At 39.2% G+C, this 114,829-nt stretch carries 117 protein-coding genes, 1 other RNA gene, 1 pseudogene and 1 riboswitch (1 of these 120 cut by a window edge); of the genes and pseudogenes, 67 read left to right on the forward strand and 52 right to left on the reverse strand.

Going from position 1 to position 114,829, the window contains the following annotated elements; translation table 11 throughout:
- Positions 1-375: 375 nt before the first annotated feature.
- Entirely contained in the window at positions 376-981 is a 606-nt protein-coding gene (locus ACFFIP_RS03415) for an alpha-ketoglutarate-dependent dioxygenase AlkB family protein (RefSeq protein ID WP_382386163.1), read from the reverse strand.
- 137 nt (positions 982-1,118) lie between these two features.
- On the opposite strand from ACFFIP_RS03415, the gene ACFFIP_RS03420 reads away from it, so the two are divergent.
- Positions 1,119-1,529, forward strand: coding sequence for a hypothetical protein (locus tag ACFFIP_RS03420; RefSeq protein WP_382386164.1), 411 nt, complete (start codon positions 1,119-1,121; stop codon positions 1,527-1,529).
- A 58-nt stretch (positions 1,530-1,587) separates the two neighbouring features.
- Here the strand turns inward: ACFFIP_RS03420 and ACFFIP_RS03425 are convergent, their stop codons facing one another.
- Positions 1,588-2,013, reverse strand: a complete 426-nt coding sequence (locus tag ACFFIP_RS03425) for a Dabb family protein (protein ID WP_382386165.1) — start codon at positions 2,011-2,013, stop codon at positions 1,588-1,590.
- A 251-nt stretch (positions 2,014-2,264) separates the two neighbouring features.
- On the opposite strand from ACFFIP_RS03425, the pseudogene ACFFIP_RS03430 reads away from it, so the two are divergent.
- Positions 2,265-4,571: pseudogene (locus tag ACFFIP_RS03430) on the forward strand (penicillin acylase family protein).
- 170 nt (positions 4,572-4,741) lie between these two features.
- On the opposite strand, the gene ACFFIP_RS03435 reads toward ACFFIP_RS03430, so the two are convergent.
- The 7 genes from ACFFIP_RS03435 to ACFFIP_RS03465 form a co-directional block, all read right to left on the reverse strand.
- Complete coding sequence (locus ACFFIP_RS03435) at positions 4,742-5,077, reverse strand: rhodanese-like domain-containing protein (RefSeq protein WP_382386166.1); 336 nt, start codon at positions 5,075-5,077, stop codon at positions 4,742-4,744.
- A gap of 89 nt (positions 5,078-5,166) precedes the next feature.
- Positions 5,167-5,406, reverse strand: coding sequence for a hypothetical protein (locus ACFFIP_RS03440; protein ID WP_382386167.1), 240 nt, complete (start codon positions 5,404-5,406; stop codon positions 5,167-5,169).
- A gap of 88 nt (positions 5,407-5,494) precedes the next feature.
- Positions 5,495-6,433 (reverse strand): sterol desaturase family protein, encoded by a 939-nt coding sequence (locus ACFFIP_RS03445; RefSeq protein WP_382386168.1) that lies wholly within the window; start codon positions 6,431-6,433, stop codon positions 5,495-5,497.
- 79 nt (positions 6,434-6,512) lie between these two features.
- Positions 6,513-7,952 carry a rhodanese-like domain-containing protein gene (locus ACFFIP_RS03450; protein WP_382386169.1) on the reverse strand — a complete coding sequence of 480 codons (1,440 nt, stop codon included), beginning with the start codon at positions 7,950-7,952 and terminating at the stop codon, positions 6,513-6,515.
- 91 nt (positions 7,953-8,043) lie between these two features.
- Entirely contained in the window at positions 8,044-9,135 is a 1,092-nt protein-coding gene (dinB, locus tag ACFFIP_RS03455; protein WP_382386170.1) for a DNA polymerase IV, read from the reverse strand.
- Positions 9,135-10,385: an anthranilate synthase component I family protein gene (locus ACFFIP_RS03460; protein ID WP_382386171.1), complete on the reverse strand. Its 1,251-nt coding sequence runs from the start codon at positions 10,383-10,385 to the stop codon at positions 9,135-9,137. The genes dinB and ACFFIP_RS03460 overlap by 1 nt, the downstream gene beginning before the upstream one ends.
- A 78-nt stretch (positions 10,386-10,463) precedes the next feature.
- Positions 10,464-11,180: a YceI family protein gene (locus ACFFIP_RS03465; RefSeq protein ID WP_382386172.1), complete on the reverse strand. Its 717-nt coding sequence runs from the start codon at positions 11,178-11,180 to the stop codon at positions 10,464-10,466.
- Between the two features lie 138 nt (positions 11,181-11,318).
- Between ACFFIP_RS03465 and ACFFIP_RS03470 the strand changes: the two genes are divergently transcribed.
- The 6 genes from ACFFIP_RS03470 to ACFFIP_RS03495 all read left to right on the forward strand — a co-directional run bounded on the left by ACFFIP_RS03470 (position 11,319) and on the right by ACFFIP_RS03495 (position 17,084).
- Positions 11,319-11,828, forward strand: a complete 510-nt coding sequence (locus ACFFIP_RS03470) for a gamma carbonic anhydrase family protein (protein ID WP_382386173.1) — start codon at positions 11,319-11,321, stop codon at positions 11,826-11,828.
- A 310-nt stretch (positions 11,829-12,138) separates the two neighbouring features.
- Positions 12,139-12,852 carry an esterase family protein gene (locus ACFFIP_RS03475; protein ID WP_382386174.1) on the forward strand — a complete coding sequence of 238 codons (714 nt, stop codon included), beginning with the start codon at positions 12,139-12,141 and terminating at the stop codon, positions 12,850-12,852.
- A 16-nt stretch (positions 12,853-12,868) separates the two neighbouring features.
- Positions 12,869-13,825, forward strand: a complete 957-nt coding sequence (locus ACFFIP_RS03480; protein WP_382386175.1) for an ATP-grasp domain-containing protein — start codon at positions 12,869-12,871, stop codon at positions 13,823-13,825.
- A gap of 2 nt (positions 13,826-13,827) precedes the next feature.
- Positions 13,828-14,934 (forward strand): carboxylate-amine ligase, encoded by a 1,107-nt coding sequence (locus tag ACFFIP_RS03485; RefSeq protein ID WP_382386176.1) that lies wholly within the window; start codon positions 13,828-13,830, stop codon positions 14,932-14,934.
- Between the two features lie 119 nt (positions 14,935-15,053).
- Positions 15,054-15,878 carry a type 1 glutamine amidotransferase gene (locus tag ACFFIP_RS03490; protein ID WP_382386177.1) on the forward strand — a complete coding sequence of 275 codons (825 nt, stop codon included), beginning with the start codon at positions 15,054-15,056 and terminating at the stop codon, positions 15,876-15,878.
- Positions 15,879-15,887: 9 nt separating this feature from the next.
- Positions 15,888-17,084 carry a hypothetical protein gene (locus ACFFIP_RS03495; protein ID WP_382386178.1) on the forward strand — a complete coding sequence of 399 codons (1,197 nt, stop codon included), beginning with the start codon at positions 15,888-15,890 and terminating at the stop codon, positions 17,082-17,084.
- 255 nt (positions 17,085-17,339) lie between these two features.
- Here ACFFIP_RS03495 and ACFFIP_RS03500 read toward each other — a convergent pair whose 3' ends face one another.
- Positions 17,340-17,639 carry a putative periplasmic lipoprotein gene (locus ACFFIP_RS03500; protein ID WP_382386179.1) on the reverse strand — a complete coding sequence of 100 codons (300 nt, stop codon included), beginning with the start codon at positions 17,637-17,639 and terminating at the stop codon, positions 17,340-17,342.
- Positions 17,640-17,779: 140 nt separating this feature from the next.
- Here ACFFIP_RS03500 and ffs point away from each other — a divergent pair.
- The 16 genes from ffs to ACFFIP_RS03580 all read left to right on the forward strand — a co-directional run bounded on the left by ffs (position 17,780) and on the right by ACFFIP_RS03580 (position 32,627).
- Positions 17,780-17,866, forward strand: an RNA gene (gene ffs, locus ACFFIP_RS03505) — signal recognition particle sRNA small type.
- Positions 17,867-18,064: 198 nt separating this feature from the next.
- Positions 18,065-18,724 carry a fructose-6-phosphate aldolase gene (gene fsa, locus ACFFIP_RS03510; RefSeq protein WP_382386180.1) on the forward strand — a complete coding sequence of 220 codons (660 nt, stop codon included), beginning with the start codon at positions 18,065-18,067 and terminating at the stop codon, positions 18,722-18,724.
- A gap of 126 nt (positions 18,725-18,850) precedes the next feature.
- Positions 18,851-19,054, forward strand: coding sequence for a fructose-6-phosphate aldolase (locus ACFFIP_RS03515; RefSeq protein WP_382386181.1), 204 nt, complete (start codon positions 18,851-18,853; stop codon positions 19,052-19,054).
- 2 nt (positions 19,055-19,056) lie between these two features.
- The gene (locus ACFFIP_RS03520; RefSeq protein ID WP_382386182.1) at positions 19,057-19,767 is read left to right on the forward strand and encodes a cell division ATP-binding protein FtsE; all 711 of its coding nucleotides are present in this window, start codon (positions 19,057-19,059) and stop codon (positions 19,765-19,767) included.
- 155 nt (positions 19,768-19,922) lie between these two features.
- Entirely contained in the window at positions 19,923-21,290 is a 1,368-nt protein-coding gene (locus ACFFIP_RS03525) for a S41 family peptidase (protein ID WP_382386183.1), read from the forward strand.
- A gap of 270 nt (positions 21,291-21,560) precedes the next feature.
- Positions 21,561-23,024, forward strand: coding sequence for a tRNA (N6-isopentenyl adenosine(37)-C2)-methylthiotransferase MiaB (gene miaB / locus ACFFIP_RS03530; RefSeq protein WP_382386184.1), 1,464 nt, complete (start codon positions 21,561-21,563; stop codon positions 23,022-23,024).
- Between the two features lie 14 nt (positions 23,025-23,038).
- Complete coding sequence (locus tag ACFFIP_RS03535) at positions 23,039-24,325, forward strand: sigma-54 interaction domain-containing protein (protein WP_382386185.1); 1,287 nt, start codon at positions 23,039-23,041, stop codon at positions 24,323-24,325.
- A complete protein-coding gene (lptE, locus tag ACFFIP_RS03540) occupies positions 24,312-24,854 on the forward strand; it encodes an LPS assembly lipoprotein LptE (protein ID WP_382386186.1) in 543 nt (180 codons plus the stop codon). The genes ACFFIP_RS03535 and lptE overlap by 14 nt, the downstream gene beginning before the upstream one ends.
- 37 nt (positions 24,855-24,891) lie before the next feature.
- The gene (locus tag ACFFIP_RS03545; RefSeq protein WP_382386187.1) at positions 24,892-25,845 is read left to right on the forward strand and encodes a DUF8458 domain-containing protein; all 954 of its coding nucleotides are present in this window, start codon (positions 24,892-24,894) and stop codon (positions 25,843-25,845) included.
- A 1-nt stretch (position 25,846) separates the two neighbouring features.
- Positions 25,847-26,209: a preprotein translocase subunit SecG gene (secG, locus tag ACFFIP_RS03550; RefSeq protein ID WP_382386188.1), complete on the forward strand. Its 363-nt coding sequence runs from the start codon at positions 25,847-25,849 to the stop codon at positions 26,207-26,209.
- Positions 26,210-26,702: 493 nt separating this feature from the next.
- Entirely contained in the window at positions 26,703-26,981 is a 279-nt protein-coding gene (locus tag ACFFIP_RS03555) for a co-chaperone GroES (RefSeq protein WP_010610188.1), read from the forward strand.
- Between the two features lie 42 nt (positions 26,982-27,023).
- Positions 27,024-28,652, forward strand: coding sequence for a chaperonin GroEL (gene groL, locus ACFFIP_RS03560; RefSeq protein ID WP_382386189.1), 1,629 nt, complete (start codon positions 27,024-27,026; stop codon positions 28,650-28,652).
- 183 nt (positions 28,653-28,835) lie between these two features.
- Positions 28,836-29,210, forward strand: a complete 375-nt coding sequence (locus tag ACFFIP_RS03565; protein ID WP_382386190.1) for a response regulator — start codon at positions 28,836-28,838, stop codon at positions 29,208-29,210.
- Complete coding sequence (corA, locus tag ACFFIP_RS03570) at positions 29,207-30,217, forward strand: magnesium/cobalt transporter CorA (RefSeq protein WP_382386191.1); 1,011 nt, start codon at positions 29,207-29,209, stop codon at positions 30,215-30,217. Before ACFFIP_RS03565 ends, corA begins: the two co-directional genes overlap by 4 nt.
- Positions 30,218-30,322: 105 nt before the next feature.
- On the forward strand, positions 30,323-31,396 hold the full coding sequence (gene proB, locus ACFFIP_RS03575) for a glutamate 5-kinase (RefSeq protein WP_382386192.1): 1,074 nt from the start codon (positions 30,323-30,325) through the stop codon (positions 31,394-31,396).
- Complete coding sequence (locus tag ACFFIP_RS03580; RefSeq protein ID WP_382386193.1) at positions 31,389-32,627, forward strand: glutamate-5-semialdehyde dehydrogenase; 1,239 nt, start codon at positions 31,389-31,391, stop codon at positions 32,625-32,627. Before proB ends, ACFFIP_RS03580 begins: the two co-directional genes overlap by 8 nt.
- A 243-nt stretch (positions 32,628-32,870) precedes the next feature.
- Here ACFFIP_RS03580 and ACFFIP_RS03585 read toward each other — a convergent pair whose 3' ends face one another.
- On the reverse strand, positions 32,871-33,230 hold the full coding sequence (locus ACFFIP_RS03585; protein WP_382386295.1) for a DUF2237 family protein: 360 nt from the start codon (positions 33,228-33,230) through the stop codon (positions 32,871-32,873).
- A gap of 315 nt (positions 33,231-33,545) precedes the next feature.
- On the reverse strand, positions 33,546-33,938 hold the full coding sequence (locus ACFFIP_RS03590; RefSeq protein ID WP_382386194.1) for a DUF983 domain-containing protein: 393 nt from the start codon (positions 33,936-33,938) through the stop codon (positions 33,546-33,548).
- A 135-nt stretch (positions 33,939-34,073) separates the two neighbouring features.
- Between ACFFIP_RS03590 and ACFFIP_RS03595 the strand changes: the two genes are divergently transcribed.
- Complete coding sequence (locus ACFFIP_RS03595) at positions 34,074-34,454, forward strand: hypothetical protein (RefSeq protein WP_382386195.1); 381 nt, start codon at positions 34,074-34,076, stop codon at positions 34,452-34,454.
- Between the two features lie 126 nt (positions 34,455-34,580).
- A complete protein-coding gene (locus ACFFIP_RS03600) occupies positions 34,581-35,474 on the forward strand; it encodes an HAEPLYID family protein (protein ID WP_382386296.1) in 894 nt (297 codons plus the stop codon).
- 59 nt (positions 35,475-35,533) lie between these two features.
- On the opposite strand, the gene ACFFIP_RS03605 is transcribed toward ACFFIP_RS03600, so the two are convergent.
- The 11 genes from ACFFIP_RS03605 to ACFFIP_RS03655 form a co-directional block, all read right to left on the reverse strand.
- The gene (locus ACFFIP_RS03605) at positions 35,534-35,773 is read right to left on the reverse strand and encodes a hypothetical protein (protein WP_382386196.1); all 240 of its coding nucleotides are present in this window, start codon (positions 35,771-35,773) and stop codon (positions 35,534-35,536) included.
- 7 nt (positions 35,774-35,780) lie between these two features.
- On the reverse strand, positions 35,781-36,215 hold the full coding sequence (locus ACFFIP_RS03610; protein WP_382386197.1) for a hypothetical protein: 435 nt from the start codon (positions 36,213-36,215) through the stop codon (positions 35,781-35,783).
- The gene (locus ACFFIP_RS03615; protein ID WP_382386198.1) at positions 36,208-36,720 is read right to left on the reverse strand and encodes a DUF4920 domain-containing protein; all 513 of its coding nucleotides are present in this window, start codon (positions 36,718-36,720) and stop codon (positions 36,208-36,210) included. Before ACFFIP_RS03615 ends, ACFFIP_RS03610 begins: the two co-directional genes overlap by 8 nt.
- A gap of 62 nt (positions 36,721-36,782) precedes the next feature.
- The gene (gene msrA / locus ACFFIP_RS03620) at positions 36,783-37,451 is read right to left on the reverse strand and encodes a peptide-methionine (S)-S-oxide reductase MsrA (RefSeq protein WP_382386199.1); all 669 of its coding nucleotides are present in this window, start codon (positions 37,449-37,451) and stop codon (positions 36,783-36,785) included.
- A 32-nt stretch (positions 37,452-37,483) separates the two neighbouring features.
- Positions 37,484-37,741, reverse strand: a complete 258-nt coding sequence (locus ACFFIP_RS03625) for a DUF3253 domain-containing protein (protein WP_382386200.1) — start codon at positions 37,739-37,741, stop codon at positions 37,484-37,486.
- A gap of 13 nt (positions 37,742-37,754) precedes the next feature.
- The gene (locus ACFFIP_RS03630) at positions 37,755-38,300 is read right to left on the reverse strand and encodes a class I SAM-dependent methyltransferase (protein ID WP_382386201.1); all 546 of its coding nucleotides are present in this window, start codon (positions 38,298-38,300) and stop codon (positions 37,755-37,757) included.
- A gap of 59 nt (positions 38,301-38,359) precedes the next feature.
- Positions 38,360-38,716, reverse strand: a complete 357-nt coding sequence (locus ACFFIP_RS03635; RefSeq protein ID WP_382386202.1) for a response regulator transcription factor — start codon at positions 38,714-38,716, stop codon at positions 38,360-38,362.
- A 156-nt stretch (positions 38,717-38,872) separates the two neighbouring features.
- Positions 38,873-40,147, reverse strand: a complete 1,275-nt coding sequence (locus ACFFIP_RS03640; protein WP_382386203.1) for a YaiO family outer membrane beta-barrel protein — start codon at positions 40,145-40,147, stop codon at positions 38,873-38,875.
- Positions 40,144-41,580, reverse strand: a complete 1,437-nt coding sequence (locus ACFFIP_RS03645; protein ID WP_382386204.1) for a glycosyltransferase family 2 protein — start codon at positions 41,578-41,580, stop codon at positions 40,144-40,146. The genes ACFFIP_RS03640 and ACFFIP_RS03645 overlap by 4 nt, the downstream gene beginning before the upstream one ends.
- The gene (locus ACFFIP_RS03650) at positions 41,580-42,746 is read right to left on the reverse strand and encodes a HEAT repeat domain-containing protein (protein WP_382386205.1); all 1,167 of its coding nucleotides are present in this window, start codon (positions 42,744-42,746) and stop codon (positions 41,580-41,582) included. Before ACFFIP_RS03650 ends, ACFFIP_RS03645 begins: the two co-directional genes overlap by 1 nt.
- A 68-nt stretch (positions 42,747-42,814) precedes the next feature.
- Positions 42,815-43,171 (reverse strand): response regulator transcription factor, encoded by a 357-nt coding sequence (locus ACFFIP_RS03655; RefSeq protein ID WP_382386206.1) that lies wholly within the window; start codon positions 43,169-43,171, stop codon positions 42,815-42,817.
- A 247-nt stretch (positions 43,172-43,418) separates the two neighbouring features.
- On the opposite strand from ACFFIP_RS03655, the gene ACFFIP_RS03660 reads away from it, so the two are divergent.
- The 4 genes from ACFFIP_RS03660 to ACFFIP_RS03675 all read left to right on the forward strand — a co-directional run bounded on the left by ACFFIP_RS03660 (position 43,419) and on the right by ACFFIP_RS03675 (position 48,236).
- On the forward strand, positions 43,419-45,122 hold the full coding sequence (locus ACFFIP_RS03660) for an amidohydrolase family protein (RefSeq protein ID WP_382386207.1): 1,704 nt from the start codon (positions 43,419-43,421) through the stop codon (positions 45,120-45,122).
- Between the two features lie 11 nt (positions 45,123-45,133).
- The gene (locus tag ACFFIP_RS03665) at positions 45,134-46,516 is read left to right on the forward strand and encodes an amidohydrolase family protein (RefSeq protein ID WP_382386208.1); all 1,383 of its coding nucleotides are present in this window, start codon (positions 45,134-45,136) and stop codon (positions 46,514-46,516) included.
- A 30-nt stretch (positions 46,517-46,546) separates the two neighbouring features.
- On the forward strand, positions 46,547-47,848 hold the full coding sequence (locus tag ACFFIP_RS03670) for an amidohydrolase family protein (protein WP_382386209.1): 1,302 nt from the start codon (positions 46,547-46,549) through the stop codon (positions 47,846-47,848).
- A gap of 61 nt (positions 47,849-47,909) precedes the next feature.
- Positions 47,910-48,236 carry a YbjQ family protein gene (locus ACFFIP_RS03675; protein WP_382386210.1) on the forward strand — a complete coding sequence of 109 codons (327 nt, stop codon included), beginning with the start codon at positions 47,910-47,912 and terminating at the stop codon, positions 48,234-48,236.
- Here the strand turns inward: ACFFIP_RS03675 and ACFFIP_RS03680 are convergent.
- Positions 48,229-49,209, reverse strand: a complete 981-nt coding sequence (locus ACFFIP_RS03680; protein WP_382386211.1) for a DUF4097 family beta strand repeat-containing protein — start codon at positions 49,207-49,209, stop codon at positions 48,229-48,231. The two genes, ACFFIP_RS03675 and ACFFIP_RS03680, sit on opposite strands and share 8 nt — an antisense overlap.
- 169 nt (positions 49,210-49,378) lie before the next feature.
- Positions 49,379-49,488: riboswitch (SAM riboswitch) on the forward strand.
- 172 nt (positions 49,489-49,660) lie between these two features.
- On the opposite strand from ACFFIP_RS03680, the gene ACFFIP_RS03685 reads away from it, so the two are divergent.
- From ACFFIP_RS03685 to ACFFIP_RS03695, 3 genes are all read left to right on the forward strand, one after another.
- Positions 49,661-50,962, forward strand: coding sequence for an O-acetylhomoserine aminocarboxypropyltransferase/cysteine synthase family protein (locus tag ACFFIP_RS03685; RefSeq protein ID WP_382386212.1), 1,302 nt, complete (start codon positions 49,661-49,663; stop codon positions 50,960-50,962).
- A 94-nt stretch (positions 50,963-51,056) separates the two neighbouring features.
- Entirely contained in the window at positions 51,057-52,118 is a 1,062-nt protein-coding gene (locus ACFFIP_RS03690; protein ID WP_382386213.1) for a homoserine O-acetyltransferase family protein, read from the forward strand.
- Between the two features lie 317 nt (positions 52,119-52,435).
- The gene (locus ACFFIP_RS03695; protein WP_382386214.1) at positions 52,436-52,825 is read left to right on the forward strand and encodes a VOC family protein; all 390 of its coding nucleotides are present in this window, start codon (positions 52,436-52,438) and stop codon (positions 52,823-52,825) included.
- 50 nt (positions 52,826-52,875) lie between these two features.
- On the opposite strand, the gene ACFFIP_RS03700 is transcribed toward ACFFIP_RS03695, so the two are convergent.
- Complete coding sequence (locus ACFFIP_RS03700; protein WP_382386215.1) at positions 52,876-53,313, reverse strand: DUF2147 domain-containing protein; 438 nt, start codon at positions 53,311-53,313, stop codon at positions 52,876-52,878.
- Between the two features lie 96 nt (positions 53,314-53,409).
- Between ACFFIP_RS03700 and pdeM the strand changes: the two genes are divergently transcribed.
- The 9 genes from pdeM to ACFFIP_RS03745 all read left to right on the forward strand — a co-directional run bounded on the left by pdeM (position 53,410) and on the right by ACFFIP_RS03745 (position 60,299).
- Positions 53,410-54,087, forward strand: a complete 678-nt coding sequence (pdeM, locus tag ACFFIP_RS03705; RefSeq protein WP_382386216.1) for a ligase-associated DNA damage response endonuclease PdeM — start codon at positions 53,410-53,412, stop codon at positions 54,085-54,087.
- A 51-nt stretch (positions 54,088-54,138) separates the two neighbouring features.
- A complete protein-coding gene (locus tag ACFFIP_RS03710) occupies positions 54,139-55,029 on the forward strand; it encodes a cell division protein FtsX (protein ID WP_382386297.1) in 891 nt (296 codons plus the stop codon).
- Position 55,030: 1 nt separating this feature from the next.
- A complete protein-coding gene (locus ACFFIP_RS03715) occupies positions 55,031-55,240 on the forward strand; it encodes a DUF3098 domain-containing protein (RefSeq protein ID WP_382386217.1) in 210 nt (69 codons plus the stop codon).
- 4 nt (positions 55,241-55,244) lie between these two features.
- Entirely contained in the window at positions 55,245-56,039 is a 795-nt protein-coding gene (locus ACFFIP_RS03720) for an undecaprenyl-diphosphate phosphatase (protein ID WP_382386218.1), read from the forward strand.
- 1 nt (position 56,040) lies between these two features.
- Positions 56,041-56,724, forward strand: a complete 684-nt coding sequence (gene truB, locus ACFFIP_RS03725) for a tRNA pseudouridine(55) synthase TruB (RefSeq protein ID WP_382386219.1) — start codon at positions 56,041-56,043, stop codon at positions 56,722-56,724.
- On the forward strand, positions 56,711-57,643 hold the full coding sequence (locus tag ACFFIP_RS03730) for a bifunctional riboflavin kinase/FAD synthetase (RefSeq protein ID WP_382386220.1): 933 nt from the start codon (positions 56,711-56,713) through the stop codon (positions 57,641-57,643). Before truB ends, ACFFIP_RS03730 begins: the two co-directional genes overlap by 14 nt.
- 18 nt (positions 57,644-57,661) lie before the next feature.
- Positions 57,662-58,366 (forward strand): CoA transferase subunit A, encoded by a 705-nt coding sequence (locus ACFFIP_RS03735; RefSeq protein ID WP_382386221.1) that lies wholly within the window; start codon positions 57,662-57,664, stop codon positions 58,364-58,366.
- 141 nt (positions 58,367-58,507) lie between these two features.
- Positions 58,508-59,167: a CoA transferase subunit B gene (locus tag ACFFIP_RS03740; protein ID WP_382386222.1), complete on the forward strand. Its 660-nt coding sequence runs from the start codon at positions 58,508-58,510 to the stop codon at positions 59,165-59,167.
- A 52-nt stretch (positions 59,168-59,219) separates the two neighbouring features.
- Positions 59,220-60,299: a CaiB/BaiF CoA transferase family protein gene (locus tag ACFFIP_RS03745; RefSeq protein ID WP_382386223.1), complete on the forward strand. Its 1,080-nt coding sequence runs from the start codon at positions 59,220-59,222 to the stop codon at positions 60,297-60,299.
- Positions 60,300-60,314: 15 nt separating this feature from the next.
- Here ACFFIP_RS03745 and ACFFIP_RS03750 read toward each other — a convergent pair whose 3' ends face one another.
- The 3 genes from ACFFIP_RS03750 to purL form a co-directional block, all read right to left on the reverse strand.
- Positions 60,315-61,265 (reverse strand): beta-1,6-N-acetylglucosaminyltransferase, encoded by a 951-nt coding sequence (locus tag ACFFIP_RS03750; RefSeq protein ID WP_382386224.1) that lies wholly within the window; start codon positions 61,263-61,265, stop codon positions 60,315-60,317.
- A gap of 162 nt (positions 61,266-61,427) precedes the next feature.
- Positions 61,428-62,021: a DJ-1/PfpI family protein gene (locus ACFFIP_RS03755; RefSeq protein ID WP_382386225.1), complete on the reverse strand. Its 594-nt coding sequence runs from the start codon at positions 62,019-62,021 to the stop codon at positions 61,428-61,430.
- Positions 62,022-62,092: 71 nt separating this feature from the next.
- Positions 62,093-65,776 carry a phosphoribosylformylglycinamidine synthase gene (gene purL, locus ACFFIP_RS03760; protein ID WP_382386226.1) on the reverse strand — a complete coding sequence of 1,228 codons (3,684 nt, stop codon included), beginning with the start codon at positions 65,774-65,776 and terminating at the stop codon, positions 62,093-62,095.
- Positions 65,777-66,067: 291 nt separating this feature from the next.
- Between purL and ACFFIP_RS03765 the strand changes: the two genes are divergently transcribed.
- Positions 66,068-67,273 (forward strand): DEAD/DEAH box helicase, encoded by a 1,206-nt coding sequence (locus tag ACFFIP_RS03765; protein WP_382386227.1) that lies wholly within the window; start codon positions 66,068-66,070, stop codon positions 67,271-67,273.
- A gap of 263 nt (positions 67,274-67,536) precedes the next feature.
- Here the strand turns inward: ACFFIP_RS03765 and ACFFIP_RS03770 are convergent, their stop codons facing one another.
- The 3 genes from ACFFIP_RS03770 to ACFFIP_RS03780 all read right to left on the reverse strand — a co-directional run bounded on the left by ACFFIP_RS03770 (position 67,537) and on the right by ACFFIP_RS03780 (position 70,428).
- Complete coding sequence (locus ACFFIP_RS03770) at positions 67,537-68,373, reverse strand: alpha/beta hydrolase (protein WP_382386228.1); 837 nt, start codon at positions 68,371-68,373, stop codon at positions 67,537-67,539.
- 4 nt (positions 68,374-68,377) lie between these two features.
- Positions 68,378-69,274, reverse strand: coding sequence for a hypothetical protein (locus tag ACFFIP_RS03775; protein WP_382386229.1), 897 nt, complete (start codon positions 69,272-69,274; stop codon positions 68,378-68,380).
- 314 nt (positions 69,275-69,588) lie between these two features.
- Positions 69,589-70,428, reverse strand: coding sequence for a 1,4-dihydroxy-2-naphthoyl-CoA synthase (locus ACFFIP_RS03780; protein WP_382386230.1), 840 nt, complete (start codon positions 70,426-70,428; stop codon positions 69,589-69,591).
- An 81-nt stretch (positions 70,429-70,509) separates the two neighbouring features.
- Here ACFFIP_RS03780 and ACFFIP_RS03785 point away from each other — a divergent pair, with 81 nt between their 5' ends.
- Both ACFFIP_RS03785 and ACFFIP_RS03790 read left to right on the forward strand, forming a co-directional pair.
- A complete protein-coding gene (locus ACFFIP_RS03785; protein ID WP_382386231.1) occupies positions 70,510-71,586 on the forward strand; it encodes an AMP-binding protein in 1,077 nt (358 codons plus the stop codon).
- Entirely contained in the window at positions 71,583-72,005 is a 423-nt protein-coding gene (locus tag ACFFIP_RS03790; protein ID WP_382386232.1) for a DUF2141 domain-containing protein, read from the forward strand. Before ACFFIP_RS03785 ends, ACFFIP_RS03790 begins: the two co-directional genes overlap by 4 nt.
- 22 nt (positions 72,006-72,027) lie before the next feature.
- Here the strand turns inward: ACFFIP_RS03790 and ACFFIP_RS03795 are convergent, their stop codons facing one another.
- Positions 72,028-73,167, reverse strand: coding sequence for a DEAD/DEAH box helicase (locus tag ACFFIP_RS03795; RefSeq protein ID WP_382386233.1), 1,140 nt, complete (start codon positions 73,165-73,167; stop codon positions 72,028-72,030).
- Positions 73,168-73,347: 180 nt separating this feature from the next.
- On the opposite strand from ACFFIP_RS03795, the gene ACFFIP_RS03800 reads away from it, so the two are divergent.
- Together ACFFIP_RS03800 and ACFFIP_RS03805 are read left to right on the forward strand one after the other, a co-directional pair.
- The gene (locus ACFFIP_RS03800; RefSeq protein WP_382386234.1) at positions 73,348-74,520 is read left to right on the forward strand and encodes an ATP-grasp domain-containing protein; all 1,173 of its coding nucleotides are present in this window, start codon (positions 73,348-73,350) and stop codon (positions 74,518-74,520) included.
- A gap of 46 nt (positions 74,521-74,566) precedes the next feature.
- Entirely contained in the window at positions 74,567-75,325 is a 759-nt protein-coding gene (locus tag ACFFIP_RS03805) for a hypothetical protein (RefSeq protein WP_382386235.1), read from the forward strand.
- Positions 75,326-75,327: 2 nt separating this feature from the next.
- Here the strand turns inward: ACFFIP_RS03805 and ACFFIP_RS03810 are convergent, their stop codons facing one another.
- From ACFFIP_RS03810 to ppsA, 7 genes are read right to left on the reverse strand one after another with little or no spacing between them, the layout of a single operon-like run.
- A complete protein-coding gene (locus ACFFIP_RS03810) occupies positions 75,328-75,768 on the reverse strand; it encodes a hypothetical protein (protein WP_382386236.1) in 441 nt (146 codons plus the stop codon).
- Between the two features lie 21 nt (positions 75,769-75,789).
- The gene (locus ACFFIP_RS03815; protein WP_382386237.1) at positions 75,790-76,038 is read right to left on the reverse strand and encodes an acyl carrier protein; all 249 of its coding nucleotides are present in this window, start codon (positions 76,036-76,038) and stop codon (positions 75,790-75,792) included.
- Positions 76,035-77,285, reverse strand: coding sequence for a dihydrolipoamide acetyltransferase family protein (locus ACFFIP_RS03820; protein WP_382386238.1), 1,251 nt, complete (start codon positions 77,283-77,285; stop codon positions 76,035-76,037). Before ACFFIP_RS03820 ends, ACFFIP_RS03815 begins: the two co-directional genes overlap by 4 nt.
- A complete protein-coding gene (locus ACFFIP_RS03825) occupies positions 77,282-78,268 on the reverse strand; it encodes an alpha-ketoacid dehydrogenase subunit beta (RefSeq protein WP_382386239.1) in 987 nt (328 codons plus the stop codon). Before ACFFIP_RS03825 ends, ACFFIP_RS03820 begins: the two co-directional genes overlap by 4 nt.
- The gene (gene pdhA / locus ACFFIP_RS03830) at positions 78,265-79,263 is read right to left on the reverse strand and encodes a pyruvate dehydrogenase (acetyl-transferring) E1 component subunit alpha (RefSeq protein WP_382386240.1); all 999 of its coding nucleotides are present in this window, start codon (positions 79,261-79,263) and stop codon (positions 78,265-78,267) included. The genes ACFFIP_RS03825 and pdhA overlap by 4 nt, the downstream gene beginning before the upstream one ends.
- A gap of 3 nt (positions 79,264-79,266) precedes the next feature.
- Positions 79,267-80,985: an acetate--CoA ligase gene (gene acsA, locus ACFFIP_RS03835; protein WP_382386241.1), complete on the reverse strand. Its 1,719-nt coding sequence runs from the start codon at positions 80,983-80,985 to the stop codon at positions 79,267-79,269.
- 25 nt (positions 80,986-81,010) lie between these two features.
- Entirely contained in the window at positions 81,011-83,383 is a 2,373-nt protein-coding gene (gene ppsA / locus ACFFIP_RS03840) for a phosphoenolpyruvate synthase (protein ID WP_382386242.1), read from the reverse strand.
- Positions 83,384-83,532: 149 nt separating this feature from the next.
- Between ppsA and rluF the strand changes: the two genes are divergently transcribed.
- Together rluF and ACFFIP_RS03850 are read left to right on the forward strand one after the other, a co-directional pair.
- Entirely contained in the window at positions 83,533-84,267 is a 735-nt protein-coding gene (gene rluF, locus ACFFIP_RS03845) for a 23S rRNA pseudouridine(2604) synthase RluF (RefSeq protein ID WP_382386243.1), read from the forward strand.
- 148 nt (positions 84,268-84,415) lie between these two features.
- Positions 84,416-85,096 (forward strand): YiaD family glycine zipper/OmpA-like lipoprotein, encoded by a 681-nt coding sequence (locus ACFFIP_RS03850; protein WP_382386244.1) that lies wholly within the window; start codon positions 84,416-84,418, stop codon positions 85,094-85,096.
- Positions 85,097-85,171: 75 nt separating this feature from the next.
- Here the strand turns inward: ACFFIP_RS03850 and ACFFIP_RS03855 are convergent, their stop codons facing one another.
- The 5 genes from ACFFIP_RS03855 to ACFFIP_RS03875 all read right to left on the reverse strand — a co-directional run bounded on the left by ACFFIP_RS03855 (position 85,172) and on the right by ACFFIP_RS03875 (position 89,412).
- Positions 85,172-85,942, reverse strand: a complete 771-nt coding sequence (locus tag ACFFIP_RS03855) for a helix-turn-helix domain-containing protein (protein WP_382386245.1) — start codon at positions 85,940-85,942, stop codon at positions 85,172-85,174.
- A gap of 11 nt (positions 85,943-85,953) precedes the next feature.
- Complete coding sequence (locus tag ACFFIP_RS03860) at positions 85,954-86,211, reverse strand: hypothetical protein (RefSeq protein WP_382386246.1); 258 nt, start codon at positions 86,209-86,211, stop codon at positions 85,954-85,956.
- Between the two features lie 148 nt (positions 86,212-86,359).
- Positions 86,360-86,932: a flavodoxin family protein gene (locus ACFFIP_RS03865; protein WP_382386247.1), complete on the reverse strand. Its 573-nt coding sequence runs from the start codon at positions 86,930-86,932 to the stop codon at positions 86,360-86,362.
- A 59-nt stretch (positions 86,933-86,991) separates the two neighbouring features.
- Positions 86,992-87,780, reverse strand: a complete 789-nt coding sequence (locus tag ACFFIP_RS03870; protein ID WP_382386248.1) for an SDR family NAD(P)-dependent oxidoreductase — start codon at positions 87,778-87,780, stop codon at positions 86,992-86,994.
- 129 nt (positions 87,781-87,909) lie between these two features.
- The gene (locus ACFFIP_RS03875) at positions 87,910-89,412 is read right to left on the reverse strand and encodes a S10 family peptidase (RefSeq protein WP_382386249.1); all 1,503 of its coding nucleotides are present in this window, start codon (positions 89,410-89,412) and stop codon (positions 87,910-87,912) included.
- 237 nt (positions 89,413-89,649) lie between these two features.
- Between ACFFIP_RS03875 and ACFFIP_RS03880 the strand changes: the two genes are divergently transcribed.
- The 3 genes from ACFFIP_RS03880 (at position 89,650) to ACFFIP_RS03890 (ending at position 91,539) form a co-directional block, all read left to right on the forward strand.
- Entirely contained in the window at positions 89,650-89,997 is a 348-nt protein-coding gene (locus tag ACFFIP_RS03880; RefSeq protein WP_382386250.1) for a single-stranded DNA-binding protein, read from the forward strand.
- Between the two features lie 194 nt (positions 89,998-90,191).
- Positions 90,192-91,166, forward strand: coding sequence for a 6-phosphofructokinase (gene pfkA / locus ACFFIP_RS03885; RefSeq protein WP_382386251.1), 975 nt, complete (start codon positions 90,192-90,194; stop codon positions 91,164-91,166).
- Between the two features lie 55 nt (positions 91,167-91,221).
- Complete coding sequence (locus ACFFIP_RS03890; protein ID WP_382386252.1) at positions 91,222-91,539, forward strand: hypothetical protein; 318 nt, start codon at positions 91,222-91,224, stop codon at positions 91,537-91,539.
- A gap of 1 nt (position 91,540) precedes the next feature.
- On the opposite strand, the gene miaA is transcribed toward ACFFIP_RS03890, so the two are convergent.
- Positions 91,541-92,473, reverse strand: a complete 933-nt coding sequence (gene miaA, locus ACFFIP_RS03895) for a tRNA (adenosine(37)-N6)-dimethylallyltransferase MiaA (RefSeq protein WP_382386253.1) — start codon at positions 92,471-92,473, stop codon at positions 91,541-91,543.
- A 40-nt stretch (positions 92,474-92,513) separates the two neighbouring features.
- Between miaA and ACFFIP_RS03900 the strand changes: the two genes are divergently transcribed.
- From ACFFIP_RS03900 to ACFFIP_RS03920, 5 genes are read left to right on the forward strand one after another with little or no spacing between them, the layout of a single operon-like run.
- Entirely contained in the window at positions 92,514-93,281 is a 768-nt protein-coding gene (locus ACFFIP_RS03900) for an Hpt domain-containing response regulator (RefSeq protein WP_382386254.1), read from the forward strand.
- Positions 93,278-93,658, forward strand: coding sequence for a response regulator (locus ACFFIP_RS03905; protein ID WP_382386255.1), 381 nt, complete (start codon positions 93,278-93,280; stop codon positions 93,656-93,658). The genes ACFFIP_RS03900 and ACFFIP_RS03905 overlap by 4 nt, the downstream gene beginning before the upstream one ends.
- Before the next feature lie 10 nt (positions 93,659-93,668).
- Positions 93,669-93,947, forward strand: coding sequence for a hypothetical protein (locus tag ACFFIP_RS03910; RefSeq protein ID WP_382386256.1), 279 nt, complete (start codon positions 93,669-93,671; stop codon positions 93,945-93,947).
- The gene (locus ACFFIP_RS03915; protein WP_382386257.1) at positions 93,944-94,708 is read left to right on the forward strand and encodes an MBL fold metallo-hydrolase; all 765 of its coding nucleotides are present in this window, start codon (positions 93,944-93,946) and stop codon (positions 94,706-94,708) included. Before ACFFIP_RS03910 ends, ACFFIP_RS03915 begins: the two co-directional genes overlap by 4 nt.
- The gene (locus tag ACFFIP_RS03920) at positions 94,708-96,273 is read left to right on the forward strand and encodes an NFACT RNA binding domain-containing protein (RefSeq protein ID WP_382386258.1); all 1,566 of its coding nucleotides are present in this window, start codon (positions 94,708-94,710) and stop codon (positions 96,271-96,273) included. The genes ACFFIP_RS03915 and ACFFIP_RS03920 overlap by 1 nt, the downstream gene beginning before the upstream one ends.
- A gap of 58 nt (positions 96,274-96,331) precedes the next feature.
- Here the strand turns inward: ACFFIP_RS03920 and pyk are convergent, their stop codons facing one another.
- Together pyk and ACFFIP_RS03930 are read right to left on the reverse strand one after the other, a co-directional pair.
- Positions 96,332-97,762, reverse strand: coding sequence for a pyruvate kinase (gene pyk, locus ACFFIP_RS03925; RefSeq protein ID WP_382386259.1), 1,431 nt, complete (start codon positions 97,760-97,762; stop codon positions 96,332-96,334).
- 13 nt (positions 97,763-97,775) lie between these two features.
- On the reverse strand, positions 97,776-98,204 hold the full coding sequence (locus ACFFIP_RS03930; protein WP_382386260.1) for an IPExxxVDY family protein: 429 nt from the start codon (positions 98,202-98,204) through the stop codon (positions 97,776-97,778).
- A gap of 153 nt (positions 98,205-98,357) precedes the next feature.
- Between ACFFIP_RS03930 and ACFFIP_RS03935 the strand changes: the two genes are divergently transcribed.
- The 5 genes from ACFFIP_RS03935 to ACFFIP_RS03955 are packed head-to-tail and all read left to right on the forward strand — an operon-like array spanning position 98,358 to position 103,669.
- Complete coding sequence (locus tag ACFFIP_RS03935; RefSeq protein ID WP_008629501.1) at positions 98,358-98,594, forward strand: acyl carrier protein; 237 nt, start codon at positions 98,358-98,360, stop codon at positions 98,592-98,594.
- Between the two features lie 21 nt (positions 98,595-98,615).
- Positions 98,616-99,869: a beta-ketoacyl-ACP synthase II gene (gene fabF, locus ACFFIP_RS03940; RefSeq protein WP_382386261.1), complete on the forward strand. Its 1,254-nt coding sequence runs from the start codon at positions 98,616-98,618 to the stop codon at positions 99,867-99,869.
- Positions 99,870-99,871: 2 nt separating this feature from the next.
- Positions 99,872-100,612, forward strand: a complete 741-nt coding sequence (gene rnc, locus ACFFIP_RS03945) for a ribonuclease III (RefSeq protein ID WP_382386262.1) — start codon at positions 99,872-99,874, stop codon at positions 100,610-100,612.
- A 45-nt stretch (positions 100,613-100,657) separates the two neighbouring features.
- Positions 100,658-102,505, forward strand: a complete 1,848-nt coding sequence (nadE, locus tag ACFFIP_RS03950) for an NAD(+) synthase (protein ID WP_382386263.1) — start codon at positions 100,658-100,660, stop codon at positions 102,503-102,505.
- A gap of 42 nt (positions 102,506-102,547) precedes the next feature.
- Positions 102,548-103,669, forward strand: coding sequence for a prolipoprotein diacylglyceryl transferase (locus tag ACFFIP_RS03955; protein WP_382386264.1), 1,122 nt, complete (start codon positions 102,548-102,550; stop codon positions 103,667-103,669).
- On the opposite strand, the gene yidD is transcribed toward ACFFIP_RS03955, so the two are convergent.
- A complete protein-coding gene (gene yidD / locus ACFFIP_RS03960; RefSeq protein ID WP_382386265.1) occupies positions 103,651-103,890 on the reverse strand; it encodes a membrane protein insertion efficiency factor YidD in 240 nt (79 codons plus the stop codon). The genes ACFFIP_RS03955 and yidD overlap by 19 nt on opposite strands.
- A 56-nt stretch (positions 103,891-103,946) precedes the next feature.
- On the opposite strand from yidD, the gene ACFFIP_RS03965 reads away from it, so the two are divergent.
- From ACFFIP_RS03965 to ACFFIP_RS03980, 4 genes are all read left to right on the forward strand, one after another.
- On the forward strand, positions 103,947-105,398 hold the full coding sequence (locus tag ACFFIP_RS03965; RefSeq protein ID WP_382386266.1) for a BamA/TamA family outer membrane protein: 1,452 nt from the start codon (positions 103,947-103,949) through the stop codon (positions 105,396-105,398).
- A 150-nt stretch (positions 105,399-105,548) separates the two neighbouring features.
- Positions 105,549-106,310 carry a PorV/PorQ family protein gene (locus ACFFIP_RS03970; RefSeq protein WP_382386267.1) on the forward strand — a complete coding sequence of 254 codons (762 nt, stop codon included), beginning with the start codon at positions 105,549-105,551 and terminating at the stop codon, positions 106,308-106,310.
- On the forward strand, positions 106,307-108,406 hold the full coding sequence (locus tag ACFFIP_RS03975; protein WP_382386268.1) for a helix-hairpin-helix domain-containing protein: 2,100 nt from the start codon (positions 106,307-106,309) through the stop codon (positions 108,404-108,406). The genes ACFFIP_RS03970 and ACFFIP_RS03975 overlap by 4 nt, the downstream gene beginning before the upstream one ends.
- A gap of 66 nt (positions 108,407-108,472) precedes the next feature.
- A complete protein-coding gene (locus ACFFIP_RS03980; protein WP_382386269.1) occupies positions 108,473-110,944 on the forward strand; it encodes a zinc-dependent metalloprotease in 2,472 nt (823 codons plus the stop codon).
- Between the two features lie 34 nt (positions 110,945-110,978).
- On the opposite strand, the gene ACFFIP_RS03985 is transcribed toward ACFFIP_RS03980, so the two are convergent.
- From ACFFIP_RS03985 to ACFFIP_RS04000, 4 genes are read right to left on the reverse strand one after another with little or no spacing between them, the layout of a single operon-like run.
- Positions 110,979-111,131: a DUF2256 domain-containing protein gene (locus ACFFIP_RS03985; RefSeq protein WP_382386270.1), complete on the reverse strand. Its 153-nt coding sequence runs from the start codon at positions 111,129-111,131 to the stop codon at positions 110,979-110,981.
- A gap of 30 nt (positions 111,132-111,161) precedes the next feature.
- Positions 111,162-111,503, reverse strand: coding sequence for a nucleotide pyrophosphohydrolase (locus ACFFIP_RS03990; protein WP_382386271.1), 342 nt, complete (start codon positions 111,501-111,503; stop codon positions 111,162-111,164).
- Positions 111,500-112,573, reverse strand: coding sequence for a mannose-1-phosphate guanylyltransferase (locus ACFFIP_RS03995; RefSeq protein ID WP_382386272.1), 1,074 nt, complete (start codon positions 112,571-112,573; stop codon positions 111,500-111,502). The genes ACFFIP_RS03990 and ACFFIP_RS03995 overlap by 4 nt, the downstream gene beginning before the upstream one ends.
- A gap of 9 nt (positions 112,574-112,582) precedes the next feature.
- Positions 112,583-113,551: a KpsF/GutQ family sugar-phosphate isomerase gene (locus tag ACFFIP_RS04000; RefSeq protein WP_382386273.1), complete on the reverse strand. Its 969-nt coding sequence runs from the start codon at positions 113,549-113,551 to the stop codon at positions 112,583-112,585.
- Between the two features lie 103 nt (positions 113,552-113,654).
- On the opposite strand from ACFFIP_RS04000, the gene recQ reads away from it, so the two are divergent.
- On the forward strand, positions 113,655-114,829 hold the 5' portion of the coding sequence (gene recQ / locus ACFFIP_RS04005; RefSeq protein ID WP_382386274.1) for a DNA helicase RecQ. Its footprint extends 1,006 nt past the window's final position; only the first 1,175 of its 2,181 coding nucleotides appear in the window; it begins with the start codon at positions 113,655-113,657; its stop codon lies off the right edge, out of view.

The raw sequence follows: 114,829 nt of genomic DNA on the forward strand, positions 1-114,829 counted from the left end.
TTAGTCGACCAGTATTATACGTGTCAAGGAAAAAATCTAATCAAAAATCCCCAATCATGACTTTAGATTTTCAAAATCAAAAAATTGCAGCATAAAAAAGGCTGCCCTTTTCGGACAGCCCCCTTCAAATTCCTGATTTCAAGTCTGATTTTATCACCTCTCGAAACATTAAACCTCAAGATACCAGACCTTTATCTTTAAACCACATAGAAACAGAGTACACATAGGGTAGTAAGATTCGTTTAAATCAAAATACCAAGCTTCTAAAACTATGTGCTCTCTGTAGCTATGTGGTATTATTCAAACCCAAATTCTAATATTGCCAGTTTGGACTTCCAAACCTAAACTTTTAATCCCAGCAACTGAATTCTGCTTTTATCTGGATATTTTTCTAAAAGTCAAGTTGATTCTTGCACCATGAACCCTTGTACTTTTGGGAAGTTGATGTTCCCATTGGATCTGGGTCTCGCCTGTCATAAGCAGGAAAGAACCATGTTCCAAAATCAATTCTTTTTTGACCGCTTTATTCTGATAAAGTCGAAACTGAAACTTTCTCGGAACTCCAAAACTTAAGGAAGCAATGACAGGGTTGTGTCCCAAAACTTGCTCATTATCCCTATGCCAACCCATACTGTCCTGTCCATCACGGTAATGGTTCAACAAAACATGGGTGAATTCGGTCTGTGATTTTTCTTCAATTCTTTCTTTGATTTCCCTCAAAAAGTCGAGCCATTCAAATGATTGCATTTCAATTCCTGAATAACCATAAGGAATGCTGGGGTCTCCATACAAGGCTGTCAATCTGGGTTGCAACACTTTTTTTCCAAATAACCAGATAGGTTCCTGTTTCCATTGGATTTCTTCCTGAAGTAATTTGAAATACCGATCACTTTCTTTTCTGTCAAAAAAGGCGGGATAATAATAAGCCTCCCCTTTGAAGGGCAGTAAATTTTCATGATGATTATTTCCAAACAAATCCATATATGAATAACAACCGAAATTAGATGAAGTTTCTAAAACTTTAATGGCTTTTCATTGCCTGTGTTGTTTTATTAAATCATTTATTGGAAATTATGTCCATAAATATTAGTAGCAAAGGCAACAACCATCAATTTTATATGCACAAATACGTCAAAATCAGCATTTTCGTCCTTATCCTTATCCTGGCCGGATTCACCTATTGGAGGTATTTCTTTGTATTCAGTGAAGGCGTAAAGGGCGGTACTCTAAATTATTTTGAGAAAAAGGGCTATGTATTCAAGACCTGGGAAGGACGCGTAGTACAGGAAGGTTTTCAAAGTCCCACTGCCGGTGCTCTTCAGAGCAATGAATTCCGCTTTTCTGTTAAGGGTGATGATGTCGCCCAACAATTGGAAAGAGCAGGGGGTAAATTTGTAGAGTTGAGGTACAAAGAATACCTACACACACTCCCCTGGAGAGGTGCCTCCACTTACGTGGTATATGAAATCCTAGAAATAGGAGATCGTGAAGATGACAATAAACGGGAATTACCTGTCAACACAAACTAAGTAGAATTATAGTCAAAAAAGCCTGAAAACTGATCAAAAGATCAGTTTTCAGGCTTTTTTATCTTATAGCCCAATAATCAACCACCAAAACCTTGTCTAAATGTGGACCAAGTATGTCCACAAAGGCTTTATGGTCCGGATGAGGCAAATAAGTATCACGATCTTCTTCGGAAGCAAATGTCACGAAAAAGCAATGGGTAAAACCCTGAGCCAATCCTTCAGGACTGTTGTTGGTCCCCCACTCAATGTCCTGAATAACATCGATTTTGTCAGGTAATTCCATGAAGGCATCCACTACCTTTTGGACATCTTCCGGTGAGGATTCATCTTTAAACTTAAAAAGCACAACATGTCTTAGGGCTTTGTCCATTTGAATGATTTTTTTCTCAATTACTTTTTCCACAATTTTCTCTTCCTTTTGAGGTGATTGGCAGGCCATTCCTAAGCCTACAATCAAAAGCATAGTACCGATTAACTGTTTCATAGGTTTTTAGATTTTAAGAAACGAAATTGCAAAATTAACCGCATTGAAATTTACCGTCTGTACAATTTTTGATGTGTTTTTGATAATTTTTGCAAAATTTAATCATTCAGAAATTTGTCCATTCCTACCCACTTATGAAACAGGCCCGCTTAAACATTCTCATGACCCTATGTTTTATTTCTCTTTCATTTATCGGTGAGGCATTTGCCCAAACACTGACTATCAAGGGATTAAAAGACCAAGTCGAGGTGATGCGAGATGAGAATGGCATTAACCATATCTTCGCACAAAACGAACATGACTTATTTTTCAGTCAGGGGTATTTGGCTGCCAAAGACCGCTTATTCCAGTTTGAAATCTGGAGAAGAAGAGCAACAGGAACTTTGGCGGAAATCATGGGATCAAAGGAACTGGAAAGAGACAAAGGGGTGCGCCTGTTTAAGTTCAGGGGAGATAAATCCACTGAACTCAATCATTATCATCCCCGTGGAGAGACGATTGTAGATGCCTTTGTAGCTGGGGTCAATACCTACATTCAGGAAGCCCTGGAAAATCCTGAAGCCTTGCCCATAGAATTTAAACTTCTGGATATTTTACCTGGATTTTGGACCTGGGAAGTGGTCATATCTCGACATCAGGGTTTATTGCAAAATGTTCAGGACGAACTGAAATTCAGCAGAATGGTAAGTCTGGTAGGTCCTGAGAAAACCAAAGAACTCCATTATTTTCATCCTGGGGATCCGAATATGCACCTCCACCCTTCCATTCCTGAGGATTTGCTTTTCAAAGACATTTTAGCGCCTTATGATGCCTTCAGGGCAGGACTGAATTTCAGTCCTGAAGATATCCGTTTCGGTACAAAAAATTCCATGATGGCTTTCAGTGCTGAAATTGAAAAATCGGAAAGGGAACTTCAAGAAACCCTGGAATTTGAAAAATTCTCCATTGGCAGCAACAACTGGATCATTTCCGGTAAATATACCGAAAGTGGTTTTCCCCTTATGGCCAATGACCCGCACCGTCTTCATGCCATCCCTTCTTTGAGATATTGGGTTCATTTACATGCCCCAGGATGGAATGTGGTCGGTGGTGGCGAACCGGTTATTCCGGGTGTTTCGATCGGCCATAATGAACATGGCGCTTGGGGTTTGACGATTTTTGAAACTGACAACGAGGATTTGAGAATATATGACATCAACCCAAAGAATCCTTACCAATACCGGTACCAAAAGAAGTGGGTAAACATGACCGCTATTCAGGATACAATCAAAGTCAAAGGACAAGCGGATGAGATCGTCACCCACTACTATACGGTACATGGACCTGTTACCTTCATTGACAGGGAATTGAACAAGGCTGTGGCTGTGGAATGTGCCTGGTTGGAACCGGGTGGCGCTCCTTATTTGGCAAGTTTGAGGATGGACCAATCTACCACATGGGAAGAGTTTAGGGATGCCTGCACCTATAACCATATTCCGGCTGAAAATATGATCTGGGCGGACAAAAAAGGAAATATAGGCTGGCAGGCCACAGGGATCAATCCGATCAGAAACGGTTTTTCAGGTATGGTTGCATCTTTGGGGGATGGCAGTATGGACTGGAAGGGGTACCAACCCATCGCTGAAAGACCTCATGTCTTCAACCCTGAAATTGGATATCTGGCAACTGCCAATGAAAATGTCACACCTGAAGATTACCCTTACCCAAATACCATTGGTTTTGAATGGGCGGATTCATTTAGGGGAGACAGGGTACGTGAAGTCCTTGCGGAAAAAAGGAAATTCACACTTGAAGAAATGGGAGACCTACAAAATGACTATTTGGCAATTCCGGCCAGAAAACTCGTTCCTTACCTGACCAATCTTTAATTTGACAATCAATCACTCGAACAAGCTAAAAACCTGCTCAAAGGATGGGATTTCAAGCTGGATAAAAACTCCATACCTGCAGGAATCTATGTGATGTGGGAAAGAAAAATGAGGCAAAACATCTCCAGAGAAGTCACGCCAGAGGAGATCAAAAGTCTTGTAGGAAGCATTCAGTTGAGCAGGATCATAGAGTGGGTAGAAAACCCATCCAAAATATTCGGACAAAATGGAAAAGAGAAGCTGGATGACATCCTGAAAACTTCCTTTGTAGAAACGATCGCTGAACTGGAATCAAAGTTAGGGTCAGACCGAAGCCGCTGGCAATATGGACAAACAGCCTACAAACATTCCCTGATCAGGCACCCTCTAAGTCTGGCATTGGCCGAAGAATGGAGACCCATGTTAGATGCGGGGCCATTACCAAGAGGTGGATATAGCTATACGCCTGCCGCAAATGCTTATGGGGACAACAATACTTCCGGTGCCTCCTTCAGGATTATAGTGGACACTGGAGATTGGGAAAAAACAATAGGAATCAATACCCCTGGGCAGTCTGGAGATCCGGCCAGTCCTTTTTATAAAAATCTCTTCCCCATTTGGGCTAATGACAAGTATTTCACTGTTCCTTTCTCCTATGAAAATATCCGCAAAACTGCTGTAGAAAATACCAAACTTCTGCCTCAGAAGTGAAAAGTCAATCCCTATGCAACTTCAAAATTACCTAATGCGTGCCTGAGATTTACTGATGAGTTAAATGGCGAAAATTGATTTCTTTGCCAATCAGTTTACGGAATAAAAAAAGTCCATCCGTCGGTCTTACCCGCAGATGGACATTTTAACCATTCAACCCAATCACTATTTTAAACTACTTCATATGGCCAGTTCATGATGCCACTTGCCAAGTTGTATGTATTTTCGAATCCTATTTCTGACATGATATCACAAGCTTGTCCGCTTCTGTTACCACTTCGGCAATAGATATAATATTTTTTGTCTTTTGGGAGATTTTGAATTTGAGCCATAAAGCTTGGACTCATGATGTCAATATTCCTAGCTCCTTTTATTTTCCCGGAATTGAATTCACCGGCTGTTCTCACGTCAATGATAACTGCATCACCGGCAGTCATTCCTTTTTGAAAATCTTCACAAGAAAGATCTATATAGTTTTTTGGTTTTGTTTTAAAGAAGTTAAACATGGTCTTTTATTGGTTTACATTACAAAGTTACCATAGCATTGCATGTCAAACAGTAACCAAAATCACATTGGCGAAGATTAGGTTTTTACCTACTCTTTCACTTCTTTAGGAAGCTTGCCAGTAAACTGTAAATAGGAAAGTCTGATCAACAGTACCCAAGGTATCCCATGGTACACAAAATCAAACCAATCCAAAGCACCCATGCCTTTAGCTCCCCCGGCAATCCATTTGATTTTACCCCAGATATGGGGTTCGGGAACAAAGGGCGCCAAACCCAAGGTAAGACTCAGTAATATGACAAATCTCCAATTATTGATCGTTGCTTTCATGTGTTAATAATTTGTTTTCAAACGTTCACATGGAATCTCGCAAGCAGGATAATCCTCCCTCTAGGTGTCGATTTCGACATGCTTGATTTCATGATTTCGTTTTCATTTCAGGTTTTGTAAAGGGCACTCGATCAGCAGAAATACTTGCATCCTCTCCTCTTTTCACAAAAGGATAGGTAACCTGCTGCCAGAATGTTTTGGGGAATTTTTCCATGCCATCAAAACCCAAAGGCTCATCTCTTCCCTCATGGGGAATATAATCCGTACCAAAAAGATAGTCCCACAGACTTAAGGTAATTCCATAATTCACACCGTATTGCCTGTCTTTAGGCAATACCTTGACATGGTGCCAAAGGTGCATGATGGGATTATTGAGAATATACTTCAAAGGTCCATAGGTAATTCTCAGATTCGCATGGTTCAAGTGACCAATGGCAGTGGTGAAGATGTGCACAATAAAGAAATCTTCAAGCCCAAAACCGATCATCGCCAAAGGAATATACTGCGCTGATTTATACAATATCGTCTCCATCCAGTGAAACCTCAAATGGGCGGCAAAACCCATTTCTTCCACGGAGTGGTGAACCTTATGGAATTCCCATAAAATCGGCACCCTGTGCAGCAATCTATGAACATTCCATTGAATAAAGTCAGCCAAGAGGAAAAGTAACAGGAACTGCCCCCATCTCGGCCATGTTTCGATGTGCAGGGCTACCATATTTTCTATGCCAAAAAGGCCTAGAAAATCATTAAAGGCTTCCACTGCCACATTGGAGATGGCATTATACGCTATAAGGGAAAACAGGAAATAATTGAAAAACATATAAAAACCATCCAGCCAGAAGTCTTTTCTGAAGATGGCCTGTTTCTTTCTCCAGGGAAAGAAAATTTCCAATAACCATACCCCTACTGATAAGCCAAGGAGCCACCAGAAGTAGTTTTTCCAGGAAGGATAGAACATCTCATTTACCAGATAATTGAAGTATCCGTAATAAGAGTCCAATATGATTTTAAGATATTTTTCCATAGTTCAATTTGTCAAAGTTAAAGAAAAAGGACAATCCACGCGATTGCCCTCTTTCGGTACTCCCATAAACCACAACTAATTATCTTTTTGGATAGTCCTTGATAGCGCCGCTCATATCAAGCACCTTAGCATCCTTGATCGCATTATAAATGATACTGCTACCGGCTGCAGATCTATATCCAGTGCCACAATGCACCACTATTGGCTTATCGGTAGGGATTTCCCCTACCCTTTCCATCAATTCCGGCAAAGGAATATTGATGGCATTTTCAAATATTTTCCCATCTGCATATTCACCAGCATTTCTGATGTCCACAATGGTAAAGGCGTCACGGTTTTGATCAAATTCTTTTTGATCAAAGAAACTCATTCTATCCCCATTCGTTTCGTTATACACAAATGCGCCTTTGATAAATGGTTCATAACCGATTTTGGTGATTTTGGAAATGAGTTCATCAAGAGATTCTTCACTTTCAGCTACAAGATAATATGCAGTATTCGGGGCAATTATACTTCCCAACCAAGTTTCAAACTTGGCTCCTTTCATGATATTAATAGCACCAGGGATATGTGATTTTTTGAAAAGCTCCTGATTTCTACCATCAATGACAATTGCATCAGAAGCAGTCCTGAAGTTCTCCTGTAATTTTATTACAGAGGATTTGGCTGCTTGATAGGAAATCGCACCGCCTTTATTCACTCCCACACTGTATGGGAAATATTTGGGAATAAATGGCTGATCCTGGAGTAAGAGGTCAACAAATTCCTCCTCGGTCATTTCCTGAAGTGCATAATTACTGAGTTTTTCGGTACCGATCGTACTGCTATTGGCATCACTCATCGCTTTGCCACAGAGCGAACCAGCTCCATGAGCAGGATAGACAGCCACATCCTCATCCAACAGCATAAGCTTTTCACGTGTGGTTCGGTACATCATTTTGGCAAGCTCACGACGCTGCATCATGATGCTGCCTGCAGATTCCCTCAGGTCTGGCCTTCCCACATCTCCTATAAACAAGGTATCTCCAGTGAAGACAGCTACATCTTTACCATCTTCTTCTACAATGATACTGATCCCATCTGGGGAATGTCCAGGAGTGTGGATTGCTTTCAATTTCACACCTTGACCCAAATCTATCACATCACCCTCATCGAAAGTTTGATGTGGATAGCCTGCATCTACCAGCTTACTCACATAAATCACCGCTCCTTGGTTCACATGCATCTCCAGGTGTGAACTCACAAAATCTGCATGCGGATGGGTTTCAATCACGCCAACGATCTTTGCATTTTGAGAAGCCGCATAATCATAGTAAGGCTGCGGATCCCTGGCAGGATCAATCAGGTACAATTTATCTCCAACATGGACAGCATAACTGAAATGTGCCAGTCCATTATCTTCGAATTGCTTGATTGTTACTTTTTTGGTTTCCGCTGGTTTGATGATTTGTTCAAATTGCGCTTGGGCAATTGAGAAGGAAACCATCAATGCAAGAAAACTGAACAGTAATTTTTTCATAGTTGGGTTTATTTCTTTTGTCATCATGACATATTCTTAACCAAAATTAAAAAATAAGACAAAGTAAAAATGTGATGTAAGTTACACTAGACTATGATTCTGCTCCTGTTCCAAAATCTATATGCAATTGCTTGCCAAAATGAAGCCGCTCTTCTTCTACATTAAGGTTAGAAAGCCCTATACCAAAAAGTCTTACAGGGGCATTCAGGGTATCTTGGTCCAAAAGCTCTATCACAGTTTCCCACATTTTATCTTGTTCCGGATATTGGTCAAAAGTTTTACTTCGCGTCTGTATGGTAAAATCATGATACTTGATTTTCAGGGTCAGTGTTCTGCCCTTGATCCCGCTTCTTTTGATCCTTTTTAAAAGTTCATCAAAAACCTGCTCCAATGCCCTTACCCAATCATCATGAGTCGCTAGGTCTTTTTCAAATGTGTTCTCCGCACTCAGCGACTTCCTGATCCTATTGGGCTGTACTTCTGATAGATGGATCCCTCTGACAATATTGTAAAAATGCAAGCCTGATTTCCCGAATTTCTTGGTCAGGTATTGAAGTGAAAATTGTTTGAGATCTGAACCATTATGAATTCCTATTTCCTTCATCTTGTCTGCTGTAACTTTCCCAATTCCAAAGAATTTTTCTATTGGCAATCTTTCCAAAAAAGCCTCAGCATCTTTGGGTAAAATAACCGCTTGCCCATTGGGTTTGTTGATATCTGAGGCAGTCTTGGCCAAAAATTTATTGTAAGAAATTCCTGCAGAGGCATTCAGCCCAACTTCTTCCTTGATTCTTTTCCTAATAGCCGTAGCGATGAGCGTGGCAGATGGATTATTGACTTTGTTCTCTGTAACATCCAAAAAGGCTTCATCCAAAGAAAGTGGTTCTACGAGGTCCGTGAAATCATAAAATATTTCGCGGATCTTCATCGAGATCTCCTTGTACCTGTCAAACCTGGGTTTTACAAAAATCAGCTGCGGACATTTTAAAGCCGCAATTTTACCGGACATAGCAGACCTTACTCCATATTTTCTGGCTTCATAGGAAGCTGCTGCCACAACTCCCCTTTCTTTATTACCTCCTACTGCCACGGGTTTACCTATCAGTTCAGGATTATCCATCTGCTCCACGGATGCATAAAATGCATCCATATCCACATGAATGATTTTCCTGACTTTTTCCATTATTCTCTATGAGTCAATATGCTCAAAATGGCAGAGGCTTTCAATAGACACTCTTCATATTCATAGGCTGCATCTGCATCATAGGTAATCGCACTACCCACAGCAAAATATCCTTTACCTGTATCTTTATCAAAAATTATGCTTCTGATCACCACATTGAAGTCAAAATTGCCATTTGCCTCCACAATTCCAAGTGCTCCTGAAAACCAACCTCTTTTGAAATTCTCATAACGTTCAATCAACTCCATGCATTTAATCTTGGGGGCACCGGTCATGCTTCCCATTGGAAAAGTGGAATGGATGATTTCTGAAAACGACACATCAGGCAGTAAAGTAGAAGTTACAGTTGAGATCATCTGATGTACTTTGGCAAATGGGTATACACCAAAAAGCTCCTCCACACGCACTGATCCTACTTCCGAAACTTTGGAAAGGTCATTCCGCATCAAGTCTACGATCATCAGGTTCTCTGCCCTTTCTTTTTCAGAATGCAGCAATTGCTCTTTGAGAGCTTTATCTTCTAAAACCGTCTTACCCCTTTTAATCGTCCCTTTGATAGGTTGGGCTACTAATTTTTGTTCCTCCCTTTTGAGGAAGCGCTCTGGAGATGCCGCTATGAGGAAGCCGGAACCGCTTTTAAAAAGAGCCGAAAATGGCATTGGAGAAACCCGCATCAGGTCCAAAAATCCTATAATGGGGTTCCATTTTGCTTCCTCAAAAGTAAAACCCATACAATAATTGAGCTCGTACATATCCCCTTCCCGGATATGGTTTTGAATTGATTTGACATCTGCAAAATACTTTTCTTTGGAAGTTAGTGGATTGACTTTCACCACAGGATTTGTATTCAAAGAATTATTAAAGCCAAAGATTTTTTCAAAAGGGAATTCATCCACACTTTTTACATGAAAAACACCATCTTTTATTTCTATCGTCAGCTCAGGCACAAAAAAATCCGAATCCCTGCAATCCACTAGTGAAGGATGATGACTGCTTAAATTCTCGATTTGATTTTTCAGATCGTATGACAAAATACCAACGATATCCGACTTGCCTTGATAATCATCAACTTGATACAAAGTAAATCCTACACTACCGGCGTAAATTTTATTTGGAAAGCCATCATAAGGATAGCTGATGCTATTGGATTGAAAAAATGCGAAGTATTCAAATTGTTCATCCAGCCATTGGAGAAGCTGATATTGCCAATGCTGATGTGTGGGTATCTGGAAAACAGATTGGTGGGACATGCTGCAAAATTAATGGAAAGGCACAAAAAAAGAGGAAACCATTACGATTTCCTCTTAAACACACGAAAAAGGGTAATATTAGTTTGCTTTGATGTCGAAGCCAACACTTACTGTGTTGTAGATAAACTGATCTTTTGCTTTATCAACAGCACCACTTTCGTCACCATAAGCCAATCCCCATACAGTTCTGTCGATGTTGAAACCAGCTTTTGCTGTAACCACACCATCAACAATTGATACTGTTGCAGGGAATTTGATGTTTTTGGTAGTTCCTCTCATGGTCAAGTTACCAGATACCCAATGAGTTGGGTTAGCACCAGCTAATTCAGAATCTTTCTGAGGCGTGAATTCAGTTTCGAATTCTTCTTTGTCTACGATAGAACCAGCAGAGAAAGGCTCAACTGAAGTCAGTTCGAATACTGCTTGTGGATGGTTTTCAGCATCAAAGAAATCAGCAGACTGAAGGTGTCCCCAAAGTTTTGGATAGTTTTCGTCTGATTCCTGCATGTCTTCGATTTTCAAACCTGTGATATCGAACACAAATCTTGCTCCTGTCAAAGCATCTCCTTCGATCATCACTTCACCTTCCGTAACCGGAATGTAACCGAAATGCTTACCTGCTGGTTTGTAACCAGTCCAGTTGATTTTGCTAGTAGAAGCATCTACAGCCAAGGTCAAACCTGAACCAGCAGCGACTTCCTGCGCATCACCGGTTTCTACAGTATTACTTGGACCACATGCTACCGCCAAGAAGGCAGCTGCTAAAAACAAACCTGTTTTTTGCAATAGTTTCATAAATTGAATTGTTTAGTTTCTGATTTTAAATGTATATACACGAAAACTATAATGGCTGAAAAAAGTTCATAATTGAATGAAAAAAAATAAATTTGATCCATCAATTATTTTAAACCCTCAGGAAATCAACATCATAAAATGGCATTAATCAAATCAGTTCGCGGTTTCACACCTGTTTTTGGAGAAAATTGTTGGTTAGCAGAAAATTCAACTGTGGTAGGCGATGTGGTGATGGGAAAAAACTGTACTATCTGGTTCAATGCAGTGGTCCGGGGTGATGTTCATGAAATCAGAATCGGGGACGACACCAATATCCAGGATGGTGCGGTTATCCACTGTACCTACCAAAAAGCTGGAACTTATATTGGCAATAAAGTATCCATTGCCCATAATGCTGTTGTACATGGTTGTACCATTCATGACAATGTCCTGATCGGAATGGGGGCCATCGTCATGGACAATGCTGTAATCCATTCCGGTGCAGTTATCGCAGCTGGGGCAGTGGTACTTGCAGGAACAATCGTGGAAGCTAACAGCATCTATGCTGGAATGCCTGCTAAAAAAGTAAAAGAAACTGGCCCGGAAATGCTGGAGGTTATCCAAAGAACAGCTAAAAATTATCCCATGTATGCAGAATGGTTCAAATAATTTTTGATTTGATATTTGTTTGGGTAAAATTGATTGAAGAAAAGCATTGATATTATTGGGAAAATTTAACCAATTAAGGCTTCATTTAGAATTCGCTGTCAAATACAGACATTGATTTCATAGCAACAACAAAAGGTATATGATTCAATACAGAAAAAACAACTGAATCATAAAGCTTAAATTCGCAGTATTTTACTTTGATTTTTCAGGCTATTCAAATTATTGTTTTTAAATAAAAATCTTTGGCAGTATTTTTTTGGATTACCCCAAAAGCCCACTATTTTTAATAAGACATGAACAAAGACACTTTATGAAAGAGGAATATTTTAAATGGCACTCGCCACATCTCAACAGAGAAGTGGAATTATTGGCGTTTGGCCATGCCGGTTATCCTATCATCGCTTTTCCTACGTCCATGGGCTCGTTTTACGAAAACAGGGATATGGGCCTCATTGGATCCGCAAAATGGTTTATTGATCAGGGACTAATCCAAATTTTCTGCCCAGAAAGCAATGACAGAAATAGCTTTTACAACAAACAGGTCCATCCACACCAACGGATTCAAAACCATATAGCCTATGACAAAATGGTCCTCCATGAAATCGTTGAAAAAGTAAGGCACAATACCCCTGTGGGCAAAGTAGTGGTGGCCGGGTGTAGCTTTGGAGGTTACCATGCTGCCAATTTTGCTTTTAGGCATCCTGGGTATGTCAGCCACATGTTTTCCATGTCCGGAGCTTTTGAAATCCGCAACTTTATGGATGGTTACCATCATGATGATATTTTCTACAATTCTCCATTGGAGTTTTTACCGGGATTAAATGACCCCGAACTCTGGAAAATGGACATCGTCCTCGGCACATCCAACTGGGATATCTGTTTTGATGCCAATATCAAGCTTAGTGATGTGCTCGAAGGCAAAGGTTTACGTCACTGGCTGGATGTCAGGAAAGACCGTCACCATGACTGGCCTGTCTGGAAAGAAATGTTCCCACATTATATATCAAGAATCAAATTCAACTAACTTACCATTAATATTTATGAAAAAAATAGGAATACTTTTTGGGATGGAAGACACTTTCCCTCAAGCTTTTGTCGATAGAATTAATGAAAAGAAAATTAACGGAATTGTGGCTGAACCGGTCCTCATTGACAAGGTGGTTCAAAATCAACTCACCGAGTATGCGGTGATTATTGACAGAATTTCCCAAGATGTGCCATTTTACCGTGCTTACCTTAAAAATGCAGCGCTGACCGGTACCGCTGTCATCAACAATCCCTTTTGGTGGAGTGCTGATGATAAGTTTTTCAACAACTGTCTTGCCGATCAGCTTGGTGTCCCTCTACCCAACACGGTCATTTTGCCATCTGCAGAACACCCTACTGATACTACTTCCAAATCTTTCCGAAACCTGAAAATGCCACTGGACTGGGAAGCTATGTTTGAGTACATCAAATTCCCTGCCTACATGAAACCTTATGCTGGAGGGGGCTGGAAGCACGTCTACCGACTGGAAAACAAAGAAGAGTTTTTCCAAAAACACCGTGAAACCGGCCAACTCGTCATGTTGCTTCAGGAAGAAATCCAATTTGAAGAGTATTTCAGGGTTTATTGCCTCGGTGGTAAAGCCGTAAGAATCATGGAATATGAACCACGAAACCCACATCATCTACGCTATGTAGTCGACAGGGCACCTGCGTCTAAGAAATTACTCGCCACCGTTAAGGATTATACCCTCAAGTTATGTCAAGGTTTGGGTTATGATTTCAATACAGTGGAATTTGCGGTAAGAGATGGGATTCCTTATGCCATTGATTTTGGCAACCCTGCACCTGATGCGGATGTCAATTCTGTAGGGCAGGAAAATTTTGATTGGGTAGTCGAAGAAGCAGCAAAAATGGCCATTGCCTATGCCAAATCCCAAAAACCAGGAAAAATTAACCTAACCTGGGGTACTTTTATGAAAGATGCTGTGAGTATGGCCAAAAGATTTTAAGTATGAGAAAATTACCCATCTTCACCTTAGGAGTGGAAGAAGAATACCAGATTATAGATCCTGAGTCCAGAGACTTGCGCTCCCACATGTCCAAAATCGTGGAAGGTGCCAAAATATTTCTCAAGGAACAGGTCAAAGCTGAAATGCACCAATCGGTGGTGGAAGTAGGCACGAATATCTGCCAAAATGTGGCAGATGCCAGAAAGGAAGTGGCTTTCTTAAGAAGAAAAATTGTGGACCTCGCTGCCGAACAAAACCTGATAGTAGGTGCTGCAGGGACACATCCCTTTTCCAAGTGGCAGGATCAGCCCATCACGGATGATCCTCGATACCATCATATCATCAATGAGCTTCAGGACACGGCAAGGTCCAACCTGATTTTTGGCTTACATGTGCACGTAGGGATTGAAAACAGGGAAATTGCCCTGCACATCATGAATCAGGCATGTTATTTCCTTCCGCATATTTATGCCCTTTCGACGAATTCCCCCTTTTGGGAAGGTAGAGATACAGGATTCAAGGCTTACAGGGCACACGTGTTTGCCAAATTTCCTAGAACAGGTCTGCCGGAATACTTCGATTCTGTTCAATCTTACGATAATTTTCTGGACACCTTGGTCAAGACAAACTGCATAGATAATCCCAAAAAAATCTGGTGGGACTTGAGGATGCATCCTTTCTTCAGCACCATTGAATTCAGGATTTGTGACATGTGCCTTACTGTGGATGAAACCATCTGTATTGTCGCCCTCATTCAGGCAGTGGTGGCTAAATTATACAAGATGTATCTCATGAACACCAGTTTTAATATCTATCGGATAGCCTTGATCAGGGAAAACAAATTCAGGGCAGCCAGGTATGGAACTGAGGGACTGATGATTGACTTTGGCCAAAAGAAGGAAGTGTTATACAAAGAACTGATGTTGGAGTTATTGGAATTTATAGATGATGTGGTGGATGAATTGGGCAGCAGAGATGAAATCAATTATATCCACAAAATTCTGGCAGAAGGAACCGGTGCTGACAAGCAATTGAAAGTATTTCAGGAAACACATGACCTGAGTAAGGTGGTGGATTTCATCACAGGTGAATTCACAAAGGGAATATAAGGGTGTGACTTCCTTTGTGAATTTGAAAATCAGTTAAAAACTCTTGGATATTTCTTATCTCAAAAAAGTACTTCCTCGGTTTGGAAGACTTAACTTGCGCCTTCAAAATTAAGTGTAACATGCAGGAAAAAATCAAGGTTGCTTTGTTGGACATGTATGACGGTAAACCCAATCAGGGAATGCGGTGTATCCATGATATTGTGGGTAGATTTAAGGACGAACTTAGTCTTGATGTGTTTGATGTCAGAGGGAAGCATGAATTACCCAATGTAGAGGACTATAATTTGTATATTTCCTCCGGTGGTCCAGGAAATCCCTTGGAGGGAAACGGAATATGGGATGTGAAATTCGGACAGTTACTGGATGAAATTTACAATTGGAATCAGCTGCATTCCAAGAAGAAATACATGCTTTTCATCTGTCATTCTTTTCAAATGGCTGTGAAACACTTTGGCTTAGCTGAGGTAAACAGGAGAAAATCCACCTCTTTTGGCGTGATGACTGTTCATAAAACTGATAAAGGCATGGATGATCCCTTATTTGAAGGTTTGGACAACCCATTTTGGGCTATTGACTCCAGGGATTATCAGGTAGTGCAGCCACACCACAAAAAATTCAGGGAAATGGGTGCTGAAATCATTGCTTTGGAAAAATTAAGGAACCATGTAGAGTATGAAAGGGCCATCATGGCTATCAGATTTTCAGATGAATTGGTAGGTACACAATTCCACCCTGAAGCTGACCCGGTTGGTTTCCTGAGCCATCTCAAAAAACATGAGGTCAGAGATGAAATCATCGAACTGAAAGGAAAAGCCAAATACTTATTCATGCTCGAGCATGTAGTCGAAGAGGATACTATCTATAAAACCAATGAGACACTGATCCCTAATTTTCTGAGAAGGTCAATCAATAATATCCGGCAACAGCAGGAAATACTCGTTTAAGCCAAATGTATGATCAAACAGTACAGAGAACTTTTCAATAAAAGCTTCAAAGACTCTATTTATCGGTCTTTTTTGGAAGATATCAAGGCAGATTTCAACTACCTCCCCACTTTCAGGGTAGCGGAAACACCCTTTTTTATCAATAAAAGGTTGCAACAACAACTGGTAGAAGGCTGCCATCAGCTGATTGATTTTATCAAAAGGAAGGATTTCAAGGAAATCACTGACAAGTCTCTTCTGGTCAACTACAATGTCCCAAATGAGGATCATCATGCTAATTTTCTCGCAATCGATTTTGGTATTTGCGAGGAGAATGGGGAGATAGTTCCCAAACTGATAGAGGCTCAGGGATTCCCTTCCATATTTAACTTCCAGCCTCAGTTATACCGGAAAATCAAAAAAGCCTATCCTTTTACAGCTGAGCTAAGCCCATATTTGAATGAATTGGATGAGGAACAATATTATAAAAAGCTCAGAAAAACCATTTTAAATGGAAAAGACCCCAAACATGTGGTTTTATTGGAAATAGAACCTGAAAAGCAGAATACCAAAATAGACTTCTACTATTGTCATCGGGATTTTGGAATACCTATTGTCTGTGTGACAGAAGTGATCAAAAAAGACAAAAAGCTGTTTTACAAAAATCAACAAAATGAAGAAATCCAAATTGAACGGATCTACAACAGGGTGATTTTTGATGAACTGGAAACAAGAAAAGACCTGGCGCTACAGTTTTCATTTATGGATGACCTGGAAGTGGAATGGGCAGGACATCCCAATTGGTTTTACAGGATCAGCAAGTTTATCCTTCCGATGATATCAGGTCCTTACTTCATAGATACCAAGCTATTGAGTGAACTGACAGAAATCCCCCAAGATCTTGAAAATTATGTCTTGAAGCCACTATTCTCTTTTTCCGGCACTGGGGTAATTTACCATGTAAAAAAGGAGGACATAGAAGCGGTAAAAGAAAAAGATCTGTATGTCCTGCAAAAGAAGGTGACTTACTCGCCTATCGTGAAGGCTTTGGATGGAAGAGTGAAGGCTGAGGTCAGAATCCTGGCTGTTTGGCCGGAAGATGAGGAATCCCCTACCCTGATGAGCAATGTGGTAAGGTTGAGCAGAGGTGAAATGATAGGCGTAAAGTTCAACAAAGACAAAGATTGGGTTGGTGGAACCATCGGTCTTTTTGAAAAACCTGTATAACCGGAATTACATCATCAATATATTTAGATATGGATTATTAGTAAGCCTATACTTATAGATATTGGATCCACCACTACGGACAAATTATTCAAGGATATTAGTTCGAAATCTAAGGTTAATCCCATAAAATATGGTTTGCTGTTATCAATGCGGATAATCAAATTGAAAAATATAATTTTGAGATAACTGCATTGAAAGCGTAATTATGAACAATGAAAAAACCCAGAGCGGTTCCCTGCTCTGGGTTTGATGTTTTTAATATTCGTTCATCTCATTGCCATCAGGCTGATTGCTGGGTTGGTTCGGCATCCAGGCCGGCACTGTCTCCCTTTCTTCCAGTTTAATCAGTTTCCCCTCCTCAAAGGTAGCCAGAACATAAAACCGCTCTCCCCTATTGACACGGTAAACAGTCTGATTGCCATCAATTCCTGCCAAAACAGCTTCTTTGTTCTGTCTCAAAAATTTTCTTTCAGTCATTCCCTGCTCAAACTCAGGTCTTGTGGCACATGCGCCCAACAACATAATTGCAGTAATAAAAACAAGTAATTTTTTCATAATACAAATCTTTTAATAACTAAAAATAGGCAAAAACTTTGCCATAAAATTTATCCTTGATGCTTAAGGATTTAGCATAAATAGTACGTGAAATTGAATTTGTCTTTTGCAGGAAGATAAATTTGACTTACCTTTGTACCATAGCGGCACGACCAGCTCCTGCTGAATCCCCCAGGTCCGGAAGGAAGCAAGGGTAGGCGGTTGTAGCGGTGCGATGCCGCTTACTTTTTTATTGTTACAACTAATAGTTTAGACATTGTTATTAAATCTCCCCTTAATATTGAAATTTGGTTCGCTAATAATAGAATCTTCCTACTGACGAACTATTTAAATGTGAGAATTTTACAATCTTTCAATTTACTGACCTTCCAATTCCCCATTATTCCTTTAACTTTGCGTCGGTTAAAAACAATAATCCTTTCAACATGAAATTCTTTATAGATACAGCCAACCTCAGCGAGATTAAGGAAGCTTACGACCTAGGTGTTTTGGACGGTGTGACCACCAATCCATCCTTGATGGCAAAAGAAGGCATCAGCGGTGAAGCCAATATCCGTGCACATTACAAAGCAATCTGCGATATCGTAGATGACAATGTAAGCGCCGAAGTGATCGCTACAGACTTCGAAGGTATGATCAATGAAGGTAAAGAACTTGCCAAAATTGATGATAAGATCGTCGTAAAAGTACCTATGATCAAAGACGGTGTTAAAGCCATCAAATATTTCAGCAGCGAAGGCATCCGTACCAACTGTACTTTGATATTCAGTGCTGGACAGGCAATTTTAGCTGCAAAAGCTGGCGCAACTTATGTATCTCCCTTCATCGGTAGACTGGATGACATCTCTTATGATGGTCTTGAATTGATCGAACAGATTGTCAATATCTATGAAAACTATGGCTATGCCACCCAGGTGTTGGCAGCCTCTGTTAGACACTCCATGCACTTAATCAAATGTGCTGAAATCGGTGCTGATGTAGCAACATGCCCATTGAAAGTTATCACTGGCTTGTTGAAACACCCACTGACTGATTCAGGATTGGCGCAATTCCTGGCAGACCACGCAAAGGCAGCAGGCAAATAAAAACAAAACTGCAGAGACCTGATTTGCATAAAGCTTCAGGTCTCTGCTTTTTATATTTGAAACATTTCCATCATTTTTGAGTAATACCTTTCAAATTTAACGTTGATACCATAACCTTCTTTTTCCATGTATATCATCAAAGTAAAAGGAAAAGCAAAAATCCCTGATTATATTCAAATCAGAGACGAAAACTTTGTTTTAGTAGCTTATTTCAGAGCAGATAGGCCTATGAAAAATCTGGAAAAATTCGGATTGGAAGGAAAAGAACAAGAATTGGAATCATTGATCAATGAACTTCCTTTTGGAAAACTTCAAAAACTTGAACTTTAACTATGGTTTTTACGAGTGAACCCATCATAAAAGTAGAAAAAGCCCATATATTTCAGGGATTGGATGCTGTACTTCAGGATGTGGAATTTTCTATCGAAAAAGACGAGTTTGTATTCCTCATCGGAAGAACTGGAAGTGGCAAAAGTTCACTATTGAAAACCCTCTATGCTGACTTGCCTTTAAAAATGGGCAAGGCAGAAATTGTAGGCTTTCAACTGGATAAAATCAAAAAGAAAGATGTCCCCTATTTAAGAAGAAAACTCGGTATCGTTTTTCAAGATTTCCAGCTTTTTCATGACCGGACAGTAGCTGATAACCTCTTTTTTGTCATGAAGGCCACAGGCTGGAAAGACAAATCCAAGATGAAAAACAGAATGATTGAAGTGTTATTAAAAGTTGGTCTGGCAGATGCCTCCACCAAAATGCCCCATCAACTTTCAGGTGGTGAACAACAGCGGGTGGTTATCGCAAGGGCACTGATTAACCAACCCTCCATCTTATTGGCTGACGAACCTACCGGAAACCTGGACCCGGATGTAGCTGATGGGATTTTCAAACTTTTTCAGGAAATCAACAAAGAAGGAACAGCCGTCTTGATGGCCACCCATAACCACGACCTGTTACGAAAATACCCTTATCGAGTCCTTAAATGTGAAAAAGGCAAATTATTGGACAGCAAAACTTCAGACATTAGCATCAACACCTCTTTTTGAGGTGTTTTTTTTTGCTTTAGATTGTGATAAACCCAACATTTTCAAGAAAGAATTTGTTATTTTTAGAACCAATTGAAATAAAATAATGGTTTTAAAACCAAATGCGTAAGCTTATGATTAACAAATTCAAAAATCCTCTTACATCCTTTTTGCTGATGGGCCTAATAATAGGAATGGTTTCCTGTCAGGATAAAGATGACCAAAAACCAGATACTGAGGTATCGCCTAATGTTGCTATCAACAAATGGATAAAAGAACAGATGGATACCTACTATTATTGGTTGGAGGATATGAAAACCCCTATTGCCCAGGATTTGGATCCAGAGGACTATTTTGAAGCCTTACTCAACAGGCCAACAGACAGGTTTTCTGAAATTTACCCTAATTACCAGGAATTGGTCAATAGCCTCTCCGGTGTCAGCAGGGAAGCTGGATATGAAATTTCATTAGCCAGGGAAAGTAGTCAAAATGAAAATGTTCTGGCATTTGTAGTCTACACCAAAAAAGGCAGCCCCGCAGAATCTCAAGGCCTCAGACGGGGTGATATCATCACACAGATCAACGGTCAAACCCTCACTTTGAATAACTACCAGAATTTGTTGAGGCAGAGATCTGACAATCATACGGTCAATTTCTTCAGGTTCAACCCCGAAACAGAAAACTACTCACCACAGCCTCAAATTTCATTGGAAACCATCACTTTGGCTGAAAATCCAAATTTCCTTGATACCATCTACACGATCAATAACCAAAAGATCGGCTATGTGGTCTATCACTTTTTTGCGCCTGGTATAGAAGGTCAGCCCAAGCGATATGATGATCAAATGGATGCGATTTTCGGCAGGTTCAAAGCAGAAAACATCAACCATCTGATTCTGGATTTCCGCTACAATGGGGGTGGCTTCGTCAGCAGTGCTGTAAATCTCGCAAGTCTTATTGCCCCTTCCGTCACTTCAGAAGATATTTTCTCAAGAACCAAATACAACAGTTTCCTTTCCCAATTTCAGGAAATCAGAGACCTGGAAATCAGAAAATTTGACAACAAATCCCAGAATCTTGGAAATATCTTGAATGGAAACAGGATACACATCATTACTTCTGGTAGGACCGCCTCTGCGAGTGAGCTGATCATCAATGGACTCAAACCTTATATGAATGTATATTTGGTAGGTGGTGTCACTGTTGGTAAAAATGTTGGATCAATTGCCATAGAAGATGAAGACAATGCTGACAATGATTATGGCATCTTACCGATTGTTTCTATGTCTTTCAACAAGGATAATCAATCCGAGTATACCAATGGCTTTACACCAAACATTTCTGCGAATGAGTTGTCGCAACAAGTATTATTACCTTTGGGAGATACCAATGAGTACCTTTTAGGACTTACTTTACAGCAGATTACCGGTGTAGGTGCCCGTTACAACTTGGTTGACAGAATTGAAATAGGAAGTTCTTTTGAAGGAAAAATCCGATTTGGACAACAGATTGAAAATAAGTTAACGCTGAAAAATAACCACTAAAAACATTAAAACTCCTGCCCACGAAGCAGGAGTTTTTTATTTGATTCCATCTCTATCATCTGGAAATGACACGAGATAATTTGAATATTTTTTTATTGATTTGACATCAATTGAAAAATATATTAAACCGGAAAATCCCTTCATCACCCTTTCGCTTTTCCCATTACTCCTTTCCTATACGCTTTCGAGAATATTCATAAGATATGAAGGAACTTTTCCTGTCATTTTGTCGGTATTTTCTTAATTTCGCATTTCGAATAGCTTACAGATATGGAAAACTTTATCAAAGACATAGATTTCATCGCACCGGAAGAGGCTCAGGCATGTGATTACAAGACCACAGAGGACGAAAATACCGGTAAATCGAAAAAATTATATATTGAGTCGTATGGATGTCAAATGAACTTCTCGGATTCCGAGATTGTAGCTTCCATTATGAAAGAGAATGGTTTTGACACCACCTCCAACTTTGAACAAGCGGATGTTATATTTTTGAACACCTGTTCCATCAGGGAAAAGGCAGAACAGACAGTCAGAAAACGCCTTTCCCAATTCAACACTATCAAAAAGAATAAGCCTGAACTGACCATAGGTGTACTTGGCTGCATGGCAGAGAGGCTGAAAGAAAAACTTCTAGAGGAAGAGCGAATTGTAGATGTTGTAGTAGGGCCAGACGCATACAGGGACCTCCCTAACTTGGTAGCTTCTGCAGAAGAAGGCAACAAAGGAGTGAATACTTTCCTTTCAAGAGAAGAAACCTACGCGGATATCTCCCCTGTCCGTCTTAACTCCAATGGTGTATCAGCCTTTATTTCCATTATGAGGGGTTGTGACAATATGTGTTCTTTCTGCGTGGTCCCATTCACAAGAGGTAGGGAAAGAAGCCGCGATCCACATTCCATTGTGAATGAAGCAAGAGAATTATTCGAGAAAGGTTATAAAGAAGTTACCCTTTTGGGCCAAAATGTAGACTCTTACAAATGGTCACCTGAGGAAAACAACAAAGCCCGTCTGAATAAAAAAGAAGGGGAAGTCACTGAAGTGGTCAATTTTGCCCATCTGCTTGAAATGGTAGCCCAGGTCAATCCAAAATTAAGAGTAAGATTTTCTACTTCCCATCCCAAAGATATTACCGATGAGGTGTTGTACACCATGAAAAAGTATGACAACATCTGCAAATACATCCATTTACCTGTTCAAAGTGGCAACTCCAGAGTTTTGGAAATGATGAACAGAACCTATGACAGGGAATGGTATTTAGACAGGGTTCGTGCCATCAGAGAAATTCTAGGTGATGAATGTGGTATTTCTTCTGATATGATTGCCGGATTCTGTTCCGAAACTGAGGAGGAGCATCAGGACACCTTAACCTTGATGGACATCGTGAAATATGATTTTTCATACATGTTCTTCTATTCAGAACGTCCAGGCACTTTGGCAGCCAAAAAGTACGAAGATGATATTCCTTTGGAAGTCAAAAAACGAAGATTGGCAGAAATCATAGAAAAACAGAACAGTTTATCTTTGGAACGTAACAAACTCGATATAGGTGCCGTTCAGGAAATTCTGATCGAAGGTACCTCAAAGAGGTCCGAAGACCAATTGAGGGGAAGAAATTCAGCCAACAAAGTAGTCATCATTCCTAATGATGGAAACATTACTAAAGGGGATTATGTCCATGTAAAAATCACAGATTGTTCTCCTGCCACACTTTTTGGTGAAGTTGTATCATAAATCCTATCCATTCTATGTTTTCAGCTGCTGAAATTCAAAGTGTAAAACAAAGGTTTGGTATCATCGGGAACAGTCCTTTGCTGAATCACGCCATCTCTGTAGCCATGCAGGCCTCCCCTACAGATATGACTGTACTGATCACAGGAGAGAGCGGTAGTGGTAAGGAATCATTTTCCAAGATTATCCATTCTCTCAGTGCAAGGAAACACGGGAAATTTATTGCCATCAACTGTGGGGCAATTCCAGAGGGAACGATAGATTCTGAGCTTTTTGGTCACGAAAAAGGATCTTTTACAGGAGCTCATGAGGCCAGAAAAGGCTATTTTGAGGTAACTGACGGGGGATCAATATTCTTGGATGAGATTGGTGAAATGCCTTTGGGTACACAAGCAAGATTGTTGAGAGTGCTGGAAAATGGGGAGTTTATCAAAGTCGGTTCTTCCAAAGTACAAAAGACAAATGTCCGGGTAATTGCCGCCACAAATGTCAACCTGATCCGTGCCGTAGAAAAAGGTAAATTCAGGGAAGACCTTTACTACAGGTTGAATACTGTTCCTATCTATGTTCCACCGTTGAGAGAGCGTGGTGAAGATGTGGTCCTGCTTTTCAGAAAATTCACTTCTGACTTTTCTGAAAAATATAATGTGAAGCCCATCTCTCTCAATGAGGATGCTAAAAAATTGCTGATGAGGTTTCCTTTCCCCGGCAATATCCGCCAATTGAAGAATATTGCAGAGCAAATCTCTCTATTAGAGCAAGAAAGAGATGTGGATGGCCCTACCCTTTCTAAATACTTGCCCACTGCTCAAGCAAGGTTGCCAGCAGTTTTCACCGGAGCTACTTCAGGAGAGTCATCAGACTTTTCCGAAAGGGAAATCCTCTACAAAGTTCTCTTCGATATGAAGAAAGACATGAACGAGCTTAAAAAGCTTGTTCTGGAAAGTTATCAATCTGGAGGGTTAAATTCCAGTATCATCAACAAGCATCAAAATCTCTTTGAAGATTTAGAGTCTCCGATTTCTTTTGAAGAAAAACCTGCTTCTTCTACTTCTTCGGTTAATATGCCAATAGTTTTGGATCCTCAAAGCAGTAAGGATGAAATAGAAGATTATGATGATGAGAACATTGAAGACATCATTCATGAAGAGGACGATAATTCCCTTTCATTGGAAAAAAAGGAAAAAGAAATGATTCTGAAGGCCTTGAGAAAGCATAACAATAAAAGAAAATATGCCGCAAATGATCTTGGTATCTCAGAAAGAACGTTATACAGGAAAATCAAACAATATGATATTGAATAAAGTCTTACGTTCTCTGATTATTGCTTTGGTATCCTTCTTTGGATTTCAGGCTTGTTCCGTGAGTTATAGTTTCACTGGAACCAATATCAACTATGACATCATCAAATCTTTTTCTGTAGAGAACTTCTTTAATGACTCCGGTGGTGGACCTGCCAATATGGAACAATTGTTCACGGAATCTTTGAAGGATTTTTACCAAAGAAACACACAACTTGAGTTGGTCAGAAACAATGGGGATTTACAGTTTTCAGGAGCTATTAGCCGCTATGCCATTACGCCCCAGGCGACAGTAACCACTACTGACCCCAACTTACCTGATAGGGCCGGACAAATGCGATTGACCATTACCGTCGAAGTGGACTATGTCAATACTGTTAATGAAGAAGAAAGCTTAAAAAGAAGTTTTTCCTTTTTTAAAGACTATGACCCTAGAAACACTTCCATTCTACAGGTAGAAAGCGTATTAATTGAAGAGATTTTCGAAAGTATCATTCAGGATATTTTCACGGCCACAGTGGCCAATTGGTAAAATTGTGTAAATTTAGACTCCACCAAACGATTATTTAGTGAATCCATTACAACTTTTAGGTCTTATCAAAAAAGCAAATCATCTCGAAAGGGAAGATTTCTCTGAACTCATGAAAATCCATGAGGCATTTCCTTTTTTTCAGATTCCAAAAGTATTATTGGCTAAGTATGAATTTGGTAAAACAGAAGGCAATACTCACGAACTTCTACATTGGGCAGCAGTAACAAGTCCCGACAGGTTATGGCTTAAGAAAATGGTCGAGTCTGAAATTCCATTCGAGCAAATTTCTAATGCTATGGAGAAAAAATACCAAGCTGCCCTCGAAGCTAAAAACAAACCTGCTCCGGAGAATTTTATTGATGATCTAGAAGAAGAGCAACTTTTACCTAAAGAGCATAAACCAAGCAGCGCCAAAGACCTTACCGCTACGTTGAAAAAGCTTGGTGAAGACCTGGCCCAAAGCAAACTTAAAGCGCTGGAAAAACTGGAAAATGCTGGAAAAGGACCGGAAAAACCAAATACGCCGGTACCAGTTGAGCCTTCCGAAGATATTAAATTGAAAGATATTAAATCAGAGCCTCTTGCTGAAGCTACTAAACCTGAACCAAAGCCAGAGGAACCGATAACTCCAAAGCCAAAACGAAAGCATCGGGGTGATGAACTGATTGAATCCATCAAGAGAAAAGAAAAGAAAGAAATTCTTGATGAGAAAAAGAAAGAACAGATCGACATAATCCGTGCTTTCAGCAAAAAAGAAATCAAGCTCGCCACACTGAAAGAAATAGAAGGACAACAGAAGCAGGACGATCTTTCAGAAAAAAGCACCAAGTTAAATTCAGGCCTGATTACAGAATCTTATGCAAAGATTTTGGTGAAGCAAGGGAAAATTCAAAAGGCGAAAGAAATTTATAGGAAATTAATGGTGAAGTTTCCAGAGAAAAACACTTATTTTGCGGACTTAATAAAAGAACTAGAAGAAAACAATCCATAATATGTTTACCCTATTAATCAGTATCATTATAGTTTTGGCAGTTTTATTGGTTTTGGTAATCCTTGCTCAGGATTCTAAAGGTGGTGTTGGCGCAGCATTTGGGGGCAGTGCGTCCCAGATCATGGGAGTCACCAAAACCGGTAATATTTTAGAAAAATCCACTTGGGTACTTTCTATCGCTATTTTGGTTTTATCCTTAACTTCTTCTGCTTTCTACAGCAGTTCAAGTGCAGACCAATTTACTTCCCCAAACATTGAAAGTGCCAAGAAGCAGATCATAAACCCATCTTTCGGTGATGTAGAAAGTATCCTTCCTGCTGAAAGCACTGAAGAGGTTACTGAAGAAGATACTATTAACGAGTAATACCTTCACAATATTCAAGAAAAGCCCGGCACAGTCGGGCTTTTTTTATGAATTCCATTTTCAATTTATGATTCAGGTAAGATCCCTTAAATCAATTTGAATAAGACCTCTCCTTTTGACTTCATTACGTCACATTCTTTAATATGAAGCGCTTGCTGATCCTTTTAAAGCTTTCTCAGATGAAGGTTATGGGTTCATCAGGTTGCCAGATTAGGTAATTCCTGATACGTATTGAAAATCCATTTGATCTTCTCTAAACGGGTGTCAGTGACCTTCTGACTTAATAAATCAATACCATTTTTAAAAACTGACAAAACATAAAAGAGAAAACGAAAAATTGACAGTATTAATGAAGAGATTGATACTTAAATGGCATGATCAAAGCCTATTTTTGCGCCTTTCTGTCAGATTGTCCAGTCTACTGTAGATTGGCACAAGAAATGATAATTAGGCATTGTAACGTTTTAGAACTAACCTTTAAAAGTTTATAATTATGTCAAAAGTTAACATCCAACCTCTTGCAGACAGGGTTCTGGTAGAACCAGCTGCGGCCGAAGAGAAAACTGCCTCCGGTCTTTATATCCCGGACACTGCTAAAGAAAAACCACAAAAAGGAACTGTAGTAGCAGTAGGTAATGGCAAAAAAGATGAACCATTGACTGTAAAAGTAGGTGACACAGTACTTTATGGCAAATATGCCGGTACAGAACTTTCTGTGGACGGTCATGATTACCTCATCATGAGAGAATCAGACATTTTCGCTATCCTCTAATCATCTATTAAGACAATCAAAAACCAAAAAAAGACAAACAAAATGGCTAAAGAATTATTTTTCGATACCAATGCAAGAGACAGACTTAAAAAAGGTGTTGACGCTCTTGCTGATGCAGTAAAAGTTACCTTGGGACCAAAAGGTAGAAATGTCATCATCGACAAGAAATTTGGTGCTCCTACCATCACTAAAGACGGTGTGTCCGTTGCAAAAGAAATCGAATTGGCTGAGCCAATCGAAAACATGGGTGCTCAGTTGGTAAAAGAAGTAGCTTCCAAAACTGCTGACAATGCAGGTGACGGTACCACTACTGCTACTGTATTGACTCAAGCTATCTTCAATGCAGGTATCAAAAACGTAGCTGCAGGTGCTAACCCAATGGACCTGAAGAGAGGTATTGACAAAGCGGTTACCGCTGTTGTCGCTGAACTGAAGAAAAACTCTAAAGCTATTTCTACAGGAAAAGAAATCCAGCAGGTAGCAACTGTATCTGCCAACAACGATGAAGAAATCGGAAAAATGATCGCTGATGCGATGGATAAAGTTGGCAAAGACGGTGTAATCACTGTTGAGGAAGCGAAAGGTACCGAAACTGAAGTAAGAACTGTAGAAGGAATGCAGTTTGACAGAGGGTACCTTTCTCCATATTTTGTAACCAACACTGAAAAAATGGAAGCTGAATTGGACAGGCCTTACATCCTGATCTATGACAAGAAAATTTCTTCTATGAAGGAATTGCTTCCAATCCTTGAACCTGTAGCTCAGTCTGGCAAACCATTGTTGATCATCGCTGAAGACGTAGATGGTGAGGCATTGGCTACTTTGGTTGTGAACAAAATCAGAGGTGCTTTGAAAGTGGCTGCTGTTAAAGCTCCTGGCTTCGGTGACAGAAGAAAAGCGATGTTGGAAGATATTGCCATCCTGACAGGCGGTACTGTGATTTCTGAAGAAAGAGGTTACAAACTTGAAAATGCCACTGTGGATTACCTAGGTACTGCTGAAAAAGTAAATATAGATAAAGACAATACCACCATCGTGAATGGTGCAGGTGAGTCCAGCCATATCCAAGCTAGAATCGCTGAAATCAAATCTCAAATTGAGAAAACAACTTCTGACTATGACAGAGAGAAACTTCAGGAAAGATTGGCCAAATTGTCAGGTGGTGTTGCCATCCTTTACATCGGTGCAGCTACTGAAGTAGAAATGAAAGAGAAAAAAGACAGAGTTGATGATGCATTGCACGCAACCAGAGCTGCTGTACAGGAAGGTGTAGTTGTAGGTGGCGGTGTTGCTTTGGTTAGAGCTTCTTCTGTATTGGATACTGTCAAAGGTGACAATGAAGATCAAGATACTGGTGTAAATATCATTAGATTGGCCATCGAAGCACCTTTGAGAACCATTGTTGAAAACGCAGGCGGTGAAGGCTCTGTTGTGATCAACAAAATCAAAGAAAACAGTGGAAACTTTGGTTACAATGCCAGAACAGATGTTTACGAAGACTTATTCGAGGCAGGTGTTATAGACCCGACCAAGGTGACCAGATTAGCATTGGAAAATGCTGCATCTATCGCAGCCTTGCTTTTGACCACAGAATGTGTCGTGGCAGATGTGAAAGAAGAAGGTCCTGCTATGCCTCCAATGGGCGGCGGCGGAATGGGCGGTATGATGTAATCAAACTGCTGAAAAAATCAAAAAGGGAAGCCTCTAGTGGCTTCCCTTTTTTGTTAAATTTTTGAGTGAAACATTTTAAAATTCAATTTTGAAAAAGAAAGGAAATCTTAATTTGCTTCTCTATATTTACTCTAATTTACCGGAAATACGTAATTTTTGAAAAAAGCCATTGCTTGGAATTAAATGCATCCTTATTATTCCATACTGCTCATAGATGATGACCCCATCAATAACCTGATCAACAGAAGGCTGATCTCTAAAATTGATGTATCTGATAAGATAGAAGAATATCTTGAAGCAGAAAAGGCCATCGAAAGGATTCATGAGCTCAAAGGAAAAGAAAAGTTGCTCATACTTCTTGATATTAACATGCCTGTGATGAATGGATGGGATTTTTTGAACCGATATATGAATGAATTCACGGATAGAAATGACAAAATTGTCATGCTTTCAAGTTCAATTGATTTTCAGGATCGACAAAAAGCATTAAATTATGAAGTGGTCCACAATTTTCTTGAAAAGCCTCTGACGCCTGAAAAAATGAAAAGTATTCTATGATGGATTCCTCACAAGAAGTAAAGCATCCCATAAGCCTTGACCTTTACAGTTTTGGAGAAGGACATTTTGAAAAACACCATATTACTAACTCAGAGCAAATCATACCATTTTTAGAATCCGAACATAAATTCTGGCTCAACATGCCAAACCTGAACAACATTGATCTTCTCAATGAAATAAAAAATATTTTTGACCTCCATACCATGGCTATGGAAGACATCATCAATACTCAGGAAAGGCCGAAGGTCGAAATCTACGATCATTTTATCCTCATTGTGGTAAAAATGCTTTATTCACGTAATAACCTCGCCGATTTAGAGGCCGAACAAGTCAGTATTGTAATAGGGAAAAATTATGTGATTTCATTTCAGGAACATGCCTTTGATATTTTTGACGGTATAAGAGTCCGGATAGAAAATCCCTCAGGTAAAATACGGAAACATGGAACTGACTACTTTGCCTATACTCTTTTAGACGCCATAGTCGATGAATATTATTCTTTACTGGAAAAAGTAACTGACAAAATTGAGGTTCTAGAAGACGAAATCATCAGTGAGGAAAAAAGGGTCAAGCTCAGTGAAATCTACAACCAAAGGAAATCTATCCAACTTCTGAAAAAAGTCATCTGGCCCACTCGCGAATTGCTTTCTACACTCAAAAAATCAGAATCTTTCCTCATCAAAAGAAGAACGCTTCCTTTTATCAATGATATTTATGAGCAGACAGTTGAGATCATGGAAAATCTCGAGATGCAAAGAGAATCTATTACCACCTTGGTGGAAATATACATGACCAATATCAGCCTTAAGCAAAATGAGGTGATGAAAACACTGACCATCATTGCGACCATTTTCATTCCCTTGACTTTTGTGGCCGGAGTGTATGGGATGAATTTTGAGTATATGCCGGAATTGAAATGGGAATATGGCTATTGGTTTACATGGTCTATATTTCTTGGAATTTCCATTTTGATGGTGATTTACTTTAAAAGAAAACGGTGGTTCTAAAACCACTGTTTCTTTTTTGAATTGGTAAAATAAAATAAGTAAAATAGTATTTTTCTTAACAAGAAGCTTAATTTTGTATGAATTCAATAATAAAAACAGCTTCTTTTGCAAACTTGTGTAATTAAAATCGGATCTAATGTAGTCACCCAGGAAAATGGAATGCCTGATTTTTCCAGGATCAGGTCACTCTGTACACAGGTCTCCTTATTGAAAAACAAAGGCAAAAAAGTTGTTCTGGTTACTTCGGGAGCAGTGGCTTTTGGTAGGCAACACATACATTTACCTGAAAAGATCAATCCCGTCCTCAAAAAGCAAATATGGGCCGCTAATGGTCAAATAGCCTTGATCCATACCTATCAAAACATGTTTGCCGAATTAGGTCATTCCATTGCTCAGATCTTGGTTACTAAAGAAGATTTCAGGGACAGAAAGCATTACCTTAATATGAAAAATTGTATTGAAGGACTGCTTTCGCAAGGAATCATCCCAGTGATCAACGAAAATGATACTGTGGCTATTACTGAGTTGATGTTTACTGACAATGACGAATTGGCAAGCCTGACTGCTGCCATGGTCAATGCCGATACGCTCATATTATTAACCAACGTGAATGGGGTCTATACAGGCCCTCCTGAGCTACCTGATTCCACACTTATTCAAATGGTAGACCAACTTACCCAGAATTTATCCAACTTCATACAGGCCAGTAAATCTTCCTTTGGAAGAGGGGGAATGTTGACCAAATTGAACATGGCAAAAAAATCTGCCAACCTTGGGATTCAGGTATTCATCGCCAATGGTAAAAAAGAAGGTATCTTAAATGAAATTCTAGACGGAAGCGCCATTTGTACCCGCTTTGATCCTTCTCCTATCAAACATAGTCCAAAAAAATGGCTGGCACATGGGGAGCAATATTACAAAGGAGAAATCATGATAAATGAAGGGGCAAAAAAAGCTTTGTTTTCCAATAAGATCAGCAGTCTCCTGCCAGTTGGCATAACTTCATGCTCCGGAGATTTTGAAAAGGGTGATATTATAAGAATTGTTGATGATTCCGGTAATCGAATAGGCCTTGGAAAAGCAGCCTATAGCATGAAAGCGCTAGGAGAAAAAATCGGACAAAAAAAACAAAAACCTATTATCCATTACGACTACCTTTATCTTTTTACATATGAGTGAATTTGACAAAGTTTTTAAGGAATTAAAATCAGCCTCAAGGAAATTAAGCCATGTGACCGAAAAGCAAATCCAGACCACCTTGGATGATTTGGTTATCCTTAGCAAAAAAGTCATTCCTGAAATACTGGAAGCCAATAGGCTAGACCTTTCCAAGATCAACCCTAAAGATCCAAAATATGACCGTTTATTATTGACGGAGGAAAGAATCCTTGCCATATTGGAAGAAGTAAATCAAGTAAAAAACCTTCCAAGTCTTTTGGGGCATGAATTGGAAAAAAGAGTACTTGATAATGGACTTGAACTCCGCAAAATCTCCGTCCCACTTGGGGTGTTAGGAGTTATCTATGAGTCTCGTCCAAATGTGACCTTTGATGTATTTTGCCTGGCTTTGAAATCAGGAAATGCCCTGATACTTAAAGGTGGATCAGATGCAGATCATTCCAATAAAGCCATTATGAAAGTTATCCATCAGGCCTTGGAGAAAAATGGAATTCCCATCCATGCCTATTTGCTACTCCCTCCTGACAGGAAAGCTACCCAGGCTTTACTGGAAGCTGTTGGATACATAGATGTGATCATCCCGAGAGGAAGTCAGGGCCTGATTGATTTTGTACGATCAAACTCAAAAGTACCGGTCATTGAAACAGGCGCTGGCATTGTGCATACTTATTTTGATGAATCGGCAGATTTGGAAAAAGGAAAAGCAATCATCCTCAATGCCAAAACCAGAAGACCGAGTGTGTGCAACAGCTTGGATTGCCTGATCATTCATAAATCTAGATTGAATGAGCTTTCACAACTTGTAACACCTATTTTGGAAAAAGATGTGCATATTTTTGCTGATGAAAAGGCTTTCCAATATCTCCCCTCTCACCCTTTGATTAAGCCTGCAGAGGCAGGTCATTTTGGCACAGAATTCCTATCGCTTAAAATGGCCATCAAAACAGCGGGAAACATGGACCAAGCTTTGGAACATATTGCCCAATATAGCTCCCGACATAGTGAAGCCATCATTTCGGAAAGCCCTGAAAATATCGAACGGTTTTTAAAAGAAGTGGATGCAGCTGCTGTTTATGCCAATGCCTCTACAGCATTTACAGATGGCAATCAATTTGGATTAGGTGCAGAAATCGGCATCAGTACGCAAAAATTACATGCCAGAGGACCGATGGCCATGAAGGAACTTACTTCTTATAAGTGGGTGGTCAGAGGAAATGGGCAAATTAGGTAAATTAAAAACTATAGCCAAAGGACAGATAGGGCCAAAAGGGAATAACGTTGTCGAAATTAATTGAAACTAAAAAGGAACTTCCACCCAGTTCTCCAAACACCGTATTTCTTTTGAATTCTGACTGGGCTTTTGATTCATTAAAACCGATAACTAAAAAAATCAGAAAATAAATTAAAATAGATTTCCCCATTATGAACTAAGTTAAACCTCAAGTTCTGGAAATATAAAAAAGAACCTAATAATTTAGATAAAAGCGAATTTCACCAATTCTTCAAGCGAAATATAATCCAGCGTTTTCTCATGACTGGCTTCTAATATGATTAATGGGGCTATTCCTGCTTTATATGCTTCCGCCCATCTGCTTACACACAAACACCATTTATCGCCTGGCTGAAGACCTGGAAATGTATACTCTGGCCTCGGGGTAATCAGATCATTTCCCATACTGAAACTGAATTCCAAAAATTCTTTTGTCATCACTGCACATACCGTATGTGTTCCCAAATCATCCGGACCTGTTTCACAGCAGCCATTTCTGTAAAATCCAGTAAGTGGATAAGAACTACAAACCATAATAGGTTCTCCAAAAACATTTTTTGCTATCAATTCATTATTTCGTAAATAATTAGGCATAAAATATGAGTTTTGGATGAATAATCAATAACCTGACTCAAGCAATCCATTCAGGCGCAGAATCCCCTATCCAAGTAAATCCCAATTTTTATTAAATTAACATTTGGAGGAATATAAAAAATTCGACTGTCCAATTTTATACATGAAGTTAGTTGGACGAACAGGAGTATTTTTGCCAAACCACTCTCCTCTACTCTTTTAACTAAGTTAGTGTTAAAAAAATAGCCCAATATATCTCAATACAATAATAATCAAGGCAGTTTAATTGAAACTACCTTGACTATTTTATTTGACAGCTTTAGCCTTTTCAGGATCGTATTTCAATTTACCAAGCCAATAGAGGTATAAAACTTTGGAATATTTCAACATTAGCGGCAAAAGAAGCACATTACTGACCACAATTGTGATCAGATAGGCTGATAAGGGCGCATTATCTGTCAAAATATTGATCGCCGTAAAAACCGTTACCATCAATGCCACTGAAAATGCATAAGAAATAAACATTGCCCCATAATAGAAATCAGGCTCTGGGGTAAATACGGCCTGACATTTGGGACATCTATGGTGTACTTCTGTTAATTTTCTAAAACTAAAGATAGGTGTAGGAAAAATATTACCTTCCCGACAACTAGGACATTTACCCTGTAGCATAGCTGCTCCAAGACTTTTCTTATTCATATCTAAATGAGATTTTTGTGCGATTTAACGAATTTTCAATCAAAATACCGTGATACAAATCACTTATAATAGATGCTGATACTGAAGTGCAAAATAGCCATTTCGCTTTAAATTAACTAACTTTACGACATGCTGATGCGCTTGAAAAGACAGAAGTTTTCACAAGGTGTAATTTATCTTTTATTGGTAAACTTTATCAATTTAACGGCAAATTTTTATACAGCCTCCTCTATAGATTCCTCTCTTTTGAATCAACATGATCCCATTGACTCATTAGCGGAATTAGTTTTGGAATTTGTACTTGAAATGGATGAGGAAACCATACCGGATACGGAAGTCCCTCACGAAAAAAAGAAATTCTCAGACATCAAACTTTATGTTTGGCATCAAGTAAATACTTCTCTTGAATTTCACTTTTCAGAAACCAAACCTAATGGATATTATCTCAACATTTTTGAATCCACATCTCTGGAAATCAACTCTCCTCCACCCAAAAAGGTGTTTTTATTTTCTTAATACGCATTCAAATCTTACACCTTGGATCTTGCCATTTTGGCTTAAACCTACGACCTGGTTTGCCGTATTACACTGAGATTTGAAAACGTTTTTCTTTAAAATCTTAAGCATAATTATTTAATAATGATGAAAAAATCACTGATTTCAATGTGCTTTGTCTTCATCACTTCCTGGACATTTGGCCAGGTTGAAACAGAATTGGATAGTGTGAAACTTGAAAGAATTATTCTGGACAGTCTCTTCCTATCGGAAATTGAAGACAGTAAGCCAACTCAAAAACCCAAAGTTCTGCATGCGGAACCTTTATATATTGACCTAATCCGTGACCTGGGCGCTAGAAAAGGAGAAAAAGAATGGAATGTAGGACTTGGAATGACTGATAAAAGAGGTTTTGATAAATATGAGGCTTTGGTCGAATATGAATGGGCCCCCATTGACCGTTTAGGTTTTGAAGTAGAGTTGCCTGTAACCCTCTATACCATGCGGGGAGATCTTCCTTCTGACTTAGATCGGCCTGCAAATCGAATAGAATCTCTGAAATTAGCCACCCAATGGTCCTTTCTGGTTTCAGAAAAAGCAAAAACTACTCTTGCCCTTGGTTATATCCATGAATTTGAGTTTGTGGATTTGAATAAACTTGGGCAAAATGAATTGTTCAAAGGCAATATCTATAACCCTTTCTTCATTGCAGCCAAAAGATGGGGAAGAAACTACCATACATTGATCTATACCGGTCCAAGGATAGAAAAGGAATTTGATTTGCGAAGGAACATCACCTATGAATTCCATACCAATTTTCATTATATGATTACAGGTACCCGAAACTTTGTCGGGCTAGAAGTCAATAAGGAAGTCCAAAATGGCAAATTAGAAACAGTTCTTAGGCCACAAATGCGTGTCGGTCTAGCTGAAAATTTAATGATCGGTATCGTGACAGGTATCCCCATCAATAGGGACAGAGAAAGTCTGAGTTCTTTTCTCAGAATTATCTATGAACCGGGTTTTAGGACATTTCACTAAAAACAAAGCCCTTTGGAATCTTCCAAAGGGCTTTGTTATGGCAATTTTATTCAATCTTATCAGAATTGTTTCGGCACCAAGCCTCTACTGGATTCCACTATGATTTCGTCCAGTTCATAATCTTTTCCTTTCCCCCATCTCAATAACTCCTCCAAAGTATACACCTCTGTGGTATCCATATCTTTGACCTGAAAATTTGAACCAGAAAGTCTGGCCAATATTTCGATTTTACGCTTCTCTCCCATATTGGTAAGCTCGTAGAACCTTCCTACCCTTAAGTTATCCAGTGCAATCGCCATATCACGCTTAATCTCCTAAATTTAACAACTGTATTCTTTTAATGGGTCCGGGACAATATTGTTGATGACATCCCAAACAAGAACTGATCAAAACTTTGTAATTCTCACTTAATTGTGATTTGGGGCTCTCTTCAAGTCTTTTTAGACTTTCCAGGTAAGCATTGCCCATCATTTCAAAAGTTGCGGTTTTAACCGCAGGATTGGTGGGATGTGCCACCAGAATTTCTTTATGTCTCTTTAAATAAGATTTAATGTTTTCACCTTGTTCCACAGAAAACTTGATCTCTTCCAAATCCAGAAAAACCTCTCTCATCAACAGAGCCAGCGGGGCATCTTCATTTGGATATTGAACCGCCAATGTAGTCTGACTGCTATCCTTTTGGGCGCAGGAATTGAATAATAACCATCCTAAAATAAATAGATATGAATGACATTTATGCATTATCCCTGATGATTACGCCAACAGCTTCAAAGGCATATTCTTGCTTTGGTTCAGTGATGGCATCAATTTCTTCCTGGGATTTTCCGGCATCTTCAGCATAATGCTTTAAAGTAGCCACATCAGTCACTTTTTTAGAAGCTATTCCTTCAATTATAACTGGATAACCATGAGAATTTTTAGGCACGAAAAAGCCATAATCTTTGAAAGTAACACGCATCGTTTGCCCGTTTGGAAGATCAATAGTCATCCAACAACCTTTCATAGAGCACACTTCTTTGATCTCCCCTACTACTTTACCCTCAAATTCATCCTGAGATTCCAAAGTTGCCACCAATTGATCCAAAGAAACCAGTCCATTGTCATCAATCTCAGCACCAAAGATACCGGTAGGTTTGCTCTCTTCCTTTACCACTTCCTCTTGAGAACCTACTTTAGAAGAGTTTGGTGAAGTGCAGGCAAATGAAGCAGCAATCAAAATCAGTGCAGGCAATATTACTTTTTTCATGGCTGTTTATTTTTACCCAAATCTAAACAGTTCATTAGTTTATTCCAATAATTTTTATCTCGCTAATTCTTCAGCTTTTCAGCAAACACCTTTCTGAATTTTTCCACTTTCGGCCTAATGACAAACTGACAATAAGGCTGCATTCCGTTATCATTAAAATAATTCTGATGATAATCTTCAGCTACATAAAAGTTGGAGAAGGGGGTTACCTCTGTTATAATAGGCCTGTCAAATGCTTTTGATTCATCTAACTTCTTTTTGTAAAATTCAGCTGTTTCTTTTTGCTCCTCAGAATGAAAAAACACAGCCGACCGGTATTGTGGACCAACATCTGCACCTTGCCTGTTGAGTGTAGTAGGGTCATGGGTTGACCAAAATATTTCCAATATCTCAGCAAATGAAATCTGCTTGGGATCAAAGAAAAACTGAATCACTTCTGCATGACCTGTAGTTCCTGTGGTTACCTGACGGTAGCTAGGTTTGGCTATGTGGCCTCCACTGTAGCCGGACCTGACTTTTTCAACTCCAATTAAATCCTGATAAATAGCTTCTGTACACCAAAAGCATCCACCACCCAAAGTGGCGACTTCATATCCTTCAGGTACCTGAACATCTGTTTTGGGTAAATCTTGCATTTTTGTTGTCTTTTTGCTGTTCGTCTGCCCGCAGGCAATATTACTGATGAAAATAAGCCCCATGATCAGGGACTTTAAGTTGATAAATCTTTTCATGAAGAGTATAACATGTTTCTTGATATGGAAGTTTAAAATGCTGGTCCAATCTTTACCTTTTCTTCAGGTAATTCATGCATTGAAATCAGCTTTCCATTTAGGCTGACCGATATCTTCCCTTCTCTATATAGCAACATCATTTGAGCCAATACTTCATCCATAAAATAACGCCAAGAAGAAGGATAAATCCATTTCACCACTTCCTCAGGTCCAAAGCTATCTCCTTTTCTCATCCTGAGCATTTCCATAATAGCCATTGAAAGGATGTTGGGCATGATATTTTCCGGCATACTTTTCACCACATCAATTGCAAATCATGATAAAAATAGGAGGAAAATTTTTAAGGGTGAAAATAGTCCTGACTTGTTTGAAATATCTTCTGAAATGAAACTTCAAAAAATAGGAGTAACAAATTTGAATAAATTTCCCTTTTTCGTCTAAACTTCTGCTACTTCTTTGGTAAATTTTTTCGCGGGAAGTCCTATGAATCAAGGTAAGGGGCAATGAGGAGAAAATGTAAGATGCCTTTTTGTCCTGTAAATAATGATCCAGATTTTCAGCTGAATCACAAATGATTTTCACATTGGAATATGGAAAATCTTTTGAAAGGTTCTCACAAAAACTCTTGTTGATTTCAAAAACAAACAGTTCGGCATCAGGATCCATATTGGCATAAATCCCTGAGGTGATGCTTCCATCCCCTCCACCAAACTCAACTATGGTTTTGGCCCCCTTTAGGTCCGCATATGAAACCATTTTTTTGACCAAAGCCGGAGAACTAAAGGTTACAGCTCCGGTCTTATGAATATTAGTAAAAAGCTCTTTGAGCAAAACGCCTTTGTTTGCCATAAACGAATTGATGAAAGGAAGAAATCATTTTCTGTTTCATCAATATAAGCATTCTCTTATTAAATGAATCTCTTTATTCTTAAAACAAGTTCATTTGGATTAAAAGGCTTTGTAATAAAATCACTTGCTCCAAGCTTAAATGCCTGTTGCACAGATGATTCTTCTTCTCCCAAAGCAGAAAGTACCAAAATAGGAATTTCCGGAAAATCCTTCTTCACCAAATAGGTGATTTCTAGCCCGGACTTGTAAGGAATCATCAAATCTGTAATGACCATATCAGGCTTTAGTTCATGAACAGCTTTCAGACCTGCATCACCATCCATGGCTATATAAACCTGAAAACCCTCTTTTTTCAATTTAAACTCCACCATCTTCAGAATAAGCTGGTCATCTTCAATCAGAAGTATTTTCTTCATTGGGTAATCTTTACTTTAACTCTTTATTTGCCTTTGCAATGATAAATTACAGAGACTTTAACATAATCATTGTGCTTTTCATCACAAAATCGATATTTTTTAAGGTCCCAAATATTTTCAATTTCTTGTTTTTTGAAGAAAAATCGGGTCATTTTTCTAGAATTTATAATGCAACATCAGCATCAATTCAAATTCGTTTTGGTTTCTACCTGGAAAAAATTCCTGTTTATTGTACATAACCTGAATTCCTGAGACAAACTTTTTGGCTAATAGTCGATAATATCCAGAACCTATTCTCCATGAATCCAAAGCCACCCTGTTTTCAAATTGTCCAAGTGTCTGTCTCTCATCCGGTGAGGTACCGTATCCTCCGATAAAGGTAAGATAATCAAATCGTGTGTCGAAGTAATACCTTGTAGTCAATGTAAAGGCAGGGTAATATTGAGTTTTTTCATTCTGAAGGAATGTACGCAAGTTAATCCACCAAGAACCTATATATTTTCCACCACCTAAGATAAGCGATCTGAAATTTCTCCTACCTTCTGGAGGTGTAACAGAGGTAAATCTTCCTCCAAATTCCCACTCCCAACCACCTTTGAGATTTTGATGGAAAGAATAACCATACCTTTGCTCAGGAAACACCAGACTTGGACTAAAGGCCAACCCTAAATAAGAATAAGATTTCTTACCTGTGAAAAAATAAGATTCAAATTCATATTGAATTCCCGAATCAATGGTACTGCCGGAACTCAATCTATTGGCATAATTGACCCTACCAACGAGAGCCCCCCATCTTCTTTCCCGTACATATTGAAGCCCTGTTAGATGCCATGGGCCTACTCCATCTCTATCAAAATTCGTCAAACTGTAATTCACACCAATTCGATCATTATCCAATCGGAGCTCTAACAGGTTCAATCTCTGCCTGAATCCGGATTGCTCAGGGAATTTTGAGATGACATTTTTAAGAAAATCAAATTCCTCTCTTTCACCTCCCTGCAATTGAAGAAAACCATGCTTATACCTATACAAACTAACTTTTTCAGGGTAAATACCAATAGCTTTGTCTGCAATCTGCATTCCTTCCTTGAAATTCCCCTGATCGTATTCCAGCCCAAGCAAATAATCATAAGCATCTTCATATGCCTGATTGTTCTCAATCACATAATGAAGAAAATACCTTGCACTGTCGACCTTACCGGTAAGCTTATAAAGCCTTCCCAACAAGAGATGGAAATCCAGGTAATCTGGAGCTTCCTGTATACCCAATCGGGCCATTGAAATGGCTTTAGAATAGTTTTTTTCCTGATTGGTGACTTTTATTGTCTCTATTAATAGACTGTCTGTATCAATTTTCTGGGCATTGGACTCAAAGGAAAAAACCGATAATCCCAACAAAATGACCGAAGTGAACAGTTTTACCCTTCTCATGCTGCTGATTTTTTGTTGGTTAGAAATCCCTGTCTTTGCATATTGCCCCATTTTGCTTCCTTATTCGTAAAGAAATGAACGTATCCCTTGATGGATGCATATAGACTGAACGGATGGTATACAATGGGTTCGATGACCGCTTTAATAATTAAATTCATTAATTCTTTCCAACTCGCATAATGACCATAAAACCATTCATCCCACAAAACTGATAAAAATGTAACAAGGAGATAAAATAAATAAACAATCCCTGTGACTTTAAAAAAATACCCAATATTAAAATCAAGAAAGAAATACGCGACTACCAAGCTGATAATCCCCAATAATTCCAAAATAGGGACCAGAAACTCAAAAAGGAAAAAATAAGGCAAAATCAAAAATCCAGTTTTACCATATTTTGGTCTAAAAAGCATATTCTTATGCAGGTTGAGGGTCTGTATTAGTCCTCTTGACCAACGCACACGTTGCCTAATCAGCACCTCTTTGGTAGCAGGTACTTCAGTCCAGCAAAGAGATTCAGGAATGTAAAGGATCTTGAATTTCTGATTGGTTTCGTGCATATATTTCCTCATTCTGGTGATGAGCTCCATATCTTCTCCTAAGGATTTGTGCCAATATCCTCCTGCTTTGATTGCTATTTCTTTATCAAACATGCCCAATCCACCGGACACTAAAAGCAGGCCGTTTATTTGACTCCAAGCCATTCTACCCATCAAAAAAGCCCGGATATACTCCAATTCTTGAAAGGATGCCCACCAGTTTTTTGGGAAATGTATTTTAACCATAAATCCGTCTTTGACTTCGCAGGAGTTGGAAGCCCTGATCGGTGCACCTGTAGCGATGACTTTGGTTTTGGAAGTCATAAAAGGCTTGGCCAGCTTCATGATAGTATCCTTTCTGAGAATACAGTCAACATCTGTACAGATAAAAAGTGGATGTTTAGCTGAATTGATACCCGCATTGGAGGCATCAGCTTTACTTTTCCCATTTTCCTTATCCACTACCAAAAGTTTGTCATATACAGGATTGGTAGATTTATAATGTCCTCTTACCGGTTTAGTGATGATTTTTTCATCGTAATAAAAATCCACTTTGACCAATTCAAATTCATCAATGAGTTTTGTTAAAGTATTGTCAGTACTGCCATCATTAACGATAACCACTTCAAAATTGGGATAATTGAGTGATAGCAGGGACTTGACATTGTGAATGATGCTCAATTCCTCATTAAAGGCCGGTGCAACTATGGACACTCCTATCAGGTGATTGGAACGTACCAAAACATCATCTTTAAGGGTGTATTTTGCATTGTTATATTTTTTAATGGCCCAAAAAGAGGCAATGGCCATGATCAAATAAATCAAAATGTAAAGTGAGGCATAGCCTGCAATAAACATCTCAAAGAATTTCAAATAGTTATCTAGGAACGTCATTATTGGGTCAGGTATGGGTCTTCAACGTGTTTTTTTGCTTTCAATAAATTAAGATTGCTCCCAAAATCAAGTGTAGAAAATTCTTGATCAAGCGTTTTTAGGGTGTAAAGTGCGGCAATTTGTAGTTCAGCACTTCTGGGTGATTCAAGCAACTGATGGATAAATTCAGAGGATTGATCTCCTCCAATCCCCTTTAAAGTATGGATAATTTCAATTTGATTTTCTTCCTCCTCGTTTTCAAATGAGTCAATAAGAGTCTGTTCTGCATCAAAGTAAAAAAGCTTGCCTATGGTTTTTATGGCTTCAAGTCGGACTTTTGGATTAAGAGAAGTTAGCAATTTAACCACCTTAGGGCCAGAATCTAAATCATTATAATACGCCACCAACTTAAGCGCGAAAATAAGATGTGAATATTCTTCAAATTCCAACCATTTGCCAAGATTTTCAGGTTTCTTAATCTTTTTTCGTTGAATGACATCGAGGATATTCAAACCTTCCACGTGGCTGATGTTATCTGTATATTCTTCTAATACGTGTAATGGATCCAACTCTGCCAATGAGATATACGCCAAAAGTGCAGATGATCTCAACTCATGATTACTATGTGAAATCAACGGATAGATTTTTTCAGCAGCTTTACTGTAGTTCAGCTCCCTCCAATAATAAACAGCTTTGGACTTCAAATACCATTGGCTTGATCTCAATAATCTTTCAGTATAACCCTGAAGCCCTAATTTAAAATATACTGACAACAAACCTGATTTACTTTCTCCCTTGATATTTTTTCCCAATTCAATTATATTTTGAATCAAGAGGTCTTTACACCAGCTTTTCTGAAGTGGTATTTTACTTTTAAAAGCATTGATCTGACTGTCATAATAGTCTTCAGCCAGATTATCACCAAACAACAGGTCGGAAAGGAATCCATTGACCCTATATTGGACCATTTTTTTATTTTCAGCCAGGTATTTTTTCCTTGACCGAAGATAAAAAAGCTGAAAAATTACAAAAACCACAGAAAACACTAATATTCCCACAACCATATTGGATATGGAAATAATATTTTCACCAAAATGCAGGTCAGCACTAACCTGCAATCTGTCCATTAGACCCTGTGCAGCTTTGTCAGGAATCTGTGAGGACTTCACATTTATAGTTTGTAGCAAAACTTATAAAAGTTAAAAGTTCCTATAGAATAAATAGGAAGATAAATGTATGATTAAATTACTTGACTCTACATCAATCTTTTAACCCGAAAAGCCAGTTCATTCGGATTAAAAGGCTTAGGAACAAAATCTGAAGCCCCCTGCTGAAATGCCCTGACCACAGTATCTTCCTCTTCGCCCATAGAGCTTAAGACGATCACCGGACAATTGGGCCTTTTGTTTTTGGAATATTGTATAATTTCAATTCCATCATGGAAAGGTATCATCACATCCGTGATGACCATATCAGGATTCAAAGAGTCGATTTTTTTCATCGCCTCTTTACCATCAACGGCTACTGTGATATTGAAACCTTCCTTTTTCAATCTGAAAGAAACCAAGCTGGATATCAACTTGTCATCTTCAATTACCAATATATTCTTCATAAACAGATAAGTTAGAGTGATTAAGCGGGATAAATATAAATATTAAAAAAGATAAAAAACAAGGGGTATTCACCTTAAAATTGTATAAATTTTTTATCAAAAAATACAAACAAAAAGAAATGCATTATGTAGAAAATTAATTGCCGTTCTTAACCAAATAAGGCATTTAAAAAAAATAACTTTTTTCAAAAAAAATTCTTTTGTTAGCTTACTAGTCATAAAAAATTCTAAAATCATCTGTACAGACATGAATATCAACTTCAATCCAAAGGTATTCAGTAGCTTACTTATTTTGGCGTTATTCTTTTCTTTAACTGGATTTGCCCAAAGCGATCCAACAGCCGAGAGAAGGGTAACCGGGACCTATGCCATTAAAAATGCTACTGTTATTACATCCCCTGGAAAGTCCATTTCCAGAGCAACTGTATTAATCAAAAACGGTTTAATTGAAGGAATCGGAAGTAACCTGATAATCCCTGTGGAGGCTCAAGTTATTGATGCCGATTCTTTATTTATTTATCCAGGGTTTATCGATGGTGCAAGCACTGCCGGAGTCGGCCGTCCTGCTGATCCTGAAAGACCATCAAACTTTGACCCGTCCAACCCACCTGATGAGATTGCAGGAATTACACCTTGGAGAAATGTTTTGGATAATTTCGATTCAAAAAACAATCAAATTACTGATTGGAGAAAAGTCGGATTTACCATTGCGCAGATTATTCCTGAAGGTGGGATGCTTCCCGGTAAATCAGCAATTGTCGTGTACGGCGGAAAAGAGTCAACCAATATCATTGCCCAAAACACTGCCATGAGCGCTCGGTTCAGAGCACAAGGTGGTGGAAGAGGCATGTATCCCGGTACTCAACTGGGCATTATGGCCAAATTCCGTGACTTATACAAAAATGCGGAACTATCAGCAAGACACAATAGACTATTTGCCTCTAATTCAGGACTGAACAGACCGGAAATCAATAAGACCCTAGAAGCCTTTTACCCGGTATTGGATAAAAATATTCCGATCATTTTTGAAGTATCCAATGATCTGGAAATCCGCAGAGCACTAAGCCTACAAAAAGAAAATGGCTTCCGTTTGGTTTTGGGCGGAGCTACTGACTTACATAACGTAGTAAACGACATCAAAGCTGCCAATGCTCAAGTATTACTTTCTTTCAGATTACCTAATGACAAAACAGCCAACGCAAAAACAGAAGAAATGTCTGAAGAGATGAAAAATAGAACCCAAAGGGTAAAAGAAGCCTATGAACATATACTGAAAGAAGCTGCTGTATTGGAGCAGGCCGGTATTCCGTTTGGATTCACTTCTATTGGTGGCAAAAGCAATGATATGTTCAAAAATATCCGTACCATGATTGCCAATGGTTTAAGCGAGGATGCTGCCCTAGCTGCACTTACAGTCAACAATGCTCAGATTTTAGGAATACAAAAGTTTGCCGGTACCCTGGAGAAAGGAAAGCTGGCCAATATGGTAATTGCAACTGCACCTATCTTCTCTGAAGATGCACAGATCAAGCATGTTGTCGCTGATGGCTACATTTTCGATTATGAAATTAAAACCAAAAAGAATGGAAATGGTACCAATGGTGCCAATGGTGCAGTTAACATTGAAGGTACATGGGAATACACCTCTGATACCCCAGCAGGCAGCTCAGGTGGAGTGATGAGCATCAAAAAAGAAGGAGATACTTATAAGGGTTCAATTGATTATGATAATCCTGCCGGCAATGGAAAAGCTAAATCTGATATGAACAATATTGTCTTATCTGGAAACAACCTTAGCTTCACCTTCAATGTCAACGCGGGAGGTATGTCTTTGGAAGTGAATGTTTCCGGTGAAATCATAGGAGATGAATTCACTGGAAGTATGTCATTGGCTGACTTCGGTAGCTTTCCTTTGAATGCTAATAAAAAGCCAAACCAACTCAACCAATAATCCTTAAAAAAATGAAGAAGATAAAATATATCCTTGCCGGCTTTTTGATGATGGGTTGTATATATACCCAGGCGCAGACGCCAAAAGGCTCTGTACTGATCAAAAATGCCACAGTTCTTACCGTGACCAACGGGACCTTAGAGGGTACTGATGTTTTGGTAGAAAACGGTATCATCAAAAAAATAGGTAAAAACCTACGTGCTGCAAACATAGAAACAATCGATGCAAGTGGAAAATACCTGATGCCGGGGATCATTGACGCTCACTCACACGTAGCATTGGACGCAGTAAATGAAGCAACTGCACCGATCACTTCCGAAGTCAAAATGGCTGACGTAGTGAATCCCTATGATATAGGTCTTTACAGAGCATTGGCAGGAGGGGTAACTATCTCTCACGCGATGCACGGTTCAGCCAACGCCATCGGTGGACAAAATATCACCCTAAAGCACCGCTATGGAACATCGAATCCGGAAGACCTTTATATGAAGGAAGCACCAAGAACCATCAAGTTTGCCCTTGGAGAAAATCCGACCAGGGTCCATGGACGTGGTAATGGCATACAGCCTAGAACTAGAATGGGGGTGGAAGCAATAATCAGAAATGGTTTCAATGAAGCTATACAATACAAGAAAACTTGGGAAGCATACGAAAATGCACTCAAACAGAAAGGTGCAACTCCTGTTCCTCCTAATTATGATAGCAGATTACAGACTTTGGTGGATATCCTAGATGGAGAAGTAATAATCCACTGTCACTCATACAGAGCTGATGAGATTTATGCATTGATCAATACCTGTAGAGATTTTGGCATCAAAAACATTGTGTTTTCACACGTAAATGAAGGCTTTAAAGTAGCTCCCGAACTGGCAGAATATACTATGGGTGCATCTGTCTTTGCAGATTGGTGGGCATACAAATTTGAAGTGTACTACTCCACAGCTTATAATGCAGCTATCTTAACTGAAAATGGTGTGATTACTTCCATCAATTCCGATTCAGGTGAATTGATCCGTCACCTTTATCATGAAGCAGGAAAGGCACAACGCTACGGAGAGCTCAATGATGAGCAGACTTTGGCTTTGATTACCATCAACCCAGCCAAACAATTGGGTATTGCTGATAAAGTGGGATCTATTGAAGAAGGCAAACAAGCTGATTTGGTGATTTTCAATGAACACCCATTGTCAGTATATGCAATTCCTCAAATGACATTTGTGGACGGGGTTAAGTACTTCGACATCAATCAAGACAGCGATGATATGAGACTTAAAGTAAGTGCAAGCGAAGCTGTGGAGCCTATATTCCTCAAAGAACATGACCACAAGTGTATGCATGGGGTGGATTTCTTCTTTACCAATTTCGGTAGGAGTTTATTTGATCACTCTCACTAAAATCCAGCTCAAAGTTTAAAAAGCATGATCATGAAAAAGATAAAATTTATTCTATATGCCTTCCTGTTGACAGTATTGCCTTTCTATGCTAATGCACAGTTTGATGGTGAGTTTGTCAAGCCCAGGAATGGTAAATTCCTCCTTCAGAATGCCACTATTGTCACTGTAACCAAGGGGACAATTGAGAATGGAAGTGTTCTGATCGACAACGGAAAAATCACTGGGGTAGGCAAAAACCTTGCTGCCGGTGATGCAGAAATCATTGATTGCACAGGTCAGTTTATTTACCCCGGCCTATTTGACGGAGGTAGCCGTCTTGGCTTGGTTGAGGTCAATTCAGTAGCAGAGACCCAGGATTTTGCCGAGATAGGGCAAGTAACACCAAATATGCAGGCACTTGTAGCGGTAAATCCAAACTCAGTGGCTATCCCTGTGACGAGGGTTAGCGGTGTAACCACTACCTTGACTACCCCTTCCGGCGGACTGTTTCCTGGAACCGCCGCGCTTATCAATTTGAATGGTTATACACCTGATCAAATGTATGCAGGATTCAAAGGTGTTGTCCTTAACTTTCCATCCTCAGCCCGTAGAAGTACTTGGGACAGAAGAAGTGATGAGGATATCAAGAAAGAAGCTGATGCTGCACAAAAAAACCTGAATGAAATCTGGGCTAAGGCGGAGACCTTCTATAAACTGCAGCAAGCAAAAGCCGAACTTCAGTATTATCCTGAAATGGAGCAATTGGCAAAGGTAATTTCAGGTGAACTCCCTCTTTTGGTGGAAGTCAATGCAGCTACAGATATCTTATCGGCCATCGATTGGATCAAGTCCAAAAATGTTAAAGCTATCCTCACAGGAGTAGCTGAAGGCTGGAGAGTTGCTGATAAAATTGCAGCAGCAAACTTATCTGTAATTACAGGGCCCATGCTTTCTATCCCAACAAGACAGTCCGACAGGTTTGATGCTGCCTATGCCAATCCAAGTAAAATGGCAAAAGCCGGTGTAAAAGTTGTTATCAGAACCAACGATGCAGAGAATGTCAGGAATCTACCATTCAATGCAGGTTTTGCAGCTGCCTATGGTATGGGTAAAGAAGAAGCACTTAAAGCAGTAACCATCAATGCAGCTGAGGTATTTGGCGTAGCGGACAGAATGGGCTCTATCGAAGTAGGTAAAGATGCCACCTTGTTGGTAGCTACCGGAGATCCTTTCGAAACCAAAACCCAAATCAGACACGTATTCATAGATGGATACAGAGTTCCAATGAGCAACAGGCACATCAAATTGTACCAGGAATTCCTGGAAAGATCGCCAGGTTTGGAAAAGAATTAAAAGCTAAGTAAGTTTAAACCGCAGCCAATTTTGACTGCGGTTTTTTCTTGTATTTATAAGTATGATAGTCAGCACTACAAACCAACTCGAAGGCTACAAAATAACGGCCTATTTAGGCATTGTTTCAGGGGAAACAATCATAGGAGCCAATGTTTTCAAGGATTTCTTTGCCAGTATTACCGACATCGTCGGTGGAAGATCTGCCGCCTATGAAAGGGTATTGCGTGAAGCCAAGGCTACGGCTATGGCAGAGATGGAAATGCAAGCCAAAGCCTTTGGCGCCAATGCCGTCATCGGTATTGACCTGGATTATGAAACTATCCGTGACGGAATGCTCATGGTGACTGCTGCAGGAACAGCAGTAAAAGTAGAGAAGGTCTTTAATTGACAATTTCTATTTTACCTGAGGTCACTTCACCCCTGATGGTTTGGGATGCTCCATTATTGATGTTCAAAGATCCTGATGATTGGGCATCCCCTACCTTTGCTGATCCGGCACTTCCTGTGGTAATATTGTAATTGAAAGACCTAAGGTTACTGAACGTCTGAATATAAATATTACCTGAAGTTGCTTTTAATCCCGTCTGAGAACTCAGCCCTGAATTGGTTGCAAATAGTTGACCGGTAGACACTGAAATCTCCCCAATTGATTTCACATTGTTCATTTCTATTTTCCCAGAGCTGGTATTGGCTTTAGCAAATCCATTCACATCTTTCATGAGGATCTCTCCTGAAGCGACTTCAGCTTCAATATTCCCTTCTACTTGAAGCATTTCTAGTTTTCCGGAACTTAGATCTACCATTATATTGCCGACAATATCTTGCATGAATCCAGTACCTGAAGCAATATCGACTTCCAAATTTGGAATGGTGACATTCCTTAAAAATAATTCTCCAGACTCAACTTCAAATTCAGAAGAGGTGGTCACGACATTTTGTACTGTCAATTTTCCAGAATCGACCTCCAAATCCAATTGCATATTTCTCGGTCCTGTCAATTTGATAGTTCCTTCTCCTTTTGCACTTCCACTGAACAACCTGTTGTTGGTCGACACAAATACTCTGAGTGTACTGCCTATCACCCTGTATTCCACTTCAAACTTCTTGGCTGAATTAGATAATAAAGCAACATCTAGATTCAAATTTTGTACGCCGGACACTCCGGTATATTCCACATCTAGAAAATCACCTTCAACTTCGACCTTTGTGATGCCTTCAAAATCCTGTTGGATTTCAGAAACAAGAGATAGATCGTCATCCAGGCAGCTGGTCAAAGAGACCAAGAGCAATAAAAACATCATTAGAGATGTGGCAGGTTTCGACAAAATACTGGAGCTAAACACTTTACGTTCAGACTGCATGGTTTTCATTTTCATAAAGTATTCGAAGTATAATTTAATACCAATTCTAGCGAAATAAATGCCAATTTTTCACATTTAACCCCTCATTAATAAAATAATTATTGAAGACCTTGCATATCCAAAAAGTACCTCTTTAATTTGCATTATCCTTTCACTTTTTGAGTGCGGGGATTTATAAAGAAGAGGCGAGAGACAGGCTCTATGACCCTCTGGCAACCTGGAAAATCCAAGGTGCCAATTCCTGCCGGTTGATAGTATCGTCAACTGGAAATATAAATTCTAATCGCTATGAATTTACAAAGACGCTTTCCAAAAGAATCAGTTTTATCAGGCCACTATGTAATTGCACTGAATTACATGTGTATGTAATTTTCTATGGCTTACAGTCATTTCTATTTATCTTGTTAGATATAGTTTAACCTTTTCTATTCACTTCAAATCTTTTACCACCATGTCCAATTATCACTTTGATACCTTGCAGCTTCACGCAGGCCAATCGCCTGACCCTACCACCAATTCTAGAGCTGTCCCTATTTACCAAACATCTTCCTATGTTTTCAATTCAGCTGAGCATGGCGCCAATCTTTTTGCACTAAAAGAGTTTGGAAATATCTATACCAGGATCATGAATCCTACAACGGATGTTTTCGAACAGCGAGTTGCTGCTTTGGAAGGTGGCGTTGCCGCACTGGCAACAGCTTCAGGTCAAGCCGCACAGTTTTTAGCTCTTAATAACATTCTTGAAGTAGGAGACAATTTTGTTTCCACCCCCTATCTCTATGGAGGAACTTATAATCAGTTCAAGGTTGCATTCAAAAGAATCGGAATAGATGTCAGGTTTGCTAAAGGAGGTGATCCAGAAGACTTCGAAAAACTGATTGACGATAAGACTAAAGCCATTTATCTTGAAACTATCGGTAATCCTGAGTTTAACATCCCGGATTTTGAAGGAATCGCTGCAGTTGCCCGAAAGTTTGATTTACCACTTGTTGTTGACAATACATTTGGAGCAGGAGGCTTCCTTTTTCAACCACTAAAGCATGGCGCCAATATCGTCACAGCATCAGCCACGAAGTGGATAGGTGGACACGGAACTTCCATTGGCGGTATTATCATCGATGGCGGAAATTACAACTGGGGAAATGGTAAATTTCGACAGTTTACCGAACCTTCAGAAGGCTATCATGGCCTGAAGTTTTGGGATGTGTTTGGAGAAAACAATCCACTTGGATTGCCCAATATTGCATTTGCCATTCGTGCAAGAGTTGAAGGTCTTAGAGATTTTGGCCCGGCAATAAGTCCATTCAATTCTTTCCTGCTTTTACAAGGGCTTGAAACACTTTCTCTGAGAGTTCAACGTACCGTAGACAATGCTTTAGCAATCGCAAAATGGCTAGAAACCCATCCAAAAGTCCAGAAGGTAAATTATCCGGGATTAAAATCCTCCCCCTATCACGAGTTAGGAAAAAAATACCTGAAAAACGGCTTTGGAGGCGTATTGAGTTTTGAAATCAGAGGTGATAAGGAAAGTACAAGCCAATTTATCAATAAGCTCAAGCTTATCTCTCATTTAGCCAATGTAGGGGATGCCAAAACCCTGATCATTCAACCTTCAGCAACAACACATCAGCAGTTAAGTGAACAGGAACAATTGGCAGCAGGAGTATCTCCTACCCTACTGAGGCTTTCCTTAGGAATTGAGCACATTGAAGATATCAAAGCTGATCTTCAACAGGCTTTCGACAGTATTTGACCCTGAAAAATATAGATTAAACATTTGATTGAACCTGATCTTATGGGATCATAATCCCTTAAGGATTTTAGAGGTTATCTTGACCTTTTGCATAATGAATTTAGAAAGTAATTACCTGATTATTGAAATGGCGCAAGAAAGCTATACCCATGAGGGTACTTTGGAACTGGAATCTGGAGAAAAACTTAAAGGTTTTGAACTGACCTATACCACACAGGGACATTTGACAACTGCAAAAGACAATGTGGTCTGGGTCATTCATGCCCTTACAGGTGATGCCAATGTGCAGGACTGGTGGGGAGGTCTGGTCGGAGAAGATAAATTCTATGATCCTTCCAAACATTTCATTATTTGTGCCAACCTACTGGGTTCTTGCTATGGCTCAACCAACCCTCTTTCAACTAATCCGGGTTCAGGAAATCCATATTATTATGATTTTCCCAGTTTGACTACGAGAGATCTTGCCAAATCATTGGAAGCATTGAGAATCCATTTGGGTATTACCAAAATCCATACCCTAATAGGAGGCTCATTAGGAGGTCAGGTGGCTTTGGAATGGGCATACCTCCTTGGTGAACAAGTGAAAAACACCATTATTTTAGCCTCTAATGCCAAAGCCTCTCCCTGGATTATTGGCTTTAACGAAAGTCAAAGAATGGCCATAGAAGCAGATAGTACCTGGGGAGAACTTCATTCTGAAGCCGGTCAAAAAGGCCTAGAGGCAGCAAGAGCAATTGCGATGATTTCCTATCGACATCCCCAAGACTTTGCCATGAAACAATCCGATCAAGAAGAAAAACTCGATAACTTCAGAATCTCCTCCTACCTCAGGTACCAGGGGCAAAAATTGGCCAAGCGGTTCAATGCCTATACTTACTGGGTATTGAGTAAGGCTATGGACAGTCATGATATAGGGAGAGGCAGAGGTGGTACTGAAAAAGTGCTCTCTGAAATCAAATCCAAAATATTGGCCATTGGAGTAGACAGAGATCTTTTGTTCTTGAAAGAAGAATCCCAATTTATCGTACAGTTTGCAAAAAAAGGAAGCTATCGGGAAATTCAGTCTACATTAGGACATGATGCATTTTTGATCGAATATGAGCAGCTTCAATACATTTTGAGCAGCTTTTATCTGGAAAGTAATTCTGAAAATTAAACCTATGGCTTTAAACCCATTAATTGGAAAATTCACCTTTTTCTATCTGCCTCTGACCAAAAATTAATCCTTGGCATGGGCAGAAAGTTGATTATTTATATCATTGAAGAATAAGGAGTTCAGGATAAGTTTTTGAAATTAAATTCATCAGCTGATAGTATTTTTAGATCAATAAGGATTGGCTTCAACCATTTTAAAATAATCATCCACATACCTATCCAAGATCCACTAAATTTATTTTTCCCCACCTAACATTCTATTTAACTACTCCTCAAAAGAGTATTGAACTTAAGCATGATTATTTTTAAATTATTTAAATGAAATATTCACAGATAAAAGAATCCTGTCTGTACATCTCTGACCTTGATTTAGCAGAGAATTTTTATAAAGAAATTTTGGAAATGCCGGTAATTTCCAAGGTCGATGGAAGACATATATTTTTCAGAGTTGGAACTTCTGTTCTACTTTGTTTCAATCCTGAGGTGACGGCAAAAGAGGAAAAATTACCTCCACATTTCGCGAAGGGGAAACAGCACCTTGCTTTTGAGGTAGGAAGACACGATTATTTAAAAACCAAATCAAACCTACTATCTAAAGGAATTACCATCACCCATGAACAGGAATGGGGAAATAATCAAAAAAGCTTTTACTTCGAAGATCCTTTTGGCCATGTTTTGGAAATCGTTCCACAGGGTATTTGGGAATAAAAAAACCGAAACCCTAATTGAGTCCCGGTCAAGTGTTTTCTTTCGATAAATTACTCAGCTTTTGTCCATTCTACGGTTCTTCCAATCAGTGAAACCCCAACATATCCTCTAACTTCAAGCGTTTTATCATTCTTTTTCTTAATGATACAGGAGTATGTTTTCCCGTTTTTTGGATCATAAATGTTTCCATTTTCCCAGGTACCTCCATTAAATTCAAAACCGCTTAAAAGTTTCATGCCCATAATTTGCCTGCTCCTTTTACTTTTATCAGTATTGTTCTTATCTAATTTTGGCTTACCATTTTCAAAAGGTTCTTGTAACCAAACGATCTTGCCAAAATATTTCCCTCCTTCTTTATATATTTCCACTTGGGCATCTTTTTCAGTATTATACCATTTACCTACTATTGCATCTGAGGACTGCGCCAGCGCTAGTATAAAGGAGCCTAATGCCATAAACAGAACAAGTGTTGCTATACTTTTTTTCATAATCAATTGATCTTTTTTTGCCCTATAATTCAGGAATAATAATACATTTAATACTTGAAGTCAAGTAAAAATGTTTAACAATGGGGCAAACAGGCCATGATGAAGTTGAATTTGATGGGCACCTATAATTTGGTATGGCATGACATTTCCTTTCATTTGCTGCCTGAGAAAGCCATTTATCTCCCCGATTACACATCTTTATTAATAGCTGATCCACATTTCGGGAAGGCTGCCCATTTTAGAAAAGCGGGAATTCCTGCTCCCGAAGAGGTTCATCAAGGTGATTATGTGAAAATCCAACAATTGATCCAAGGTTTCAGGCCTGCTCACCTCTTTTTTCTTGGAGATCTCTTCCATAGTGAGCTAAATAGTACTTGGGGAGATTTGGAATCTTTTAGAGAACTTTTTCCCGAGATCAATTTTCATTTGATAAAAGGAAATCATGATATACTTCCTGATGTAATTTATCGTTCAGATTTATGGCAGGTACATGAAGAAGCATACCATCTTGACAAAATGATTTTATCACATGAGCCATTGGCAGAAATACCGGAAGGGAAAGTCAATCTTTGTGGACATATTCATCCGGGGCTTTCACTATATGGCCGTGGGAAGCAAAAACTTACACTTCCCTGTTATTTCGTTTCTCTAAATCAAATGATATTACCTGCTTTTGGAAGATTTACTGGTTTGGCCAGAATGGCTTGCGGAAAAAATGAACAGGCCTTTGTGATTGCAGACAAAAAAGTAATTCGGGTCGATTTCCAAGCTTAAGATTGGTTTAATGGGTCAAGGTGATTAATTTTGGCAGAATTCAATAGGAATATGAGGGTAAATCCAAGAAAAAAAACGAAGCTAGGCAGATTTAAATTTATTTCAGTCCTGTTCAGCACTACCCTATCCCTTTTTATAGTTGGACTCTTTGGGGTAATTGTGATACAAGCCAAAACTCTTACGAGCATAATCCGTGAAAATATAGAAATTCAGATTTTTCTCAACAAAAACCTTTCTGATGCTGAAAAGGCCAAGATCGGTAAGGATTTGGAATCCAAACCTTATATCATGAGGAAAGATGACAAAAGCGGAGTGACGTTCATCTCACAGGACGAAGCTGCACAATCCTTTTTGGAAGACACGGGTGAGGACTTTACCAAATTCCTGGAAGATAATCCATTAAGGGATAGTTACACGCTTGCCATCGCTGAAGAATATCAAACAGCTGAACAAATTGAAGAAATAGTCAATGAAATAAAGGATATAGATGGGGTCTTTGAAGTGACCTATATGGCCGATCTGGTAGACTCTATCAATCAAAATCTGACTAAAGTGGCCATCGTCATGGGAGGATTTATTCTTATTCTGGTGTTCACGGTGGTCATGTTAATAAACAATACCATTAAACTGGCTCTATTTTCTCAACGGTTCCTCATCCGAAGTATGCAATTAGTAGGTGCAACACGAGGATTTATCAGAAGGCCTTTCTTATCAAGGGCTTTCTTATTTGGGATTTTGGCCGGCATCATTGCTTCTGCATTGTTATTCCTGATCATTGAATATACCAAAGCGAATATCGATGGTTTTGCCATGCTTCAGGATTATTCACTGCTTTACTTCCTGTTTGGGGGACTGATTCTCATCGGGGCTTTATTATCACTGTTCAGTACTTTACAAGCTGTAAATAAATATTTAAACATGTCTTTAGACGAACTTTATTAATATGTCAAATACAAACTTTCCTTTTTCAAGAAAGAATTATATTCTTATGCTGATCGGTATTGGAATAATTGCTTTAGGTTTTATCATTATTGGTTTGGACAGTGAGCCTCATGGCTTTGGCTTTTTGGGTTTGACTTTAGGGCCTATTGTCACCTTAGCTGGATTTATTTTTCAATTTTACGCCATATTTCACAAATCGGAATCAAAGTAATTAAATGGAAATAATTGATGCGATCATTCTGGGCATTGTCCAGGGTTTGACCGAATTTTTACCTGTTTCATCCAGCGGACATCTTGAATTGGGTTCTGCGATTTTAGGAGATCAGAAAATTCCGGAAGAAAGTCTTTTGTTTACAGTAGTACTCCATTTTGCGACCGCATTGGCGACCATTTTGGTTTTCAGAAGAGACATTGCCAGCATTCTAGAAGGTCTTTTTAAATTCAAATGGAATGAGGAGACAAATTTCTCTGCAAAAATTGTATTATCCATGATACCTGCCGTAATAGTGGGGTTATTTTTTGAGGAACAATTGGAGCAGCTTTTTGGAGGTAAAGTTGTATTCGTAGGATATATGCTACTCGTCACAGCTTTATTATTATTTTTGGCAGACAAAGCTAAAAACACGGGCAAAGGGGTAAGTTTCCAGAATGCTGTCATTATTGGGCTATCCCAAGCTGTAGCTATGCTTCCGGGAATTTCAAGGTCCGGTGCTACCATTTCGACGTCTGTACTGCTTGGGATCGATAAAAATAAAGCTGCAAGGTTTTCCTTTTTGATGGTCGTCCCCCTGATTTTTGGCAAAATTGCCAAAGACATAATGGATGGCGCTCTAACCTATAATGGCGATAGCTTCGGTTACCTATCAGCAGGTTTTATAGCTGCCTTTATTTCAGGATATTTCGCCTGCACCTGGATGATTTCTCTTGTCAGAAAAAGTAAATTAACCTATTTCGCTATCTATTGTACCATTGTGGGATTGTTAGCCATCCTCTCAGGCTTATATTTGTAACATGCAGGAAGAACCATACGGAGAAGTATTTTTGATCAATAAACCCTATGAATGGACTTCATTTGATGTGGTCAAAAAAGTCAGAAATGCATTAAAAATCAAAAAAGTCGGCCATGCAGGCACCTTGGATCCATTGGCAACAGGTCTCCTGATCATTTGCGCCGGAAAAAAAACGAAATCCATTGATACTTACATGGCTCAGGAAAAGGAATATACCGGGACCTTCGTCCTTGGAAAAACCACTGAGAGTTTTGACCTCGAAAAAGAAGTAGTGAATGTTGCTGACCCTTCCCATATCACTCTTGAAGAAGTAAAAGCAGCGGCTGCACAACTGACAGGTGATATCATGCAGATACCACCCATGCACTCAGCCATTAAAGTGGACGGAAAGCGGGTTTATGAATCTGCCCGAAAAGGTAAAGAAGTCAAAATGGAAGCAAGGCCAGTTACGGTTTCTCTTTTCGAAATTACCAGATTCGATAATCCTGAGGTTCATTTTAAAATTGTATGCTCAAAAGGAACATATATCCGTAGCCTGGCAAGAGACCTAGGCGAAATTTTAAACGTGGGTGCCTATATGTCTGCATTGACCAGAACAAGAATTGGTGAATTTAAGTTGGAAGAAGCAGCAGAACTGAACAATTTGATAGCAGAAATCAAAGCAAGACCCCATGAAAATCTATGAAGGAATAGAGCACTTTGGACATGTTAAAAATCCAGTGGTCACCAGTGGAACTTTTGACGGTGTACATTTGGGACATCAGAAAATACTGAAGAGAATAAGGGAAATTGCAGATGAAATCAATGGGGAAACAGTACTGATTACCTATTGGCCTCACCCACGATTGGTGCTTTACCCTGATGAACACAACCTCCGTTTGCTCAGTACTTTTGAAGAAAAAGCCAAACTTCTTAGGGAATTCGGCATAGACCACTTGCTGACCATTCCTTTTACGAAAGATTTTTCTGAGCTTACCTCTGAACAGTTTATCAAAAATATTATCATTGAAACCATACAAACCCGTAAATTGGTCATAGGTTATGATCATAGGTTTGGTAAAAACAGAGAGGGGAGTTTCGAGTTTCTAAAAGCCAATATTGATCAATATAGCTTTGACTTGGAAGAAATTTCCAGGGAAGATGTGGATAATGTGGGCGTTTCTAGTACCAAAATCCGAATGGCTTTAGAAGAAGGAAATATAGAAATTGCCAATGAATTCTTAGGTAGGGCCTATGAACTGAATGGTATTATCATCAAAGGCCAGCAGCTGGGAAGATCCATTGGTTTTCCAACAGCCAATATTCATATCCCTCATGATTATAAACTCATTCCATGTGATGGTGCCTATGCTGTGGAAATCAAGATAGAGGACGGTATTTTCCAGGGAATGCTCAACATTGGTATTCGCCCAACCGTAAATGGAAGTACCAGAACCATTGAAGTGAACCTATTTGATTTTGAGGGCGATCTTTATGACAGCCGAGTTTGCGTCAAATTGAAATCATACCTAAGACCTGAAATAAAATTCACAGGCTTAGAGGCCTTACAGCAACAATTGAAGAAAGATAAAGAAGATGCAATTCGTATCCTCAATGCATCATAAACCCAAAAACAACTCTATATGATCAATAAAACTGTAGAAAATGCTGAGGAAGCTACCAAAGATATCCCATCCGGGGCCGTTTTGATGCTGGGTGGATTTGGGCTTTCCGGTATTCCTGAAAATTGCATTTCCGCAATCTTAAAAAAGGACATTAATGGACTAACCTGTATTTCCAACAATGCTGGTGTGGATGATTTTGGCATTGGCCTTATGCTGAAAAAAAGAATGGTCAAAAAAATGATTTCTTCTTATGTGGGTGAAAACGCGGAATTTGAACGCCAACTACTTTCGGGAGAACTTGAAGTAGAGCTGATCCCGCAGGGCACCTTGGCTGAAAGAGTTAGAGCAGGTGGTGCCGGCATACCTGCATTTTTTACTCCTGCAGGTGTAGGTACTGAGGTAGCTGAGGGCAAAGAAATCAGAGAATTTGATGGAAAGTTATATGTGATGGAGAGGTGGCTCAAAGCAGACTTTACCTTTGTCAAAGCATGGAAAGGTGATACTGCCGGTAATTTGATCTATAGAGGAACTGCCAGAAATTTCAATCCGATGATGGCTGCTGCTGGAAAAATAACCATTGCCGAAGTCGAAGAATTGGTCCCTGCCGGTGAATTGGATCCTAACCAAATCCATACGCCGGGAATTTATGTTCAGAGAATTTTCCAAGGAAAAGATTACGAAAAGAGGATCGAGCAGAGGACGGTAAGTGAAGCGAAAGGTTAGAATAGAGAGATTAGAAGCAAGGAATTAGAGACAAGAGTCAGGATGAATTTCGGAGCTGGGAAGGTGGATTTAGAAAGTTAGTTTTCAGAAATCAGAGAAAGTACCAAATACATTTCTACAAAAAGAACAAAACCCAAAAGCATGCTTAATAAGAACCAAATAGCCCAAAGAATAGCCAAAGAGGTCAAAAACGGACAATATATTAACTTAGGAATAGGTATACCTACCCTAGTTGCCAATTATATCCCAGATAACCTAGAAGTAGTACTACAATCTGAAAACGGATTGCTTGGTATAGGCCCCTTCCCTACTGAAGATCAGATTGATCCTGATCTGATCAATGCAGGCAAACAGACCATTACCATGGTCAAAGGCTCTTCCCTCTTCAGTTCTGCTGAATCCTTTGCCATGATCAGGGGTGGGCATGTCCATCTGACGATTTTGGGGGCCATGGAGGTTTCAGAAAATGGAGATATTGCCAATTGGAAGATTCCAGGTAAAATGGTCAAAGGTATGGGTGGTGCTATGGACTTGGTAGCCTCAGCCGAAAATATCATCGTGGCCATGCAACATTGTAGTAAAGATGGTCAATCCAAATTACTGAAGAAATGTTCCCTTCCGCTGACAGGCCTGAGATGTGTAAAAAAAGTAGTCACTGACCTGGCTGTGTTGGAAGTGTTACCCGAAGGTGGATTCAAACTGTTGGAAAGAGCTCCAGAAGTAAGTGTTGAAGAAATAAAATCCAAAACCGAGGGAAGACTAGTCGTGGAAGGTGAAATTCCTGAAATGCAATTTGACTGAAAAACATGATCCTCTCTTACTCCCATAAGAGAGGATTTTTTATTAGTACAACATGAATATTTTCAAAAACCTCAAAGTCATTGAACTTTCGACAGTATTGTCAGGTCCTTTGGTCGGGACATTTTTTTCTGAATTGGGTGCTGAAGTGATCAAAATCGAAAATAGCAAAACTGGTGGTGACGTCACCCGAAGCTGGAAACTGTCTGGAGAAAATCCTAAACAAAGTATTTCTGCCTATTATGCAGCAGCCAATTACGGCAAAACATCCTTATTGAGAGATTTAAAAGATGAATCAGATTATCAGGAAATATTATCACTGGTAAAAAAAGCCGATATCGTTTTAGCCAATTTTAAGCCGGGTGATGCAATTACGCTCCGACTGGACTTCGAAACCTTGATTGAGATCAATCCTAAATTGGTTTATGGCGAAATCAAAGGATTCAGTGATCATGATCCAAGGGTAGCCTATGATGTGGTATTGCAGGCAGAGACAGGTTATATGTCCATGAACGGAGAACCTGATTCACCTCCATTGAAGATGCCTTTAGCTTTTATTGATATGCTCACAGCCCACCAATTAAAAGAAGGCATTTTATGTGCCCTGCTCCAAAGGTCAACAGATGGACTTGGTAGAAAAATAGAAGTTTCACTGTACGATTCAGCCATTGCATCATTGGCCAATCAGGCCTCCAATTGGCTGATGAATGGAAAAGTCCCCCAAAGGATGGGATCCTTACATCCCAATATTGCTCCTTATGGAGAAACTTTTATGTGCTCGGACGACAAGTGGATCGTCTTAGCCATTGGAAGCGATCAGCAGTTTGAAAAGTTATCTACAGTGTTAGAAATGCCTGACTTGAGCTTAGCCCCCCGATTCAACACTAATGCCAATCGGGTGCGGCATAGGCAGGCCTTGTCGTCAATACTCAAAGGGGAGTTCCTGAAAAAATCATTACCGGAATGGGCAATCTTACTTTTGGACAATCATCTCCCATTTGGTCAGATCAAAGACCTTCAAGCCGTTTTTGAAGAAGATCAGGCTAAGAAATTGATTTTGGAACAGGATATTGAAGGTGTTTCTTCGAGAAGAGTGAAAACAGTGGCTTTTAAAGTTTTGGATCAGGATTCCTAATTTCAACCACCTTGGTTAACTCACAATCTTATTGATTTCCAAATTCTTGTGTTTTAAGATTTTTTCATCAATGTTATCTAGTATTTGCCTTTCAATCTCAATGTCAAATTTCCTTGCGAATAATTTGCCTGGTGGTTGATCCATTAATTCCTGCAAATCATTTGCTTCAAATGTAACTGGAAGTTGACAGTTTTCTCGTGTCCAATTGACATAAGTTAGAGAATCTTCAATTGCTATTTTATGTCCTAATGATTTGAGGTGCATAATAATCGAATGAAAGAAAAATTTATCAGGAATGTGAGAATCAGCAAAAAAATTGAACAGCTCATCCCTGTTGTTTTGAATAAAATCATTCACTTTAATTAAATCTGAAACACCCATGGACCACCATTGTGACCCTCCGTAAAATTTCATGTTTAAATTTAGTTTACGCTTTTTGAAGGCAATTTTTAAAAACTGCCTTCGGGTAATATTTCCAAGTAAGAAATGGAACAGCGTTTTTAAATTGAAGCCTTTTAAAAGCAAAAAATTGTCTTTGTCGGAACCCTTATTTATTCGATAGTCGGTAATTCTTTTATTGAAGTTCTCCCAAACACTTCCTGCCTCATCTAGGTCGATAAAAATTTTATCCTTGTTTTTTAATAGGAACGAATTTACTTGAGGTAGAGATTTGATAGGATAATCACTGCCACTCATCAGGATACAAATGCCCTCTGAATGATTTTTCAGGGCATTCTCAATCAAATTTATAGTTGCGATAATAATACTGAAATCTCCCCATCCTGAATCAACCCTTTCTTTAATTAAGGTTACATTTTTCAGTTTATAGATTCGGGTAAATAAATTAAAATTTGATTTTAGATCCACATGAACATAAAAAGTGGAATCTTCATCATCAAGCGCCCTAATCTGTCTTTCCAGTTGATCTGGAGATTTGTGGGCCAAAATGAGATAGATTTTTTTCACAATTTTCCGTTTTTAGTTTATGCTCTTAAAAATTCTACCATGGGTTTAAGCTTAAGAACAAATAGAAAACAAAATCCCATATCATTTATAACAAAAACTGACCCAACTTTAAAAAATTGAAAAAGATTTTATTTAAGACTTGAAAAGACTTTGATCGTCATTTTACTCTATATGCTCTGACCATTCAATATATTTCGCCGTTTTTGACCTAATCAATTGTCCAAAAATTTTTCCCACCACATGTAAAGACAAATCCACACCGGAAGATACTCCTGCAGCAGTCATCACCTGTCCTGAATCCACAAATCTCATATTTCTTTGGGGAGTGGCATCTTGGGTGAGTGCCAACACATCCTCAAAGACTTCATGGTGGGTAGTAAAAGGCTTTCCATCTAGCAAACCCAATTTTGCCAATATTCTCGCACCGCTGCATACTGAATAAGTAACTTGGGTTTTTGGGATGACTTCACCCAACCAATTCATCAAATCCTGATCCTGCAATACAGACTTACTTCCATCCCCTCCCGGAATAACTAGAACATCCATTTGTTCAACTTGGGAATAGCTAATATCCGGAATTACCTTTAATCCATTTTTTGCAATGACTGGGGAAGTGTTTTTCCCTACCACCTTCACTTCTAATAAAGTGTAATCTGAAAGCTCAGAAGTCACCGAAAACACCTCAAATGGTCCGGCAAAGTCCAACACTTCTACCTCATCAAAAATCAAAATGGCTACTGATAATTTTTTTGACATTTTAAACTCCATTAATCATTGTACCTGATAATCAATAAAAAAACCAGGCCATAAGACCTGGTTTAAGATGATTATGAATTATTACTTACCCATTGATAAGCATTCACGAATGCCTCCACCCATGGGGTAATTTCTTCATTTTTTCTTTCCTCCGGATAATGTGCCCAGTTCCAAGGTTTCAATGAACGCTCGATGTGTGGCATAATCGCCAAATGTCTACCATCTTCTGATGCGATACCTGCCACAGCATAATCCGATCCATTTGGATTTCCGGGATAAGCTTCATAAGAATAAGTCATACCAATATGGTAAGCCGATTTTGTTTTTGGTAATTGGAATTTACCTTCTCCGTGGGCAATCCATACGCCAAGCCTTTGACCTGCCAAGCTCTTCAACATGACAGTATTGTTTTCAGGAATGCTCACATTGACAAAACCTGATTCAAATTTATGACTTGCATTATGTAGCATTTTTGGACGTTCATCATGTTCCGATGCTACCAGTCCCAATTCCACCATCAATTGGCAGCCATTACATACGCCTAAGCTTAGGGTATCTTTTCTGGCATAGAAATTATCCAAAGCCTGCTTGGCTTTCTCATTATAAAGGAAAGCACCGGCCCATCCTTTTGCAGACCCTAATACATCAGAGTTAGAGAATCCACCCACAAAAACTATCATCTGCACATCTTCCAAATTTTCTCTTCCCGTAATCAGATCGGTCATATGCACATCCTTTACATCAAATCCTGCCAACCACAAAGCATAAGCCATCTCTCTATCGCCATTCACACCTTTTTCACGGATAATGGCAGCCCTTTTTCCAGAGAGAGTTCTTCTGTATGGATTCAAGCCAAAAGCATCTAAAGTACCATGCCAGCTAGTCCCAAATTGGTATTGCAAAGGCTGAACCTTATAATGATTGAACCTGTCCAAAGCCAATTTTTCACCACTTTGCTTTCTGTCAAGCAAATAGGAAGACTTAAACCATGTGTCCCTCATTTCAGCTACCTGCAAACTCAGGTCGGTTCCAATCAACTCTACTTGACCATCTAATGTGACGTCAGCAATTGAGGTATAGGTGATTCCATGATTCTCGAGGACAGCTCTTGTCCTTTCAATATTTTTAACCTGGATTAAGACACCTGGATTTTCTGCAAAAAGTGCTTTAACCAAGTCTCTTTCTGCCAAACGGTCCAGTTTTACTTTCAAACCTATTTGGGTAGAAGGGAAACACATTTCCAACAAAGCAGTAATCAAACCTCCGGAAGAAATATCATGTCCTGCCAGGATTTCACCTTTTTCAATCAACTTCTGAACTACCATAAAGGCTGTTCCAAAGTACTGGCTATCCTTTACGTCCGGAGTTTCATTGCCCACTGTATTAAGAATCTGCGCAAAACTGGATCCTCCCAGTTTGGCAGTATCCTTTGAAAAGTCTATATAATAAATCTTACTTCCTGCTATCGGTTTCAAATCAGGAGATACCGTCAATACCGGATTTGAACATTCTCCAACAGTAGAAATGATAACTGTTCCAGGTGAATAAACTGTTTTCCCTCCAGGATACTTTTGTGTCATAGAAAGCGAATCCTTTCCGGTAGGCACATTAATGCCCAAGTCAATGGCAAATTCAGAAATAGCTTCTACTGCTCTGTACAACCTGTCATTTTCACCAGGGTTTTTGGCCGGCCACATCCAGTTGGCACTCAAGGAAACTCCCTGCAATCCATCTGTAATCGGCGCCCAAACCAAATTGGTCAATGCTTCCGCAATTGCCAACCGGGACCCTGCTTCAGGATTCGCCAATGCGGCCACAGGAGCATGTCCAATGGATGTAGCTATTCCCTTCTGACCGGTAAAATCCAAAGCCATCACAGCAACATCATTTAAAGGAAGTTGGATTTCCCCTGTCGTCTGTTGTTTGGCAACACGACCGGTTACCGAACGGTCCACTTTATTGGTCAACCAATCCTTGCAGGCCACTGCTTCTAATTGCAATACATCCTGAATATAGGACTTCAGCTGATCTGCCGAATAATTGGGTTCAGCAAATTTCGTCTTCTGTGGTTTATCTTCTAAAACTGTCTTAGGTGAACTGCCAAACATGTAAGCCAGATCCCAATCCACTGGTTTCTCGCCTGTTTGCTGGTTTTCAAACTTGAAATGCATATCGCCAGTGGTTTCACCCACGACATAAAATGGAGCTCTTTCTCTTTCCGCAATGCGTTGTAAAACTTCTACATCCTTTTCTTTTACCACCAAGCCCATTCTTTCCTGGGATTCATTCCCAATGATTTCCTTGGCGGATAAAGTTGGATCTCCAACTGGTAATTTTTCCAAATGGATGGTTCCACCGGTACTTTCCACCAATTCAGAAAGACAGTTTAAGTGGCCTCCTGCCCCATGGTCGTGTATAGAAACAATCGGGTTCTCATGACTCTCTGCCATAGCACGGATGACATTGGAAACCCTCTTTTGCATTTCAGGATTTGAACGTTGAATAGCGTTCAATTCAATCGCATTGGAAAATTCACCTGTAGCAACAGAAGATACAGCGCTACCGCCCATACCTATACGGTAATTGTCACCACCCATGATTATGATTTTATCACCTTTGTTCGGCTCGTTCTTTTTGGCATATTCTTTTCTTGTAAAACCTATACCACCGGCCAACATGATGACTTTATCAAAGCCATGAGACTTGTCATTTTCTTCATGTTCAAATGTCAAAACAGAACCACAGATCAAAGGCTGTCCGAATTTGTTACCAAAATCACTGGCTCCATTGGAAGCTTTGATCAGGATATCCATTGGAGTCTGGTACAACCATTTTCTCTCGGTTAAATTTTTCTCCCAGCTTCTACCCTTTTCTGATCTTGGATAGGAAGTCATATAGACCGCCGTACCAGCCAAGGGAATCGATGCTGTCCCTCCTGCCAACCTGTCCCTGATTTCACCTCCTGAACCGGTAGCGGCTCCGTTGAATGGCTCCACAGTTGTAGGGAAATTATGGGTTTCAGCTTTCAGTGAAATGACTGTTTCGATTGTTTCTGGTTCGAAGAAATCCGGTTTGTCCTGGGTTTTTGGAGCAAACTGCTGAGCTTTTGGACCTTCTATAAATGCCACATTATCCTTGTATGCCGAAACAATCCTATTGGGATGTCTTTTGGATGTTTCTTTGATCAATTGAAAAAGTGTTTTTTCCTTCTCTTCGCCATTAATCACAAAGGAACCATTAAAAATTTTGTGTCGACAATGCTCGGAATTGACTTGGCTAAATCCAAAAACCTCAGAATCTGTCAAAGGTCTCCCTAGTTGTTCGCTGACACCTTCCAAATATTCTACTTCCTCATCACTAAGCGCCAAACCTTCTTTTTGATTGTATGCTTTTATATCTAACACCTGAACTATTGGCTCCGGTTGTAAATGGATATCAAATATGTCCTGATCCAAACCCTCATATGCTTTTTGTAACATGGGATCAATCTGGTCTGTATCTTTGATCGGATAATATTCCTCTATTCGCTGAATGCCCTGAATACCCATATTGAGGGTTATTTCCACAGCATTAGTGGACCAAGGAGTGATCATTTCTTTTCTTGGACCGGCAAATTTCCCTTCCACCTTATCAGTGCTTAGGGGTTTTGCTTCTCCGAAAAGCCAAATGAGTTTGTCAATATCCTGTTGGTTAATTGGGCGATGTGCCTGAACTGCATAAATCAGGTCTTTGGGGGATTGGAAAAAGAGGATCATGTGAAGTTTTTTGAAGCCTTTTTTATGAAGAGACAAAGGTAGCTATTTGAAAGGAAAGGTAAAAGGAGGAATATTGAATCAAACCGCCAAAAATCAAAGATGCTTAAATGAAATGGAGGCATACGAAGTCAGGATTGGTCTGAAAATTCCATTAGAGTGACAATCCGGAGAAAAATACGTATATTTGCATCACTTTGTAAAAAGAAACGGCAAGTTGTAGGCCGGTTTTATTCAAATTCTCAGGCTGCCCAAGAATTTACAACATCTTTTCAGCCACCCCACACCCGCCCAATGGCATTTCAACAACTTAATTTAATTGAACCTATCCTCAAGGCACTGGCCAAGGAAGGTTACACCAACCCAACTCCTATTCAAGCACAGGCAATTCCATTGGCATTGAACGGGAATGATGTTTTGGGTTGCGCACAAACAGGAACCGGTAAAACAGCCGCCTTCTCTATTCCCATCATCCAGTTACTGGCCAACCAAAAACAAAGGAAGCCGGGCATCAAAGCGTTAATCCTTACCCCAACAAGGGAACTGGCGATACAAATCGATGAAAGTATTGCGGCATATAGTGCCTTTGCACAGATCAAACACACGGTAATTTTTGGGGGAGTATCCCAATTGCACCAAACAAATGCCTTAAAAAGAGGGGTTGATATATTAGTTGCGACCCCTGGAAGACTCCTTGACTTGATCAATCAAAAGTATATTGACCTGCGCCAACTCGAGTTTTTCGTCTTGGATGAAGCAGATCGTATGCTGGACATGGGATTCATCCATGATGTCAAAAAAATCATAGCGCTTTTACCACAAAAGCGTCAGACCATGTTTTTCTCTGCCACAATGCCTCCTGAAATCCAAAAGTTGGCTGATAGCTTGTTGAAAAATCCAAAACTGGTTGAAGTAACCCCTCCTTCTACGACTGTAGAGAAAATTGATCAAAGGCTTTATTACACCAACAAAAATGACAAAGCCAAACTCTTGCTTCATTTATTGAAAACTGAAGGGATAGGATCAGCTTTGGTCTTTACGAGAACCAAGCATGGTGCAGACAGAGTGGTCAAAGTCCTGCTAAAAGAAAACATCAAAGCTGCCGCCATCCATGGCAATAAAAGCCAAAATGCCAGACAGAATGCATTAAGTGGATTTAAGTCTGGAAAGTTGCGCATTCTGGTCGCCACAGATATCGCAGCTAGAGGAATTGACATCGACGAACTGGCAAACGTCTTCAATTACGATTTGCCCAATATTCCTGAAACTTACGTTCACCGTATCGGCAGAACAGGTCGGGCAGGAAATTCAGGGATGGCAATCTCTTTCTGCGATCAGGAAACAATCAAAGAATTGACCGATATTCAAAAACTTATCGGAATCAAGATCCCAGTGGTTGAAGAGCATCCATTTCAGATGGAAGGTGGAAGGGCTGCCGCTAAACCGGAATCAAAAAAACCAGCTAGAAACAACAATAACAGAAGATTTCAAAGGAGATAAATAATCATTGGATTTTGGCTAAAAGCAAATTTACCAGTTACTTATCTTCAAATAGTTTAAAGGCATACTTTTGAAGATGGGTAACTGGTATTTTTATGATTATCAGAGAATATCCCAGCAGATCCTTATTATAGGGTATCAGAATTCATTATGGCTGAATACCTTACTTATAAACTCTCGGCAAATATTTGGTTTGTCCCAATATTGAGGAAATACAAAAAATATTTCATCCCAACCTTAAACCCAGTGAACCAAGTTCCTTTTTATATCCTTTCCTTTAACCAGTTCAGGATATCATCCATTACTTTCTCCTTTTCAAATTCATTGAGAAGCTCATGATATAGCCCAGGGTACTTTTTGAAGGTTTTATCCAGTGAGGATATTTGAACGAAAAACTGCTCTGTTCCTTTCGGATTAGTAAGCCCATCTTCGCTGCCATGAAGCATCAAAACTGGATGCTTAAAGCTTTTTGAACCAGATTCAATTTTTTTCATCATCCTCAGTAACTCATATCCTGTACGGGCAGGAACGGCCTCGTGGTATACCAAAGGATCATCATCATATTTGCGGACTTCCTCCGGATCATGAGATATTTTGGTACTATCCAATTGAAGCACCTTGAGTTTTGGCATAATTTTGCTGACGATTGAAGAAGCTGCAATCAATAATTTAGAAACATCATCAGCTGGTTTTAAAGCTGCTGCACTGAGGATAATCCCCTTTGCTTCTGGATTATATTCCAGCGTATAGGCAGCTACTAATCCTCCCCCCATGCTGTGACCAAAAATAAAAGAAGGTATACCTGGGAAATAAGCTTTAACTTTTCCAAATAAAGCATTTATATCCTTTAAGTAATCCTCATAATTATCAAAATATACTGTAGGTTTAGGTAAAGATGATTTTCCATGTCCACGGCCATCAAAAGTAAAAACGGCAATATCCTGGTCCACTAACTTTTGTACAAAATGGCTATATCTTGAACTATGTTCACCTAGGCCATGAACTAAAAACAAAGAAGCTTTGGCTTCTTCAGGCATCCAAGCCTGTAAATACAATTCAAATTGATCGTGTGTGGTATATTTTGTTTCAAAATGTTTCATCCAATTAATTTGATTTGTTTTTTCCAATAGGGACTGTCAGGCCTAACCAGGGTACCGCTACGAAACTATCGCTGTAGCCTGTAACAGGAAATGCCAGTCCATAATCCAAACCTACTTCACCGATTATTGACCTTCCTCCAAAAGAAATCAATCCAAAAGTATCACTACCTGTATTGAGGATATAATTTTCAGTCAGCAAATATCCTCTTGGACCTACCCTTGTCATCCCACTGATGGTGATGGTTGGGCTATTGGCAATACCGCCATCTGCAAATCCCCAACCCAAACCCAAAGTAATATTCTGATCCTTATTGCCAAAGGTATTGACCCCATAAAGAATCCCAAAGGCTCCACCTTCACCAATGACTGTTCCGACCAAGGCCCCAGCTCCTAAGTTATACTTATCTTTCACAATAGGGATAGATACTTTGGGATTCACCCATACCGGCGTGGATGCTCCGGCAAACAAAAACAATGGGACTGTACCTACTGAGAAAGAAAAATTATCCGAAACACCAAATGTAAACTGATTGAAAAATATCCATACATTTTGATAGTAAGCTTCTCCCCGCTTTATTCCATAGCCGTTTGGTGCAAAAAAATACCGGGTAGATTGTGGGTTTTCGAACCATAATTTTCCATCCTTAATTCTTGCTGCACTGATAATCTCTCTGGATTGAATATCAATTTTTTGGATGGAAATCTCTCCAAATTTCTCAGTGATCAAAATGATTTTTTGATCATCTTCTGTAAAAACCTCACCGATAAACTCATTGCCATCCTTGGTTTTGATCCTAACAAGAATTGGTTCTGACTGGGTTTCCTGGGCCTTCAATATCAAGGTTGGTAAAATCAAAAAAAGAAGGATAAGTCCAAATGAAATAATTGTAGTTGTCTTCATAATAGTATGTGGTTAAAAGTTGTATCAATTTAAGGTGAAATTCTACAAAAAACAATATACCATTTCCTTCAATAATTCTAGTACAACTATCGTCTTCTATTAAAAAAATGAAGGGGGAAACTTAAGACTGACAGCCTTGTTAATTCCCCCTTTATTTTTCACAAAAGCCAGGATATTTTTATATATACCCTGATAAAGAAAAGGCCTATCAGTTCTTTAACCTTGTTAAACCTTTTCAATTAAAATCAATACGCAACACTAAAATTCAATTCTAGTTTCAATCAATTCAGACATGATCAAACACTTGAATTAAATTAAGGTATCCATTTGATATTCTTAAAGTTAGGCTTTCTCTTCTCAAGGAAAGCATTTCTACCTTCTTTGGCTTCTTCTGTCATATATGCCAATCTCGTTGCTTCCCCTGCAAACACCTGCTGTCCTACCATACCATCATCGGTCAGGTTCATGGCAAACTTCAACATCTTAATGGAAGTCGGAGATTTCTCAAGGATCTCTTGGGCCCATTGATAAGCAGTATCCTCCAATTCTTCGTGTGGAATTACAGCATTGACCATCCCCATTTCATAGGCGTCCTGAGCAGAATAATTCCTTCCCAAAAAGAAGATCTCCCTTGCCTTCTTTTGTCCAACCATTTTCGCCAAATAGGCGGAACCATACCCGCCATCAAAGCTGGTTACATCGGCATCGGTTTGTTTGAAAATTGCATGCTCTTTACTTGCCAAGGTCAGGTCACATACTACATGTAAACTATGTCCTCCACCTACAGCCCATCCTGGCACCACGGCGATCACAACCTTAGGCATAAAACGGATCAATCTCTGTACCTCCAAAATGTTTAAGCGATGGTAACCATCATCTCCCACATACCCTTGATGCCCTCTGGCCCTTTGGTCACCACCCGAACAAAAAGAATATACACCATCTTTGGGAGAAGGGCCTTCAGCAGACAAAAGTACAACTCCTATCGATGTATCCTCTTGGGCATCGTAGAAAGCATCATAAAGTTCTGCAGTAGTTTTAGGTCTGAATGCATTTCGGACTTCAGGCCTGTTAAAAGCAATTCTGGCAACACCATTACATTTTTTATAGGTGATATCTTCGTACTCTTTAGCGATTTTCCAATGTATATCCATGATAAATTGATTTAAATTTTCCCTGCAAGATAACAGCCTTACAGGAAATTTGTTGATTTTTGAGTATCCGAGTTTATCAAGATGGGAAAAATCATCATTCAGAATAGAGAATACAGCTTCGAGCAAATCAAAAATCAACAGTGGTCTGAACCTGACCTTTATTTTCATCAGGCCTTAACCTTCTGCCATCTATGGCTGACTGATGTTCAAGATTTTGAATTATCAACCTCTGGCTCTACTGGTGAACCAAAAACCATTACTGTTTTTCGACAGCAAATGGAAAAATCGGCGGCTGGAACAAGAGCTTTTTTTGAAATTGAACGTGGGTCAAATTTACTTTGTTGTCTCAATGTGTGGATGATTGCTGGGAAAATGATGCTGGTAAGAGGCTTAGAATGGGATGCTACCATATATTTGGTTCAGCCAAAGGAAAACCCTCTATTAGATATTCCTGATTTCATTTCTTTTGATTTTGTGGCCATGGTACCTATGCAGGTGACCGCCTGCTTGAATGAAACGAGCACCTTAGACAAGGTAAAAAACATCAAAACCCTGATCATTGGAGGTGCACCGAGTTCCCCAAGTCTTTTACAGAAAATAACCGATTTCAAGCTAAATGCTTATCAGACCTATGGCATGACCGAAACAGTATCTCATATTGCCTTAGCCAAAATCACCCAAGAAGCATTGACTTACACCTGCTTACCAGAAGTCAAAGTAGGTACAGACGGGGAAGGCAAGCTCTGGATTGAATCCCCTACCGCAAGAGAAAAAAGATTGTATACGAATGATATAGTCAAGATTTTGAACGATAGTCAATTCGAGTGGATTGGGAGATCTGATTTTACCATCAATTCAGGAGGTATTAAATTACAACCAGAAATTCTGGAACCCCTGATGGCTTCCACAGTTGAAAAAATATATGGTCTCTGCAATTTTTTCCTTATTGGCAAAGAGGATGAAAAACTAGGAGAAAAAATGGTATTGGTGTTGGAACAGCCGCTTAAGAATGAATCTCAGGCACAGGATTTGTTGAATGAATTAAAAACAGTGATGAATAGGTATCATATACCTCGTGAGATATTGATTGCTACATCATTTATGAAAACAGCTTCCGGTAAGATAAACCGACCAGCCACCTTAAAAAAAGCCAGATGAAATTCATTTTAGTTCTTCTTAGTTTGATGATGTTCTCCCACCAAAAGGATAATAGCAACCAACTTGTTTTGAATATCACCAACATTAAAAACAGTCAGGGAGTCATACGGGTTTTGCTTTTTAAAGATGGAAAAGGGTTTCCGGACACGCCCGAAAATGCATTCCAAAGTGCCAATGTAAAAATCGTGAACGGTAAGTCGACTGTTACTTTTGAAAACATTCCCAATGGTTTCTATGCCATATCTGTATTCCATGACAGCATGAATACAGGAAAGTTGCGGACAAATTCTTTTGGAATCCCTAAAGATGGCTATGGTTTTTCCAATAATGCTATGGGGACTTTTGGGCCTCCATCATTTGAAAAAGCAGCATTCGAGGTTTCTAGTGGTTCCAAATCCGTTGAGATACAATTACGCTGATTTCCTCTTACTGAGGCAATCCTTAAATTTTGAAGGGAATGTTTTTGGCGTCAACCATTTCCACCCATCTGCCCATTTTTTTCTGAATTACTTTAAAGTGATGCTCCTCTTCTTCTGAAACAAGGGAAATTGCCTCACCGGCAGCGCCTGCCCTACCTGTTCTTCCTATCCTATGAATATAATCTTTGGGGGATCTTGGTAATTCGTAATTGACCACATAAGGCAGCAATTTGATATCTATTCCCCTTGCAGCCAAGTCTGTCGCTACCAAAACCCTGATTTTGCCAGCTTTGAATTTCACCAAAGCATCTGTTCTGGCTCCTTGACTTTTGTCTCCATGGAAAGCCATTGCTTCTATTCCGTGTTTTTTGAGTTTGTTGGCGACATTGTCCGCAGTCCGGATAGAGGAAGCAAAAACCAGTACCTGCTGCCAGTTCCCCTCCTGAATCAAATGTCGGAGTAATGGACCCTTGTATTCTTTGGGAACCAGATATGCTGTTTGGTCTATCTCTTCAGGGGTAACTTTTTCCTGATCTACCTCGATTTTTACTGGATGATGGAGCAATTTATCAATCAACTCCTCCACAGAAGATTCCATTGTAGCAGAAAAAAGAACGTTTTGACGTTTTTTAGGTAGTCTAGATAATATTTCATCAACCTCTAGTTTAAATCCAAGGTTGAGGACTTTATCTGCTTCATCCAATACCAATACCTGGAGTTTATCCAATTGAATGGAATTTCTCGAAAGTAAATCCAAAAGCCTTCCAGGGGTAGCCACAAGAATTTCTGTTCCGTGAAGATTCATCATCTGAGGATTGATGGAAACCCCACCAAAAACCGCCATGGTTTTTATCCTTCTCGGTAAATACTCACCAAACATTTTGACCACTTCCTGCACCTGTGCCGCAAGTTCTCGTGTGGGAACAATCACCAAAACTGGAACACTTCTGTCTTTTGGTTTTTCTTTCCCAACTAGTATCTGCAATATCGGTAATACATAAGATGCAGTTTTTCCTGAACCTGTAGGGGCAATTCCTAGTACATCTTTTTGTTGTAGTATAGCAGGTATGGCCTGTATCTGTATGGGGTAAGGACTTTCGTATTTCGCTTTTTGAATTGCTTCAAGAAGGCTTTCTGATAAACCGAGGGATTTAAAGCTCATTGATTAAAATTTATACAAAGGTAATCTTTATTGGATAGAAATCCCCTTCAAGTGATTCACTATCCAACTTAAGCTTCATGAAATGATTTCAAAATGAGAAGAATTTCAATGAACCATTGATCAAATTAATTTCAGAATGCACATTGCTAATTGTATTTTTGCCGGCAAATAATACTTCCTATGATTTTACTTGATTACCCATACGTTTCAGATTTCTTAATAGACACTATTGTCACTAACCAATTTCCAGTAGTAGCTACCAAAGAGGCCAAAGAAATCCTCAGAGACAGAAAAATTAATTGGATCAATGAGGCTGATGCGATATCACAAGTGAAGAATGTCGCTCTAATGCCTGTTTACACCAATTCAGAAAACAGCATTGCTTGGATTCAACAAAATCTGCAAGGGACTAGACTTCCGGAAATGATTGAAACCTTCAAAAATAAATTCAAATTCAGACAACTAATAAAAGAAGCATACCCTGATTATTTTTTTAGATCCATATCCTTGAGTGACCTGAGAGATACTGATATCAGTAATTTCAAATTCCCATTCATTATCAAGCCGGCTGTAGGGTTTTTCAGTATTGCTGTACATAAAGTGGACCGAAAAGAAGATTGGCCAGATATCGTTGGGAAGATTGAAAAGCAGATTGAAAAGACAAAAGCACTCTATCCAAAAGAAGTGGTCAGCAATACTGAGTTTATCATTGAAGAATACATTAGAGGGGAGGAATATGCCTTTGACTGCTATTTTGACCAAGATGGTAAACCTACAATCCTCAATGTGCTCCATCATGTATTTACCTCTGAATATGATGTCAGTGACAGGGTATATTCCAGTTCCAAAGAAGTAATTGAAAGACTCCATCAGCCTATAATGGACTTCTTACTGATGGTCGGTTCAAAAATAGAACTCAAGAATTTCCCATTACATATCGAAATCCGGGAAACTTCTCCTGGTAAAATCAACCCTATTGAGGTAAACCCGATGAGGTTTGGAGGTTGGTGTACAACTGCAGACCTGACTTGGTTTGCCTATGGAATCAATTCCTATGAATACTTTTTCAGCTCGCAAAAACCTGACTGGAAAAAAGTATTTGAAGGCCGAAAAGACAAAAAATACAGCTTGATTTTATTGGACAATCAATCTGATGTGGCGCAGGAAGATATTGCCTATTTTGACTTCGATGCCATCGCCAAAGACTTCGAAAACCCTCTCCATGTAAGAAAAGTCAATATGGACAAATTTGGCGTTTTTGGATTCCTTTTTACCGAAACCAGTAAAGGAAATGAAAAGGAATTGACAGAAATCCTCCACTCCGATTTAAAAAAATACATGATTTTAAAATAAAGCGTATTTTTGCGATAAAATTTAGCACCAAATAGACCCCTTCAAAATGCACCTTAAAACAGATGAGCTAGTAAGACTGGAAATCGAATTTGATTCAGGAATTATACCTCCTCCTTACAGTCATGTGTTTAAACTGAAAATCGGATTTGGCAAAAACTTCCTTGATACCTCATTGGACCTAAAATATACAGATAGGGAAGACCTGACAGAAGACGAAATCTTCGACGAAGGCTTCTCGTTAAATGACGATTATCAGTTTCAAGGTGAAATCCCGAATGTATGGGAAAGACCACTTAAAGAACTTTATGCTTCTTCCAAATGGTCCAACAATAAATTGGATGAAGAAGGTGGTGTTAAACTTTTGGCTAAAGATAAACAAGGGAAGATCAGCAGGACGATTCCTTTGAATCAACAGGAATGGCAGTTTTTTGCCCAGGACTATATTCAGGCGATTTACGAAATCACCAAAAAGGAAGCTCCGCTCACTTTACACTATATCATTAGAGAAAAAGAACAAGAGTTTTCAATTAGTCTGACCATTAAATTTTCCCTAAGGAGAGTTGATCTATCGGTCAATGGTAAGAACAAAACTGTTGATTGGGAAAACACAAAATCCCTGCTTTCTTATGTTTTCTTACCTGATTACGACTATTCTAAAGCAAAAGAACAAAGTCCAAAGCACCAAGGTCATTTTATTGATTGTGGTGATGGATACTGGCATGAAATAGGAAAAGGAGTCATCAATATTGACGACTCCTTTGATGCTGTTTCAAAAATAAAAGAGGGATTTAGAAAACTGATTTAGGCTCAGGGAGTAGCGTTATCAAAGAAATCCCTGACAAATGCCAATAATTGATTGTCAGTCAGCTTATCACTTGGCTGCACGGCCAACCATTTTCCACCAAAGGACTTATTATCCCTGAGCTTATTTCTGAGCTGTTCTTTGACAGTTCCTGGCCCAAACAGTAGGATATCTTCAAAATTAGTTAACTTTCCTTCCATCAATTTGAAATATTCATTAAGTTCATTTTGAGAAATATTGTTTTTACGATACTCATTATTAGAGGCATGTAAAGGGTTAGCGGTAAACCTTGTTTTATCATCTGTTTCACCCTCATATCTTTTCATACTTTCAAAAGGAGAATCTACCGTTTCAATCAATTCCGCTTTTCCATTTTTATAGCCGACAAAGTGTGCTTTGGAATGATCAATCCATACGCCAACTTGCTTAAAAGATTTATGGTCCATAGTTATAGGGGGTTTAAGATTTTACTGTTTAATTTTTTTCAAAAGGTATCCAATCAATGACTTTAAGTTAGTGGTTTTCCCGTAATCTTCCTCAGGAATATCCACCTTTAATTTTTCACTGATTGCCACGATAAACTGTAATGCATCAAAAGAGTCGATATTCAGCGCCTCTCTGATATTTTCTTCCTGCATCAGTAAAGATGGGTCTGTTTCCGGAGCTATTCTTTTCAATAATTGAAAAACTGTCTTCTTGATTTCTTCTTCACTCATAAACTTTCAGGGTTTTGTAAATACCGATTTAAAGCAGCCAAAAATTTGCTACCTACTAATCCATCTGTAGCTCGGTGATCTGCGGCCAAGGTAACATCTACTACAGGATGAATACCCAGCATACCGTTCTCGGCAAAAGGTTGATCGCTGATCTCCCCAAAACCTACAATACCCACCTGAGGAGGATAAATAAGACCAAAAACCTTTTCAGCTCCTCCATCCCCAAGGCTGGTGATGGTAAATGTAGACTGGCTTATTTCAGAGCTTCTCAATTTGAACGCTCTTGCTCTTGGTATGATATCATTTACAGCCTCCATAATCTCATCGATACTTTTGGAGTCAGCTGACGGTATTGAGGGAACCATAATTCCACCTGTTCTCAGGGATACAACAAGCCCAACATTGATCTCATTTTTTCTTTGCAGGCCATTTTCCCAGGTAGCATTTAAGTCGGGCACATCATCTAATGCTTTGGCTGTAGCCTTAATGAACAGAGACACAGGGAGAAGTCTTTGGGCAACTGACCTGTCTTTGTTGGTTTCTTTTAGCCACTGCATTGATCTGGATAAATTTATCCTCTTTTCAAGGTAGTAATGTGGGATTTCTCTATTAGACTTGCTCATTGCTGCGGCTACAGCAAGTCTAATTCCCTCCGAAGAAGGAGAAGATATCTTTTCCAACTCCTCCTTCTCTTCAATTTGAAGCTTTTCCTCAACCACTTCCATTTTGGCTGTTTCGGCTTTTTCTACTTTTTCTTTACCTTGATTCAAAATAGCATTTTCAATATCTACTTTTACGATTGCCCCCTCCGGTCCTGTCCCTTTGATCATAGAAATATCCAAATGGTTTTCCTCAGCCATTTTCCTGGCCAATGGGGAAATCTTTATCCTCTGCTCCTTGGTGGTTTTTTCTTCACGTAATTCGGGTTTATTTTCTTGAATAACATCTGATGAAGCAAAAACCGGCTCACTGGACTTAAATGCTTCAGGTAAAGGGGATTTGGATGAATCACCAAGCGGTTTGATCAAAGCTAAAACAGTTCCCACGGGCACTTTTTCTCCTTCCTTTACCACTTGCTTTTCCAATATGCCTTCATCAAAAACCTCTATCTCAATCAAACCCTTTTGCGTATCAACATCAGCGATTATATCCCCTCTCTGAAGAATATCTCCAGGTTGCTTTCTCCATTCTACCAAAGTGCCATCCTCCATGTCAGCACCCAAGCTGGGCATCAAAAACTTTATCATGGCTTTATCATTCTTTTAATTTTCTCAACAATGTCCCAAACCTGCGGTACTGAGGCATCTTCCAGGTGTTTTGGATAAGGTATTGGTACTTCTTTACCGCAAAGTCTCTCAACAGGACCATCCAATTCGAAGAAGGCTTTCTCCATTATCCTGGTGACAACCTCTGAAGATATGCTGACAGATTTCCAAGCATCTTCTACCACCAAAGCCCGGTGGGTTTTACTGATGGATGTTAAAAATCCCTCATCATCCAAAGGCCTTAAGACCCTTAGGTCTATTACTTCTACATCTATATTTTCTTGGAATAGATGTTCAGCGGCTTCCAAACATTTATAGACTCCTGTGCCATAAGTAATGACACTGATATCTTTGCCAGCTCTCAATACTTTTGATTTTTGGATATCAACCTCTTCTGCATACTCCTGAATTTCCTTTTCAAGATTTAACATGGAAGTATACTCAAAGATGATCACTGGATCTGGACTTTTTAGCGCTGACAACAACATACCCCTGGCATCTTCATGTGTCCCTACCGAAAGAACAATCAACCCCGGGACATGGGCATAAAATGGCTCCCAACTATGCGAATGTTGCGCTGCCAGTTGTCTACCAATCCCACAGCCCATTCTGATCACAACAGGTACATTAACCTGGCCTCCTGACATATGTAAAAGCGTAGCTGCATTGTTAAAAATCTGGTCCATAGCCAGCAGGCTGAAATTTACGGTCATCACTTCCACAATCGGCTTCATTCCTACTAAAGCCGCTCCAATTCCTGCTCCAGTAAAACCAGATTCTGAAAGTGGAACATCCATGATCCTTTCAGGTCCGAATTCCTCCAACAATCCTTTGCTGACTGCAAAGGCACCACCATAATGGCCGACATCTTCCCCCATTAGGAATACGCGTTCATCCTTCTGAAGGGCTTCCCGTATAGCAGATTTCAAAGCTTCCCTGTATGTTAATTTGACTGTATTGCTCATAATGCTTTAGGTTCAGTGTAAACATACTTGTGTAAATCATTGACATCTTCCCATGTCCCTTCTTCCGCAAATACAATAGACTTCTCCACCATCTCTTCAATGGCCTGCTCCAAGTCTTCAATTTCATTTTGAGTAATCAGCCTTTTTTCAAATAAATGGGATTTAAATTTTGGAATCGGGTCTTCATTTTTCCATTCCTCCACTTCCTTTTTATCCCTGTAGAGTTCTGCATCAAACATGGAATGTGCTCTGAATCTATAAGTATTGCAAACCAAGAAATATGGCTTCCCGGTTTTCTTGATATATTCCACTGCATTTTGGGTAGCTTCTAAAACTGCTAAAAGATCCATGCCATCTACCGCAGAGGATTGAATTCCATAAGCTTCACCTTTTTTCTCCAGTTGTTGCATGGAATGGGTATAGCGGATGGCAGTACCCATAGCATATAGGTTATTTTCGCAAACAAAAAGCGTAGGCGTTTCCCATAGTGCTGCCAAATTCAAAGATTCATGAAACTCCCCCTCAGCTGCTGCACCTTCACCAAAAAAGCAACAAGTTACATTTCCCTTTTTCTGCTTTTTGGCCCCTAAAGCCATCCCAACTGCCAAAGGCAGATGTCCTCCCACAATCGCATTACCTCCAAAGAAATTCAAAGAAGTATCAAAAAGGTGCATAGAGCCTCCTCTTCCTTTACTGCATCCTTCCACCTTACCAAACATCTCTGCCATGATCACCTCAGGGTTCATTCCCCTTGCCAAAGCATGTCCATGTTCACGGTAGGTACTTAGAACATAGTCTTCAGGATGCAGATGATGCATCACCCCTACTGCAACCGCTTCTTCTCCTACATAAAGATGAAGAAATCCCCTGATTTTGGATTTGGTATATTCCTCGGCTGCTTTTTCTTCAAACCGCCTGATCAAAATCATTTGATGAAGAAGGTGTTTCCCTTCTTCCGCCGTCATTTTGTATTCTTTTATGGCTTTTGTTTTCATGACTTATTGGTTTTTTTCCAATGTTGACAGATCCCCTTCAGGCAAACCAAGTTCCCTTGCTTTCAGTAGTCTCCGGAGAATTTTTCCACTCTTGGTTTTTGGAAGACTATCCACAAATTCTATTTCCTTTGGTGCCACAGCCGGACCCATAGTCTTTCTGGCAAATCCGATCAAATCCAATTCCATGTCTTCGTTGGCTTCGTATCCTTCTTTTAACACCACAAAAGCTTTCACCAATTCTCCAATAGAAGCTTCAGGCTTACCTATTACTGCCGCCTCTGCGACAGCCGGGTGTTTCATCAAAGTACTTTCCACTTCAAATGGACCGACCATATGACCTGAGGTTTTGATGATATCATCCGCCCTTCCCACAAACCAGAAGTATCCATCTTTATCTTTTTTAGCGAGATCACCAGTAACATACCAATCTCCCTTAAAGCATTTTTTATATCGTTCTTCTTCATGGAGATAAGCCCTGAATATTGAAGGAAAGTCTTTTTTCAAGACCAAATGTCCCTGTATGTCGGGTTGATCCTGGATGATAATATCCTCTTCTTTAATGTTTGCTATGGCAGCGACAACTCCTGGAAGAGGTTTACCCATTGAACCTGGTTTTACCTTCATAGAGCGGTAATTAGCGATCATGATCCCTCCGGTTTCAGTTTGCCACCAGTTATCCAGCACTGGCACCCCAAAAGCATTTTCTCCCCATACGACTGCTCCTGCATGTAAAGGCTCTCCCACACTCAGAACAAGTCTCAAATGGGAAAGATCATATCTTTCCTTCGGAACCAAATCCATTCTCATCAACCTTCGAATAGCTGTTGGCGCTGTATACCATACATTGACTTTTTCCTTTTCCAGGATCTCATACCACCTCATCCCATCAAATTCATTTTCATCAATGATACTGCTTACCCCATTGACCAATGGGGAAATAATACCATAAGAAGTTCCTGTAACCCAACCTGGGTCTGCAGTACACCAAAAAACATCCCCTTTTTGAAAATCCAACACATACTTACCCGTAGTGAAATGTGTCAAAACTGCCTGATGAACATGTAGAGCTCCTTTCGGCATCCCAGTAGTTCCACTGGTAAAATGGAGTAATGCAGGGTCTTCCAGATTAGTCGGCCTAATTTCAAAATCTTTGGAAACCCTTTCCATCCATTTGGGAAAGGAAAGCGCAACATCATCAAAATCCTCAGTAGCATCAGTGATGAGTACATATTTCAAAGAGGGCAACTGGTCCAAAAGACCTTTTATTTTATGGATATAAAACTGAGCATTGGTCACAAGTATCCTGGCGTCGCCCCTGCTTAATCTTTGAAGTATAGGTTCTGGTCCAAAAACAGAAAACAGCGGACAAAAGACCGCTTTATACTTTAAAGATCCAAGAGCAACAATATACAACTCCGGAACTCTTCCCAATAAGGAAAAGACTCTCTCTCCTTCTTCCAAACCAAGTTTCCTTAGAATATTCGCAAATTTTGCAGTCAGGTCTTTCAACATACCATAACTGTAATCCTCTCTTTGATCATCTTTTCTGATAAACCTGATAGCCAGAGAATCTTTCAATTGACCCTCAGTGTGTCTATCAACAGCTTCATAAGCGATGTTAATTCCTTTGCCTCCCGGAAGACCAGTAAGTCCTGATTGCTCTTTTTTCCAATCAAAAACCTTATAAAAGGTGTTATATTCAGCTAAATTCGGCTTTCTCATTTTTTCCATGTTTTAGGTTTCCAAATCATTTAGCTTTTGATTCAGCCAACGCAATGTTTTCAATACCTTTCAATAAGGCGTCTGGATTAAAGGAAATACTATCAATACCCTGCTCCACAAGGAACTGGGCAAAGGCTGGGAAATCACTTGGAGCTTGACCACAGAGCCCGATTTTCACTCCTGATTCTTTTGCTGTTTTGATCACTGTGGCCAACATACTTTTTACAGAGATATTATTTTCATCAAAGAGGTCAGAAATAATTGCTGAATCCCTATCAATCCCTAATGTCAATTGAGTGAGGTCATTTGATCCAATTGAAAAACCATCAAAGATTTCTGCAAACTCCCTGGCCTGAATCACATTGCTCGGAATTTCAGCCATCACATATACTTCAAGCCCATTTTTGCCCCTTTCCAATCCAAATTGTTTCATGGTATCCAATACTTTTTGGCCTTCTTCCACTGTCCTGCAGAAAGGGATCATTAGTTTTACATTAGTGAAACCCATTTCATCTCTTAGTTTGCGCATGGCTTCACATTCCAGTCCAAAACCTTCTTTGTAGCGTTCATTATAATAGCGTGATGCTCCCCTAAAACCCAACATTGGGTTTTCTTCATCCGGCTCAAAAGCCTTACCTCCGATCAATTGGGCATATTCATTGGATTTAAAATCACTCATCCGTACAATGACGTCTTTTGGATAAAAAGCAGCTGCCACCATGGCTATATTTTGAGACAATTGATCTACAAAATATTTTTTCTTATCTGGATAATGTTGGGTTATGGCCTGAATGGCTTTTTTGTCATTGTTATCAGGAAGTTGTTTAAAATTGACCAAAGCCATTGGATGTATCCTGATGGTATTGCTGATGATAAATTCCATCCTGAGTAAGCCTACTCCTTGGTTTGGATAAAAGGATAATCTAAAAGCTTTGAAAGGATCAGCTAAGATGAACATGGGCTTCGTTTTAGTGGGTGGAATTGATTTCATATCGATTACCCTTTCCTCCCATTCCAACTGACCATCGTAAATCTTGCCTTCATCCCCTTCTATACAAGAAACTGTAATGACCTGACCATCTTTGAGTTTTTCTGTAGCATCGCCAGTCCCGACAACTGCATGAATTCCCAGTTCTCTAGCTACAATGGAAGCATGACTGGTTCGTCCCCCTTTGTTGGTAACTATACTGATGGCTTTTCTCAACATGGAGTTCCAGTCGGGGTTGGTGATATCCGCCACAATGATATCTCCTTCCTGTACTTTTACTGCATCTGCCAATGATTTGACTACGCAAACCCTTCCACTGGCAATTTTACTACCCACTGCTTTACCCTTGGTTATTGCTATTGCTTTGGACTTTAGGTTATATTCTTTGACTTTTATTCCTTCAAGCTGCCCGTGAACAGTTTCAGGCCTTGCTTGCACGATAAACAGTTCTCCGCTCAAACCATCTTTTGCCCATTCAATATCCATTGGCATGCCGTAATGTTGTTCAATTTTTAGGCTCCATTCTGCAAGTTTTTCAAGATCCTCCTGTTCCAAAGAGAATGTACTTCGCTCTGAATGAGTAGTTTTCACATTTTTCAGTGGCTTTTCCCCTTCTTCATCGTAAATCATTTTATTCTCTTTCTCACCCATCTTTTTGAAAATAATACTAGTAAACCCTTTTTCAATAGAAGGTTTGAAAGCATAAAATTCATCTGGATTAACGGCTCCTTGTACGATATTCTCACCCAATCCCCAAGCAGAGGTGATGTAAATGACTTTTTCAAATCCAGTTTCCGGGTCAATGGTAAAAATCACACCTGCACTACCCTTGTCGGACCGGACCATTCTTTGAACACCTGCTGAAAGTGCGACCTGCATATGATCAAAACCATTATCAAGGCGATATTTAATTGCTCTGTCATTAAAAAGAGAAACAAAACACCGATGAACTGCCTTTAGCAAATTATCTTCTCCGATGATATTCAAAAAACTGTCATGCTGACCAGCAAAGCTGGCAGTTGGTAAATCTTCCGCGGTAGCAGAACTCCTTACGGCTACCGAAATGGGCTGATTGGCAGCTAATAATCTATACGATTCCACGATATCAGACTTTAACAATTCAGGCAAAACTCCATTTCGAAGCAAGTTTCTACATGCTTCTCCCATTTCATGTAAATTAGAAAGGTGTACTTTATCTAACTTATCGAGTATATCTGCCAAAGCTTTGACTAGATTGTTTTCAGATAGAAAAACCCTGAAGGCCTCAGCTGTGGTTGCAAATCCATCAGGAACTTGTATCCCTAGAGGTCCTAGGACTTGAATCATTTCACCCAAGGATGCATTTTTACCACCTACTGAGGACACATCTTTATTGCTGATTTTTCGAAAGGATATCGTGAATTTCCCCATGACGCTTTTATCAAGTTTCTTTGTTGAAGAATAAACAAGTTAACTGCTTATATCCATAAAAAATATGATGAAAATCAGGTAGCTACATATTTTTATCCTTCTCCAAAAAATCAATTGTATCTTTGATCCAAAATTGAGCAACTTAAAATATGAGTGAATCTCAGGGAACAAGAATCAACAAATATTTGAGCGAAGTGGGTTTTTGCTCCAGAAGAGCCGCGGATAAATTGATAGAGGAAGGCAAAGTGACTATCAATGGGAAAATCCCTGAAATGGGTACAAAAATCCAACCCGGGGATGAAATCAGGGTCAATGGAAAACTGATTTCAGAACCAAAAGAAGAGCATGTATACATTGCTTTTAACAAACCCATTGGTATTGTATGTACCACTGACACAAAATCAGAAAAAGATAATATCATTGATTATATCAACCACCCCAAACGAATTTTTCCAATTGGCCGCTTAGACAAGCCCAGTGAAGGATTGATTCTTTTGACCAGTGATGGAGACATTGTCAATAAGATTCTGAGGGCAAGAAATAACCACGAAAAGGAATACATTGTCACAGTCGACAAAATAATCACTTCTGATTTCATACGAAAAATGAGCAATGGGATTCCCATTTTGGGCACAGTTACCAATAAGTGCAAAGTAACTCCGTTAGGGAAATACAAATTTAAAATTATCCTCACCCAAGGACTCAACCGTCAGATCAGACGAATGTGTGAATATTTGGGATATGAAGTGACCAAGCTGAAAAGAATCCGCATTATGAATATTCCATTAGACCTAGCTATCGGGAAATGGAGAGACCTAACTCATAAAGAATTGATGGAAATCAATCAACTAATTGCAGATTCTGCCAAGACACACGATGACTGATTTTTTTATTGACTTCTAGATGAGCGGTATACCGTTCAAAAAAAAAGAAAACCGAATTATTTGGACCGAATTGGCATGAAATTGGATTATTGTATTGAATCTATCCAAATATGGGGATGATAATGAATCAACCTAATTTTAACATACTATGAAAAAATCAAAACTGTTTTTAAGTATTCTTGCTCAAATCATTGGGGTTACATTCTTGGTAAGTTGTTCTTCCTGGAACAATACCCAAAAAGGCGCTGTAATCGGTGCAGGTTCAGGTGCCGCCATAGGTGGTGTGATCGGTAATAAAAGCGGAAATGCCGGAAGAGGTGCTGTAATAGGCGCTGTAGTCGGAGGTGCTGCAGGCACTGCTATCGGTATCTATATGGATAAGCAGGCCAAGAAGATGGAGGAAGAAATCAAGGATGCGGAAATTGAAAGAGTCGGAGAAGCCATCAAAGTAACCTTTGAATCAGGAATCTTGTTTGGTTTTGATTCTTTCTCTCTTACTCCTGCTTCCCAGGAAAACATCATGAAATTTGCGGAAATTCTAAATGAATATCCTGATACAAATATTATGATTGAAGGACATACTGATAGCAGAGGAACCCATCAGTACAACCAAACGCTATCGGAAAGAAGAGCAATGTCCGTTAAGAATTATTTGAAAATGCAAGGAGTAGATGACGGTAGAATGACCACTCTTGGCCATTCTTTCGACAAACCTGTAGCTACAAACGATACGGATGAAGGTAGAGCCAAAAACAGAAGAGTAGAAATCCTGATCTCGGCCAATGAAGACCTGATTGAAAAAGCTGAGAAAGGTGAAATCAAAAATTAATTGGTATAAAAAACTCTTAATAAGCGATGGATTGGATTCTTAAATCAGCAATTGAGCAGTAATTGTCTTATAAGATTAGGATTTCAGCCTCATAATTTCTGATTTCAGATCCAGAATCATCTGAGAGATATCTTCCAGGCTCGCGGGCCTGGATTTATCTTTTGGATTCGGGAAATCTGTGCTGATAAAAGCTTTAGCCTCCCAGATCTCCAGCACATCTTCCCCTTTGATTTCATAAGGTTTATACTGCTCGTTATCCGAAACCAAAAAAAGTTTACCGTTTTCTTCCAGATAGTTAAATACCCTTTTATACACCACCCCTTCTGTCACGGTGACCAACACGTAAGTTCTACCACTTTTGATATCACTTAGCTGCTCGACATAGGATCCGATGATAATCGTGCCAGGTACCAAAGGCAGCATACTGTCTCCGCTAAGCTCAAAAGCCCTATATGTGGTATGCCTGGACAAATTTGGAAGATGGAATTGTGGCAAGGATTCTACATATTCCGGATCAGAAAACCCATTAAGGTACCCCGCTGAGGCTTTTTGTCCTACCATGGTAATCCGCTCATTATCCTCCTGATCTACTGCGATCGTCAATACTTTTATATCCTTTTGACCGGTTATTTTTCTACCCTGCTCTTGAATGTCCCTGTATAGCAATTCATCAATGCTAATATTAAAAAGTGAAGACATGATACTCAATGAGGAAAGTTTGGGCTCAGACCTTCCATCTTCATATGCAGAAATCATGGTTCTTTGCAATCCCAGTTTTTCAGCGAGTTCTGACTGGGTCATCTGCAATTGATTTCTGAAATAGCGGAGATTTTTGGCAAGGAACATAGAATTGTTATTTAGGCAGAATAAAGGTAGAAATTATGATCTTCCTTGACAGGGTTCTTCAAAGAAAACGGATTGATTCCCGACATTGACATTCTTCTTTGAAGCATTCTTTCTTGAATTTCCAAAATAATTTCTCCTACTGGTTTAGGCTCATTGGTCAAAAGGTAACCATACATGGGTCTGACTTCATCCTCGATAAAAAACTTCACCTGAACATTTCCTGACGGTAGTTCTTTTTGTTCGACACTTATTTTATTCAAATCTTTCATAGCCTTAATAATTATAAGGCTAATATAAAAAAGTTATTTTAAATAACACAAACATGTTAATAAAACAAACCTCAATAAGACACAATATGTCGCAAAAGTTACATTATTTGATTTAGAAAGCTTTATTTCATACTCAAAGGAGAAGTTTTCACTTGAATCTGAGCACCAACCTTGCAACTCTTTTTCCCAATCCTTCTGCTTTTTTCAAAAATATCTCTTGAACTTCTTTACCTGCAAAATCCCCTTCACCAGTAATCGCTGAAGCGCCAAAAGATGCTTCCAGTTCATCTCCTCCTACGATGACCATACCATGTATCATCATGGCCCTAATCATACTGAACATCACAGCTTCCTCGCCTATGGAGAAGCCTCCACCGGTAACAAAAACCGCCCCGATTTTATTCTTTAAAGGTCTTCCTTCAAATGGCCAGGAATTGATGAATTCCTGCACTTCGGGGGCTATATTGGCATTATAAACGGGAGATCCCACGATAATGGCCGAAGCATTCAGGATTTCCTTTTCCTTGACTTTTCGAATTGGTTTTAGAATAAATTCCACACCTTCTACCTGATGTATGCCATTGGCAATCGATTCTGCCATGGCTTTTGTTTTCCCTGACTCGGAATGGTAGGTGATGAGGATGGTTTTATCGGACTGAGCTTTCAGGCTAATGGAAAAGCAAAAACAAAGTACAAAAATTAACTTAGCTAATACGTTCATGGAAGTATAATTGAAATTTAAAATTACAATTGATTTCAATGTAAAAGAAGTCCAATCCCCTACCCATTCATCTTCGCCATCATTTTTCTTAAAACACGTGGAATCAAGCGTGAAATTGCATACATCACCTTTCCATGGCCTGTGATGACTACCATCTTTTTTCGCTTGAGAATTGCTTTGACCATGGCTATAGCTGCTTTGTCTGTGGGCCACATCAAGTTGATAGGCCTGGGATCCGGTGCATCAGGATGAAAATTGCCCTGATTATCAACTCGGGTAATATTGCTAGCTACAAATCCAGGGTGAATTGTGGTACAACTGACCCCCGAACCCAACAGCTCCGATTGTAAAGTCTCTCCGATATTCTGTACAGCAGCTTTACTGGCGCCATAAGCACCTAGCTTAGGATTGGGAACAAAAGCTGCTATACTTCCTATCAATGCCAGTCTGCCTTTGGTCTTTCGGAGTTCTGGGAGCGCATACTTGGCAGTAAGGGCAAGTCCGGTAACATTCAACCGTAACTGCCTGTCCCATTCTCCTGCAGTAAGCTTTTCTATCTTTCCAACTACTCCTCCACCAGCATTGGCTACACAGACATCCAGTTTACCGAAAGCTTGAACAATATCATGCATACACTTTTCTATGGACTGCTCTTCCATCACATCGCAGAAAAAAGCTTGTGCATTTCCTCCTTCATGTTTGATTTCTTCTACAAGCTTATCAAGGAGATCTGTTCTTCTAGCACTGACTGCTACTTTGGCACCTTCATGAGCAAAAGCTTTTGCCAGATGTAAGCCTATTCCTGAAGAGGCTCCTGTGATCCAGATGACTTGGTTTTTGAATTTCATGTTATAATTTAAGGATAAACCCCTTAAAACAAGCACAACCATTCAAACTAATTGATTGAAAAACAAAAGGGTAAGAAATTAACTTACCCTTTTTTCTCTTTAAGCTATTTAATTCTAATTAGAAAAACATCAATGTGTGTCCTGAATAAAATCAGCCAAATCCTTTTTGAACTTAATCAGCGAAGGCATATGAGTGTACATCATATGGCCTGCTTCATAATAAGTCATGATGATGTTTTTCCTGATCTCCGGCCTTAGGTTCATTTGATCAATGGTATGTTCTACCCCATAGAAAACAGTCGCTAAGTCATAGTAACCATTCATAATCAACACTTTGACATTAGGATCCTTGTTCATGGCATCCGCCATATCGATGGCGGTATTGATAGAAATCATACTACCCCAACCTTCATTTCCCTTATGAGACCAGTCCCATTTAAAGCCGGGTGCTGAATAGGCTGAAGTTCTGTAATTTAGTTTTTTGCTCACACCAAGGTCCCTGTGGAAATAATCCAAAAATCCTGCGGTGTATGCAGGTGAAATGGCATCACTCTGAGGATCAGTAATGGCGTATTGATTTTGGGTCAGCGGATTTATCCCAGTAAACCTTGAATCCAGCCTACCCACTGTCATTCCTTCTTCCCTAAGCAGTTCATTGAAAAACTCCTGTGCCCTTACCCTGAGATTGGCCCTTAACCAATATGCTTTCGAAACTCCTGAATATTGCTCAAGTTTGGAGGCAATTGCAGCTTTATCAGTTTCGGAAAGTCTCCCTCCTTTGAAAAGAGCAGGCATATACTCTTCCTCGGTAAATTTCCTGACTTCATCTACAAATGCTTCCAGGCTAGGATTCTTGTTTTTTAACTTATCATGGTACCAGGCAGTTGTTGCATAAGTCGGGAAATGAACCAAGTAAGAAGTGCTTTCCTGAACAGGGAAAGCCAAAGACCTGATATCAAAGACAGCAGATACCATCACCACCCCATTTAGGGCAATTCCCTTATCCAACAAATAATTCATCACACCGGCATTTCTCATGGTGCCATAACTTTCTCCAAGGATATATTTTGGAGACTGCAAACGGTCATATTCCTTCAGAAACTGCATGATGAACAGACTGATTGCCCGGATGTCCTGATCCACTCCCCAAAAATCCTTTCCTTCAGCTTTGCCAACAGGCACACTAAGTCCTGTGCCTACAGGATCCATCATCACCACATCAGCAATATCCAAAATAGCATAATCATTATTGACCAATTCATAAGGCGCAGCTTTGGTGTAGCCCGGATCATTGACCACAATCCTTTTTGGGCCCATCACACCCATGTGCAACCAATAGGAGGAGGAGCCAGGCCCTCCGTTAAATGCAAAAATTATCGGACGCTTGGATGGCCCATCTTCTTTAAAATAAGCAGTAAAACCGTGTAATGCGATAGGCTCATTACTTTCATCTCTGAGCAGAAAAGTTCCCGCCCTAGTCTTGAGGGCATGGTTCACACCATTGATTCTAACATTTTGAGTAGAAGTGAACACCTCCGCTTCCGGTATTGGCTTTGCATCAGATTTATCCTGCGCCCAAAGGGAAGAGGAAAATAAAAGCGCCAAAATAATGAGTAGATTGATTTTTTTCATAGGAATACCTTTTGTTAATATGGTGTTTAATCTACTCAAATCTGATGAAAAGGAATACTTATTTTATATGAATGTAAAAACATCAGGTCAATTTGACAGGGGTACTATCCGTTTATAATCGGATATATCCGATTATTATGAGGGGCTTTCAAATTATCTTTTTGAAATTTGTTCTGCTGACTTTTTTGGATAGACAGCAAAATGAAATTATTCTTTAACCAATTATTCTTTTAAGTTATGAGCAGTATTAGAAACAGAGTACAATTGATCGGAAGGTTAGGTGCAAAACCTGAAGTAAAACGATTTGATGATGGCAAGGTAAAAGCAACAGTAAGCGTAGCCACCAAAGACTTTTACAAAAATCAAAAAGGCGAAAATGTAGAAGAAACTACCTGGCATTATGTAGTCGCATGGGGAAAATCAGCAGAAACTTTAGAGAAATACACAGACAAAGGCTCTGAAGTAGCGGTTGATGGAAAATTATCCAGTAGAAGCTATACTGATAAAGATGGAGCCAAAAAATATATCACCGAAGTTGTGGTAGACAGTGTGGTGTTAATGGGAGAAAAAGTTGCCGCAGTTTAATCCATTACAGGCTGCAGATAAATTCCTAAAACAAACCCTCATAATTGTTATGGACTGCAGCCTGAGCTTTTCTACTTTGTTTTTATCTCCAATTTTTTAATGCAATTTGTGCAACTTCTTCAAAAGATTTTTTTGATAACGAACAATTGCATCTATTTATCAGTATTTTTGTCAGCAATTAAACCTATTAATCTATGAGAAAAATAGCAGTTTTTACTTCGGGAGGTGACGCTCCTGGAATGAACGCCTGTATAAGAGCCGTAGTCAGAACAGCGATTTTTAAAGGCATCGAGGTATATGGGATCAACTATGGTTATGATGGCATGATCAATGGCAATATCAAAAAAATGCAGTCCCATTCCGTCAGTAACATCATTCAAAGAGGCGGAACCATATTGAAGTCCGCAAGAAGTGAAGAGTTTCGTACAGTGGAGGGGAGGAAAAAAGCCTATGAACAACTAAAACTTCATGGCATAGAAGGCATCGTAGCAATTGGCGGGGACGGAACATTTAAAGGTGCTAAAGTTTTTTTTGAAGAGTACGGAATTCCTACAATTGGTTGTCCTGGCACCATTGATAATGATATTTATGGTACTGATTATACCATTGGATTTGATACTGCTGTCAATACAGCCTTAGAAGCCATTGATAAAATAAGAGATACGGCTGCTGCACATGACCGAATATTTTTCGTGGAAGTTATGGGAAGGGATTCTGGATACATAGCCTTAGAATGTGGCATCGGTGGCGGAGCGGAGTTTGTAATGATTCCTGAAACAAAAACAGATTTAAAAACTGTTGTCAAATCACTTAAAAACCTGAGAAAAACCAAATCTTCTTCGATTATTGTTGTGGCAGAAGGAGATGATGAGGGAAGTGCAGATTTTATCATGGAAAAAGTGAAAGAAAAAGTCAATGATCCGGACAAAGAGTTTAAGGTTACCACTTTAGGACATATTCAAAGAGGAGGAAACCCTACTGCAAGGGATCGGGTATTGGCTTCTCGTTGTGGTATGGCTGCTGTAGAAGGATTGTTGAAAGGAGAATCCAACTGTATGGCAGGAGTGGTTAATGGTGATATTCTTTACACGCCATTCGAAGACTGCATAGGCAAGACAAAACAACTGAAAGAAGATCATTTACGATTAATTGAAATATTGAGTATATAAAATGGGATTTATACCGATTATATTGACAATGTCTGCTGCCATATTTTTGTTTATTATGGCAGTCAATAACGCGATAAAAACTAAACTAAAGCAAATAATCGAACTCCAGGAAATCATGATAGCAGGAATGACCAAAATCAATCCTGCTATCTCATTATCTCCAAGAATTGATTCTTCAGTACTAGCAGGGATTGAAAAAGAATATCAACAAGTAAGGAGTAAGATTTCAGATGAAAACAAAGATATATTCAAAAACAACATTAAGTCTCCGTATTCCAATTTGAAATTGGTCATTTCCCAATACAATAAATTAATCAGAAAGAAGCCTTACAGTTTTGTGGCCAAATTAATGGGGCACCAAACAATCGCATAAATTAATTATTCTTCATTTTTTCAGTTATGAATCCGATGATTTCATTTTGGTTTTCGGGATGAAACCATTGAATTTCCGGATCTCTCCTGAACCATGTCAACTGCCTTTTCGCGTACCTTCTTGAATTTCTTTTCAAAAGACGTATCGCCTCATCCTTATCGTACTTTCCTTCTAGATAGCCAAATATTTCAGAATACCCAACAGTTTGCAAAGCGTTAAGATTCCTGTACGGGAACAAGTTTTCAGCTTCCTGAAACAATCCCTCATTGACCATTTGATCCATCCTTAGGTCAATCCGTTGGTACAATTCCTTCCTATCCCTTTCCAGCCCTATTTTGATAATCTCAAATGGTCTTTTTGTAATTTTCTTGACTCTAAAGGAAGAAAAAGACTTCCCAGTACCCTTACATACTTCTATACCCCTCATCAATCTTTGGGGATTCATCAAATCAACTTCTTGGTAATAAACCGGATCCAAGCGCATGAGTTCTTGTTGAAGATACCCTAGTCCCTTCTCCTGATAATCTAAAATCACTGACTCTCTTATTTTTGGATCAATTTCTGGTATTTCATCCATTCCATTGCAAACTGCATCTATATACATTCCAGAGCCACCGGTCATAACCACCACATCTCTGGTCAAAAACTGATCATTTAAGATCTTCAAAGCATCTTGTTCGAATTCTTTTACATCATATGGTTCAAATATTGACTTGTGATCAATCAAATGGTGTACAACCTGTTTGAGTTCTTCTGTGGTTGGTTTTGCCGTACCTATTTCAGTTTCCCGAAAGAACTGTCTGCTGTCGGCAGAAATGATTTCAGTATCAAAGCACTTTGCCAAATGAATACACAAGGAAGTCTTCCCCACTGCCGTAGGCCCAACTACTACAATCAAATATTTATTATTACCTTGACCCAAAATGTTTTTCAAATACTTTAGCTATAATTGACAAAATTATCAATAAAACCCGATGAAAAACAAAAAGATCCTGATCGCAGATGATAATGCTTTGAACAGAAGGGTTTTCCAGAACATCATTGGACAGGTCTACATTATCGATATTGCAGAAAATGGTTATGAGGTTCTTGAGAAAATCAAAAAAGAACATTTTGACCTGATTCTTTTAGATGTACAAATGCCTTTATTGGATGGTATCAACACCCTTAAAGCTATCAGAGACGAACGATTGAGCAACTCCCCTATTGTGGCTGTTTCAGCATTTGCCAGCTCTGAGGACAGGGATTTCTTTCTATCTGCAGGATTTGATGATTTTATCTCTAAACCCATAAGACCCAAACTGATGTTGGAAACCATACAGAAACTGATGGCACAAGCTTCAAAAAAAGAAACTGAAAATTCAACATCTAATTTTCCGGATCAGCTTCAGGTGGAGCAAACCCTCAATGAAGAAGTGGTTAAGAAACTCCTAAAATACAATAGTCCAGAAAATATTCGGGAGGTCTATGAAGATTTCATCCTTGAAACAGAAAGGCTTACCACAGAAATCAAACAATTGATTGAAAGTGGAAATTTCAAAGAAATTGGAGAAAAATTACATATTATAAAAGGAAATTCAGGTACTTTGGGAGCAATGGACCTTTATAATTTTTCCCAAGGATTTGAAAAAAACATAAAAAAAGGCAACTTTGAAAATGCTCCGCAAGAATATTTATCTTTGAAGCGCTTATTAGATAGATTTAAAATTACTTGTCAAACATCAGAATACCTTAATCCATGACGTCAGCCAAAAAAGTACTAGTAGCAGAAGACAGCTCAGTAATCATCAATTTGACCAAAAACGTATTGATGTTTGAAAAATATAAGATTACGGCCGTTAAAAATGGAAAACAGGTATTGGAAAAGCTTACAAATGAGGACTTTGACCTGATATTGATGGATATCAATATGCCTGAAATGGATGGTATAGAATGTACCAAGGCCATTAGAAGACTCGAAGATCCTCAAAAAGCAAATATCCCAATTGTGGCCATCACAGGAAATTATAAAAATTACACCTTGGATGATTTTAAGAAGTCAGGATTGAATGATTATGTTCAGAAACCTTTGGATTATGACCTGCTTTTGGCCACTGTAAAAAAATACCTGTCCCAATAATTTTTAAAAAATGAGTATTAAGTACACCAAAAACTTCTTAGACAAGCTGGAAAACATTTTCGCTGCTTCGGAGTATATTTTGAGGTACGAAAAAGGAAATTTCAAATCTGGATATTGCCTTTTAAAAGAAAATAAGATTGTCATTATTAACAAATATTATACCCTTGATGGTAAAATAAATGCCCTTATTGACATCATCAAAGAAATAGGATTTAATCCTCAGGATTTTGAAGATAAAAAAATCCAGGATTTATTAACTGAACTTCAGCAAACAGAATTAAAACTTTGAAAGTAACATTTCTAGGAACAGGAACCTCACAGGGAGTACCCGTAATCGGCTGCGACTGTCCTGTATGTAGTTCTTTGGATTTTAGGGATAAGAGAACTCGTTGCGCCGTACATATTGAGGTAGAAGGAAAAAGTATAGTGATCGACACCGGTCCTGATTTCAGAACCCAAATGCTTCGTGAAAGAATTACCAAATTGGATGCAGTGATCTTCACCCATGAACATAAAGACCATACGGCAGGGTTGGATGACATTAGGCCTTTTAATTTTTCACAAAAAAAGGACATGCCTATTTATGGGTCTAAAAAAGTCTTAACCCAGATCAAAAGAGAATTTTCTTACATTTTCGAAGAAGTCAAATACCCTGGAGTACCTTCTGTAATCCCTTACGAAATTTCAAATGATCCTTTCACTGCAGAAGATGTTCCGATCATTCCGATACAAGTGCTTCACTACAGACTTCCTGTATTTGGTTTTAGACTGAAGGATTTCACCTATATTACAGATGCCAAGTACATTGACCAAAAAGAAATTGAAAAAATAAAAGGTAGCAAAGTACTGGTATTAAACGCATTACAAAAAGACCACCATATTTCTCATTTGACTTTAGAGGAGGCAATAGAACTGGTAAATATTATAAAGCCTGAAAGGGCCTATTTTACTCATGCCAGCCATAAACTAGGTACACACCATGAAATCGAGTCTCAGCTTCCCCCAAATATCCGTCTTGCTTTTGATGGCCTGAAGATACAGATAGACTGATGCATCTTAATTACCACTTTCTCAAATTTCTGTGCCTTGAGCTTTCCTATCGATTGCAAGGCTTCCAGATTATTGAATGCTTCTCCCAAAACAAAGATGAATTGGTGATAGCCTGTGCTGATGCATCCGAGCAGTTATATATCAGGGCCAATCTGCTACCGGTGATTTCCTGCCTTTCATTTCCGAATGAATTCAAGCGCGGGAAAAGAAATACCATTTCACTTTTTCCGGAGCTAATAGGTCAAACCATCATTCAAGTACAAACTTTCTCTTTTGAAAGAGCTTTCAAAATACAATTGAATTCAGGTGATTGCATAGTGTTCAAACTGCATGGTACCCGGAGCAATGTACTCTACTATCCTGCAGGAGAACCATACCCAACCCTTCTCTTCAGAAATGAATTAAGGGAAGATAAAAACCTGCATATCGATCACATCGGGATAAGCTTGGACCTAAGTTTTGAGAATTTCAAGAAGCTAGAAGGAAATGCATCTAAATTTCTTCCCACATTAGGTAAAATACCTAGAGAGTGGCTAAAATCTAATGGGTACCTAGAATCAGATCTCCAACAAAAATGGTCACTGATTCAAGAAGTTTCAGACCTTTTGGAAAGCCCTCATTACGCTATCTTCAAAGAAAACAATGATTTTTTCTTGACGCTATTACCAATTGAGCACTCCATTTTTGACACTAACGATCCAATTGCCGCCTGTAATGAACTTTTCAGATATAAAGTTGTCATTCAGGCCTTTGAAAAAGAAAAAAGCCATTGGTTGAAGATTTTCGAAGAGCAGAAAAAAAGAACGCTGTCCTATATTCAGAAAACCAGCCAAAAACTACAATCGCTTGAAACAGAAGCAGCCCCTTCTCAGATTGCAGATGTGATCATGGCCAATTTGCATCAAATTCCAAGCGGAGCTGAAGAAGTGAAATTATTAAATTTTTACACTCAAAAGGAAGAATCCATCAAATTAAAAAAAGGAATTACTCCTCAGAAACACGCCGAAAACCTATACAGGAAATCGAAAAACAGGAAAAAGGAGTTAGACCAGCTTTATCAGAATCTGGATGAAAAGGATAAATTACTCGAGCAGACTGAAAGTTGGATTCAGGAACTTCAGGAAATAAAAGATTTTAGAAGTCTTAAAGATTTCATAAAATCCAAACAACTGGTCTCCAAACAAAAAGAAAAAGACCAGCAGATTCCGTACAAAAGATTTGAAGTAGAAGGCTTCGAATTATTGGTGGGGAAATCAGCCAAAGCCAATGATGAGCTTTTAAGATATTTTGCATGGAAAGAAGATTTATGGTTACATGCAAAAGGGGTCTCCGGCTCACATGTTATCATCAAGTACCGGTCAGCTCTCACCTATCCCAAAACCGTGATAGAAAGGGCAGCAGAATTGGCCGCCTATTATTCCAAACTCAAAAATGAAAGTTTGGCACCAATTATTTATACACCTGTAAAATATGTCAGAAAAGTCAAGGGTTCAGCTGCCGGGTCTGTAATGGTCGACAAAGAAAAGGTATTGATGGTTCAGCCAAAAGGTCCTTCAGAGGAATAAAAAAAAAGCTATCCAATCTTAATTGGATAGCTTTTTTAAATATATTCTTACTCTTCTCTTATTCCACTACGTGTATCTTCAGCATATTGGTGTGACCTTTTGCTTTCAAAGGCATACTTGCTGTATTGATGATAATATCACCTTCTTTTACAAATCCGTCTTTTTTCAACTGATCCTGAATATCCATGAAGGTAGCGTCTGTGGAGATATTACTTTCATAATGGTATGACCTAACCCCCCAAACCAAACTCATTTGGGTCATTAATTTTCTGTTTCTAGTAAACAACAACAAATTGGCCAGCGGTCTGAAAGAAGCCAATCTCAAGGCAGTATTACCAGAAGAAGTAATTCCTACCAATGCTTTGGCTTTTACATTTCTGGAAAGCCTTGCCGCCATCAAAGTGAGGTTTTTACTGTAGAAATTGGCATCATCTTCAGGTATCTTATACAAATGATGGAAAACATCATGGTTGTTTTCAATATAATTGATAATGCTGCTCATCGCCTTTACCGCATTAACTGGGAACTGGCCTGATGCAGTTTCTGCAGATAACATTACCGCGTCAGCGCCATCAAGTACTGCGGTAGCGACGTCATTGGTCTCAGCACGTGTTGGTCGTGGATGAGTGGTCATACTCTCCAGCATTTGGGTTGCTATGATAACAGGCTTACAGGCCAATTTACATTTATTCACCATCTGCTTTTGCCAAAGCGGAACGGTTTCCATAGGAACCTCAACCCCTAAATCACCTCTTGCCACCATGATGGCATCTGTCGCCTCTATGATGGCATCAATGTTCTTAAGTGCTTCAGGCTTTTCGATTTTGGCAACAATTTTACAGTCTTTGCCTGACTTTTTGATTCTTTCTCTGAGATCTTTGATATCATCGGCAGTACGCACAAACGACAAAGCAATCCAATCTACATCCTGTTCTAAACCAAACTCAAGGTCTTTCAGGTCCTTTTCAGTTAAAGATGGTGCTGAAACTTTCGTATTGGGAAGATTGATACCTTTTCTTGACTTCAATACTCCACCATGAATCACGACGCATCTGACATTTTTACCATCAGTATTATTTACTGCCAACTCAATATTTCCATCATCGATCAAAATCCTATCACCAGACTTAACATCATTGGGAAGGTTTTTATATACTGTACTCACTAATTCAGCATTTCCGACAACCGGTTCATTTGTAATGGTGATTTTTTGACCTGGTTTGATCATAACTCCACCATCTTCCATTTCTCCAACCCGGATTTTCGGACCCTGTAAATCTTGAAGGATTCCGATATTCCAACCATTGTCTTTGTTGATTTTTCGGATCATTTGGATTACTTCGGCATGTCCTTCATGATTTCCATGCGAAAAATTTAATCTAAACACATTAGCCCCTGCATTTGCCAAACTTCTTAGAATGTCGATATTGTTGGAAGCAGGTCCAATTGTGGCTAAAATTTTTGTCTTGTTGTAAAGTGCAATACTCATTGATTAATTGGGATTAATAGGTTAGTAGATTATCTTTTGATTTCAGTTTATTCACATCAAGTTTAACTACATTTTGAATGTATCTTACCTGACTTAGCTGCTCAATATACGCATTAATATTCAATTCGAACGTGTGGTCCTGAACCAACAGAAAATAGTCCATAAACCTCAATTCGGGCACAAGATACAGTGCATTAACACCATCTGAAAAAGATCTGTTTTTGAGTAACTGAGTATAACCATGATCTTTTTGATCCATATATTGGGATATTTTCAAGAGCGGCTGATTAACGAATTCCAATTCAAAGTCATTCGCTTTTATCAGGTGAATTCCTAATGTATGATTGAGCAGCCAGGCCATTTTATAGTCCTTTACAGGAGCTACCAAACCCAGTAAATCAAAATCATATTGATGCTCAATTAATAGCCTTGTTTTCTTCATTAAGGTGATGAAGTAATAAAAAACAAAGTTAGAAATATTCCTCCAAAGTCAACCCCCTATGAGAATTACTTGAATTTAGTTAAGACATTTTTTTGGCAATAAGGCATTAAATATATTTCTTTGCGGAGTGTTTAAATTTAAACTGATCAAAAAATGTCTGAAATTGCACAAAAAGTAAAAGCCATTATCGTTGATAAGTTGGGCGTTGAAGAATCTGAAGTTACTCCTGAGGCTAGCTTCACTAATGATCTTGGTGCTGACTCTCTGGATACAGTAGAGCTCATCATGGAATTCGAAAAAGAATTCAATATCTCTATTCCGGATGATCAAGCTGAGCAAATTGGCACTGTTGGTCAGGCTATCAGCTATCTGGAAGCAAACGTTAAATAAATAATCACTTAAAATTCATTTATGAATTTAAGAAGAGTTGTAGTAACAGGTTTAGGTGCCCTCACACCAATTGGTAATACCGTCGAAGATTTCTGGAATGGTCTTTCAAATGGTGTGAGCGGTGCTGCGCCTATTACTAGATTCGATGCTTCACTTTTCAAAACCCAATTTGCCTGTGAGGTAAAAGGTCTTGATATTGACCAGTTCATTGAAAGAAAAGAAGCCAGAAAAATGGACCTTTTCACACAAATGGGCTTGATAGCAGCCGATCAGGCTATAATAGACTCTGGTCTTGATCTTGAAAAATCCAATCTAAATAGAATAGGCGTCATCATGGGTTCTGGAATTGGAGGTTTACGCTCTTTCCAGGACGAGGTTACCGAATTTGCAAAAGGTGACGGTACACCAAGATTCAATCCTTTCTTTATTCCGAAAATGATCGCTGATATCTGTGCTGGATTTATTTCCATCAAGTACGGATTCAGAGGCCCAAATTTTGTAACAGTTTCTGCTTGTGCTTCTGGCACAAACGCTATTATTGATGCATTTAATTACATCAGATTAGGTAAAGCGGATGTTTTTGTAACAGGAGGAACAGAAGCGACGATCACAGAATCGGGGGTTGGAGGGTTTAATGCCCTTAAAGCACTTTCTCAAAGAAATGATTCTCCCCAGACTGCTTCCAGGCCATTTGACAAAGACAGAGATGGCTTTGTATTAGGAGAAGGGGCAGGCTGTCTCATATTAGAAGATTATGAGCATGCAAAAGCCAGGGGAGCCAAAATCTATGCAGAAATGGTAGGTGGTGGAATGTCCGCTGATGCTTACCATCTGACAGCTCCTCACCCTGACGGTGAAGGTGCCAAAAATGTAATGCTCAATGCTATTGAAGACGCTGGTATGAGTCCTGAAGATATTGACTATGTCAATGTTCACGGAACTTCCACCCCATTGGGCGATGTAAGCGAAATCAAAGCCATCCAGAAGGTATTTGGAGAGCACGCATACAATATGAATATCAGCAGTACCAAATCGATGACTGGACACCTTTTGGGCGCCGCAGGTGCCATAGAGGCTATAGCATCCATACTGGCTATTAACAATGGCTTAGTTCCTCCGACCATAAACCACTTTACTGACGACGAGGAATTTGATAGCAGATTAAACCTGACTTTCAATACTGCGCAAAAAAGAGAAATCAGGGCAGCATTAAGTAATACTTTTGGATTTGGCGGGCACAATGCCTCCGTCATTTTCAAAAAAATCAGCGACTGAAATTGAAACTGTCCAGATTACTTAGATTACAGGCTGCGTTCTATAATCAACAAGAAAGAAGGCTTGCTGCCTCCATCAAACATATGGTGGGCAGCAAGCCTTTTAATTTATCCCTTTACAAACTGGCCATCAAACATTATTCGATGGCTGAAGAATCCATCAACGGCCTCAAGATTTCCAATGAAAGACTGGAATACTTGGGAGATGCCATTCTAGGCGCTGTGGTGGCTGAATTCCTTTTTATCAAATTCCCCTATAGAGATGAGGGTTTCTTGACTGAAACACGTTCCAGAATGGTGAATAGGGAAACGCTCAATCAGATAGCCGTCAAAATCGGACTTTCTAAAATCATCGAAAACGAATACAAGGGGAAAAACCTAAGTGCTCACAAATCCATATTTGGAGATACCTTAGAGGCGATGGTCGGTGCTGTTTATCTGGATAGAGGATATGAATTTTGTAAAAAATTCATTTTGAAGAGAATCATCATCCATTATGATGTTGATGGAATCATCACCACAACTTCCAACTTCAAAAGTAAAATCATTGAATGGTCTCAAAAAGAAAATAAAGAGGTTGACTTTAGGACTGTTTCAGTGACAGGCAACCAACGTTTCAAAGAATTCCATGTACAGCTTTTTGTGGAAGGGGAACTACTTTCGGAGGGAAAAGGGCAGACTAAAAAGAAAGCTGAGCAGGAAGCCTCTAAAAATGCCTGTGAAAAACTTAATATAGCGGTTTAGAACACTATCTTTGGGATTGGTGTTAAGTAGCTTTCGATTCCAACTATGTCATTACTCAATATTGCCTGTGCTACAGTCAACCAAACTCCACTTGACTGGACAGGTAACTTCAACCGCATCGTTGATGCTATTAAAGATGCACAGCGTCAACAAGTAGAACTACTTTGTTTTCCTGAATTGGCCATTACCGGATATGGCAGTGAGGATTTATACCTGAGTTATTGGTATCCCCAGAAAGCCATCAATCAGCTGGCAAATCTCCTCCCCTTTTGCAATGATATCACTGTTGCTGTCGGTGTACCGGTCAGGATACAGGAAAAAGTTTATAACTGCATGGCTGTGATTGAGGACCAAAAGCTAAAAGCCCTTGTAGCTAAGCAATTTATGGCCATTGACGGAGTCCATTATGAATTCAGATGGTTTACACCCTGGGAGCACGGCAAAGTAATTAGCTACTCTTTAGTGGATGAAGAAGTCCCTTTGGGGGATATCATTTTTGAAAAGAATGGAGTAAAATATGGCTTTGAAATCTGTGAAGATGCCTGGCGTGGAAAAGACAGGCCAGGTTATAGACTTAAAGACCGAAAGGTAGATGTAATCTTCAATCCGAGTGCGAGCCATTTTGCTATGGGCAAAAGCATTCAGCGGGAGGAATTGATGAAAGAAAGCTCAAAGCTTTTCAATGCTACCTACTTTTATGTCAATCTTTTGGGAAATGAAAGTGGAAAGATGATTTTCGACGGTGAAATATTGGTGGCACGGGAAGGGAAATTATTTTTGAAAAACCAACTACTTTCTTTTGAGGATTATCAAGTTAAAGCTTTCTCTTTTGATAAGGATAAAGAAATAAAACCCGAAATAGACAGTCTTCATGAAAAAAACCAGGAATTTGTCCAAGCTGCCTCTTTAGGACTTTTTGATTATTTCCGCAAAAGCAAAACAAAAGGTTTCGTACTTTCCCTGAGCGGAGGTGCCGATTCTTCCACTATAGCCATTTTAGTAGCAGAAATGGTCAAAAGGGGTATCAAGGAATTAGGTAAAGAACGTTTCCTGATAAAACTTGGGATTGATTATACCACCAAAACCAATCAGCCTGAAAGGGAAATTGTTGGGAAAATTTTCACTACAGCCTATCAGGCTTCCGAAAATTCATCTTTTAGCACCTTTCAAAGTGCCAAAGTACTTGCCGAAAGTATTGGCGCTGCATTTTTGAACTGGGAAATTTCTGACGAAGTCAAGTCCTATACAGAAAAAATTGAAAATGTTTTAGGTCGTAAATTAACCTGGAAGGAAGATGATTTGGCCCTTCAAAATATTCAGGCAAGGACTAGGTCTCCCATCATTTGGATGCTTGCCAATATCAAAAACGCATTATTGCTGAGCACATCAAACCGGAGCGAGGGAGATGTGGGTTATGCGACTATGGACGGTGACACCAGTGGTAGTATCTCGCCAATAGCTTCTGTGGACAAGCACTTTATCCGTCAGTGGCTTTTATGGGCTGAGAAGAATTTGGATTACCCGGGGTTAGCTAAGGTCAACAGTCTTTCCCCTACTGCAGAACTCCGGCCGACCGAAAACCTACAAACGGACGAATCTGATTTGATGCCGTATTCCCTAATTGTGGAAATAGAGAAACTCGCCATAAGAGACAGAAGATCCCCCATTGATATTTACCTGATTTTAAAAGAAGAGATTGAAATTGAACCAGACCTTCTGAAAACATATGTAAAGAAATTCTTCAGATTGTGGTCGAGAAACCAATGGAAGCGGGAAAGACTAGCCCCTTCTTTTCATTTGGATGAGTTTAGCGTAGACCCAAAAAGCTGGTGTAGATTCCCAATTCTCTCAGGAGGGTTTGAAGAAGAGTTAAAAGAGTTGGATACTTATTAAAAAACGGTAATTTCACAATCTCCGAGAACAAATTTTAGAAAAATGAACATAGAGTCAATTTTAAGTTATATCGTCTGGAGCCCAAATCCTTCGGTTTTTCCAGGTTTTGAAAGATTAAGATGGTACAGTTTACTATTTGCCTTGGGATTTATCATCTCACAGCAGATCATGTTTTACATTTATCGAAAAGAGGGACAGGATGAAAGGTTGGTTGATAAATTGACTATTTACATGGTATTGTCCACTATCATTGGAGCCCGATTAGGCCATGTCCTTTTCTACGAACCTGAAAAATACCTCAGTAATCCCATTGATATTTTGAAAGTTTGGGAAGGTGGTCTTGCCAGTCATGGTGCCGCCATCGCTATCCTGTTTGCGCTTTATCTCTATGCGAGAAAAATACCTACGCAAAGTTACCTTTGGGTGGTAGACAGGATTGTAATTGTAGTCGCCATGACGGGTGCACTTATAAGAGTGGGCAACCTAATGAATTCAGAAATTGGCGGAAAACCGACTGAATCAGACAGTGGCTTTGTATTTGCCAGAGATGCGGAAGAAATATTAGAAACCTTGAGGATACCAGTTGCATCTGTAGATGCTTACAAACCTCAAAACCGCGAGAACGAATTGACAGGAAATGGCATTGTTCCGGTAAATTTTGATATCAAAGTAGAAAAAGGAGGATACAGTGAGGCTGATTTAAAAACTGCCATAGAGACGGATGTCAAATACGTGCTGACAAGGTTTAGAAGTTCTCAAAAGTATTTGGCTGAAAGTCCTGAAACACCACTGAATTTTGATTTATATGATAATGGAGATCACTATTTGGTAACAGTCTACACTTTTGGTGTAGCACGATATCCTACTCAGATTTACGAAGCTCTTTCCTATCTGATAATCTTTATTTTCCTTTATTGGATATGGTTCAGGTATAAATCAAGATTACCTGATGGACTATTTCTTGGCTTATTCCTAGTCTCTGTATTTGGAATGAGATTTGTCTGGGAATATCTCAAAGAAAATCAGGTTGAATTTGAAGAAGGGCTTACCCTCAATATGGGACAATCTTTAAGTATCCCTTTGGTTATAGGGGGTATAGTTTTGATCATTTTAGCCTTAAAAAAGGGATTTAAACCTGCGGAAGATCATGGCACGGGATCGTGACCATGACCTCCCCATGGGTGACAACTGGCAATTCTTTTAATTCCTAACCAACCTCCTTTAAATACACCATGCTTAAGAATTGCCTCCTTGGTGTATTGACTGCAGGTAGGTGTATATCTGCAAGCTGAAGGAAATAAAGGAGATATTAAATACTGATAGACCAAAACGGGAAAAACCGCTATTTTACGAATGATTGTCTTCAATTTCCTGATCGTTTCCATGATAAAGCCAAAAGGGCTGTAAAAGTTCCTTACTTAACACCCAATCAACAAAAGACTTGAAAAGATTTTTTACATATTGCAACCTAAGCTACTTGCTATTCTGCGCAGTATTACTCCCTTCCTTTGCTTTTCCCCAAGCAGTTGATAGTACTGAACAAAGGCTTTCAACAGTTCCCGACAAAGTTGTGATCAATAATATTTTTATTATCGGGAATGAAAAGACAAAGAAAAATATCATCATGAGAGAAATCGATCTTCAGGAAGGTATTTATTACGAATGGGAAGATCTAATTTCTATCATTGAAGCAGACAAAAAGAAAATCTATAACCTGCAATTATTTAATTCGGTAGAAATAACCCCTTTATTGACAGGTACCGATCAGATCGAACTTTTGGTTTCCCTAACTGAACGTTGGTATATCATACCTAACATCATTCTGAACCTCGCAGATAGAAACTTAGCCGAATGGTGGACCAATCAAAACAGAGACCTTTCCAGGGTAAATTATGGAGGAAGATTGGTACATAATAATGTAGGTGGTAGAAATGAAAAATTAAGAATTGGGGGACAATTAGGCTTTACCAAGGTATTTGAAGTACTCTACAGCAAACCTTATATTGATAGAAAACAAAAGCACGGGCTTGCTGCCCAATTCACCTATTTTACCCAAAAAACTATCCCTGTTAAATCAGAATTCAACAGGCAGGTTTTTTACAGAAATGAAAATGAAGATGTGCTTAGAAAAAACACCGCTGCATTTTTAAGATATACTTTCAGGGGCAGTTATTATAATTTTCATTTCGTAACAGCAGGATATAACAAAACTTCTATCAATGAGGATGTTTTTACCCAAAACCCTGCTTATTTTCTTCATGGTACCAATAGTTTGGAGTATTTTCTTTTAGGATATTCTTACCGGCATGACAACCGTGACAATATAGCTTATGCAACTGATGGACAACTGCTGAATCTGGGACTTACCCGCTATGGAATCTTAGGATCAGATGACATAAAGGATACTGAATTCACTTTAAATGCAAACAAATACTTTAGATTTAGTGATAATTTTCACTTTGTATCAGGTCTTTCTTTCAATACTTTTTTTGGGCAACGACAGCCTTTCAGTTTGGTACGTGGCATTGGTTACAATCCTAATTTCATACGAGGCTATGAATTGAATGTCATTGAAGGCCAACAAGTATTGGTACATAAAAACAGCTTCAGATTTAAACTCTTTGATTGGGGAATAGATGTATCAGATTACATGCCCTTGGATGAATTTTCTTATTTGCCTTTCAAAGTTTACTTAAGCGCAAATTTTGACCATGGATATGTCAATGACAGAAACAAAATACCGGAAAACCTCAGGTTGACCAATCAATATTTATATGGGTATGGCCTGGGTCTTGACCTGGTGAGCCTCTATGACATGGTATTTCGCTTCGAATATTCGATCAACAGTAAGAATGAAGGTGCTTTTTTTATCAATGTAAAAGCTCCTTTTTAAGACTTCCCAACTTATTCGTTTATTATCCGATTAAAATTTCTTCTGCTCTCAGCTTTGAGCTAATTTTAAATTAGGTTCAAGTATTTTTTTATGCAGAAGGGTGTTTTCACATGTCTATTATTCTGGCATTTACAAATTTGTTTTGGTCAGATGGGGACTGAAACATTACCAAGAGGTGCCAGAAGTATTGGGCTTGGAAATGCACATGTCACCATGGGAGATGTTTGGAGTATATTCAACAATGTGGGGGGATTGAGTAGGGCGAAGAACTCCCAGGTGACATTTTCTTACGACCATAGACTTCAGCTTGATGAGTTAACCACCTTAGCTGCCGCTGCAGTGATTAAATCAAACCAATCAGCTATTGGAATCGGAGTTTCTTCATTTGGTTCTGAATATTTTTCACAGAACCAGATAGGCTTGGGGTTTTCAAACCAAATGGGAATTGCAAGTCTAGGTCTAAAAATCAATTATTTTCAGACAAGCATGGAAGGCTTTGGAACAGGTAGATCAGCAATCATTGAATTCGGAGGAATTGCCGAACTTACCCCTCAATTATTCTTTGGTGCACATATCTATAATCCAACAAGAGCAAAGTATGGGAAGAATTCACATGATTACCTGCCTACAGTAGTTAAAGCTGGAGTATCATTCAGACCTTCCGAAAAAGTAATGTTAAATGTAGAGGCTGAAAAAGATATTTTGCTGGACCCTCTTTTGAAAATAGGACTAGAATATAACATACTGAACAAAGTTTGGGCAAGGAGCGGTCTCATTACATTTACAAATCATCTATTTTTTGGATTTGGTTTCCAAAGTAGAAAGTTTCACTTTGATTATGCCACTACACAGCATCCCCAACTAGGTTATACCCATCATTTTTCCTGCAACTTTCTTTTTGGTCAGCGATGAAAAAAAGTTTCCTCATAGGCTATTTTTGTGTCGTTATTAGCATCCCCACTTTCTCCCAAATTTATAGAAAGGGAGAAATCGACATTGAGTCCTTCATTGAGAATATTTTTGGCATGCAGAAAACTGAGGATGAATATGAGGACTTATATGAAGGATTGCTTCAGGTATTTTTAAATCCAATCAATCTAAACAGGACTAGTCCAGAAGAGTTAAATTCGCTCTACCTCTTATCTCCAAGTCAGATTAATCATTTTTTTGAACATACTGAAAAATTCGGAAAACTGATATCTATCTATGAACTTCAAGCTATACCGGAATTTGACCTAGAGACAATTTATAAATTATTGCCATTTGTGGTTTTAGAGGAAAGCACCAAGACTGCAAGTTCCCTTTTAGAAAGGATTCAAACCGCTAAAGATGCCTATTTTCTATTCCGACACAGAAGGGTCTGGGAAACGAGAAGGGGGTTTACTCCACCGGACACACTGAACAATGGCCGTCTCACCAGTAGATATTTGGGAGATCCGAACAGCTTATACAGTAGGTTTAGAATTCAACAGACCAAGGACTTCAGTTTGGGATTCACTGTGGATAAGGATCCTGGTGAAGAATTGATCTGGGACCCAAATACCAAGAGGTATGGGTTTAATTTTTTATCCTATCATTTCATCCTTTACAATAAAGGCAAGTTTAAGACCATTTCCATTGGAGATTATCAATTACAATTTGGCCAAGGCTTGGTTTTCGGTGCAGGATTCAATGCTGGAAAAGGAGGAGAAACCATCACCACTGTCAGGAGAAGTAGTTTAGGCATCAGGCCATATACAGCTGCATTGGAATTCGGTTTTTTCAGAGGTATAGCCACAACAGTCCAAAGTGGCCCTTTCAAAGTTACCTTATTGGCTTCAAATGCTCCAAGAGATGGAAATATTCAAGTTCAGTTGGATTCTTTAGAACGTGAAGAAGCCATTATCACTTCTCTTCAAAGTAGCGGTCTGCATCGTACCCCAACTGAAATTGGTAATAAAAATCAATTAAGAGAAAAAAACATCGGTGGGAACATCCATTATGAAAACAGGAGAAAAGACTTTCAAATTGGATTCAACAGCCTCTTCAGCCAGTTTAGTAAACCTTTTATCCGAACAGAAAGGATTTATAATCAATTTGAATTTTATGGACAAGAGAACTATATCAATAGCCTATATTTTTCCTATAACTTTCAAAACTTCTATTTCTTTGGTGAATCAGCCATTTCCAAAAGTGGGGGTCAGGGTTCAGTCATAGGGATGATGAGCAGCCTCCACCCTAAATTGTCTCTTTCGGTGCTTTGGAGAAATTATGACAGGAATTTTCATAGCTTTTATGGGAATTCATTTGGAGAGGGTTCGAGACCTATCAATGAAAAAGGACTCTATCTGGGAATAAATTTTAAACCAAACCAAAAGTACAATTGGGCATTTTACTACGATTCATTTCAATTTCCATGGCTTAAGTTCAGAGTGTATGCCCCCTCCTCAGGTCATGAATGGCTGAGTAGATTTTCTTATTCTCCGTCACGAAAAACCTTGCTTTTTGTACAGGTTAGGGAAGAATCAAAAGCAAGAAATATCAGTGAATACCCTGGTTTTCAATCTCCTTATTTATTGGATCAGGGTAAGAGATGGAATTATGTTTTCAATCTTGATCATAGTCTGAATAAACATTGGAGCATCAAATCAAGGGTTACATCCAGTACTTTCAGGTTCAATGGTAGCAAAACTAGTGGCTTTGCCATTAGTCAGGACATCAATATGGATTATCAAAGATGGCGGCTGTCTTCCAGGTTCGTACTGTTTGACACAGATGATTTTGATAACCGACAATTCATCTATGAAAGGAATGTCCTTTGGTTATTTTCTATTCCTGCGCTCCATGGTCAGGGAATGCGCTATTACATTCTCGGTCAATTAAAAATCAATCAAAAGCTAAGTCTGTGGGCCAGGTATTCCAAAACCATTTATACTGACCGAGAAACAATCGGATCTGGACTGCAACAGATTGAGGGAAACCAAATAACGGAAACTACTTTTCAGCTCAGATATCAATTCAATCGATAAATTCCACTATCGGTTCACCATGCTTTAAATGATTTTAATAAATTGAAGGACCAAAACCACCGAAGCATGAAAAAACAATTATCACTCATTATCTTATTGTTTGGCACAATATCATTTCCTCTATTTGCCCAGACAATAGATAAGGGCAAATTATCCAAAAAAGAAGGTTTCTTCACCTTTTACCTCGACGAAGACAAAGGAAAAATTTATCTGGAAGTCGATAAAACTGATTTTGAGTTCCTTTATGTAAACTCTATGCCGGCAGGTGTAGGTTCAAATGACATTGGACTGGACAGAGGTCAGTTGGGCAGGACCCGAATTGTGGAATTCAGAAAAGCAGGTAACAAACTCCTGTTGGTTCATAAAAATTATGACTTCAGGGCTTACAGCGACAACCCTCTTGAAGTCAAAGCAGTAAAAGATGCTTTTGCTGAGTCGGTTATCTGGGGTTTCGAAATCAGTCAGACCGAAAATGAAAAATATTTGGTAGATGCCACTTCCTTCTATTTGCAGGATGCCCATATGGTGGCAGAAAAACTTGGAAATAGCCGTCAGGGAAGTTATAAAGTTGATTTAAGTAGATCGTCCATCTACTATCCCATGACTAAAAACTTCCCTAAAAACACAGAAGTTGAAGCGATTATAACTGTAACAGGAAATGCAACAGGAGGATACATCCGTTCAGTCACACCTTCTCCGGAGGCCATCACTGTAAGACAAAGACATTCTTTTATTGAGTTGCCAGATGATGGATACCAACCACGTGAATTTGATCCAAGGGCAGGATATTTCCACATCAGTTATATGGATTTCACCAGTCAAATCGGTGAACCAATGGTCAAAAAATTTATTTCCAGGCATCGTCTGGAAAAGAAAGATCCAAGTGCTGCAGTATCTGAGCCTGTAAAACCCATTGTATACTACTTAGACAGGGGAACTCCTGAGCCTGTTCGGACCGCCTTAATAGAAGGAGGTAACTGGTGGGCAGAGGCTTTCGAAGCAGCTGGCTTCAAAAACGCTTATAGGGTAGAGTTGGCACCTGAGGATATGGATCCTATGGATGTCAGGTACAATGTCATTCAATGGGTACACCGTTCAACCAGGGGTTGGTCTTATGGTTCTTCAGTAAGGGATCCTAGAACAGGAGAGATTATCAAGGGACATGTAACATTAGGTTCTCTCAGGGTAAGACAGGATTTCTTAATAGCACAAGGTTTATTGCAGCCTTTTGAAGATGGAAAACCTGAAAATCCTAAAATGTTGGAAATGGCTCTTGCACGCCTAAGACAACTTTCTGCGCATGAAATTGGCCACACGATAGGACTTGCCCACGCATATGCTTCTTCACCGACAAACAGAGCCTCTGTGATGGATTATCCTTATCCTGTTATTAAAATGGATGATAACGGAAACATAGATCTTTCAGATGCCTACGATAACAAAATTGGCGATTGGGATAAATGGGCAATTACTTATGGGTATGCCACCATCCCTGAAGGTGAAAATGAGAAAAAATATCTGAACAGAATCTTAGAAGATACTTACAGTGCAGGACATACATTTATTTCAGATGTTGATTCGAGGCATCCAAGTGGATCCCATCCACATGCCCATCTTTGGGATAATGGAGCCTCTGCAAGCCAGGAATTAACCAGATTGATGACAATAAGAAGAAATAAAATGAATTCTTTTGGCCTCAACAGTATTGAAGAAGGGCAACCGGAAGCCTTGATGGAAGAAGTATTTGTACCCTTGTATCTGATGCACAGATACCAAATAGAAGCAACTGCCAAAATTCTTGGCGGATTGGATTATACCTACAAAATAAAAGGAGACAATCAAAGAATCCAATCCAGACTTGATGCAACTGAACAAAACCGTGCCTTAAACAGCCTACTTAGTGCTATTCATCCAAAAGCACTAGCCGTTCCAGATCATGTTTTAGATAGGTTACCTCCAAGGCCAATGGGCTATTCGAGAAACAGGGAAACTTTTCCATCTAGAAATGGACTTAATTTTGACCCATTGTCACCAGCAGAAAATGTGGTCGATTTGGTTTTTGGATTCTTATTTGAGGCTGGAAGAGCTAATAGGTTACATCAACAGGCACTATTTGAAAGAAATTTACCCTCATTTACAAATGTTCTTGACAAAACTGTAGATGCTGTATTCGGTGAAAACTCAAATGAGACATATGAAGGTGAAATCAAACGAATGACGCAGTCAAAATTGGTTGACCATATGATCGCTTTGGCTAACCATCCACAAGCCTCTAGCTCTGTCAAAGCAGAAGTAAGAAGAAAATTGAAAGACTTCCTGTTTGACAATCCTTCCAGAAATGAATTTAGATCGAGAACATTGGCTTCTAACCCTTCAGGTCTGAAAAATACGCTCAAAAACAATTTTGACCAGTATCTGGCAGATAAAATCATTGCGTTTTTGGATTTGCCTGAGAAATTAAGCATCCCTGTAGAACTTTCTGTTCCAGAAGGTGCGCCAATCGGTTCTGAGGATTTATCCTGTGACTTTGACTATTAAAATAAAACCGGCGGTAATATAAACCGCCGGTTTTTTATTGACTTGTATTGCTCTTTTTCCTGCCCAATCCCCCACATTTATTCGAACAATACTTAACATTATCCCAATTCTTTTCCCACTTTTTCCGCCAAGTGAATGGTCTATTGCAAACAGGACAAATCTTTGTAGGTAAGTGCTCCTTTTTCATATTGGGAAAACAGGAAGCAGCATAAAAGGTTTATTTCAACTTTTCATTGTTCTGATGTCTTTCTCTATCCCTTATATTCTTCTTTTCAAAGTTTTTTTCAAGGGCAAGAGTCAAATCCACTCCTGTCTGATTGGCCAAGCAAATCAACACCCACAACACATCCGCCATTTCATCAGCAAGGTCCTTTCCTAAATCTGAATCCTTGAAAGACTGTTCCCCATATTTTCTGGCCATAATCCTTGCCAACTCCCCTACTTCTTCCATTAAAATAGCCGTATTAGTCAATTCATTAAAATACCTGACCCCTACAGTTTTGATCCACTGATCTACTAAATCCTGCGCTTCTTGGATAGTAATATCTTTAGTACTCATACAAAATCTTCTCCTTTTCCTTTGGCATCATTAACAAAAACCCTGAATTTTTTATCCCCGTCCAACTTGCAGATTAATAATACATTATCACTTTCTGTAATTAGGTAGTTATTCAATCCTTCTACCACTACCAATTTATCGGTATCTACTTTGATATAACAGTTTTCAGTGTCATATAACAAGGCATTGGCATCAAGCACATTGTTGAATTTGTCTTTAGGCTTGTTTTCATACAAGCTAGTCCAAGACCCTAAATCAGACCAACCAAAATCTCCCATTACCATGTATACCTCATCGGCCTTTTCCATGACGCCATAATCAATGGAAATATTTTTCACCAAAGAATAGGCTTTTTTGATAAAAGCTTCCTCTTTTTCCTTGTCGAAATATTGAATTCCCTCTTCAAATACCTCTGCCAACTCCGGCATATACTTTTCAAAAGCATGAATAATGCCTTTTGCTTTCCAGACGAACATTCCTGAATTCCAGACAAAGTCTCCGCTTTCCAAAAATGTTTTGGCCAACTTGCTATTGGGCTTTTCTGTAAAGGTTTTTACCTTCTTTACAGGATTACCAGGTTCGGAGATAAATTGAATGTAACCATAGCCTGTTTCTGGTCTATTGGGTTTTATACCAATGGTTATCAATTTTTGCCCATCTTCACTTGCTTCCAGAGCAATATCTATTTTCTCATGAAACTTTTCTTCCTGAAGGATCAAATGGTCTGCAGGAGTCACAACAATTTTTGCTTCCGGGTCAATCTGGGCTATTTTATAGCAGGCGTAGGCAACACAGGTAGCAGTGTTTCTCCTTAAGGGTTCAGACAATATCTGCTTTTCAGGAATATCCGGAAGCTGCTCTTTTACAAGGTCAAAGTATTTTTGGTTGGTTACCACATAAAACAAGCTTTTGTCAGAAAGTTTGATAAACCTGTCATACGTCATCTGCAACAGGGTTCTCCCAGTCCCTAATACATCCAGAAATTGTTTGGGCCTTATATTCCTACTGTATGGCCAAAACCGGGTACCAAGCCCCCCTGCCATGATCACGATATAAGGTTTTTTCTTCATCTACCTGTTCTAAACAATGCCTTCCTTCATTAAATCATGAATATGGATAAAACCAACGATTTTATCGCCATCCAAAGCTACTAATTGGGTAATATTATGCTCCTTCATTTTATTTAATGCCCTTATAGCAAACTCATCTTTTGCAATAGTTTTGGGATTTTTGGACATAATGTCAATTGCTTTAATTGCAGAAACATCAGTGCTTTTTTGCAGCATTCTTCTAAGGTCTCCATCAGTGATGATACCTAAAAGTTTATTGTCATTATCTACTACAGAAGTCGCACCTAATCGTTTACTGCTAATCTCAAGAATGACTTCTGTAAGAGACGCATCTTCTTTTACTACGGGCACCTGATCCTTAGGAATCACATCTTCCACTTTAAGGTAGAGTTGTTTACCTAGTGCACCTCCAGGATGATATTTCGCGAAATCTTCAGAAGTAAAGCCTTTTGCTTCTAAAAGGCAAACAGCTAGGGCATCTCCTAAAGCCAAATGTGCTGTAGTACTCGTAGTCGGCGCAAGGTTATTTGGACAGGCCTCTTCCGCAATGGTAGCATTGAGTACAAAATCAGCATGTTCGGCCAAGTAACTGTTTGTATTACTCACAAGAGCGATTAACTTGGAGCCGAGCCTTTTCAAAAGCGGGACAAGGACCTTGATTTCGGGAGTGTTTCCACTTTTGGAAATACAGATGACAAAATCATCCTTCTGAATCATTCCAAGATCCCCATGGATCGCATCAGCAGCATGCATGAAAATGGCTGGTGTCCCTGTTGAATTTAAAGTGGCTACAATTTTAGTAGCAATGATCGCACTTTTGCCAATTCCTGTGATTACAACTCTACCGTTTGAAGCCAAAATGGCTTCTACACAGGCTTCAAATTCATCGTCTATGTAATTGATGAGATTTTGAATTGCATCAGCCTCCGTTTGAAGGACTTTTATTGCGCTTGTTTTAATATTTTTTGTTAACTTCAAAATTGCCACGGTTAATCATTAAATTTGTAACAAAGGTAAAAAAAGAATTCCTTTTAGTTTAATGCATACCGGATTAGGGGCGCCATTAAAACATTAATTTGCTGTGAATCAAATCGTCAAAGAAAACTTAAAAAAAATATTCGGCTTTAGCCAATTCCGGGGCAATCAAGAAAAAATTGTTGACAACCTGCTCAAAGGTAACAACACTTTTGTCATCATGCCGACCGGTGCTGGAAAGTCACTCTGCTATCAGCTCCCAGCTGTATCGCAAGAAGGCACGGCAATCGTCATTTCACCTTTGATTGCCCTGATGAAAAACCAGGTAGATCAGCTGAATGCATTTGGGATCAATGCACATTTTCTCAACTCCACGCTAAATAAATCTGAAACCAATAAGGTCAAGAAAGAAGTACTTTCCGGTAAGACAAAATTGCTTTATGTGGCACCGGAATCATTGACCAAGGAGGAAAATATACTTTTCCTGAAAGATGCCAAATTGAGTTTCGTGGCTATAGATGAAGCCCACTGTATTTCAGAATGGGGACATGACTTTAGACCAGAATATAGGAAAATCAAATCCATCATTGCCCAGATTGGACCTGAATTGCCAATTGTAGCCCTTACGGCTACAGCTACTCCCAAAGTCCAACAGGATATTCAGCGCAACCTTCAAATGGAAGAGGCGGATCTGTTTAAGTCTTCATTTAATAGAACCAACCTCTATTATGAGGTTAGACCTAAGATCAAAAATGAGACTAAGAAACAGATTATCAAATACATCAAATCCCAAAAAGGTAAGTCCGGTATCATTTACTGTCTAAGCCGTAAAAAAGTAGAGGAAATTGCCGAATTACTCAAAGTGAATGGTATCAAATCCGCCCCCTACCATGCTGGATTAGACCAAAGTGTCAGGGTCAAAAACCAGGATGATTTTCTCAATGAGGAAGTGGATGTTATCGTTGCAACCATTGCCTTTGGAATGGGTATCGATAAACCGGATGTGCGCTATGTGATCCACTATGATGTGCCTAAATCATTGGAAGGATATTATCAGGAAACTGGTAGAGCTGGAAGAGATGGATTAGAAGGGCACTGTCTGATGTTTTATAGATACGATGATATCGTCAAACTGGAAAAGTTCAACAAGGACAAGCCTGTAACAGAGCGTGAAAACGCTAAGATTCTACTTCAGGAAATGGCTGCATATGCAGAAAGCTCCATTTGTCGTAGGAAATTTCTGCTCCACTACTTCGGGGAGACTTTGGAAGAAAATTGTGG

The organism is Fontibacter flavus (assembly GCF_042432905.1).
Classification (GTDB): Bacteria; Bacteroidota; Bacteroidia; order Cytophagales; family Cyclobacteriaceae; genus Fontibacter; species Fontibacter flavus.

What these genes read in the sequence shown, in the direction of transcription:
- ACFFIP_RS03490 (WP_382386177.1), top strand. Translation starts at nt 15,054, where the DNA reads ATGCAGGAAAAAATCAAGGTTGCTTTGTTGGACATGTATGACGGTAAA.
- ACFFIP_RS03935 (WP_008629501.1), top strand. Translation starts at nt 98,358, where the DNA reads ATGTCTGAAATTGCACAAAAAGTAAAAGCCATTATCGTTGATAAGTTG.
- pdhA (WP_382386240.1), bottom strand. Translation starts at nt 79,263, where the DNA reads ATGAAAACAAAAGCCATAAAAGAATACAAAATGACGGCGGAAGAAGGG.
- ACFFIP_RS03975 (WP_382386268.1), top strand. Translation starts at nt 106,307, where the DNA reads ATGAAAAAAAGTTTCCTCATAGGCTATTTTTGTGTCGTTATTAGCATC.
- ACFFIP_RS03995 (WP_382386272.1), bottom strand. Translation starts at nt 112,573, where the DNA reads ATGAAGAAAAAACCTTATATCGTGATCATGGCAGGGGGGCTTGGTACC.
- ACFFIP_RS03850 (WP_382386244.1), top strand. Translation starts at nt 84,416, where the DNA reads ATGAAAAAATCAAAACTGTTTTTAAGTATTCTTGCTCAAATCATTGGG.
- ACFFIP_RS03770 (WP_382386228.1), bottom strand. Translation starts at nt 68,373, where the DNA reads ATGAAACATTTTGAAACAAAATATACCACACACGATCAATTTGAATTG.
- ACFFIP_RS03645 (WP_382386204.1), bottom strand. Translation starts at nt 41,580, where the DNA reads ATGACGTTCCTAGATAACTATTTGAAATTCTTTGAGATGTTTATTGCA.
- rluF (WP_382386243.1), top strand. Translation starts at nt 83,533, where the DNA reads ATGAGTGAATCTCAGGGAACAAGAATCAACAAATATTTGAGCGAAGTG.
- ACFFIP_RS03710 (WP_382386297.1), top strand. Translation starts at nt 54,139, where the DNA reads ATGAGGGTAAATCCAAGAAAAAAAACGAAGCTAGGCAGATTTAAATTT.
- ACFFIP_RS03880 (WP_382386250.1), top strand. Translation starts at nt 89,650, where the DNA reads ATGAGCAGTATTAGAAACAGAGTACAATTGATCGGAAGGTTAGGTGCA.
- ACFFIP_RS03910 (WP_382386256.1), top strand. Translation starts at nt 93,669, where the DNA reads ATGAGTATTAAGTACACCAAAAACTTCTTAGACAAGCTGGAAAACATT.
- ACFFIP_RS03480 (WP_382386175.1), top strand. Translation starts at nt 12,869, where the DNA reads ATGAAAAAAATAGGAATACTTTTTGGGATGGAAGACACTTTCCCTCAA.
- ACFFIP_RS03735 (WP_382386221.1), top strand. Translation starts at nt 57,662, where the DNA reads ATGATCAATAAAACTGTAGAAAATGCTGAGGAAGCTACCAAAGATATC.
- lptE (WP_382386186.1), top strand. Translation starts at nt 24,312, where the DNA reads ATGATATTGAATAAAGTCTTACGTTCTCTGATTATTGCTTTGGTATCC.
- ACFFIP_RS03635 (WP_382386202.1), bottom strand. Translation starts at nt 38,716, where the DNA reads ATGAAGAAAATACTTCTGATTGAAGATGACCAGCTTATTCTGAAGATG.
- ACFFIP_RS03460 (WP_382386171.1), bottom strand. Translation starts at nt 10,385, where the DNA reads ATGTCCCACCAATCTGTTTTCCAGATACCCACACATCAGCATTGGCAA.
- ACFFIP_RS03525 (WP_382386183.1), top strand. Translation starts at nt 19,923, where the DNA reads ATGGGCCTAATAATAGGAATGGTTTCCTGTCAGGATAAAGATGACCAA.
- ACFFIP_RS03875 (WP_382386249.1), bottom strand. Translation starts at nt 89,412, where the DNA reads ATGAAAAAAATCAATCTACTCATTATTTTGGCGCTTTTATTTTCCTCT.
- ACFFIP_RS03475 (WP_382386174.1), top strand. Translation starts at nt 12,139, where the DNA reads ATGAAAGAGGAATATTTTAAATGGCACTCGCCACATCTCAACAGAGAA.
- purL (WP_382386226.1), bottom strand. Translation starts at nt 65,776, where the DNA reads ATGATCCTCTTTTTCCAATCCCCCAAAGACCTGATTTATGCAGTTCAG.
- ACFFIP_RS03445 (WP_382386168.1), bottom strand. Translation starts at nt 6,433, where the DNA reads ATGGAAAAATATCTTAAAATCATATTGGACTCTTATTACGGATACTTC.
- secG (WP_382386188.1), top strand. Translation starts at nt 25,847, where the DNA reads ATGTTTACCCTATTAATCAGTATCATTATAGTTTTGGCAGTTTTATTG.
- ACFFIP_RS03720 (WP_382386218.1), top strand. Translation starts at nt 55,245, where the DNA reads ATGGAAATAATTGATGCGATCATTCTGGGCATTGTCCAGGGTTTGACC.
- ACFFIP_RS03415 (WP_382386163.1), bottom strand. Translation starts at nt 981, where the DNA reads ATGGATTTGTTTGGAAATAATCATCATGAAAATTTACTGCCCTTCAAA.
- ACFFIP_RS03590 (WP_382386194.1), bottom strand. Translation starts at nt 33,938, where the DNA reads ATGAATAAGAAAAGTCTTGGAGCAGCTATGCTACAGGGTAAATGTCCT.
- ACFFIP_RS03435 (WP_382386166.1), bottom strand. Translation starts at nt 5,077, where the DNA reads ATGTTTAACTTCTTTAAAACAAAACCAAAAAACTATATAGATCTTTCT.
- acsA (WP_382386241.1), bottom strand. Translation starts at nt 80,985, where the DNA reads ATGAGAAAGCCGAATTTAGCTGAATATAACACCTTTTATAAGGTTTTT.
- ACFFIP_RS03815 (WP_382386237.1), bottom strand. Translation starts at nt 76,038, where the DNA reads ATGAGTGAAGAAGAAATCAAGAAGACAGTTTTTCAATTATTGAAAAGA.
- ACFFIP_RS03555 (WP_010610188.1), top strand. Translation starts at nt 26,703, where the DNA reads ATGTCAAAAGTTAACATCCAACCTCTTGCAGACAGGGTTCTGGTAGAA.
- truB (WP_382386219.1), top strand. Translation starts at nt 56,041, where the DNA reads ATGCAGGAAGAACCATACGGAGAAGTATTTTTGATCAATAAACCCTAT.
- ACFFIP_RS03865 (WP_382386247.1), bottom strand. Translation starts at nt 86,932, where the DNA reads ATGAACGTATTAGCTAAGTTAATTTTTGTACTTTGTTTTTGCTTTTCC.
- ACFFIP_RS03680 (WP_382386211.1), bottom strand. Translation starts at nt 49,209, where the DNA reads ATGCAGTCTGAACGTAAAGTGTTTAGCTCCAGTATTTTGTCGAAACCT.
- ACFFIP_RS03595 (WP_382386195.1), top strand. Translation starts at nt 34,074, where the DNA reads ATGCGCTTGAAAAGACAGAAGTTTTCACAAGGTGTAATTTATCTTTTA.
- ACFFIP_RS03715 (WP_382386217.1), top strand. Translation starts at nt 55,031, where the DNA reads ATGTCAAATACAAACTTTCCTTTTTCAAGAAAGAATTATATTCTTATG.
- ACFFIP_RS03740 (WP_382386222.1), top strand. Translation starts at nt 58,508, where the DNA reads ATGCTTAATAAGAACCAAATAGCCCAAAGAATAGCCAAAGAGGTCAAA.
- ACFFIP_RS03930 (WP_382386260.1), bottom strand. Translation starts at nt 98,204, where the DNA reads ATGAAGAAAACAAGGCTATTAATTGAGCATCAATATGATTTTGATTTA.
- ACFFIP_RS03440 (WP_382386167.1), bottom strand. Translation starts at nt 5,406, where the DNA reads ATGAAAGCAACGATCAATAATTGGAGATTTGTCATATTACTGAGTCTT.
- ACFFIP_RS03890 (WP_382386252.1), top strand. Translation starts at nt 91,222, where the DNA reads ATGGCAGTCAATAACGCGATAAAAACTAAACTAAAGCAAATAATCGAA.
- ACFFIP_RS03675 (WP_382386210.1), top strand. Translation starts at nt 47,910, where the DNA reads ATGATAGTCAGCACTACAAACCAACTCGAAGGCTACAAAATAACGGCC.
- ACFFIP_RS03685 (WP_382386212.1), top strand. Translation starts at nt 49,661, where the DNA reads ATGTCCAATTATCACTTTGATACCTTGCAGCTTCACGCAGGCCAATCG.
- ACFFIP_RS03600 (WP_382386296.1), top strand. Translation starts at nt 34,581, where the DNA reads ATGAAAAAATCACTGATTTCAATGTGCTTTGTCTTCATCACTTCCTGG.
- ACFFIP_RS03485 (WP_382386176.1), top strand. Translation starts at nt 13,828, where the DNA reads ATGAGAAAATTACCCATCTTCACCTTAGGAGTGGAAGAAGAATACCAG.
- pfkA (WP_382386251.1), top strand. Translation starts at nt 90,192, where the DNA reads ATGAGAAAAATAGCAGTTTTTACTTCGGGAGGTGACGCTCCTGGAATG.
- ACFFIP_RS03785 (WP_382386231.1), top strand. Translation starts at nt 70,510, where the DNA reads ATGGGAAAAATCATCATTCAGAATAGAGAATACAGCTTCGAGCAAATC.
- ACFFIP_RS03775 (WP_382386229.1), bottom strand. Translation starts at nt 69,274, where the DNA reads ATGAAGACAACTACAATTATTTCATTTGGACTTATCCTTCTTTTTTTG.
- ACFFIP_RS03780 (WP_382386230.1), bottom strand. Translation starts at nt 70,428, where the DNA reads ATGGATATACATTGGAAAATCGCTAAAGAGTACGAAGATATCACCTAT.
- ACFFIP_RS03565 (WP_382386190.1), top strand. Translation starts at nt 28,836, where the DNA reads ATGCATCCTTATTATTCCATACTGCTCATAGATGATGACCCCATCAAT.
- ACFFIP_RS03425 (WP_382386165.1), bottom strand. Translation starts at nt 2,013, where the DNA reads ATGAAACAGTTAATCGGTACTATGCTTTTGATTGTAGGCTTAGGAATG.
- ACFFIP_RS03625 (WP_382386200.1), bottom strand. Translation starts at nt 37,741, where the DNA reads ATGCCGGAAAATATCATGCCCAACATCCTTTCAATGGCTATTATGGAA.
- fabF (WP_382386261.1), top strand. Translation starts at nt 98,616, where the DNA reads ATGAATTTAAGAAGAGTTGTAGTAACAGGTTTAGGTGCCCTCACACCA.
- ACFFIP_RS03495 (WP_382386178.1), top strand. Translation starts at nt 15,888, where the DNA reads ATGATCAAACAGTACAGAGAACTTTTCAATAAAAGCTTCAAAGACTCT.
- nadE (WP_382386263.1), top strand. Translation starts at nt 100,658, where the DNA reads ATGTCATTACTCAATATTGCCTGTGCTACAGTCAACCAAACTCCACTT.
- ACFFIP_RS03700 (WP_382386215.1), bottom strand. Translation starts at nt 53,313, where the DNA reads ATGAAAAAAAGTATAGCAACACTTGTTCTGTTTATGGCATTAGGCTCC.
- fsa (WP_382386180.1), top strand. Translation starts at nt 18,065, where the DNA reads ATGAAATTCTTTATAGATACAGCCAACCTCAGCGAGATTAAGGAAGCT.
- ACFFIP_RS03900 (WP_382386254.1), top strand. Translation starts at nt 92,514, where the DNA reads ATGAAAAACAAAAAGATCCTGATCGCAGATGATAATGCTTTGAACAGA.
- ACFFIP_RS03755 (WP_382386225.1), bottom strand. Translation starts at nt 62,021, where the DNA reads ATGTCAAAAAAATTATCAGTAGCCATTTTGATTTTTGATGAGGTAGAA.
- ACFFIP_RS03870 (WP_382386248.1), bottom strand. Translation starts at nt 87,780, where the DNA reads ATGAAATTCAAAAACCAAGTCATCTGGATCACAGGAGCCTCTTCAGGA.
- pyk (WP_382386259.1), bottom strand. Translation starts at nt 97,762, where the DNA reads ATGAGTATTGCACTTTACAACAAGACAAAAATTTTAGCCACAATTGGA.
- pdeM (WP_382386216.1), top strand. Translation starts at nt 53,410, where the DNA reads ATGATGAAGTTGAATTTGATGGGCACCTATAATTTGGTATGGCATGAC.
- ACFFIP_RS03695 (WP_382386214.1), top strand. Translation starts at nt 52,436, where the DNA reads ATGAAATATTCACAGATAAAAGAATCCTGTCTGTACATCTCTGACCTT.
- ACFFIP_RS03610 (WP_382386197.1), bottom strand. Translation starts at nt 36,215, where the DNA reads ATGCATAAATGTCATTCATATCTATTTATTTTAGGATGGTTATTATTC.
- ACFFIP_RS03630 (WP_382386201.1), bottom strand. Translation starts at nt 38,300, where the DNA reads ATGGCAAACAAAGGCGTTTTGCTCAAAGAGCTTTTTACTAATATTCAT.
- ACFFIP_RS03810 (WP_382386236.1), bottom strand. Translation starts at nt 75,768, where the DNA reads ATGGACCATAAATCTTTTAAGCAAGTTGGCGTATGGATTGATCATTCC.
- ACFFIP_RS03990 (WP_382386271.1), bottom strand. Translation starts at nt 111,503, where the DNA reads ATGAGTACTAAAGATATTACTATCCAAGAAGCGCAGGATTTAGTAGAT.
- ACFFIP_RS03855 (WP_382386245.1), bottom strand. Translation starts at nt 85,942, where the DNA reads ATGTTCCTTGCCAAAAATCTCCGCTATTTCAGAAATCAATTGCAGATG.
- ppsA (WP_382386242.1), bottom strand. Translation starts at nt 83,383, where the DNA reads ATGGGGAAATTCACGATATCCTTTCGAAAAATCAGCAATAAAGATGTG.
- ACFFIP_RS03955 (WP_382386264.1), top strand. Translation starts at nt 102,548, where the DNA reads ATGAACATAGAGTCAATTTTAAGTTATATCGTCTGGAGCCCAAATCCT.
- ACFFIP_RS03450 (WP_382386169.1), bottom strand. Translation starts at nt 7,952, where the DNA reads ATGAAAAAATTACTGTTCAGTTTTCTTGCATTGATGGTTTCCTTCTCA.
- ACFFIP_RS03605 (WP_382386196.1), bottom strand. Translation starts at nt 35,773, where the DNA reads ATGGCGATTGCACTGGATAACTTAAGGGTAGGAAGGTTCTACGAGCTT.
- ACFFIP_RS03615 (WP_382386198.1), bottom strand. Translation starts at nt 36,720, where the DNA reads ATGAAAAAAGTAATATTGCCTGCACTGATTTTGATTGCTGCTTCATTT.
- dinB (WP_382386170.1), bottom strand. Translation starts at nt 9,135, where the DNA reads ATGGAAAAAGTCAGGAAAATCATTCATGTGGATATGGATGCATTTTAT.
- ACFFIP_RS03765 (WP_382386227.1), top strand. Translation starts at nt 66,068, where the DNA reads ATGGCATTTCAACAACTTAATTTAATTGAACCTATCCTCAAGGCACTG.
- ACFFIP_RS03820 (WP_382386238.1), bottom strand. Translation starts at nt 77,285, where the DNA reads ATGATAAAGTTTTTGATGCCCAGCTTGGGTGCTGACATGGAGGATGGC.
- ACFFIP_RS03985 (WP_382386270.1), bottom strand. Translation starts at nt 111,131, where the DNA reads ATGAAAAAGGAGCACTTACCTACAAAGATTTGTCCTGTTTGCAATAGA.
- ACFFIP_RS03980 (WP_382386269.1), top strand. Translation starts at nt 108,473, where the DNA reads ATGAAAAAACAATTATCACTCATTATCTTATTGTTTGGCACAATATCA.
- ACFFIP_RS03535 (WP_382386185.1), top strand. Translation starts at nt 23,039, where the DNA reads ATGTTTTCAGCTGCTGAAATTCAAAGTGTAAAACAAAGGTTTGGTATC.
- groL (WP_382386189.1), top strand. Translation starts at nt 27,024, where the DNA reads ATGGCTAAAGAATTATTTTTCGATACCAATGCAAGAGACAGACTTAAA.
- ACFFIP_RS03670 (WP_382386209.1), top strand. Translation starts at nt 46,547, where the DNA reads ATGAAAAAGATAAAATTTATTCTATATGCCTTCCTGTTGACAGTATTG.
- ACFFIP_RS03805 (WP_382386235.1), top strand. Translation starts at nt 74,567, where the DNA reads ATGCACCTTAAAACAGATGAGCTAGTAAGACTGGAAATCGAATTTGAT.
- yidD (WP_382386265.1), bottom strand. Translation starts at nt 103,890, where the DNA reads ATGGAAACGATCAGGAAATTGAAGACAATCATTCGTAAAATAGCGGTT.
- ACFFIP_RS03500 (WP_382386179.1), bottom strand. Translation starts at nt 17,639, where the DNA reads ATGAAAAAATTACTTGTTTTTATTACTGCAATTATGTTGTTGGGCGCA.
- ACFFIP_RS03515 (WP_382386181.1), top strand. Translation starts at nt 18,851, where the DNA reads ATGTATATCATCAAAGTAAAAGGAAAAGCAAAAATCCCTGATTATATT.
- ACFFIP_RS03580 (WP_382386193.1), top strand. Translation starts at nt 31,389, where the DNA reads ATGAGTGAATTTGACAAAGTTTTTAAGGAATTAAAATCAGCCTCAAGG.
- corA (WP_382386191.1), top strand. Translation starts at nt 29,207, where the DNA reads ATGATGGATTCCTCACAAGAAGTAAAGCATCCCATAAGCCTTGACCTT.
- ACFFIP_RS03655 (WP_382386206.1), bottom strand. Translation starts at nt 43,171, where the DNA reads ATGAAGAATATATTGGTAATTGAAGATGACAAGTTGATATCCAGCTTG.
- ACFFIP_RS03640 (WP_382386203.1), bottom strand. Translation starts at nt 40,147, where the DNA reads ATGAGAAGGGTAAAACTGTTCACTTCGGTCATTTTGTTGGGATTATCG.
- ACFFIP_RS03795 (WP_382386233.1), bottom strand. Translation starts at nt 73,167, where the DNA reads ATGAGCTTTAAATCCCTCGGTTTATCAGAAAGCCTTCTTGAAGCAATT.
- ACFFIP_RS03800 (WP_382386234.1), top strand. Translation starts at nt 73,348, where the DNA reads ATGATTTTACTTGATTACCCATACGTTTCAGATTTCTTAATAGACACT.
- ACFFIP_RS03470 (WP_382386173.1), top strand. Translation starts at nt 11,319, where the DNA reads ATGGCATTAATCAAATCAGTTCGCGGTTTCACACCTGTTTTTGGAGAA.
- ACFFIP_RS03920 (WP_382386258.1), top strand. Translation starts at nt 94,708, where the DNA reads ATGCATCTTAATTACCACTTTCTCAAATTTCTGTGCCTTGAGCTTTCC.
- ACFFIP_RS03730 (WP_382386220.1), top strand. Translation starts at nt 56,711, where the DNA reads ATGAAAATCTATGAAGGAATAGAGCACTTTGGACATGTTAAAAATCCA.
- ACFFIP_RS03665 (WP_382386208.1), top strand. Translation starts at nt 45,134, where the DNA reads ATGAAGAAGATAAAATATATCCTTGCCGGCTTTTTGATGATGGGTTGT.
- miaB (WP_382386184.1), top strand. Translation starts at nt 21,561, where the DNA reads ATGGAAAACTTTATCAAAGACATAGATTTCATCGCACCGGAAGAGGCT.
- ACFFIP_RS03860 (WP_382386246.1), bottom strand. Translation starts at nt 86,211, where the DNA reads ATGAAAGATTTGAATAAAATAAGTGTCGAACAAAAAGAACTACCGTCA.
- ACFFIP_RS03520 (WP_382386182.1), top strand. Translation starts at nt 19,057, where the DNA reads ATGGTTTTTACGAGTGAACCCATCATAAAAGTAGAAAAAGCCCATATA.
- ACFFIP_RS03420 (WP_382386164.1), top strand. Translation starts at nt 1,119, where the DNA reads ATGCACAAATACGTCAAAATCAGCATTTTCGTCCTTATCCTTATCCTG.
- ACFFIP_RS03970 (WP_382386267.1), top strand. Translation starts at nt 105,549, where the DNA reads ATGGGGACTGAAACATTACCAAGAGGTGCCAGAAGTATTGGGCTTGGA.
- ACFFIP_RS03465 (WP_382386172.1), bottom strand. Translation starts at nt 11,180, where the DNA reads ATGAAACTATTGCAAAAAACAGGTTTGTTTTTAGCAGCTGCCTTCTTG.
- ACFFIP_RS03745 (WP_382386223.1), top strand. Translation starts at nt 59,220, where the DNA reads ATGAATATTTTCAAAAACCTCAAAGTCATTGAACTTTCGACAGTATTG.
- msrA (WP_382386199.1), bottom strand. Translation starts at nt 37,451, where the DNA reads ATGAAAAGATTTATCAACTTAAAGTCCCTGATCATGGGGCTTATTTTC.
- ACFFIP_RS03660 (WP_382386207.1), top strand. Translation starts at nt 43,419, where the DNA reads ATGAATATCAACTTCAATCCAAAGGTATTCAGTAGCTTACTTATTTTG.
- ACFFIP_RS03790 (WP_382386232.1), top strand. Translation starts at nt 71,583, where the DNA reads ATGAAATTCATTTTAGTTCTTCTTAGTTTGATGATGTTCTCCCACCAA.
- ACFFIP_RS03825 (WP_382386239.1), bottom strand. Translation starts at nt 78,268, where the DNA reads ATGAGCAATACAGTCAAATTAACATACAGGGAAGCTTTGAAATCTGCT.
- ACFFIP_RS03690 (WP_382386213.1), top strand. Translation starts at nt 51,057, where the DNA reads ATGAATTTAGAAAGTAATTACCTGATTATTGAAATGGCGCAAGAAAGC.
- ACFFIP_RS03905 (WP_382386255.1), top strand. Translation starts at nt 93,278, where the DNA reads ATGACGTCAGCCAAAAAAGTACTAGTAGCAGAAGACAGCTCAGTAATC.